The organism is Arthrobacter sp. B0427-1-12 (genome assembly GCF_059092905.1).
Genome location: NZ_JBNHIC010000001.1, coordinates 330,056 through 424,391, shown reverse-complemented (window position 1 = coordinate 424,391; position 94,336 = coordinate 330,056). Strand labels below are relative to the sequence as shown.

Below are 94,336 nucleotides of genomic sequence, written 5' to 3'. Positions count from 1 at the left end.
GGCTGCGGCGGCTGCCGCAGCCCACCGCGGCGCTGCTACCACTTCGCCTTGCGGCTGAAGTCGCGCTGGCCGCTCTCCGAGCCGTGACGGGGCTTGCGCGCCCCGTAGCCGCCGGTCTTCGACTCGGACCTGGCGCCGTCGAACTTCTTCCGGAACGGACGCTCGCCGCGGTCACCGGACGGGCGGTCGGAGCGCTCGCCGAAGCTGCGCTCGCCGTCGTGCCGCTTGAAATCCTTCCGGAAACCGCGGTCCCCGAATGAACGGTCGCCCCCGGAGCGCCCGCCTTCACTGCGCGGCTTGCGGCCGGAGTCCAGTTCCAGATGGATCAGCTCCCCGCCGATCCGGGTGCGGGACAGAGCGCGCAGTTGCTCCTGGCTCAGATTCGCCGGAAGCTCGACCAGGCTGTGGTCCGCGCGGATATCGATGCCGCCGATCTGGGCGGAGGACAGTCCGCCCTCATTGGCGATGGCGCCGACAATGGAGCCGGGCATGACGCGGTGGCGGCGTCCGACGGCGATCCGGTAGGTGGCGTTGCCCTCGGTCAGCGTGCGGGATGGACCGCGGGAAGCAAAGCCGTCGCGTCCGGCGCGGGCCTGCTTCGCCGGGGGCTGCGGCAGTTCCTCCATCAGCAGCGGACGCCCGCCCTGTGCCATCACGGCCAAGGCAGCGGCGATTTCCGTGGCGGTCACGTCGTGGTCCGCCTCGTACTTTTCCACCAGGTTGCGGAAGACCGCCAGGTCCTCGGATTCGATCGTTTCGGTGATCTTTTCCGCGAACTTCGCCAGGCGGTTGTTGTTCACCACCTCCACGGACGGCAGGTGCATCAGTTCGACGCTCTGGCGCGTGGCCTTCTCGATGGCGCGCAGCAGGTACTTCTCGCGGGGCGTCATGAACAGGATGGCGTCGCCGGTGCGGCCGGCACGGCCCGTGCGTCCAATGCGGTGCACATAGGACTCGGTGTCGTGCGGGATGTCGTAGTTGATGACATGGCTGATGCGCTCCACGTCAAGGCCGCGGGCGGCCACGTCGGTGGCGACAAGGATGTCGATGTTGCCTTCGCGCAGGGCCTCTACGGTGCGTTCGCGCTGCTGCTGCGGGATGTCGCCGTTGATGGCGGCGGCGGTGAAGCCGCGCGCCTTCAGCTTGTCAGCGAGTTCCTCGGTGGCCATCTTGGTGCGGACGAAGGCGATGACGCCGTCGAACTCTTCCGTCTCCAGGATCCGGGTCATCGCATCCAGCTTGTGCGGGCCCATGACCTGAACGTAGCGCTGCTTGATGTTGCTGCCCGTGGAGGTCTTGGACTTGACCGAGATTTCCGCCGGGTTGTTCAGGTACTGCTTGGCGATCCGGCGGATGGAGCCGGGCATGGTCGCCGAGAACAGGGCAACCTGCTTCTTCTCCGGCGTTTCGGAAAGGATCCGCTCGACGTCCTCGGCGAAGCCCATGCGCAGCATCTCGTCCGCCTCGTCCAGCACCAGGTACTGGAGTTCGGACAGGTCCAGCGAGCCCTTCTCGATGTGGTCGATCACGCGGCCGGGGGTGCCGACGACGACCTGGGCGCCGCGGCGCAGGCCGGCCAGCTGGGGGCCGTAGGCCGAGCCGCCGTAGACGGGCAGCACGGAGAAACCGTCCATATGCGCGGCGTAGGAGGAGAAAGCCTCGGCAACCTGCAGGGCCAGCTCGCGGGTGGGTGCGAGGACCAGGATCTGGGTTGCCTTCGACGGCGGCAGTTCCGCCATGCGGGAGAGCGCCGGAATGGCGAAGGCTGCGGTCTTGCCGGTGCCCGTCTGGGCGAGTCCGACGACGTCGCGGCCCTCCAGCAGGACCGGGATGGTGGCGGCCTGGATGGGCGAGGGCTTTTCGTAGCCGACGTCCGTCAGCGCAGCGAGTACGCGGCTGTCAAGGCCGAAATCGGTGAACAGCGTGTCGTTGCCCTCTTCCGGTGTCTGCACGGAAGCGGTGTCTTCGATGATGTCCTGGGTGGTGGGGGCGAAGGTTTCGGGCATGGAAAAATACCTCATTCATAGGGGCCGGGCGGCATCTGTGCCGCGCTACACGAAGAAGTCCGGCACTGTTTCAATCCCGCGGCAGGACTTCGCATCACAACTGGTCTGTGCGCCATCTCGGCGGTCACGTGTGACGTTTTCTTCTAACCGGCGCTCCCGTATGAAACTGCTCGCTCAATCGGCGAGCCCCAACACAACAGATCTCGCCCGGTTTCCGGCGGCAGCCGGTATCCGGGCATGAAATTCAGGGAATTCCGGAGTGGGGGATACATCCAGTGTACGGCATGGACCGGAGCACCGGCGCCGCACCGGCGCTTCGGGCGGGTGAAGTTCGGCACACGGAACAGCAATACCCCCAAATCTGGGCTGGTGGAAGTCTCTTGGGCAGTGGGACGATTTGAGCCTGGGGAACTGCCGGACAACGACATGGATATGACGGCATTGATATGACAACTTCACTTCGCACTTTCTGGGGACCAACTGCTGCCGGAGTTTTTTCTCTGGCCGTACTGGCTGGCTGCAGCGCGCTGCCTGCACTGGATACCGCCGCCGGGGGGACCGGTTTCGGTGTCAGCCCATCACCGCAGGCGCAGCAGCCGCCCGTACCTGCCGACAGGTCCGGTTCCGGGTCACCGCAGCAGGTCGTCCTGCCGCCGCATATCACGCTGCAGGCGGACGGGACCCTTGCTGAGGGCCCCTTGCCCGAGATGGACCGGCCCGATGCGCGGGACGGGGACGAGTTGACCATCCGGGTTCCGGATCTTTCCGACATTCCCGATGGCTCGACGCCGGTAGCCGGGTCTGCGCGCCAGACGGGTCCGGTGCTGCCCGGTCCGGTCCAGGCTGGGCCCATAGGGCCCGCCACAGAGCCGGGCAAGGCGGGACCGGTCCAGGCCAGCGCTCCGTCCGGCCCGGAGCAGCCCGGCCGCCAGGATCCCGCACGGCCAGGTTCGGCCGGCCAAACCGGTCCAGCCCGGTCCAGTGCAGCCCGCTCCGGCGCCGCCGACCCGGGAACAGCGAACCCGGGAGCGACGAATCCCGGCGCAGCCGGACCGGGATCACCCGTCGCTTCCGGCCCTGTGCCGCCCGCACTGCCGGCGCCGGTCCAGTCCGGTCCCGGACAGCCCGCTCCGGTTCAGCCGGTTCCGGTTCAGCCGGTTCCTGGCGGCGACGTGTCCGGTCCTGTCGTGGACGACTCCCCGGCTGCGCCGGTGACGCCGCCGGCACAGCCGGCCACGCCGCCGGCTGCCTGTGGACTGGTGGACCGCGGCACGTTGTCGGTCCTGCTCGGCGACCCGGCTGCTGCACTCCAGGACGGGGTCGCGTACCAGGTTCCGGTGCCTGCCGACGGTGGGCGCCAGTCCACGAGCTGCGGGTACGCGTTCGACGCCTCCGGCCCCGGCGGCCTGACCGTGACCGTCACCCGGTTCGCCGATATGGCTGCCTTCAGTGACCGCTTGGCTGTGGAGATGCCGCCGCTGCTGGCGCGGATTCCCGGAATCGGACAGGAAACGGTCTTTGAAACGATCGTGATTCCGGAAACCGGCTACCGGTCCTATGAACTGACGGTGCGGCGGGGACAGGACCTGTACCAGTTCACGCTGAATGAACCCGGCGCTCCGCTGTACTCCACAGAGGAAGCGCAGGCTGCGCTGGCGGCAACGGCAGCGGCCGCCGGGCTCTGACCGTCAGCGTACGCTGCGCCGCAGTCGCTTCCCGATCGCTGCCTGCATGGCTGCGGCCAGCCTGATGGAACCGGCGGCGTCGGCAGCGAGCAGGCGTGCGGCGTCGTCGGAATCCGTCTGACGGAACCACCGGCCAACGGTGACGCCATGGTCTGGGCGATGGACGACGTCGATCCTGTCCCCCGCCCGGACCGTTCCCGGAGCCAGCACGCGCAGGTAGGTTCCCACCATCCCCTTCTCCGTGAACCGCCTGACCCACTGCGGCTCCCCCATGCGCCGTGCGAAGGTGGCGCATGGAATCCTCGGACCGGTGACCTCCAGGAGCACACCGTCGCCGATCCGCCACTGCTCGCCGATCACGGCCTCCGTGGTGGCGATGCCCTGGGTACGGAAATTCTCGCCGAAAAGGCCGGCCGGAACAGCGCGCCCCAATTCGCGCGCCCAGACCTCAGCCTCCTCCTGCGCATAGGCGTAGATCGCCTGGTCCTCGCCGCCATGGTGCTGCCGGTCCGCCTGGATGTCCGCGTAGAGGCCCAACCTGCGGACCTTGACCGGGCCGTCAACCGGACGCTTGTCGATGGCGGTGACGCCTGTCGGCCCGGAATCGGAGAGCAGGGCGTGGACGCGGCAGACGGCAAGCAGGGTACCCGAAATCATGTCTACCATCCTGCCACCTGCGGGAGGCCGGCCCCGGACCGGTATCTTGGACTCAGGAACCGCAAGGAAAGGCCCCTATGCAGACTGCACCGCTGACCGTCATGCTCTCCTTCTGGACTTGGCTCATCCTGGCCAGTCTCGCGGCCATCGGTATGGTGACATCATTCCTGACCGGGCTGGCGCAGGAGTCGGAGCGGCTGGGTCTGTTCGTCCTTGCCTGCGTCCTCCTGGTGCTGGGCGCCTCCAGCGCCATCTACGCCTTCCAGCTGCGCCGCGGCCGCAATGCCGCGCGGAAAACCGTGACGACCACCGGACTTATGATCGCCGCCATCCTGTTCATCCGCGGCCTGCCGGTCATGGTGATCGCCGGCGTCATTATCCTTGCCGGGGTCATCCTGCTGTGGCTGCCGGCGAGCAACCGCTACTTCAAGCCCGCCCGCCCCAAGGCCCGGCGCTGAGCCGGTGTTCAGCGCCCATGTTCTGCGCCCAGTCCCTGCCCAGACTACTCAGGTTCTGGCTTTCAGGACATAACAAAACCGGCACGTCCCACAGGACACGCCGGTTTTGCATGGAGAAGTTGAGCAGAGTGGTTCACCCACGTCTGCACCCGCGGGCCAGCCAGGCTCAGCCAGGCAGTTGGCCCAGCGCCTGCTCCAGGTCCGCCAGCAGGTCCTCGAGGTCCTCGATGCCCACGGACAGCCGGACCAGGTTCTCCGGCACGGCCAGTTCAGTGCCCTTGACGGAAGCGTGCGTCATCTCCGAGGGGTAGTTCATCAGCGACTCGATGCCGCCCAGCGACTCGGCCAGCGTGAACACCCGCGTGGACTCGGCCACCTTGCGGGCCGCGGCTTCCCCGCCCTTGAAGGACACGGAAACCATGCCGCCGAAGCCGCGCATCTGCTTCTTTGCCAGCTCGTGGCCGGGGTGGTCCGGCAGACCCGGGTAGTACACGGCCTCCACTTCGTCCCGGCCGGACAGCCATTCCGCCACCGCCTGGGCGTTGGCCGTGTGGCGCTCCATGCGCACGCCCAGGGTCTTCAGCCCGCGGGTGGTCAGGAACGCGTCCATGGGAGCGGACACCGCGCCAACCGCGAACTGCACGAAGCCGACCTTCTCCGCCAGCGCGTCGTCGTTGAGGACCACCGCGCCGCCGATCACGTCGGAATGGCCGCCGATGTACTTGGTCGTGGAATGGACCACGACATCCGCGCCGAGCGCCAGCGGGGTCTGCAGGTAAGGCGATGCGAAGGTGTTGTCGACGACCAGGAGGGCACCGGCGTCGTGCGCCACCTTGGCCAGCGCGGCGATATCGGTGATCTTCATCATCGGGTTGGAGGGGGTCTCCACCCACAGGAACCGGGCCTTCGCGGCGGCGACGGCGGACGCCACCTTGTCCAGGTCCGCCATGTCGACGACGGTGTGCCCGATGTTCCACGGCCCCAGCACGCGGCTGATCAGCCGGTAGGTTCCGCCGTAGGCGTCATTGCCCAACACGATGTGGTCCCCCGGCTGCAGCAGCGCGCGGATCAGCGAATCCTCCGCGGCCAGGCCGGAGGCGAAGCTGAAGGCATGCCGGCCGCCCTCCAACGCGGCCAGCTGCACCTGGAGCGCGTCGCGGGTGGGATTGCCGCCGCGGCCGTATTCGTAGCCGTTGCGCAGTCCGCCGATGCCGTCCTGGGCAAAGGTGGAGGACTGGTAGATCGGCGGGACGACGGCGCCGGTGGTCGGATCGAAGTCCTGGCCGGCATGGACGGCGCGGGTGTTGAAGCCCTGGTTTTCGGAGGTGCTCACGGTGGACCTTTCGCTGGTTGGGGAAGCCGGTGCCTGAGGTTGGTCGGGCAGCTACTTGTTCAGGTAGAAGAGCAGGTCGTGGCGCGTCAGCACGCCGATCGGCCCGCCTACGAAGGTGACCATCAGGGCGTCGACGTCCTGCAGTTTCTTGCGGGCGCTGGACAGCGACTCGAGGGAACCGATGACTGGCATCTTCTCCCCCATGTGCAGGCTGACCCGGTCCGTCAGCTTGGCTTCGCCGCGGAACAGCTTGGACGTCAGGGAGCGTTCGTCCACGGATCCCAGGACCTCGCCCATCACCACGGGCGGCTCCTGCGAGAGCACGGGGATGTGGTCCACGCCGTACGTGTTCATGATTTCGATGACGTCGCGCACCGTCTCGTTGGGGTGCGTGTGGACCAGGTCGGGCAGGCTGCCGGTTTTGGAGCGCAGTACGTCGCCGACCGTGGTCTCCTCCCCGTCCTCGAGGAAGCCGTAGGACTTCATCCAGTCGTCATTGAAGATCTTGGCCAGGTAGCCGCGGCCGCTGTCCGGCAGCACCACCACGACGACGTCGTCCTCGGTGAGCTTTTCGGCCACCCGCAGCGCGGCCACCACGGCCATACCGGAGGAGCCGCCGACCAGCAGGCCCTCCTCCAGGGCCAGCCGGCGCGTCATGGCGAACGACTCGGCGTCGTTGACGGCGATGACCTCATCCGGTACCGACTTGTCATAGTTGCCGGGCCACATATCCTCGCCCACGCCCTCGACGAAGTACGGGCGTCCGGTTCCGCCGGAGTACACGGACCCTTCCGGGTCGGCTCCGATGATCTTCACCCGGCCGGAGGCACGGTCCGCGGAGACGTCCTTAAGGTAGCGTCCGGTGCCGGTGATCGTGCCGCCGGTTCCTGCGCCGATCACCACATGCGTGACCTTGCCGTCGGTATCCCGCCAGATCTCCGGTCCGGTGGTTTCGTAATGGCTCTGCGGGGCGGCCGGGTTGGAGAACTGGTCCGGCTTGTAGGCGCCCGGAATCTCGCGCACCAGCCGGTCGGAGACGCCGTAATAGGACTCGGGGCTATCCGGTGCGACGGCGGTGGGCGTCACGACCACTTCGGCGCCGTACGCGCGCAGTACGTCGCGCTTTTCCTGTCCCACCTTGTCGGGGGTGACGAAGATGCTCTTGTAGCCCTTCTGCTGGGCCACCAGGGCCAGGCCCACGCCGGTGTTGCCGCTGGTCGGTTCAACGATGGTTCCGCCGGGCTTGAGCGTGCCGTTCTTTTCCGCTTCCTCGATCATCTTCACCGCGATGCGGTCCTTGATCGAGCCGCCGGGATTGAAGTACTCCACTTTCGCCAGGACGGTGGCTTTGATGCCTTCGGTTACGTTGTTGAGCTTCACCAAAGGGGTGTTGCCGATGAGGTCCAGGACGGAATTGGCGTATTTCATAGGTACAAAGCTAATCGCTGGCCGGAAGCGGAGCAAAGATGGGTGCCGCCGCCGTCACCCTTCGAAAGATTCCGTCCCCGCCGCGTGACATCATGGATCGCATGTCCATCACCGCCGCCGTCCGCAGCACTGCCGAGGCGCCGCGCGAAACCGTCTGGCGGACGGACAAGCCGTACAGTCTCGCCGCCACCCTGGGCATCATCCCGCGCGGCAGGCAGGACCCCACCGCGCGCATCGGGAACGACGGCGTGTGGCTGGCGTTTACGACGCCGGCCGGCCCGGTCACACTGCATCTCACCGAGGTTTCGGCAGGCTCCGTGCGGGCCCGCGCCTGGGGCCCGGGTGCCGCTGCCGCCCTCAGCGGCCTGCCCGCCCTGCTCGGCGAGCGCGACGACTGGTCCGGTTTCGACGAACCTGCCTTCCAGGCCACGCTCCCTCGCCTGGTGACCGACGCCCGGCGCCGCCATCCGTCGCTCCGGCTGCCCAGTACCGGCCGGATCTTCGACGCGCTGGTTCCGGTGGTCCTGGAGCAGAAGGTCACCACCATTGAGGCGCGGCACTCGTGGCGGTACCTGGTGGGCAAGTACGGCTCAGCCGCACCGGGCACGGGCGGACCGGTACCGGCCGGCCTTAAGGTCGCCCCGACGCCCGGGCAGTGGCGGCGGATCCCCCGCTGGGAATGGCACCGCGCGGGTGTGGATCCAAAGCGTTCGGCCACCATCCTGCGTGCCTGTTCGGTGGCCTCCGGGCTGGAGCGGCTGGCGGCGCTGCCCGCCGGGCCGGAGCTGGAGGCAAAGCTGCGGTCGGTTCCCGGCATCGGACCCTGGAGCGCGGCCGAAATCGCGCAGCGCACCCATGGGGACCCGGACTCCGTGTCCGTCGGAGACTTCCATCTGGCCTCGTTTGTCGGCTACGCGCTGTCCGGCCGGAAGACGGACGACGCCGGCATGCTGGCGCTGCTCGAGCCTTGGCGCGGCCACCGGCAGCGGGTGGTGCGCATGCTCGGGCTCAGCGGGTTCCGCAAGCCCGCCTTCGGGCCAAGGCTCTCGCCCCAGGACCACCGCTGGCACTAGGACAAGCCCCACCACAATGGGACGGGGTGGGTCAGCGTCCGGGTCGTGCCGTGACCCGGCCCCGGTAACCGTCCACCGTGACCTGCTGCCCGTCCTTCAGCACCGCGGTGCCATCGCGGGTTCCCATCACCGCCGGAATGCCGTATTCCCGGGCCACGATCGCCGCGTGGGAACCGAGCCCGCCGGCGTCGACCACGACGGCGGCGGCCCGCTGGAACAGCGGCGTCCAGGCGGGATTCGTGTAGGGGCAGACCAGGACCTCCCCGCTCCGCAGCGTGCCAAAGTCCGCGGGACTGCGGACCACCCGGACCCGGCCGGCTGCCGTGCCGGAACTGGCGCCGGTTCCGGTGACCAGTGCGTCGGCCGCAGCAACGGCCCGGTCCGGAAAGACCGAGTGCGGGTTGATCAGGGGCACCCCGGCCAGTCCGGCGCGCTTCACAGCGCGCGCTGCAACGGCAGCGCGGAGTCCGGCGGCCTGCGCCGCCCCGAGCCCTCCCGCAGCGCCGGCGCCAAGCCCGGGATCGCCGTCGATCCCTTCCAGCTCCTCCAGCCGCAGGTGGAAGACGTCCTCGGGACGGTCCAGCACACCGGCCCCCTGCAGCCGGCGGCCGATCTCCAGGCAGGACCGGCGGACCAGCGGCAGCAGCTGGGTCCCGTAGAAATGTGTGTCTTCACGGAAGGCGGCACCGGCCTGCGCCGCGCGGACCAGGCCGAGCATCCGCGCCAGGCGCTTCGGCTTCCGCAGGGCAGGGTGCACGTGCAGCAGGGCCAGGGCGTCGGCGGCCCGTTCCCCGGTGCCGGCAGCGTCCGCCCTGCCTGCCTCCGCGCCGGCGGCCTGCCCGCCGGCGAGGACCTTCACCAGCCCCAGCACCACATCCGGGGCGTCCCGCCAGGTGGGCTGCGACGCCAGCAGCGGGGTGGCCGTCTCGCGGTGCCCGTACTCGGCCAGGAAGGCGTCCAGCTGTCCGCGGAAGCCGCTGAACTGAGGGGTCGAATCCACCTCCGCCACCAATTCCGCCTGGTCCAGCCGGGCGAAGACCGACATTAGGGCGGCGTCGCGCCGGACCAAGCTCGCCAACCGGTCCAGGGCATCGTTCGCGTCGGTGGTCCGGGTGCGGGCTCCGGCCACCAGGTCCGCGGCGAGGCGGTGCAGCCCCAGCAGCGCCAGCCGCAGGTGCAGGCGCGCGATCGGCAGCAGCGCACCAGGCAGGTAAGCAATCCGCAGCTCCGCAATCGTCCGCATGCCGCCCATGAGTCCGCGCGGCAGCGCGCGCAGTTCCGGCCAGCCAAGCTGCCGCATGTCCCGGCCGGCCTGGTGGGCCACAGACGCCTCGTAGTCCCGGAACCGGGGATCCGCGGTCCACCGGGCAAGGTGGAACCGGCGCGCCCGCACCGTAAACAGCAACGGCAGCGCCAGCGCCTTCAGGCCCGGCCGTACCGTTGGCGGGATCAGCCGCACCACCACGCCGTCCTCCTCCGGCAGCAGCTCTGCAACGGTGGGATAGCGCACGCCGAAGCTGTCGGCCATCCGCCCCACCATCCCCAGGATGCCGTGTTCCATCCAGCCCGTGACATCCAGCGGGAAGGGGCGGATCGGGAACATCTCCACGAGGAACGGTGCGGCCAGCCGCTGCAGCCGGTTCAGTTTCACCAGAGGCGGCGGCAGCGCCGTCATCGGCCGCGCCTGCAGGATGTACAGGCGGCCGCCGGCGCAGGCCCATTCGATGTCCTGCGGCGAGCCGAAATGCCAGGCCGCCGCGGAGGCGAGCGCCGCCAGCCGCCGCAGCATGTCAGCGGAAAGCTCCTGGCCGCCGTCGTGCTGTCCCCGGCCGGCCGCTTCCTGGTTGCCGGCATGCTGCCGCTTCACGCGCCCCGCGCGGTCCAGCACGTACAGGTCCGGCGTCACCCTGCCGGAGACCACGGCCTCCCCCAGTCCTCTGGCGACATCCACCACCATCTCCTCCCGGCTGCCGCTGACGGGGTTTGCGCTGAACAGCACGCCCGCCCAGTCGGCGGGGACCATCACCTGGACGACGACGGCGATCCGCACCTGGGCGGGGCCGATCCCGAGCCGGCTCCGGTAGGCAACGGCGCGGCCGGTCCAGAGCGAGGCCCAGCATTTGGCCACCGCTGCCAGCAGTGCTGCGTCGCCGGCAACATTCAGGAACGTATCCTGCTGGCCGGCGAAGGCGGCGCCTGGGAGGTCCTCGGCCGTGGCGGAGGACCTTACGGCGACGGGACCGGCGCCGAGGTCGCGGTAGGCGGCCAGGATCTCCGCACGGAGGTCTTCGGGCACGGGTGCCTGCGCGGCCCCTTCGTCCGCAGGTACCTGCCCTGACGCCTGCCCCGCAGACCGGAGCGCATGCTCATAGGCCGCAGTGGTGATCACGAAACCGGGCGGCACCGGAAAACCTTCACGGACCAGCTCGCCGAGGTTGGCACCCTTGCCGCCCGCCAATGCCAGGTCCCCGGCCCCGAACTCTGCCAGGGGTCCCACCCAGGGCTGCCGTTCCGGGCGGCGTGCGCTGCCAGCGTCGTTCATGGCTGAAGGGTAGGCCCGCCCGGCGGGCCGCACAAGGACCGGCGGGCGGCAAGGATATTGTGGATCCATGAGCGAACCGATTGACCTGACCGCCACCTTCATCCCCAATGACGGCGAATTCTTCCGCGTGAAGCTCGCCCTGGATATCGCGATCGAGCAGGTCGTCGAGGAACCCGGCTGCCTGCGCTACGAGATCGAACACGAGTCCGAGGACAAGATCGTGCTGAGCGAGCGCTGGGAATCCGAGGAGGCACTGGTCGGGCACAACAAGGGCATCGCCAAGCAGGACCTGGACGAATCATTGAGCGCCCTGCTGGCCCAACCTGTCATCCTCGAACGCGGCTAGTCCGGCCGCCGCAGCCACAGGCCCGGGAACGTGCGGTTCCCGGAAATCCCGGAGACCTTCCATGACCCCGAACATCGTTCGCTCTGCGCTGGCCGACGGCCGGGAAGTGCTGTACTTCTTCGATGGCGCCGCCCCTGGGGCGGAACCTTTCGATGCTCCCGGGGACCCACGCGTGCTGCCGGAGCGTTCACGGCCGGCGCAGCTGCGCTACGATCCGCTCCTGGACGAATGGGTCTCCTTCGCTGCGCACCGGCAGGACCGCACCCATCTGCCGCCGGCGGACGAATGCCCGCTGTGCCCCGGCACGGGAACCAGCGCGACCGAGGTCCCCGCGGACCATTACGACGTCGTCGTGTTCGAGAACCGCTTCCCGTCCCTGGGCCCCGGACAGCATGCGCAGCACCTGGACGGCCGGCTCGGCGCCCAACTGCCGGCCTACGGGCGGTGCGAAGTAGTGGTGTTCGGACCGGACCACGCCGCTTCGCTGGCCGGCATGGCGCCCGGCCGCGTCCGCACCGTCGTCGAGGCTTGGGCGCACCGCACGCGTGAACTCTCCGCGCTGCCCGGCATCCGCCAGGTCTTCCCGTTCGAGAACCGCGGTGCCCAGATCGGCGTGACGCTCCACCATCCGCACGGACAGATCTACGCGTATCCCTACGTGGCGCCCCGCATCAAGGCCCAGTTGGCGGTGGCGCGCGAGCACCGCCGTCGGACCGGAAACAACCTGTTCGCCGACGTCCTTCAATCCGAACTCGCGGCAGGAAGCCGCGTGGTCGCCGAAAGCGACCACTGGGTCGCCTATGTGCCGTTCGCTGCCCGCATGCCTGTGGAGGTGCATTTGGTGCCGCGGCGGCACGTTCCGGATCTGGCCGCCTTGACCGGGCCGGAGAAGGACGGGCTCGCGGCCGTCTATCACGGCCTGCTGCAGGCCGTCGACGGCCTGTATCCGGCACCCACCCCCTATATCGCGGCCTGGTACCAGGCCCCGGCGGAGCATGCGGACCGGGACGAATACCGGCTGCACCTGCAATTGACGTCCCCGCGCCGGGCCGACGACAAGCTCAAGTACCTGGCCGGTTCCGAAGCCGCGATGGGCGCCTTCATCGCGGATGTGCTGCCGGAAGAGACCGCCGAGCGGCTGCGGCGGGCGTGGCCCGCAACCGAGTAGTTCCCCGCAGCGGGACAGGGGCTGACAGACAGCGAAAGGAGGCCCCTTCCGGGGCCTCCTCAAGGAATCAGGGAACGGCCGGAGACCGCTGCAGGCCGGACTAGGCCTGTGCGTCCTGGTCCGGCTGCCCGCCGGCCTGCTGCGCCGCGATCTGGGCGTGGACTTCCTTCATGTCCAGCCCCTTGACCGCCTCGACGAGCTCGGAGAACTGGCTTTGGTTGAGGGCCCCGGCCTGGGAGAACACCAGGACCTTCTCCCGGAAAGCCATCAGCGTGGGGATGGAGGTAATGCCGGCCGCTGCCGCGAGCGACTGCTCCGCCTCGGTATCCACCTTGGCGAACACCACATCCTCGTGGCTCTGGGACACCTGGTCGTAAACCGGCGCGAACTGTTTGCACGGGCCGCACCAGTCCGCCCAGAAATCGACGAACACGATGTCATTGTCTTCGATGGTCTGCGGAAAGGAAGCCTCTGTGATGTCTACGGTAGCCATGGGTTCCACGGTACAGATCCGGGTCCGGATGCGTAACCCTGTTCGCTGTGCGCGTCACCGGGAATACGCCGCCGGAGCCAGTTCAGGGGCAACGTTCATGCAATATTTGGCAACGATTGCCAACCGTTCGCCCGGGTGATGAAAGGTGGATCTTTCCCGTAAATTGCAAGAGAAAGACCCATCTCCATGTTGCCCCGTCTTCCGCGGAAGTCCGCCGCCCTGGCCTATGCGCTGGCCCCATTCTCGGCGTTGCCGCCATCGGCCTGGCCGGCACCCAAGCCGCGCCGGCCGCCGTCGCCCCCTTACTGCCCCGGCGGCTTCCCAGCCGGCTGGACCGAAGTTGAACGAAACCGTCCTGTGGGGCGAGAACTTCGATGCAGTTCCCAACCCCGTTAATTTCACCCGCAGAATGCCGGACGGCTGGACCGTGGCCAACTCCGGCTTCAGCTCCGGCGAGGAGCGCTGGGCCGGCTGGGCCCTTACCAATATCCAGGAATGGACCTGGGCTTCGGGAACGGACCAGCGCCATTACTTCACCCGCGCACACGACCAGCTGGCCGTTGTCGACAGCGAACAGCAGCGCCTCAATGACACGGACCGCCTGAACACCGCGCTGCAGTCCCCGGCGATCGATGTGCAGAAGCAGGACTCTGTGGTCCTGTCCTTCGATTCGCACTACCGCCAGGGCGCCGCCCCGCAGCACGCCACGGTAACCGTGGCGTTCGACGGCGGCACAACGGTCGAGCTGCTGCGTTACGACGCAGACAGGTATACCGCCCATGAGGCGCTGACGGTCGACGTCCCCGAAGGCGCCCGGAATGCCGTCTTTACCTGGACCTACAGCGACGGCCACAATGACTGGTTCTGGGGTATCGACAACGTCCAGGTTTCGCAGCCGGCGGCTCCGGCCGCTGGCGGGCCGGCCGCAGTCGTCCATGTCCTCAGTGATGTCCAGGGCGGCCTGGAGAACTACAAATCCGCCATCGGCCAGCTGAACGCGATGCCGGATCCCGCCGGTGCCCTGGTCATGAACGGTGACTTCGTGGACACCGGCGCGCAGGAGCTCTACGACGAATACTCCGCGCTGATGCAGGAGGCCCCGCATGCCTCCGGCCGCAACTACTTCACCATCGGCAACCATGAAATGTACGGGCCGGAAGGCTCCGAGGCCTACATCGACCCGTTCCTGGAGTTCACCGGTCAGGACAAGGTCTGGCGCGAAGAGCTCGTGAACGGCGTGCCCAACATCATGATCAACACGGAGCACTACAGCGACGTGGACCGCGGCGGCAAGGAGCCCTTCGTCAAGATGTCCGACGAGCAGCTCGCCTGGCTCGATTCCCGGCTGGCGCACTGGGCCAAGCCGGGCAAGCCGGTACTGCTGTACAGCCACCTGGTGCTGCCGAACACCGTGTCCATGACGCACAGCGCCTGGTACCAGAACGACTTCAATGACCTGGAATCCTTCACGAAGGTCGTCGAGAAGTACTCCAACATCATCATGTTCACCAGCCACTCGCACGCCAGCCTGACGCTGAACGACTGGTGGGGCACGTACCGCACGGAGGGCAATCCCGAGGGCTTCCCGGTGGTGAACACCGGCGCAATCAAGAACGCCTACCTGCCCGACGGCGACCACGACGAAACCGGCCTGGAAGGCACGAACGCCTCCGGTGTGCGCGTCAAGGTGTTCGAGGACCGCGTGCGCGTGGAAGCCGGGGACTTCGTGACCGGCGAGATGATCAAGTCCGTTGATTTCCCGGTTCCAGCGAAGTCAAAGAACTAACGACGACGGCCCACGCGGTTGGAGCGACGCAGGCCCCGCATCTTCCGGTGCCGGGCCTGCGGCATCCCATCAGGGCATCTTAGGTGTCCTCTTCCTGGCCTAAGCGTTCCGTCGTCACAGCAAGCCGTCCTTCACGCAATCGCGGAGCGGCCGACCGTGGTGCTGCTCGGTGGCTTCCAGGCGCTTCCGCGTGTGCCTGCTCTGGGCACCGAACAGCAGAACGTCCGATGCTTCTTCAGCAGCCAGCAGCGGCGTCGTCGGGGCGGCGACGGAGGCGGCGTGCCGGCCGAGTCCGAACAGAGCAGCGTCCGCCGCTGCGCTGGCCTGTACGGCTGCTGCCATGCGCGCAGCATCCTTGGCTTTACGCTCAGCTGCCACAACGTCCGGGACCGGACTGCTGGCGGGCAGGCCCACCGCCACGGCGCGGGCGTCCAGTTGCTGCTGCCACGTCTCCATGACAGTTTCCGCGCTGGTGCCCACCGGAAGCTTGGTTACCGCGCACAGCTTTTCGCAGATCAGTTCGTTCGTTGTCTGAGGCATGCCCACAGCATGGACAGGACGGCATGGCGCGTGTGGGAAGCCGCGCATGTCGTCAAACGCTGCTTTACGCGGTCACGGCAGCGCATTCGGCGTCCGGGGAACCTAGCTGACAGCCTCTCAGCTATGCTTCGCCGACCAGGCCGCCAGAGCCGCCAGCACTCCCAGGGCAAAGAGCACCGCCCCTAGCCAGAACAGCCACCCCAACCCGTCGGCAATGCCTACTTGCGCAATGACGATGAAGGCAGGTATCAGCAGGACAACACCCAGGGGGATGGCTACCCAGGCGACGCGCTTCAATAGCAAAAAGTCCATGTTCGTTCAGCCCCTTGCCTGGGGGGACAGCGAACACCGCGTGCAGCGCCGTCGCCGTGCCTTGCCAGGGTTCGCCTTATCCACATCTCCGTCATCCTGCAAAACCGTGGTCCCGGCGCGCAGGAGGGCATGAAAGCGCCCGCCCGATCCAGGGACCTGGTCATGGGGGACCATAGCGCGCCAGGGCCTACATCAATTCTCCGCCAAATAATTTCTAAATCAATAATTCTGCTTGCAACAATTCCATCGGCAGCATTTAATGCCAAGGTTCGGGCAACGCCCCGCCGCTCAGCTCTGCGCGGCGGGACGCATATAAATTGTCCCGCCACTGGATCCCGTTGGCGACTCGTGGCATTAGAGGCGGCGGAGCGGGAAACGTGGGGCGCTCAACTGATACGGGAACCACTCCGCCACCCAGTAAGGCACTGTCAACAGTTTGTCTACAAACACCCCTTAGGCCCTGGTGTCTATAGCCTGCGGGCAAAGGAAAACCCCGCCTGCCTAGGGTTTGTCCTAGTCAGACGGGGTTTTCCCGTGGGTGGCAGATGAGGGATTCGAACCCCCGTAGGCAGTGCCAGCTGATTTACAGTCAGCCCCCTTTGGCCGCTCGGGTAATCTGCCGAGTTGTCCTCTTCAGAAGACTGCTCCCTGTTTTTGGGAGCAAGACAACTTTACTGAAGATTTTCCGAAAAACCGAATCGGGCGTTTTTCCGGCGTGGCTGGACCGGATCCGCGGAGTTCGGCAGGTGCGGGCGGACGCGCCGCTACCGGCCTCCTCCGTCGAATGCGGCATCCGGATCCCGCAGCTCATCGGTCTGCCATCCGGACGATGATTCACCGCTAGCCGGCGCCGAGGATCCTGGATTCCAACTGGGCCACGAACCTATCGGCCTGCTCGCGCGTGACTTCACCCCAGGCCACTGCCTGGTCCATTTCCTGCCGGATTCCGGCGATCCGGTGGGAGGCCGGCGTCGTAATTTCCCGCTTGCGCAGCGGCGCGGAAGCGGATGCCGGAGCGGCGGCCCGCTCCATGGCGCGAAGCGGGGTGAGCGCCGCCGCCGGTGCGGCCACCGCCGCACCGGTTCCGAGGACTGACGCTGCAGTCACGGCCGCCGCGGTCAGGAACATCCCTGCGGCGGCCCTCATTGTTCGCACCTCGTAGCGGCGCATTGGTTTCCCTCCTGTAGTAGTTGCCCCAGGCAATGGGGCTGTCTCTTCACCACTCTGTCGCACTGAGTTGTGCGCATCCTTGCACCATCCTGAAAACCGGCTGGGAATGCGAGGCTTCCCGCCGTTTGGACCCTAGGAAGTAGGCTGGATGCAGAAAAATATCCACTCCCGAGGAGGAAACATGGCAAGCGAGTCATCGTTCGACATCGTCAGCAAGGTCGACAAGCAGGAAGTCTCCAACGCCCTGAACCAGGCACAGAAGGAAATCGCCCAGCGGTACGACTTCAAGGGCGTCGGCGCGGAGGTCGACTTCAGCGGCGAAAAGATCCTCATGAAGGCCAATTCGGAGGAGCGCGTCAAGGCAGTACTCGACGTGCTGCAGTCCAAGCTGGTCAAGCGCGGCATCTCGCTGAAGTCCCTGGACGCCGGCGAGCCGTTCGCTTCCGGCAAGGAATACCGGATCGAGGCCGGCGTGAAGGAAGGCATCGCCCAGGACCAGGCCAAGAAGATCAACAAGATCATCCGCGACGAAGGACCCAAGGGCGTCAAGTCCCAGATCCAGGGTGACGAGCTTCGCGTCAGCTCCAAGTCGCGCGATGACCTGCAGGAAGTCATCTCCCTGCTCAAGGGCAGCGATCTGGACGTTGATCTCCAGTTCATCAACTACCGATAGGCCGGCACCGCCCTCTGATGAGGCGGCAGGCACAGCTTCACCGCATTTCGCGGGGGGTGGGGTTTTCCGCGGCCTATGGGTTTTTCGCCGGCCGGCGCCAGCCAGCGAAAAACCCATGAGGCGCGAAATCGGGCCAGGGCGCGAAATTCGAGGCGGCACTAACCGGGCGCCCTGCCTACTGATTGTCGGGCGCCAGGACGGGATCGCCCGTGGGGCCGTCGGTGTCCGCATCCGCCAGCCCCGGTCCACCGACCGCGCCGCCCATCCAGGTGAGCGCATTCCAGCGCCGGGCCGCATCCCGTTCCAGCACCACCACGCCGGTGTTGCTCAGGGCATTGGCCGCCACGAACCGCATATCCAGGTTGACCGCCCGCGCCCCGACCCAGGTCCGGATCATGGCGCCGTGGCTGACGATCGCCACCGCTCGGTGCCCGTTGGACGTTACTTCGTCAATGACCGCGTCGAAGCGGGCAAAGGTCTCGTGGCCGTCCGGTCCCCCGGGCATCCGCCGGGCCAGTTCCCCGGCGGACCAGGCGAAGACGGTGGACAGGTACCGTTCGATGGATTCCGTGTCTCCGAGCATTTCCAGGTCGCCGGCCGAAATCTCCCGCACACCGTGGCGGACGTTGACCTTCAGGCCCAGCGCCTTGGCCAGCGGCGCCGCGGTCAGCTGCGCCCGCAGCTGGCTGGACGCGTAGAGGGCATCGATCGGCTCCGCGCCCAGGGCCTCCGGCAGCGCAGCGGCCTGCTCGAAGCCGAGTTCAGTCAGGCCCGGCCCCGGGACTGCGGTGTCCAGGACTCCCCGGACGTTGTTCGGCGTCTGGCCATGGCGGATCAGGAACAGCCGCATGGTCAGTACCCCAGCGGGCGGCCGGCCATGCGCTCCAGGCGCTCGATCCGCTGCGCCATCGGCGGATGGGTCCGGAACAGGTTCTTCGCGCCGCCGCCGCGGAACGGGTTCGCGATCATCATGTGCGAGGCGTTCACCAGCTGCTGGTCCTGCGGCAGCGGAGCCCGCTGGGTGCCGGTTTCCAGCTTCCGCAGGGCGGAGGCCAGAGCCAGCGGATCGTCGGTCAGCTTGGCGCCGTCCTCATCCGCGTCGTACTCGCGGGTACGGCTGATGGCCATCTGGATCAGCCCGGCGGCGAGCGGAGCCAGCAGGGACATGGCGATCAGGGCCAGCGGGTTGGCGCGCTCGCGGTCGCCTCCGCCGAAGATCAGCATGAAGTTCGCCAGCGAGGTGATGACGCCGGCGATCGCGGCTGCCACGGAGGACGTCAGGATGTCCCGGTTGTAAACATGCATGAGCTCGTGTCCGAGCACGCCGCGCAGCTCCCGCTCATTGAGCAGCCGCAGGATGCCTTCCGTGCAGCACACCGCGGCATTCTGCGGATTGCGCCCGGTGGCGAAGGCGTTCGGCGCGGGTGTCGGTGAAATGTAGAGGCGCGGCATCGGTTGGTTGGCGCGGACGGACAGTTCACGGACGATCCGGTACATCGCGGGTGCCTGCTGTTCGGTGACAGGATAGGCATGCATGGCGCGGATGGCCATCTTGTCGCTGTTCCAGTACCCGTATGCGGTGGTGCCGAGGCCGATCAACATGAAGACCCACAGGAAAACGCTGTTGCCGGTCCCGTTAGCCAGCAGCCCGCCGATCGCCAACAGCACTGCGAACAACACGCCGAACAGCGCCGCCGTCTTCAGCCCGTTGAAATGATTGTGCACCTGTTTCCCGACTCCTTCGCCCCAGCGGCTGCGCCGCACCGTTCCTGCCGACAGTCTATTCGTCGGCATGTACCTATAACGTGCAGGGGCCGCCGGCTGTTCCAGCGTTCCACCGCTTGGACGCGTGCAAGCGGGACGCGCGCGGCGGGACGCGCTACGGTTCCGGGTTCCGCGCGTCGTACCTGGCGAAGCGCGGCTGGGCCTTGTGCAGCAGCCACACCGCCGCCATGCACAGCAGGCCACCGGCGACGGCGGCTGCCCCCTCCCCGAGCCAGGCGGCGTTGCCGCCGGCCACCAGGTCCCCCAGCCGCGGGCCTCCGGCGACCACCACGATGAATACCCCCTGCAGCCGCCCGCGCATCGCGTCCGGGGTTGCCGACTGCAGGATGGTGGACCGGAAGACGGCGCTGACCGAGTCCGCCGCCCCGGAGAGCATCAGGAAGACGGCGGCCGGAACCAGCCAGAACGTCACCCCGTCCCGTCCGGAATCGCCGGCCAGCACGACCACGGCGCCGAACCCCACGATCGCCAGTCCCCAGGCCGCTACGCACCAGTTGACCACCAGGCCCTGGCGCCGGACATGCCCCAGCGGTCCGGAGAACAGTCCTGCCAGCACGCCGCCCAGCGCCGTGGCCGCCAGCAGCACGCCCACGGTGGTTTCCCCGCCCCCGATCATCACCGCGCCGATGGCCGGCATCAACGCCCGCGGCTGCGCCAGCACCATCGCGGCAAGGTCCACCAGGAAGGTCATCCGGATGTTGGGCCGTGTGGACAGAAACCTGAAGCCCTCGATCACGGACCGCAGCCCGGCCTTGTGCACCTGGCCCTCCGGCGGCACCGGCGGCAGCCGGAACAGCGCCCACAGCGCGGCCGTGAACGTCACCACGTCGATGGTGTAGGTCCAGGCATAGCCGACGCCGGCCACCAGCACACCGGCCAGCAAAGGACCCGCGGTCATGGACAGTGTGACGGTCATGAAGGACAGCGCGTTCGCCGCCGGCAACTGCTGCGGCGGCACCAGGCGAGGAATAATGGCGCTGCGCGCCGGCTGGTTGATGCCCGCCGCGCCGCTCTGGACGGCGATCAGCAGGTAGAGGACCCAGACCTGTTCCATGCCCAGCCAGGCCTGGACCGCGATGCCGATGGTCACCGCCCAAAGGACGACGGCGGAAACCAGCGCCACCTTGCGCCGGTCGTGGGCATCCACGACCGACCCGCCGTACAGCCCTGCCACCACCAGGGGCACCAGCGCGAAGATGCCCAGCAGTCCGACGGCAAGGCTGGACTGCGTGAGCTGGTAGATCTGCAGGCTCACGGCCACGAGGGTCAGCTGGGTTCCGACCGAGGACAGCGCCAGACCTGTCCAAAGCCGGCGAAAGTCGGGGCTCTCCCTCAGCGGCGTAATGTCGGCAAGCAGTTTTGGCACAAGCTCGATTCTATGGCTGCGGCCGCGTGCCTCCGGACAGTTTCGACGGCGGTGGCGGCGGCACCGCCGGGACCTGCCGCAGGTACACGATCGGAAGGTGCCCGTCGGTGCGGATGGTATCTCCGCCGCCGTTGCGATGGTGGTAGCCGGAGGAGAAATGCCGGATCACATGCACCGACTCCACCGCGCCGGCGCTGCGCAGGGTGGTGATGATGAAGTCCCGTTCCTCGTCCGTGCGGTCGGCGATCTTGTGCGTGATCTGGAAGGTGAACAGGGACAGCCCGACGCTCTTGTCATAGGTTCCGGCGGCGACCCATTCGGCGTCGAAACCGCCCGGCAGCTTCCAGCCCGGCGGGCACTGCCAGAAGCGCACATGGTGGCGCTTGCGCGGATTGCCTTCAATTTCCCGCTGGTAGGCCAGATCCTGCTTCCGGCCGAACACATACAGGTTGCTGACCGGTGCTTCGGGGTAGCTGCGGCCCAGCAGCGTCGACGTGAAGGTGCGCCAGCTGGTCCGCAGCGTGATGGGGTCCGCCTGGGTCCAGCCGGCGGCCACCATGGCGGCGCGCAGGTCCTCACGGCTGCCCATCAGCGCCAGGTTGACCGGGTCCCCCAGCACGCCGTCACCGGTCCTGGTCCGGCCGATGAAGTAGTCCGGCAGGTACCAGTCGGTCAGGATCTTGTGGATCCGCGGCAGCAGTGCGTAGGCGGCGATGAGCCAGACCGGGAGAAAAATCCAGACCTGCTCGAATCCCCGGGTGATGCGCGCCAGCAGGAAGAAGTACACGGCCCAGCCGACCGCGATCGTCACGGCGATGTACAGCAGTCGTTCCAGCGTCGCTAGGACCGTGGCCCAGCGGCTCTGCCGCCGGGGCGGTTCCGGCGGCTCCGGGATGTCCGCGGGCGCGGGCAGCTGCTCCGGCTCCGGCAGGTCCGCCGGTTCCGGCTGCTGTTCCGGTGTTCCCCGCTCCGTCACTGGATTTCCTCCTCCGCCAGAATTCTTTCGATCGCCGCCTGCAATGCCTTGTCCCCGATGATTCGGAAATGCCCCATCGTGTCCAGCTGGATGTTCACCGCGCCGTCCAGCCGGCTGCCGCCCGGGATGTGCGGGTCGAACGTCCCGTACACCGACGTGATCCTGTGGTTGATCTCCAGATTAGCCATCAGGGTCCGCAGCACCGGGTTCCGGGGCGAGAACGCACGGATCACCGGCGTCATGGCGAAGTAGGCGTAACGCGAGCCGGAAAAAGGCGTGCAGACCGCGACCATGCGGTTCACGCGCCCGCCCGCCTCCGGCGTCGTCATCACATACTTGCCGATCAGTCCGCCCTTGCTGTGCGCGATGATCGTGACGTTGTCCAGGTCGTGGAGGCGGATATACTCCGCCACGACGGCAGCCATCGCCGGCACGGTTCCCACGTTGAAGCCCAGCGGCTCGACCACATGGACCGGGTGTCCGAGCCGGTGGACATGGTCCACGATGGGGCGCATGATCTGCCACCGTTCGTAGACACCCGGAATAACGACGACGGGCTCCGCGCCCCGGGCGCCGGGCAGCAGATACGGGGCGGGGTCGAGCCGAAACAGGAGCCCGTGCACCTGCCAATAGGCAATGTAGGCATAATCCAGGAGCCAGGCCCAGCCCTGCCGGAGCAGCTGCCGGATCACCTTCATGCATTTCCCTCCGCCGGACGGTTTCCGGTCCCTGCGGCCAGCCGGAGGCAGTGAGCCGCCACCGTTTCCGGGCGGCGGAACATCGCCACGTGGGCGGCGCCGCCGATTGTGCCGGTGAGCGCGCCGGGACAAGCCGCCGCCAGTTCGCTTATCCAATAGTCCGGGACAATCGGATCACGGGCTCCGCGCAGGATCAAGACCGGCACCTGGACACCGGAAATCCGTTCTTCCGGCCGCTGGCCCAGCATTTCCGGCAGTGTCTTCAGGTACCAGCGCGGTCCGCACCGGGCATAGTCGGAGAACTCGATGAAGTTGATCAGCGGCGTCTCGCGGCAGGAATCCTGCAGCAGCCGCAGTCCCTGCTTCCACGCCACCCGTTCCCGGCGGTTGGTCGTCGGCCCCACCAGGACCAAGGCGGTGGCAGCGGCCGGGCTGCACAGCGCCAGTTCGATGGCCACCTGGCACCCCATGGAGTGGCCGACCAGCACGGCCGGCCCCACCTGCAGGCGTGCCAGGAGCCCAGCCAGCAGCCGCGCGTGGTCAACAAGGCTTAGTGTCCGCCGCGGTTTCCTCGTGCCGCCGAAACCGGGAAGGTCCACCAGGTACACCCTCCCGCGGCGGGCCAGCACATGGGCCAGGGGCATGAAGTAGCGGCCGGAAACGCCGATGCCGTGGACCAGGACGAACGCCTCGTCTCCGGATCCCATGGTCCGGACCTGGAGTTCATGGCCCTCCACCAGCAGGGTCTGCCTGCTGCCGCGCTCCTGACGCCTCAACACCTCCGCCTCCCGCCGTCCGGAAAAGTTCCTCCAGCGTAGTCCGAAAAGCCAACAGCCGGGCGGGGTGCGTACTCTGCGTCCCGCCCCGGCTGTTTCATGTCCCGCCTAGTGCCTGTCCAGCTGCTGCCCGGCCAGCTGCTTCCCGAGCAGTGAATGCGAGCGCCCGTAGGCGAAATACACAGCGAACCCGATCACCAGCCAGACGGCGAACCGTACCCAGGTGAGCGTGGTGAGGTTGAGCATCAGGTAGAAGCACAGGACGGCCGAGAGGATCGGAATCCAGGGCGAGAAGGGCACTTTGTAGGCGCGGGGCAGGTCCGGACGCTTCCGCCGCAGGACGACGACGGCGATGCTCACCAGTACGAACGCCGAGAGCGTGCCGATGTTGATCATTTCCTCCAGGATGTCTACCCGGGTGAACCCCGCGATCACGGCGACGACGATGCCGCAGATCAACTGCAGCCGCACCGGCGTCTTACGGGTGGGGGACGTGACGCTGAGCCAGCGCGGGAGCAGCCCGTCGCGGCTCATGGCCAGCAGCACCCGGGACAGGCCCAGCAGCAGCACCATGATGACGGTGGTCAGCCCCACCAGGATGCCCACCGAAATCAGCTGGGCCGCCCAGTCGGCACCGACCTCGATGAAGGCCGTGGCCAGGGAGGGGTTTTCCGTCTGTGCCAACTGGCGGTACGAAACCATTCCGGTCAGGGCCAGGGAGACCAGCAGGTACAGGACGGTGACCAGCGCCAGGCCGGCGAAAATTCCCCGCGGCAGCGTGCGCTGCGGATTCTTGACCTCTTCAGCGGAGGTGGCCACGACGTCGAAGCCGATGAAGGCAAAGAATACCAGCGCCGCGCCGGACAGCACACCAAAGACCCCGAACTGGGCGGGCGCAGCCCCGGTCATGAAGGCGAACAGAGACTGGGACCAAACATCGCCTCCGGCCCCCGAGGTAGGGACGGACTCGGGCACGAACGGTGTGTAGTTCGCCGGATTGACGTACATGAATCCCGCCACGATGACGAACAGCACGATGCCCACCTTGATGGTGGTGAAGACGTTGTTGACCCGGGCGGACAGCTGTGTGCCCAGGATCAGCAGCGTGGTGAAGACCGCCACGATGACCAGTGGCCCCCAGTCGAGGTTCACCCCGAGGACGGTGATGGTGGACGGCACCGGAAGATCAAACAGCGAAAAGACGGTGCTGAGATAGATGCCCCAGTACTTGGCAATCACCGCGGCCGCGGTCAGCAGTTCAAGGATCAGGTCCCAGCCGATGATCCACGCGAGCAGTTCGCCCAAGGTGGCATAGGTGTACGTGTAGGCACTGCCCGCCACCGGAACCGTGGAGGCGAATTCGGCGTAGCACATGATGGCCAGGGCACAGGTGACGGCGGCCAGCACGAAAGACACCGTGACGGCCGGGCCCGCGAACTGGGCCGAGGCCCGGGCCCCGACCGAAAAGATACCCGCTCCCACGGCGACCGCGACGCCGAGGATCATGAGGTCGAAGGTGTTCAGTGACCGTTTAAGCTCATGCCCGGGCTCCTGTGAGTCGAGGATCGACTGTTCGACGGACTTGGCGCGAAAAAGGCTCATGAATTCATTCTTCCCGTGGTGGGTGCCAGTGGGAACAGCAGGCTTCAGGATGTTAGTTCGAATGTGCCCCCAGCCGGGAGTCCAGCGTGCGCCAGAACAGGCGCACCAGCCTCTCAAAGGCCTCGGAGGCGCTGTCCGTATCGTCATTGACAACGTGGTCGTATGCCAGCCCGTAAAGCGTGGCGGTGAAGAGCCGGGCATCGGTTGCGGCATCGTCCGGATCAACTCCCTGGGACACGAGCCACCGGCACGTCTGTGCTTCCCACAGGGCAAAGTTGCGGCGCGCGCTCAACCGCGGATGTGGGTGGGTCAGATCCTGCATGGCGGCCTCGAACTCCAGGCGCTGCAGCTGCCTGTTGCGTTCACGCATGGTCCAGTTCCACGCCGCATGGATCCAGGTGGCGAAATCCGGGCGCGTCCACTGGGCGACGTCGGCATGCTTGAGGCCGTCCAGCCGGCTCTCGATGGACGCCACGATCTCGTTGACCAGCTGGTCCCGGTTGCCGAAGTGGTAGACCAGCACGTAGCTGCTGATGCCCAGTCCCGCCGCCAGGGTCCGGAAACTGAGCCCGGCCAGGGTCTTGTCCTGCAGATAATCGAGAATCTGCTCCAGCAGCTCCGCTTTCCGTTCAGGTCTTTGGGGACGCGCCATGGCCTGTCCCGTTATGGCCCTTCCGCGACGGCAGCCGCACCGGCATCGGCGCAGGCCTCGTCGCGCGCGCCATCCGGCGCTCCGCCGACACCGATGCCTGCAACCACCGTATCCCCGACGCGGATGGGAACGCCGCCGGCCAGGAACAGGGTTCCGGGCAGGTCCTGGATGGTCGGTCCCTCGCCGCTGATCCGTTCCGCGGCTTCCGAGGTGGGCACGCCGAAGGCTGCGCTCGTGTACGCCTTGCGCTCCGCGCTGTCCGAAGTGTGCGCGGCCGCATTCTCCCCGCGCAGCAGCACCTGCACCATGCCGCTCCGGTCCACGACCGCGACGGAGACGAAGGGCAGTCCGTCATTCTGGCACTGTTCGAGCGCCGCCTGCGCCGCCCTCGTTGCCGCTGCGATGGACAACCGCTCCTGCTGGACAGTAGTGTCCTGCTGCCCGCCGCGGGTGGAGGGTGCGGTCGGAGAGGGCGATGTTGTGTCCGTTGCCGGCGTCGTTTCGGGGGTTGTCCCGGTCGTCGTCTGGCCTTCGGTGGCCGGTTGTGTGCAGGCGCTGGCTGCGAGCACGACGGCGGCAGCCGCCGCCAGTGCCGGGAGCCGGTGGAAGTGCCGGATAGCCATGGTGGAGTCCTTTCTGGAACTACAACAGCCAATGCCCCTAGGTCTAGCCTCCGCGGATTGGGAAATCCTTGGCGACGGCGGCAGACCGGCCCGCCGCGTGGGGGGCTTGCCCGCACGGGAGCCGGCCCGCCGCCGTCGTACCTGCGGTGCTATTCCATCAGCCGGGACCGGATCAGGAAGCGCTTGCCTTCCGGCGCCTCGACGGAAAAGCCGCTGCCCCGGCCCGGGACCACATCCACCGTCAGGTGGGTGTGCTTCCAGTAGGCGAACTGCTCCCGGGACATCCAGAATTCCACCGCGCCGGCGCCCGGCAAATCGAAGACGCCCAGCAGGACATCCGAATCCCCGGTGATGAACTCCCCGGCTGGGTAGCACATCGGCGAGGACCCGTCGCAGCAACCGCCGGACTGGTGGAACATGAGCGGGCCGTGGATGCCCCACAGTTTGCGCAGCAGTTCCACCGCGGCGGGTGTCAGCGCCACCCGGGAGAAGTCCTCTCCCGGGATGGCGATGGCTGCCTCGAGGTTCATCGGCAGGATCCCCGGCCTAGAAGAACCCGAGCTTGTTCTCGGAGTAGCTGACCAGCATGTTCTTGGTCTGCTGGTAGTGCTCGAGCATCATGTGGTGGTTCTCCCGCCCGATGCCGGAGGACTTGTAGCCGCCGAAGGCCGCGTGGGCCGGGTAGGCGTGGTAGTTGTTCACCCAGACACGGCCGGCCTGGATCTCGCGGCCGGCCCGGTAGGCGATGTTGCCGTTGCGGGACCAGACGCCTGCGCCCAGGCCGTAGAGCGTGTCATTGGCGATGTGCATGGCGTCCTTGTAGTCGGAGAAGCGGGTGACCGAAACCACCGGGCCGAAAATCTCCTCCTGGAAGATGCGCATGTCGTTGGTGCCCTCGAAGATGGTCGGCTGGACATAGAAGCCCTCCGCGAGGTCACCGCCCAGGTCCGCCCGGGCGCCGCCGGTGAGGATCTTCGCGCCCTCCTGCTTGCCGATGTCCATGTAGGAGAGGATCTTCTCCAGCTGGTCATTGGACGCCTGGGCCCCGATCTGGGTGGCAGTGTCCAGCGGGTTGCCCTGGATGATCTGCTGGGTGCGGGCCACGGCGTCACCAAGGAACTTGTCGTAGATGGAGTCCTGGATCAGGGCCCGGGACGGGCAGGTGCAGACCTCGCCCTGGTTCAGGGCAAACAGCGCGAAGCCTTCCAGGGACTTGTCGTAGAACGCATCATCGGCGTCGGCGATGTCGCCGAAGAAGATGTTCGGGCTCTTGCCTCCCAGTTCCAGCGTGACCGGAATCAGGTTCTGGGACGCGTACTGCATGATCAGCCGGCCGGTGGTGGTTTCCCCGGTGAAGGCGATCTTGCGGATGCGCGGCGAAGATGCCAGCGGTTTGCCCGCCTCCACACCGAAGCCGTTGACGATGTTCAACACGCCGGCCGGCAGCAGGTCGGCGATCAGCTCGGCAAGCACCAAGATGGAGGCCGGCGTCTGCTCCGCGGGCTTGAGGACGACGGCGTTGCCCGCCGCCAGCGCGGGCGCCAGCTTCCAGGTGGCCATCAGCAGCGGGAAGTTCCACGGGATGATCTGGCCGACCACGCCCAGCGGCTCATGGAAGTGGTAGGCCGTGGTGTTCTCGTCGATCTGGGAGAGACTGCCTTCCTGAGCGCGGATGGCGCCGGCGAAGTAGCGGAAGTGGTCCACGGCCAGCGGCAGGTCGGCGGCCAGCGTTTCACGGATGGGCTTGCCGTTGTCCCAGGTCTCCGCCACGGCCAGCAGTTCGAGGTTCTCCTCGATCCGGTCCGCGATACGGTTGATGATCAGCGCGCGCTCGGCAACGGACGTTTTGCCCCAGCCGGGTGCAGCCTTGTGCGCGGCATCCAGCGCCAGGTCAATGTCCTCGGCGGTGCTGCGGGCCACCTCGGTGAAGACCTTGCCGGTCACCGGAGACACATTCTCAAAGTACCGGCCCTTGACCGGAGCCACCCATTCGCCGCCGATCCAGTTGTCGTAGCGGGACTTGAAGCTGACCTTGGCTCCATCCTGGCCGGGCTGTGCATATAGCGTCATTGCCTGCTCCTTTGCTCAAGACATCGTCGTCTTGGTTCCGCAGTCTACGGAGCGCAACGTTGCAAGCACGTTGCACCCGCCCCGTCACACCCCGCCGTCGCACCCCCACCCCGTCGCACCCCCGCCGAAACCTCAGTTGTTGCTGATATGCGGGAGCATTTCCAGCAAAAGCTGAGGTTTCGGCGGAAGGAGGTGAGGGCAAGGGGTGTGAGGGCGGGATGGTTGAGGCGGGTTGGTCAGGAGAGTTCGGCTTCGATCCGCTCCAGCTGGGCGACGACGGCGGCCCGCCTGGGCGAGCGCGGCGGCAGGGCCTGCAGCGCAGCACGCCAGGCGTCGCCGTCGTACTCCGCTTCAGGCAGCTGGAGGTACCGCAGCAGCGTTCCGGCACTGCCTTCCGCCAGCACCGCTTCCCGCAGTTCCCAGGCCACGTCGCTGCGCAGGCGGACCATGGCAGGGGCCTGCGAGCGGGGCAGCACCGGCCCCGGGTAGCCGCCCAGCGCCAGCCGGTGCGCCCCACGCCGCAGCCAGGTGCGGACCTGGCGCGCATCCACCGCAAGCTCCGCAGGCAGCCGGTACGGCCGGGACCGCGGCACGAAATCCGGGCCGTGGCTTTCGAGCACGCGGCGCAGACGCAGCATTTCCGCCCGGACGGTGGTCACGGACGTATTCTCCGGATAGGCCATCAGCGCCAGCTGCTCCGCGGTCAGGCCCTCCGGGTGGAGCGCCAGGATGGCCAGCAGTTCGGAGTGGCGGTCGGACAGTTCCACGCTGGCACCGTTCACGGTCAGCACGGCCTGGTCCCGGCCCAGGATCCGGAGGCTGGGCCCGTTCGCCCGCTCCCGGGAAGGCGCCGCCGGTGCGCTGCCGCGGCCGGCCTGCAATCGTTCCACGCGCAGCTGAACCTCGGCGGCAGCCACAGCCGCCTGGACCAGCGACAGCGTGTGGACAGCGACCGCCTCCTCGCCGCCGGTGATATCAACAACACCCAGGAGGGCTCCGGTATCCGGATCGTGGAGCGGAACGGCGGTGCAGCTCCAGGGGTGGACCTGACGGTTGAAGTGCTCGGCGCCGGCAATCTGGATCCCCTGCCCCACCGCCAGCGCGGTACCCGGGGCACTGGTGCCGACGGATTGCTCCGACCAGTCGGCGCCGGGGACGAAGTTCATGGCCTCGGCCTTCCGGCGCAGCCCGTGGTCGCCGTCCACCCATAACAGCCGTCCGTTCTCGTCGCCGACGGCCACCAGCAGGCCACTGTCCCGGCCGGGCCCGACGAGCAGCTTGTCGATCACAGGCATGACCGCTGCCAGCGGATGGGTGCGGCGATGGTCTGCCAGTTCGGCGTCATCATAGACCAGGACCGGCAGGGCAGTATCCGGACTGGCGTGGTGGCGCAGGGAGCGCTCCCAGGAGTCCCTGACGACCGGACGGATCTGGGCTCCGGCGACTGCGTTGCGGGCCAGCCGTTCGTGGGCGGCGATGGCCCGCAGCTGCAGTTCCTGCGAGGTCAACTCGAGGGTGCGGAAACGGGAAACAGGCATCGGCGCTCCCTGGACAACGTGTGGGTTGAGTCACAGTGTAGCGCCCGCCGCCCCCTTCGCCGCCATCCCCCGCCCCCTCCGGTTCGCACAGCAGTACGCGCACGTTTGGGCGGGCCAACGTGCGCGTACTGCTGAATCAGCGGGGGCGGTGGAGCCGGGCTACTTGGTTTCGGACTGGGTGCCCGGCTGGGATTCGTTGAACGACGACGGCACCGCCGGAATCGGCTCCGCCGGCTCCATCGTGGCCTCAGTCTGCGGAGCCTTGCTCTGCGATTCGTCGGCATGGTCGCGGTGCAGAGCGTGCTTGGCGGTTTCGGCTACCTTTTCCTGTACCTGGGGAGCCTTTTCCTTGGCCCACTCCGCACCCTCGGAAACCTTGGACTGGACCTTCGGGTCCTGCCACAGTTTTTCCGCCTTCGCCTTGATGGTCTCGTAGCTCTGGCGTCCGGCAGCAGATCCGAGCAGATAGCCAACACCTACACCAACTACAAAGATTGCTTTCTTCACCATGGCTTCCTCCTTGGATCAGTGGAAAAATCAGCGGGTAGATCGGACAACCCCTTGCAGGGCTATGATCAGCCTACTGATGATCCACGGATGCGCAATGCCACGAACACACAATGCCATGGAGTGGATGGGCCTGGGCCTTACTTCCGGGCGATGCTGATCATATCCTCGCGCGGGACGACCTTGATGCGCTCGCGCTCCACGCCGCTGTCCGCATATTCCGCGCCGAGCGAGAGTTCGTGGGCGTCCAGCTTCAGCCAGCCCTCCCACGTGGTGTACTCCACGCCGCGTTCCTCGAGCAGGTCGATGATGGCCTGTTCATCCGGATTCTCCGCCGCCGGCAGGCCGAGGCGGTCCTCCAGCAGGCAGCCGATGGTTTCCAGCGCATCGCCCTTGGTGTGGCCGATCAGGCCCACCGGGCCGCGCTTGATCCAGCCGGTGGTGTAGATACCCGGCACCGGGTTGCCGTCCGCGTCCAAAACCCGGCCGCTGTCATTGGGGATGACGCCGCGCTTGTAGTCGAACTCCACCTCGGGCAGCTCCGAGCCGAAGTAGCCGATGGCGCGGTAGACCGCCTGGACCGGGTAGTCGATGATCTCCCCCGTGCCCTCGACGTTGCCCTTGCCGTCCAGCCGGGTCCGCTCGAACTTAATGCCCTCGACCTTGCCGTCGCCGTAAATCTCCACCGGGCTGTGGAGGAAGTGCAGGTGCAGCCGGCGCGATGCGCCGGTGCCTTCGTCCTCCACCAGCCAGTTGGTCAGGGTCTTGACCATCGTCTTGGTCTGGTTGTTCGTCGCGATCTGCCGCTCCGACTCCTCGTCGAAGTCGAAGTCCTCCGGGTACAGCACGATGTCGACATCCCGGGAGTGCGACAGCTCGCGCAGCTCCAGCGGGGTGAATTTCACCTGCGCCGGGCCGCGCCGGCCGAAGACATGCACATCGGTGACCGGAGACTTCTTCAGCCCCTCGTAGACGTTCTCCGGGATTTCGGTAGTGAGCAGGTCATCGGCGTGCTTGGAGAGCATGCGGGCCACGTCCAGGGCCACGTTGCCGTTGCCGATCACGGCGATTTCCTTCGCCTCCAACGGCCATTCGCGGGGCACATCCGGGTGGCCGTCATACCAGGAGACGAAGTCTGCGGCACCGAAGGAACCGGGCAGGTCCACGCCGGGGATGTTCATGGCCGCGTCCTTGATGGCGCCGGTGGAGAAGATGATGGCGTCGTAGAACGTGCGGAAGTCGGAGAGCGTGAGGTCCTTGCCGTAGTTCACATTGCCCAGGAAGCGGATGTCGCCCCGGTCCAGGACCTTGTGCAGGGCGGTGACGATCCCCTTGATCCGGGGATGGTCCGGGGCCACGCCGTAGCGGATCAGCCCGTAGGGTGCCGGATACTGTTCGAAGAGGTCGATGCTGACGTCGAAGTCACGCTCAGCCTTGGTGAGAATGTCCGCGGCGTATACACCTGCGGGGCCGGCGCCGATAATGGCCACCCGGAGAGGGCGAGGCATACAGTGGATCCTTCCGAACTGTTAATGAATGCAGTGCGCTCCGATGGTGGTCCTGCTTAGCGCACAATAATCTATTCTAATTCGCCCGCCGCTGAGGCGGTTAATCGCAGTGATGCGCGCCTCAGCCGGACGGCACGGCAACCGCCCCGCTGGCATCCCCTTGCCGGGGGTGATGTTATAGGTTACGTGTCCAAATCAGACGGCCTGCGCGCCTTTCGGAAGCCTGCGGCAGCAGCGAACGACGCCGGCCTCCCGGCTCCGGAGGGCAAGGCCGCCAGGGCAGTCCAGGCCGGTATCCTGTTCGGTATCGGCGCCTACGGCCTCTGGGGCCTGCTGCCCCTCTATTTCGTTGCGCTCGAGCCGGCGGGCGCCGTCGAAATCGTGGCCAACCGCGTGCTCTGGTCTCTGCTGTTCTGTGTCCTGCTGGTCACCGCCATGCGCAACTGGCCCGCCCTGCTGGCCACGGTCCGCAGCCGCAAGGCGATGGGCGCGCTGAGCGTTGCGGCGGCGCTGATCGCCGGGAACTGGCTGCTGTACACCGTCGCGGTCACCACGGGGCGGGCGGTCGAGGCCTCGCTGGGCTACTTCATCAACCCGCTGGTCTCCGTCCTGCTGGGTGTGCTGGTGCTCAAGGAACGGCTGCGGCCGCTGCAGTGGGCGGCGATCGTGGTCAGCACGGTTGCCGTGCTGGTGCTGGCCTTCGGCTACGGCTCCGTTCCGTGGCTCGCCCTGGGCGTGGCCGGCAGTTTCGGCCTGTACGGGCTGGTCAAGAACCGCGTCGGTTCGGCCGTTGACGCCACCTCGAGCCTCACGGTGGAAACGGCGGTCCTGACACCGCTGGCCGCCGCCGTGATGCTCTGGCTGGGCGCCACCGGCGGCGCGACGCTGACCACCGAGGGGCCGGGGCATTTCTGGCTGATGGCCGCCGGCGGGCTGATCACCGCGCTGCCACTGCTGTTCTTCGGAGCCGCTGCCCGCCGCCTGCCGCTGTCCACCATCGGACTGCTGCAGTACCTGGCGCCGACCCTGCAGTTCATCCTGGCCCTGACCGTGCTCGGCGAGCAGATGGTGCTGGAACGGTGGATCGGGTTCGGCCTGGTCTGGCTGGCGCTGGTGATCCTGACCACGGACATGCTGGTCAGTGTCCGCCGCAGTGCCAGGCTGCGGAAAAGAACCGTGCAATGACTGAAAAATCAGTCCCTAGGGAAGGATGGAAAGTGCAGATCGAAGAGGTTGACCTTCTGGTTATCGGCGGCGGCAAGGCCGGCAAATCCCTGGCCATGGATCTGGCCCGCGAGGGGCAAAAAGTCGCCATGGTGGAACGGGGCATGATCGGCGGCACCTGCATTAACGTCGCCTGCATCCCCACCAAGACCCTCATCAGCAGCGGACGGCTGCTGCAGAAGATGCAGCGGGCGGCCGGGTTCGGGATCGACGGCGCCGCAGCGCCGAAGTTCAATCTCAACCTGCTGCGGGCCCGCAAGGACGAAGTTGTCTCGACAATGTCCGCCGGCAACCACAAGCAGTTTCTGGAGTCCGGCATGGACTTCATCCTGGGCGAGGCGAGGTTCGTTGGCCGCCGCACTGTGGAGGTGGTCCTGAACGACGGCGGGACCCGCACCCTGCGCGGGGCGGACGTGGTCATCAATACCGGCACCGTACCGGCCGTGCCGCCGATCGAAGGCCTCGCCGAAGCGCGGCCGCTCACCAGTGATTCGCTGCTGGAGATCGAACAGCTGCCCGAAAGCATCATCGTCCTCGGCGGCGGGTACATCGGCGTCGAATACGCGGACCTGCTCAGCACCGCCGGCGTGAAGGTGACCGTCGTGGAAAGCGGCAGCCAACTGCTGGGACGCGAGGATACGGACATCGCCGAGGCTGTGCTGGCCGGCTTTTCCCGGGCCGGGATCGACGTCCGCTTCAATGCCAGTGCCGAGCGCATCTCGCGGGGCGCGGACGGGACCGTGACGGTGGAACTGTCCGACGGCGGCACAATTGCCGCCGCGGAACTGCTCACCGCCGTCGGCCGCACCCCGGTGACGGCAGGGCTGGGACTGGACGTGGCCGGCGTCGAAACCGACGAGCGGGGCTTCGTGCTGGTGGATGAGCACCTGCGCACCTCCGCCTCCGGGGTATGGGCCGCGGGCGACGTCGCCGGCACCGCCCAGTTCACCCACGCCTCCTACGACGACTACCGGATCCTGAAGGAGAACCTCGACGCGGACTGGACGGGCAAACTGCGCAGCACCGCGGACCGGCTCATTCCCTACACCGTGTTCACCACTCCCGAACTAGGACGTGTGGGCCTCACCGAGGCCCAGGCCCGCGAGGCCGGCTACGACGTGCTGATCGCCCGGATGCCCGCCTCCGCGATCCCCCGGGCCCGCACCATCGGCGAGCTGGACGGGGTGTGGAAGGCCGTCGTCGACCGGGCCACCGGACGCATCCTGGGTGCCGCGCTGCTCAGCGCCGAGGCCTCCGAAGCGGTCACCTCAGTGCAGCTGGCGATGTTGGGCGGCCTGGACTACCGGCAGGTGCGGGACGCGGTCATCAGCCACCCCACGATGACGGAGGGCCTGAATCTGCTGTTCACTCCGGCCTTCCTGGCGGAGTAGCGCTAGTAGCGCACGTCGAAGCGGAACATGAAGGCAGCCATGGCATCGCGCATGACCGGTTCGTCCGGGCGGAAGGAACCGTCCTTCCAGCCGGTTGCGATGCGCGTGGACGCCAGCCAGGCGATCTCCTTGTAGAACGGGTTCGACGCCGGCACGTCGGTGAACGCCGTCGTCGCCGGCGGCTGGAAATCGGGTGAATCCGCCAGCCGGTAGAGGAAAGCAGCCATGGTCTGCCGGTCCACGGTGGCACCGGGACGGTACGTACCGTCCCGCCAGCCGGCGGCGACCTTCGCTGTGCTGAGCCAGTCGATCTCCTTGGCAAACTGGGTGCCGGGCGCCACGTCCGTGAACGGGGGCTCCAGCGCCGGGGTGTAGCGAGGCGAATCCTTGAGACGGTACATGAATGCTGCCATCGCGTCGCGGGCCACCGGTTCGTCAGGCCGGAAGGTGCCGTCGGGCCAGCCCGTCGAGATGCCTTCGGCCGTCAGCCATTCGATCTCCGCAGCGAACTTCCGGTCCCGCGCAACATCGGCGAACGCAGGGGGCGGGGTGGGATAACCGGCGAAATTCTGTGTTGCGACCAGCTTGGATCCGTAGACCCGGTTGTCATGCAGCCGGGCATAGCCGAAACCGAAGTCCGTGGCGGTGGGGCTGAGCATGTTCCGGTTGTGCCCGGGCGAATTCTTCCAAGCCTCGAACAGGCGGTCGGCATCCCGGTCGATCGCGATGTTCTCGGCGGCGCTGGTCCAGCCGTCCGGATACTGCTGCGCATAGGACGGATTGTGCTCGAAACCCGAGGTCCCGTCGGAGGCGTCGAGCCGCTCCCGCATGGTCTCCGACCAGCGTTGGGCGACACCGGCGATGGCCTGGTTCCACCGCAGCGGCCGCAGGCCGTTGGCCGCACGGTGCTGGTTGGTCAGTTCAAAGACCCGGGCCGCCACCGGATCCTGGATGGTTGCGGCGGGAGCGGACTGCGGGGCGAATGCTGCAGGTGCCGCGGAAACCGCCGGCGCGGCGGATGCTGCCGGCGCGGTGCCGCTGACGAAGAATAACGGCATCGTCAGCACCGCGACCGCGCTGCTGATTTTTCGAATACCCATTCCGGGTCCTTACGTTCGACTGCAATTCACGGCCGGCGCTGCCGCGCACCCGGCATATTCCCCACCGTACCGCGGTCCCTTGGTTAACTAAAACCGTTATGAGGTCACTTCCTCATCGCCCCCCACGGGGCCTTCATAGTTGCGCGGAACCACGACCATCGGCACCGGCAGCGAGCGCAGCATCCTGTTGGCCGTGCTGCCCAGGAAGAGCCGGCGGTGCTGGGCCAGCCGGCTGGAACCGATCATCACCACTTCCCCGTCCTCCCAGTCGAGCGCCTCGACCGCTTCTTCGATGCTCCTGCCGTCCGCTACGGTGGCGGAGACTTGCTGGTCCGCACCGAGGCTCTCCTTCGCCGCCGCCATCAGCCGGTCGGCATGCTGCTGGGCCTGGGCCACCGTCTCGGCGCGCTCCCCGCCGGTGTCGTCAAGTGCCACCAGGGACAGCAGGCGCAGCGGCAGTCCACCGCGCGCTGTGGCCGCCATGACGGTCCGCAGCAGCTCCTGGGCGCCGGCCCGGGTGCCGACCGCCGCAGTGAAGCGGGCCATCCGCTCCGGGGCCTTGTAGTCCCGGGGCACCAGCGCCACGGGAACCTGGGCCGAGTGAAGCAGCGCGTTCGCCACGGAGCCGATGGTGAAACGGCCCAGCAGTCCGGACCGGGTGGCGCCGATGATGATCAGTCCGGCCCGGAATTCCCCGGCCGCCTCCATGAGGCCTTCGGCGACGGAGTCCGCGAACCGCAGGTGGGCCGTCGTGGCGATGTCCTGGGGCACCAGCATCAGCGCCTCTTCCAGTTCCTTGCGTGCAGTGCTGACCAGGATGGCCTCGTAGCTGCTGGCGCTGGAGGCAACCCTGGCCGCCGTGATGGGAGCCGGCTGCGGCAGGACCACGACCACGTCGAGCCGTGCGCCCTGCGCCCGGGCCAGGGCGGCGGCGAACTCGATGGCTTCCTTGCCCCGCTCGTTGGCGGCATATCCGACTACATAACGCATGGGAACGACCTTTCCTGGGACTGGCGTCAACGGTCAAGACTCTACCTGCAGGCAGCCTCAGGCCTGGGCGCGGATGGCGGCCTCCAGCACGTCCAGCCCGTCGTGGAGCAGTTCATCGCCGATGACCAGCGGGGGCAGCAGCCGGATGACATTGCCGTACGTGCCGCAGGTCAGGATGATCACGCCGTCCTGCAGGCAGGCTGCGGCGATGGCCCTGGTGGCCTCCGGGTCCGGCTCCTTGCCGCCGGTCTTGACCAGTTCGACGGCGAGCATGGCGCCGCGGCCGCGCACGTCACCGATGATGCCCACCTCGTCCGCCAGCCCGCGCAGCCGCGGCAGCACGATGGACTCGATGTGCCGGGCGCGGCCCGCCAGGTCCTGCTCCCGCATCGTGCCGATCGCGGCCAGCGCGGCGGCGCACGCCACCGGGTTGCCGCCGTAGGTTCCGCCCAGCCCGCCGCGATGGACGGCGTCGAGCAGGTCGGCCCGGCCGGTGATCGCGGACAGCGGCATGCCGCCTGCAATGCCCTTGGCCAGGGTGATGATGTCCGGGACAACGCCCTCGTGCTCGGAGGCGAACCAGGCGCCGGTGCGGCAGAAGCCGGACTGGACCTCGTCGGCGATGAAGACGATGCCCTTCTCCTTCGCCCAGGCCGCCAGGGCCGGCAGGAAGCCCTCGGCCGGGACGATGAACCCGCCCTCGCCCTGGATCGGCTCGACCAGGATCGCGGCGACGGAGTCCGCGCCGATCTGCTTCTCGATCATCGTGATGGCCCGCTGCGCGGCCTGTGCGCCGGTGATCTGCGGATTCTCCTCACGGAACGGATAGCTCATCGGCATCCGGTAGATCTCCGGCGCGAACGGGCCGAAGTGCGCCTTGTACGGCATGGACTTGGCGGTCAGCGCCATGGTCAGGTTGGTGCGGCCGTGGTAGGCGTGGTCGAAGGCAACCACGGCGGTGCGGCCGGTGGCCAGTCGGGCCACCTTCACCGCGTTCTCCACCGCCTCGGCACCCGAATTGAAGAGCACGGTGCGCTTCTCATGGTCGCCGGGGGTCAGGCGGTCCAGCTCCTCGGCGACGGCGATATAGCCCTCGTACGGAGTGACCATGAAGCAGGTGTGGGTGAAGCGGTCCACCTGCTCCTTCACTGCCGCGGCGACCGCCGGGTCGGAGGCGCCGACGCTGGTCACCGCGATGCCCGAGCCCAGGTCGATGAACGAGTTGCCGTCCACGTCCAGGATGATGCCGCCGTCGGCATCCCGGGCATAGACCGGCACGCCGGAGGCGACGCCCCCGGCCACGACGGCGGCGCGCCGGGCCTCCAGCTCGGCGGACCTGGGCCCCGGGAAGGCCCGGACGTCGCGCTTCTGGGCCAGGCGGAAGGACGCAGGGGCGGTTTCAGTGGACATGGGGGATCCTTTCGGTCAGGGGCGGGTGCGGCCGGGTACTACACGTCCAGGGCGGACATGACGTGCTTGATGCGCGTGTAGTCCTCCACCCCGTACAGGGACAGGTCCTTGCCGTAGCCCGAATGCTTGAAGCCGCCGTGCGGCATTTCCGCGGTCAGCAGGATGTGGGTGTTGATCCAGACGGCGCCGAAGTCCAGGTCGCGGGAGACCCGCATCGCCGTGCCGTGGTTGGTGGTCCAGACGCTGGAGGCCAAGGCGTACTCGACGTCGTTGGCCAGCTGGACGGCTTCGGCCTCCGCGGAGAACTTTTGCACCGTGATGATCGGGCCGAAGGTCTCCTTCTGCACGATAGCGTCCGTCTGCTTCGCACCGCTGATGATCGTGGCCTCGTAGAAGAAGCCCTTGGACCCGGCGCGGTGCCCGCCGATCTCCACCTTGCAGTGGTCCGGCAGCGCGTCCATGACGGCGTTGACGGCGTTGAAGTGGTTGATGTTGTTCAGCGGGCCGAAGTAGTTCTCCGCGTCGTTCTCACTGCCGGTCTTCAACGTCTTGGTGTGCTCCACCATGGCGGCCACGAGGTCGTCATGGGCTGACTCCTCCACCAGCACCCGGGTGATGGCGGTGCAGTCCTGGCCGGCGTTGAAGAACGCGAACTCGGCGATCGCCGCGGCGCTCTTCTTGATGTCCGCATCCGCGAAGACGATGGCCGGCGCCTTGCCGCCCAGTTCCAGGTGGGCGCGCTTGAGGTCCTTCGCCGCGCCCGTGGCAACCGCGACGCCGGCACGGACGGAACCGGTGATGGACACCAGCCCGGGTACCGGGTGGTTGACCATCAGCTCGCCCGTGCGGCCGGTGCCCAGCACCACGTTCACGACGCCGGCCGGGAAGATGTCCTTGATCAGCCGGGCCAGGAGCAGGGTGGATTCGGGGGTGGTGTCCGAGGGCTTGAGGACCACAGTATTGCCCGCAGCCAGGGCGGGGCCGATCTTCCAGACGGCCATCAGCAGCGGATAGTTCCACGGCGTCACCTGCGCGACGACGCCGATCGGCTCCCGCCGCACATAGGAGGTGTGCCCCTCGAAGTACTCGCCGGCGGATTTGCCCTCCAGGACGCGGGCGGCACCGGCGAAGAAGCGCAGTTGGTCGGCACCCGCCGCCACCTCCTCCGAGGCAATCATGTCCCGGACCTGGCCGGTGTTGCGGTGCTGCGCTTCCACCAGTTCTTCGCTGTGGGCTTCCATCGCGTCGGCCAGCTTCAGCAGCATGCGCTGGCGCTGGCCGGGCGTGACGTGCTTCCAGGTCCTGAAGGCCCCGGCTGCGGCCTGCATGGCAGCGTCGACATCGGATTCGACGGAGACCGGCGCCTTGGCCACTACTTCCCCGTTGGTCGGGTTAATGATGTCCAGGTGTTCGGTGCCGGCCGGCGTGACGAATTCGCCGTTGATGAAGTTCTGCAGTGTGGCGGCCACGGTGCCCTCTTTCATCGGGGATGGTTGCTGCTGGTTCCAGCAGACTAGGGCACCGGCGCCGCCGTCGTAATGGCCGGATGCACAGCCGCAGCAGGACGCAACAGGAGCTGCGCACAATAAAAATCCCTATAGTTCCGGCGCGGGGTGCTCGGGCAGCTCTGTCTCATCCTCCGGGTGGCGGCGCAGGTTCTCAAGCGCCAGCACCAGCCCGCCCCAGACTGTGACGATGGAAACCACCAGCATCACTATGGCGATCGTGCTCATTTGCTAGCCTCCTTCAGGGCAGTGTCCCCGTGCTCATGGTCGGCAAAGGCCGGGTCGGTGTGCGCGGCGGACTTGTGGCTCCACGGAATCAGGGACAGCAGGAAGGCGATGACCACCAAGGCTCCCGCCATGCCCCACCCGAACGTGGCCACGAACCATTCGGGCATGCCGCCGTAGGTCTCCCCGATGAGGATGATCACCTCGTTGACCAGGATGTAGCCCAGGACCACCGGAGCCACGATGCCGACCATGATCCGCCAGATACCGCCCAGCCGCACGGAGGAGGTCTCGTTGACGTGGCCGGCAAGTCCGGGAAGGACGCGGAAGCCGTAGGTCAGCAGGAGCACGGAGACGAGCGCCACGGCCATGATGCCGAAGGTGTTGACGAACTTGTCCGAGACATCCAGCAGGTTCAGGCCTGTGGTGGTGGGGAACAGGATGATGGAAATCAGGGCCAGCGGCACGCCGACGGCCAGGGTTCCGGGAACGCGGCCCAGCCCCAGCTTGTCCTGGACGGCCGCGATGATGACCTCGACGATGCTGATCAGCGAGGTGAAGCCGGCGAAGACCAGCGATGCGAAGAACAGCACGCCCAGCAGGGCGCCGGCCGGAGCCTGGGAGATGATCGTGGGGAACGCGATGAAGGCCAGGCCCACGCCGCTGGTGGCCACCTCGCCCACGCCGGTGCCGGCGCTAAAGGCCATGAAGCCCAGGGCGGCGAAGACGCCGATACCGGCGAGGATCTCGAAGCCGGAATTGGAGAACGCCACCACGAAGCCGGAGCCCGTCAGGTCGGTCTTCTTCTTCAGGTAGGAGGCGTAGGTGATCATGATGCCGAAAGCCACCGACAGGGAGAAGAAGATCTGCCCGTAGGCCGCCGCCCACACGCTGGTGTTGAGCAGTGCGCTCCAGTCCGGCGTGAACAGGGCGTCCAGCCCCGCCGCCGCACCCGGCAGGAACAGGGACTGGACCACCAGGACCAGGAACATGACCAGCAGCAGCGGCAGCAGGACAACAGAGGACTTGGCGATGCCCTTCTGCACGCCGGCCGCCAGCACTCCGATGGTCAGGAGCCAGACCAGCATCAGCGGAATCAGCACGCCGGGCACGTAGTCGAAGCCGATGTTGACGTTCTCGCTCACCTGGAGGAAGTCGCCGAGGAAGAACGCGGCCGGGTCATCGCCCCAGGCCTGGGTGACGGAGAAGATGGCGTACATGCCCGCCCAGGCAATGATGACGGCATAGTAGATGGCGATGACGAAGCAGATGAGCACCTGCCACCAGCCCAGGCCTTCGGCCTTGCGGTTCAACCGCCGGAAGGCCAGCGGCGCGGAGCCGCGGAATCTGTGCCCGACGGCATAGTCGAGGAACAGCAGCGGAATGCCGGCGGTCAGCAGGGCCGTCAGGTAGGGAATGATGAAGGCGCCGCCGCCGTTTTCGTACGCCACATAGGGGAAGCGCCAGATGTTGCCCAGCCCGACGGCGGAGCCGATGGCCGCCAGGATGAATACTTTCCGGCCGGACCACGACTCGCGTTTTGGCGCGGGGCCTGGAGCCGAAGCACTGTTGGGGGTTGTGCCCATGGATTTGTCCTCACAGACTCAAGCGGTTTTGGCTCTTGCCAGCATCCCCTAATAATGGCAAAAAGCACAGTCCCCTTAGCATGACTGGTGCATTTGTATAGTTAGCTCATGGCCATCACCTTGGCGGCCCTCCTCGCCAACTCCTCCCTCTCCCTGCGCAGCGTCGGACAGGCCCGCGGGGCAGCGGATGAGCCCATCCGCTGGGTTGCCGTGACCGAACTGGAAGACCCGCTCCCCTTCCTCAGCGGCGGCGAAGTCGTCCTCACCACGGGGCTGCGCCAGAAGACGGCCGCAGCCCAGCGCAGCTTCGTCGGCCGCGTCCACCGTGCCGGGGCCGTCGCTATCGGATTCGCCGTGGGCCTGAGCCACGCCAAGGTACCGCCGGCCCTGCTCGCCGAGGCGGACGCCGTCGGCCTGCCGGTCTTCGAAGTGCCGTACGAAACCCCGTTCGTGGCCATCAGCAAGCTGGTGGCGGACGCCATCTCCGCCGACCACTACGCCCGGCTCGAAGGCCTGCTGAAGCGGCACCAGGTGCTGGCCTCGGCACTGCTGGGCGGCGGTGGACTGGCCGCCCTGCTGCAGGCACTGGCAGGGATGCTGCACACCGACGTCGCGCTGTTCCAGTACGGGGCGCAGGTGTTCTCCACCGAAACCGAGGCCGCACCGGACACAGCCGCACCGGATGCAGCCGCGCCCGCAGGACACAGCTGGCATAAGCTGCCGATCGCCACCGGCCTGAAAGACCGCTGCACGCTGGCGATCGCCGAGCCGTACACCCGGGACGCGATCGTGGACTATGCGCAGAGCCTGGTCAGCGTCGAACTGAGCAACCAGGCGCAGCGCCGCTCCAGCGAACGGATGGCGGCCGGCCAGGTGCTCCAGGACATTGCGCGCGGCACCCTGACCGGGCACGATGCCACGCTGCGCCTGGGCACAGTGGGTATCGACAGCGCCTCCCGCCAGCTGGTCCTGATGGTCGATGTGGCCTCCGGGCAGCGGCGGGCCCTGCAGACGCTGCCGCTGCCCGCGGTGTTCAACCGTGCGGTCACCGCCGTGCTGGACGATCGGCTGGTGATCGTGGTGGCCAATGCGGAATCCGGCCCGGGTCATTCCGGCCCGTCCGGCTCCGAGCTGGGCCAGGTCCTGAGCGACTACCTTTACGGCGCCGGCCTGACCGCGAAGGTGGGGGTGGGCGGTGCCTACGCCCAGCCCAGCGGACTGCGCTGGAGCTATTTCGAGGCCAAGGAAGCGCTGCGCCGCGGCAAGCGCCTGAATGTGCCGGAGCGGCTGAGCCTTACCTCGCTGCTGCTGGCCAGCGAGGACGTTCCGCTGGCCGATCTTGCCGCCGAGGCGCTGGACCCGCTGGTCGCCTATGACGAAAAGAACGACGCCGGCCTGCTGGCGACGCTGGAGGCGTACCTTGAGCTCAACGGCTCGGTGGCCGCCGTCGCCGATACCCTGCGGCTGCACCGCAACACGGTGCGGTACCGGCTGCAGCAGATCGTCGAACTGACCGGGTACGACCCGGCCGTGACCGCCGGCCGGGTCCACCTGTGGCTCGCGCTGAGCATCCGGAAAATGGGCTAGGCGCCCTCCACCGCCGGAACCCGGACCGCCGGCGCCTTGGCCGCCGGACCCCTCCCGTGGGCCACCGCCACCATGTCCTCGCGCGGCACCACCTTGATCCGTTCACGCTGCACGCCGCCGTCCGGTCCGCCGGCCGCGGCCGAATAGTCGGCACCGAGCGCCCGTTCGTGGGCATCAAGCTTCAGCCAGCCCTCCCAGGTGGTGAATTCCACGCCGCGCCCCTGCAGCAGGTCGACGACGGCCTGCTCGTCCGGACTCTCCGCGGCCGGCAGTGCGGCCGGGTGGGCGAGGTCGGCCAGCAGGTGCGTGACGGTCTCCAGGGCATCGCCCTTGGTATGGCCGATCAGTCCCACCGGGCCGCGCTTGATCCAGCCGGTCGCGTAGAGGCCCGGCACCGTGGTGCCGTCGGCGGCAAGGATGCGTCCGCCGTCGTTCGGAATCACGCCGCGGCGGTAGTCGAACTCCACCTCCGGCAGTTCGGAACCGAAATAGCCCACGGCCCGGTAGACGGCCTGAACCGGGTAGTCGAGGAACTCGCCGGTGCCGCGGACGTTGCCGGTGCCGTCCAGTTCGGTGCGTTCGAACTTGATCCCCTCGACTTTGCCGTCGCCGTGGATTTCAACCGGGTTATGCAGGAAGTGCAGGTGCAGCCGGCGCGGGGCCGGCGGCCGGACCGTGTCCTCCTGCTCGATGAGCCAGTTGCTCAAGGTGCCCACCATCGTCTTGACCTGGTTGTTGCTCTTGACCGCCTCGTCCGAGGCCGCATCGAATTCGAAGTCCTCGGGATAGAGGATGATGTCCACGTCCTTCGAGTGCGACAGTTCGCGCAGCTCCAGCGGGGTGAACTTCACCTGGGCCGGCCCGCGGCGGCCGAACACGTGCACGTCCGTGACCGGAGATGCCTTCAGGCCCTCATAGACATTCGCCGGGATCTCCGTGCTCAACAGGTCGTCGGCGTGCTTGGACAGCACGCGGGCGACGTCGAGCGCGACGTTGCCGTTGCCGATCACCGCAATTTCCCTGGCCTCCAGCGCCCAGTCGCGGGGCACGTCCGGGTGGCCGTCGTACCAGGAGACGAAGTCGGCCGCGCCGAAGGAGCCCTCCAGCTCGATTCCGGGGATGTTCAGGTCCGCGTCCTTGATGGCCCCGGTGGCGAAGATGACCGCGTCGTAATGGCGGCGCAGGTCGGCCAGGGACAGGTCCGTGCCGTAGTCCACATTGCCGAAGAAACGGATGCCGCCGCGGTCCAGCACCTTGTGCAGGGCGGTGACGATGCCCTTGATCCGCGGATGGTCCGGAGCCACGCCGTAGCGGATCAGCCCGTACGGGGCCGGATAGCGGTCGAACAGGTCGATGGTGACGGCCAGCCGCCCGCTCTTGACTTCCCCGGACTTGGTCAGGATGTCCGCGGCGTAGACGCCGGCGGGCCCGGCGCCGACGACGGCAACCCGGAGCGGACGGTTGGCAGGATTAATGGCAGTGGACACGGCTGTGTTCCTTTCGTTCAGATTTGGGGGTAGGGGTCAGGCGTGGGGCGAGAGAGTGACCACGTCGCCGACGATGACGACGGCCGGCGCCTTCACGCCCACGGCCTCCGCTTTGTCCGCGATATCCGCGAGGGTGCCGATGGTGACCCGCTGGTCCGGCATCCAGCCGTTCTCGATGATGCCGACGGCGGTGGCCGGCGAGCGCCCGCCGGCCACCAGGGTGCGGGCGGACTGCCGCAGCAGGGAAACGCCCATGAGCAGGACCAGGGTGTGGTCTCCCCCGCCGGGCACCTGGCCGAGTTGCTCATGGCCGGTGAGGACGCTGAAGCTCTTGGCTACGCCGCGGTGGGTCACCGGGATCCCCGCGGCAGCGGGCACCGACACGGCCGAGGTCACGCCGGGCACCACCTCGACCGGGACTCCGTGCCCGCGGCAGTACTGTTCCTCTTCGCCGCCGCGGCCCAGCACGTACGGGTCCCCGCCCTTGAGCCGGACCACCCGCCGGCCCAGCAGGGCCTGCTCCACCAGGATCCGGTTGATCTCCGGCTGCGGCACCGGATGGTGGCCGGGCGCCTTGCCGACGTCGATAATCTCCACCTCGGGGGCCAGTCCGTCCAGCAGCGAGCGCGGTCCCAGCCGGTCGGCGACGACGACGTCGGCCATCTCCAGCAGCCTTCGGCCGCGGGTGGTGATGAGGCCGGCGTCGCCGGGGCCGCCGCCCACCAGGGCTACGGAACCGGTGTGCCTTTCCGGCTGGCGGACCCGCCGCAGCGGCAGGTCGCCGGCTTCCAGAGCGGCAGCAACGCCGTCGCGCACGGCGGTCGCCCGCTTCGGGTCTGCCCCGGCGTTGACCGCGACCGTCACTCCCCCGGCCTCCGCCACGGCCGGAACCCAGGCCCGGGAGCCGGCGGCGTCGCCGCCCTTGACGCACCAGATCCGGGCGGCCTCCGCGTCGGCGGCAATCCTGTCCTGCAGGGCCGGCGAGCCGGTATGGGCCAGAACCAGCCAGGCGCCGTCCAGGTCGGACGGGATGTACTCCCGCCGTTCCCAACTGATGGCGCCAGCGGCCGCCAGCTGCGCCACCTCCTCACAGGCATAGGGTGCCACGACAGTGACCCAGGCGCCGCCGTCGATCAGGGCCGGGAGCCGGCGCGCGGCCACCGGGCCGCCGCCGACCACCAGCACCTTCCGGCCGGCCAGCTGCAGTGAAATCGGATAAGTCATGAGGCCCTCCCCTGGAGCAGGCCGCGGCCGCGGAGCAGGCGGCGTTCCAGCGGCGCGAACACCAGCAGTTCGACCACGATGCCGATGAACAGGATCAGCACGATGGCCGAGACGACGATCCCCATCGCCGACAAGTCGCGGCCCTGCTGAAGCAGCGAGCCCAGTCCGAAGCCCATGCTCCCGCCGACGGCGATGATCTCCGCGGCCATCAGGGAGCGCCAGGAGAAGGCCCAGCCCTGCTTCAGTCCCGCGAGGTAGCCGGGCAGGGCCGCTGGCAGGATGATCTTCACGGCCAGCTGCCAGCGGCTGGCGCCGAGAACATGCCCCACCCGGTGGAACTGCGGCGGAACCTGGTCCACGCCGGAGATGAGGCCGTTAATGATGGAGGGGACCGCGCCCATCAGGACCACGAAGTACACCGTCGCATCGGTGAGGCCGAACCAGATGATGGCCGCCGGAACCCAGGCCACGGACGGCAGGACCTGCAGCCCTGAGACCAGGGGCCGGAAGGCCGCGCGCAGGTTTTTGTTCTGCGCCAGCAGCAGGCCCAGCGGCGTGGAGATGGCGGCGGCGATCAGGAAGCCGAAGACTCCGCGCTGCAGGCTGGTGACGATGGTCTCCTGCGCTTCCCCGTTCTGCCACAGCTGTCCCAACGTCCCCAGGACATCGAGCGGGCCGGGAAGGATGTCCGGACGCGGGCCGGCGATCCAGACATACATTTGCCAGACATAGATGACGGCGGCGAGCGCTGCCACGGGCAGCAGCGCCTTGACCACCGACCCGCGCCGCGATCCGCGGCGGAGGTCACCGGCCTGGAGCGCGTCCAGTCCTGCCTCCAGCTGGCGCACATCCGCTTCCGTGGTGCGCGGGGTCGACGTTCCGGGATTGCGCGGCGCTGCGGCGGACCCGGCAGGGGATTCTTCCCGGGGTTCGACCGCGTCGGGGTCCTGAGTTGTTTCACGCAGCATGGCGCCGGATCTCCCGTCGCAGGTCGGAGGTAATGCTGGCGGACAGCTCGGCCTGGTCACGGTCGTCAAGGCCGGCATCGACCTGCCATTCGGCCACGATCCGCCCGGGCCGGGAGGACATCAGCAGCACGCGCTGGCCCAGCCGCACGGCTTCGCGGACATTGTGGGTGATGAAGATGATGGTCCGTCCCGTCTCTTTCCAGATCCGTTCCAGCTCGTCGTGGAGCAGGTCGCGGGTGATCGCATCCAGTGCGGCGAAGGGCTCGTCCATCAGCAGCAGGTCCCGGGACTGGGCCAGGGCGCGCGCCAGGGCGACGCGCTGGCGCATGCCGCCGGAGAGTTCATGCGGCCGTTTCCGCCCCGCCTCGCGCAGGTGCACCAGTTCGAGGAGTTCACCGGCCTGGGCCGCCCGCTCGGCGCGGCCGACGCCGCGCAGTTCCAGCGCGAGTTCGACATTGCGCTGCGCGGACAGCCAGGGCAGCAGCGACGCGTCCTGGAGCATGAAGGCGGCTTCCGGCGCCCGGATGACCCCGGCGGTCGGTTCCTCCAGCCCGGCCACCAGGTTCAGCAGCGTGGATTTTCCGCAGCCGGAGGCGCCCAGCAGCGCCACGAACTCTCCCGGTTCGACGCGCAGGTTGACGTCCTCGAGCACCAGCGGTCCATCCGGGGCGAACCGCTTGGCCAGTGAGTCAATGACAATGGCATCCGTCACCGCCCCACCGCCTACTCGGTGCCCAGGCCGGCGGTGGACAGGGGTTCTTCCCCGGTTTCCGCCAGCACTTGGTTGAGCAGCGACAGATCAAGGATTCCCGCAAGGTCCGATTCCTGGGTGGTGCCGGCAGTGACTCCGTCCTCCAGCAGCTGCGCCAGCACCGTGGCGTGCGGGTCCTGGGTGAAGCGGATGTTGGCCAGCGAGCGGTCGATCACGTCCTCCGCCAGCGGTTTCCCGGGGGCGGCCTCCAGGCCGGCGTTGATGGCCGCGGCAGCCTCGCCCTTGCTGGTCTCCAGTGTGTTGTTGAGCCATTCCACGGACCGGCGCTCGCCTTCGACCAGGTCCTTGACCTGCTCCGGGTGGCTGTCCAGGTACTCTTTGTTGACGATCAGCAGGGTTGTGGTGAAATCGCCGTCCGGCCACAGGTCCTTTTCGTCCACCAGCACCTTGGCGCCGCCTTCCAGCACCAGCCTGGAGGCCCACGGTTCGGGAACCCAGGCTCCGTCGATCTTCCCGTCCAGGAACAGCTGCAAGGTCTGCGCGTTCTCGGTCGGGTTGATCGTCACGTCGCCGCTGCCCGCGGTCGATGTCCGCAATCCCTGCTCCTGCAGCCAGACCCGCAGCGCCACGTCCTGGGTTCCGCCCAGCTGCGGCGTGGTCAGGGTCCGGCCGCGCAGCTCCTCCGGTGTATCAATGCCCTCGCGCACCACCAGCTGGGCTCCGCCCGAGGCGGCGCCGGCGACGATCCGGACGGATTCGCCTCCGCTCTGCACGAAGGAGTTGATGGCGGGGTTGGGGCCGACGAACGCGGCGTCGATGGCGCCGGCGTTCAGCGCCTCCACGGCCGCCGGTCCGGCGTTGAAGACCTGGGTGCTGAGCTTGGTGCCGCCCAGGGCTTCGGCGAAGAATCCCTGGTCAACCCCGACCACGGCCGGAGCATGGGTGACATTGCCGAAGTAGCCCAGCCTGAGTTCTGCGGCGGCGCTCGGGGCGGTCGTCCCGCCGGATTCCGCTGCCGCCTGCGGACCGCGGGATGCTGCGCTGGAAGCTGCCACCGCTCCCGCGGCAATGGCCGCTCCGAGCCCGAGGGCCAGGACAATCTCGGTGGTGCGGCTGCGCAGGAGCAGCCCTTTCCGGAGAGTCTTCTTAGCTGTCATGGCGCACGTTTCCGCTCCGGCGGACCAGCCCGGCCGCCAGCGTGTTGCCGTCCGCCGGATCGATGACCAGGAAGGCTCCGGTCCTGCGGTGAACCGCGTAGTCCTCCACCGGCAGCGGGGCGGCGAGCCGGATCTCGACGGAGCCAATGTCGTTCAGTTCCAGGGACGACGCCGGTCCGCCGGTGTAGGAGGCCGGGTCGAGTTTCGCCGTGATCGCCTGGACCAGGCCCTGCACCGTGCGGGTGCCGTGCTTGACCAGCACGCGGGCGCCGGGCTGCAGCGGCCTGGGCGAGAGCCAGGTCAGCTCGGCGGCGATGTCCCGGACCGGTTCGACGCTGCTGTCCGCCGCCGCGATCAGGTCCCCGCGGGCCACGTCCAGGTCGTCGGCCAGCCGCAGCACCACGGACTGCGGCGCGAAGGCCTCCCCGGCCGAGGTGCCGGCGCAGTCGATGCCGGCCACCGTCGTCGTCCGTCCCGACGGCAGGATGGTGACCCGGTCCCCCACCCGCACGGTGCCGGAGGCGATCTGCCCGGCGTAGCCGCGGTAGTCGCGGAAGGCCTCCGCATCCAGCCCGGGCGCCAGCGCGCCCTGCGGGCGGATGACGTTCTGGACCGGGAAGCGGAAGGAGTCCAGGTCCTCCAGTTCGTCGAGCGAGGGCAGGGTTTCGAGCACCTCCAGCAGCGCCGGGCCGGTGTACCAGGGGGTGCGGGCCGAGCGCTCCACGACGTTGTCGCCGTCAAGGGCTGACACCGGAACCACCGTGGTGTCCGCCAGCCCCAGCCGGGCGGCGAGGGCGTGCACCTCGGCGGCAGCGGCGTCGAACACGTCCTGGCTGAAGTCCACCAGGTCGATCTTGTTGACCGCCGCCACCACGTGCGGCACGCGCAGCAGGTGCGCCACGGCCAGGTGCCGGCGGGTCTGTTCCAGCACGCCCTTGCGGGCGTCCACCAGTACGACGACGGCGTCGGCCGTGGACGCGCCGGTCACCGTGTTCCTGGTGTACTGCACGTGTCCGGGGCAGTCGGCGAGGATGAAGGTGCGCCGGTCCGTGGCGAAGTAGCGGTAGGCCACGTCGATGGTGATGCCCTGTTCACGCTCGGCCCGCAGCCCGTCGGTCAGCAGCGCCAGATCCAGGCGCTGGACGCCGTCTGTGGTGTCGGCACCCGCGGCGCCGCCGAAGCCGCGCTCGGCGGAGGTGCGGGCCACGGCGGCCAGCTGGTCGGCCAGGATCGATTTGCTGTCATGGAGCAGGCGGCCCACCAGGGTGGACTTGCCGTCGTCGACCGAGCCGGCGGTCGCGAACCGAAACAGCGAGGCGGACGGGAGGGCGGGCCGGGAGGCGGGATCGGTCAGTGGTGCAGCGGCTGCTGTCTGGAGAGTCATTAAAAATAGCCATCTTTCTTGCGGTCTTCCATGGCGGCTTCGGAAATGCGGTCATCGGCCCGGGTGGCACCGCGTTCGGTCAGGGTGCTGAGTGCAACTTCGCGGACAACGTCGGCGACTGTCGCTGCGGCGGATTCCACCGCGCCGGTGCAGGACATGTCCCCCACCGTGCGGTAGCGGACCGTCCGGGTGATCACGTCCTCGCCGGGCTTCGGCTGGGAGAATTCCCCGACCGCCCGCCACATGCCGTCGCGGCGGAAGACCTCGCGTTCGTGCGCGTAGTAGAGGGAGGGAAGCCCGATCCCCTCGCGCTCGATGTAGCGCCAGATATCCAGCTCGGTCCAGTTGGAGATCGGGAAGGCGCGGACGTGCTGGCCGACGGTGTGGCGGCCGTTGTAGAGGTTCCACAATTCCGGGCGCTGGTTGCGCGGATCCCACTGCCCGAACTCGTCGCGCAGGGAGATGATCCGTTCCTTCGCCCGGGCCTTGTCCTCGTCGCGGCGGCCGCCGCCGAAGACGGCGTCGAAGCGGTTGCCCCGGATGGCGCCCAGCAGCGGCTGGGTCTGCAGCGGGTTGCGGGTGCCGTCGGCACCTTCGGCGAGCCGGCCGTCGTCGATATAGTCCTGGACGCAAGCAACCACCAGTTTCACGCCCAGCCGCGCCACCGTCCGGTCCCGGAAGTCGATGACTTCCGGGAAGTTGTGCCCGGTGTCCACATGCACCACGGGGAACGGAATGCGCCCGGGCCAGAAGGCCTTGGCGGCCAGGTGAAGCATGACGACGGAGTCCTTGCCGCCGCTGAAGAGCAGGGCGGGGCGTTCGAACTCGGCGGTGACTTCGCGGATGATGTGGATGGATTCGGATTCGAGGGTGTCGAGTTGAGACAGCTTGGCACGCGCGGACGTGTGCTTCGCTGCGCCGTCACGGCGCTTAGACACGGCTCCTCGTTCCTCGTCGCCGCGATGCGCGCCTTTCGACGGCACAGCTGGGCTCACGGACTCTGCCTCGTCAGCGTCGAAAACCTCGATGAACTCTGCTGTTGGGTGGGTCATTGGTGGATTCCGCATTCTGTTTTGGTGAGGCCTGCCCAGCGGCCGGAACGGGGGTCTTCGCCCGGGGCAACCGGGCGGGTGCACGGCCGGCAGCCGATGGAGGGGTAGCCGTTGGACAGCAGGAGGTTCACCGGCACCTGGTGTTCGCCGGCGTAGCCCAGGAGCTCTTCGAAGGTCCAGGCGGCCAGCGGGTTGACCTTCACCAGTCCGTGGGCCTGATCCCAGCTGACCAGCGGCGTGTTGGTCCGGGTCGGAGCCTCGTCCCGGCGGACGCCGGTGAACCAGACCTCGTAGCCGGCCAGTGCTTTTTTCAGGGGACGCATTTTCCGCAGGTCGCAACACAGCGCCGCGTCGCGGGACCACAGGTCCTGGCCGTGGGCGGCGTCCTGCTGGGCCACGGTCTGTTCCGGCAAGACGCCGACCACGGTGACGTCCAGCTGGGCGGCCACCTCGTCGCGGGTGATGTGCGTTTCGGTGAAGTGGTAGCCGGTCTCGAGGAACAGGACGTTGACGCCGGGCAGCTGCCCGGCCACCAGGTGCGGCAGAACCGCGTCCGCCATCGAGCAGGCCACCGCGGTGCCCCTCACAGAGAAGTTCCGCGCCACCCAGGCCACGGCCTCGGCTGCGGATGCCTCGGACGGCGTCGGATTGTCCCCTGCCACGGAGCCCAGTTCACGGGCTCCGGCTGCGGCAAGTTCCCTCAGCTCGGCCTCGGACCGCCTGCGGGTCTGCGTGCTCATTGCAGTGCTCCTTCCTCGGCCCGGTGCGCCCACTGGGCGAACGTTTCGGCGTCGTTCCGGTCCGCCACAAACCGCCGCACGACGCGTTCCACGTAGTCCGGCAGCTCGTCCGCCGTGACCTTCAGGCCCCGGACCGTGCGGCCCAGGCCGGCCTCCGCGCGGTCCTGGGAGGCCAGGCCGCCGCCCAGGTGGACCTGGAAACCCGGTTCCTGGCCGCCGTTGCCGTCCGGCAGCAGCTGGCCCTTCAGTCCGATGTCCGCGGTCTGGATCCGGGCGCAGGAATTCGGGCAGCCGTTGAGGTGGAGGCTGAGCTGCTCCGGCAGCAGGCCGGCGTCGTTCAGATCCGCCAGCCGGCGCTCGAGTTCGGCAATCGCGGTGGCCGCTGTCGCCTTGGTTTCCACGATGGCGAGCTTGCAGAATTCGATGCCGGTGCACGCGATGGTGGAGCGGCGGAAGACGGACGGGCGGGCGGTCAGGCCCAGTCCCTCCAGGTCCGCCAGCAGCGGTTCCACCCGGTCCTCGTCGAGGTCCAGCAGCACCAGCTTCTGGTGCGGAGTGGTCCGCAGCCGGTGCGAGCCGTGGGCTTCCAGCAGGTCCGCCAGTTGGGTCAGGAGGGTCCCGGAGACCCGGCCGACCGTCGGCGTGACGCCGGCATAGAGCCTTCCGTCCTTCTGGCGGTGCACGCCCACGTGGTCGCCCGGCGCCGTCGGCTTCGGGGCGGCGGGGCCGTCCGGCAGCGGAGCCTCGAGGTACTCGGTCTCCAGCACCTGGCGGAAGCGTTCCGGGCCCCAGTCCGCCAGCAGGAACTTCAGGCGGGCCTTGTTGCGCAGGCGGCGGTAACCGTAGTCGCGGAAGATGCTGGTGACGCCGAACCACACCTCGGCGGCGCGTTCCGGCGGAACGAAGACGCCCAGGCGTTCGGCCAGGCGCGGATTGGTGGACAGCCCGCCGCCGACCCACAGGTCGTAGCCGGGCCCCAGGTCGGGATGCACCACGCCGATCAGGGAGAAATCGTTGATCTCGTGGACCACGTCCTGGCTGGGGTGGCCCGTGATCGCCGTCTTGTACTTGCGCGGCAGGTTGGCGAAGCTCGCATCGCCGATGTAGCGCTCGGTGATTTCGCGGATGGCCGGCGTCGGGTCAACGATCTCATCGGCGGCGATACCTGCCACCGGCGAGCCCAGGATCACGCGCGGCACGTCACCACAGGCCTCGGTGGTGTGCAGGCCCACGGCCTCCAGCCGCCGCCAGATCTCCGGAACGTCCTCCACCCGGACCCAGTGCAGCTGGACATTCTGCCGGTCCGTCAGGTCCGCGGAGTCCCGCGCGAATTCGGTGGAGATGCCGCCGATGGTCCGCAGCTGGACGGTGGTGAGGGCGCCGCCGTCGATCCGCACCCGCAGCATGAAGTACCTGTCCTCCAGTTCGTGCGGCTCGAGCGTGGCGGTCTTGCCGCCGTCGATCCCGGGCCGGCGCTGCGTGTAGAGGCCCCACCAGCGGAAGCGGCCATGCAGGTCCGTGGGGTCGATCGAGTCGAACCCGCCCTTGGCATAGACCTGCTCGATGCGCTCGCGGACATTGAGCCCGCCGTCTTCCTGCTTCCAAACCTCGTTGGCGTTCAGCGGGGCGGTGCCGTCGATGGCCCATTGGCCGTGGGGTTTCGCCGCGGTGCGGGTGGGTTTGGAGGGTTTGGATATCGGAGAGGATTCGCCTGGCTGCGGGCCGGTGAGCCCGGGATCCGTCGGTATGGCTTTCCTAGCGGCTGCTACTGGAGGAGTCATGCGAGAGACTGTAGGCGCGTTCCGGCCGGGCCTCCAAGCATCCGAACGGGCCCGTTAACGCGGGGACACAGGGCGTCACACCGGGTGGAGGCCCGTCATGTTCCCTCATTTTCCGTCATGTTCCCCGTTCCCTTGACTTCCGCTGACATTCCGGCCAGGAGTGCGGCGGCTTCCTCAAAGCGTTCCACGGCAATCTGGGCCACGGTGTCATCGGCCGCCTGGGCCGCCGCCGGCAGCAGGGCTGCACTGACGACGTCGGCGCCCGCCTTCGCGAGCTGGTCATGGAAATAGCCGGGAGCCAGCAGGTACGAGGCGATGGCTGTCCGGCCGGGTCCCTCGGCACCGGCTGGCGATCCGGCGACGGCACGTACCGCGTCCGCCACGGCAGGCTCCGCGCTCGCCCCGTAGCCCACCGCAACGGTGCCGCTGTGCAGCGCGCGCAAATAGTCGGCCATGCGTTCAACATCCCCGGCCGCAGCGGGATCCGACGATCCGGCGGCGGCCAGCACCACGCCGTCGTCGTCCGCTGCCCCCGCCTCTTCCAGCCGCCGCCGCAGCAGCTGTGCCAGCCGGGCATCCGGCCCCAGCGGCCTGGCCGCCACGGTCTGCGGACGGTCCGCCACCGCCGCCGCAATGTCCACCCGGACGTGGTATCCGACGGAGAGCAGCAGCGGCACCACCACCGCCGGTGTGCCTTCCGGAAGGCGCGCAACGACGTCGGGCAGGGAAGGTTCCTGCACGTCCACGTAGGCTTCGCGCACGTCGAGCCCGGGGCGCAGGTTCCGGATCCGGTCCCGGAGCCGCTCGATGGCGGCGGCGCCCTCCGCGTTCCGGGTACCGTGCGAGCAAGCGATCAGGATGGGATTCATGGGCCGAGTCTAGCGAGGGTATCCGCCCGCACCCCGGCGCTGCATCGTAACGTTGGAACCGAATGGAAGGCTCACACGACGGACGGTTACATGGACCTCAACATCAACCTCGCGCTGGTACTGGACCTGAGCGGAGTCTTCTTCTTTGCCGTATCCGGATCCATGCTCGCCGCCCACAAGGGTATCGACCTCGTGGGCTCCCTACTGCTCGGCTCGATGGCGGGACTGGGCGGCGGCATCGTCCGGGACCTGGTCATCGGCACCGTGCCGGCGGCGTTTTCCAATCCGCTGTATCTTGCCCCGCCTGTCCTGGCCGCCGTCCTGGTCTACTTCCTGCTGTCCGGCTTCGAGCGGCTCGGCAAGCTGCTGACCCTGTTCGACGCCGGCGGGCTGGCCCTATTCTGCATGACCGGGGCGGTCAAGGCGCTGGACGCGGGCCTGAACCCCGTGGCTGCCGCCCTGCTGGGGGTGACGACGGCAGTCGGCGGCGGCCTGCTGCGTGACGTCGTCGCCAACGAGGTACCGGCCCTGTTCAATCCGCGCGACATCTACGCCATCCCGGCGTTCATCGGCTCCGCGCTAGCCATAGCGGCCTCGCTGGCTGGCTGGTTCAATGCGCTCGTCGGTGTTCTGATCGCCGTTGTTGTCTTCGCACTGCGCGTCGCGGCGCTGCATTTTGCCTGGCACGCGCCGCTGGCCGTGCGCAGCCGGGACCGCAGCGACCCGGTGTAATCGGGGCCGCGTCCGTGGGACCGCCGCGGCCCGGATAGGATGCCTAGTAGCGCCACTCGAACGATCTGGGGAGACTGACTTGGGAGAGCTCATGACTGAAATGTTTCTGGAAAAGTTCCGGGACTTGGTTCCTAAGTACCTCGAGGACGCATGGCACGAAGAGGACGGCATCCCGGCGGACGAGCTGGACGAGGTGCTCTCTGAACACGACCTCAGCATTCCCCTGGTGCTGCGCGAGTTCTACCTGGCCGTCGGCGGCTGCGATGACCTGATGGAGGCCTACCACTTCTTCTGGGATCCGGAGGAGCTGGAGATCGAGGACGGCTTCCTGATGTTCCTCGAGGACGAGGACGAGGCTTTCACCTGGGGCATCCGCGAAGATCAGCTGGACATCCCGGACCCGATCGTGTGGCGCCGGAACAACGCCAAAGGCACCTGGGTCAGCGAAGAGGGCACGTTCAGCGAGTTCGTCTTCGACCTGTTCGAGTGGGTTTTCGAGGAGGAGGACTGACCGGCGGCCTTCACCGGGGCCGGCGTCTTTCACCGGGGGTGCCGGGAGGCTGGGAGGCTAGCTCTCCCGGGAAACCACGGCCTCCGCGAAGCTGGCCAGGGCGGCCTTGACCACGCCCTCGGGCAGCGGGTCCAGGGCGGCCACCGCATCGTCGGCCCACTGCCGGGCAACCGCCCAGGCCTCGGCGGTCTGCGGGTGCTCCCGCACGGCCTCCACCGCAGCAGCGAGGGCTTCATCGGAGCTCAGGTCCGCGTCCACGAGCTCGAGCACCTGCGCGGCCGATTCGTCGCCGGCGGCAGCGGCCCGCCGCAGCAGCAGGACCGGCAGGGTGGGCACGCCTTCGCGCAGGTCGGTGCCCGGCACCTTGCCGGATTTGACCTTCACGCCCGTCACGTCGATCACGTCGTCCGCCAACTGGAAGGCAATGCCCACTTTCTCGCCGTAGGAGCGCATGACATCGATGACGTCCCGCCCCGCGCCGGCGAACAGCGCGCCGAGGTGCCCCGAGGCGGCAATTAGGGAGCCGGTCTTGTCCGCGATCACGGACAGATAGTGCTCAATGGGATCCTGGCCTTCGCGCGGGCCGACGCTCTCATGCAGCTGGCCCAGGACCAGCCGCTCGAAGGTCCGGGCCTGGATGCCCAGCGCCTCGCCGCCCAGCTCGGAGACCAGGATGGAGGCGCGGGCAAAGATCAGGTCCCCGGCCAGGATGGCCACGGAATTGCCCCAGACTTCGTGTGCCGTGGGCGCCCCACGGCGGAACGGCGCCGAATCCATGACGTCGTCATGGTACAGCGTGGCCAGGTGGGTCAGTTCGACGACGACGGCGGCCTTGACCACTTCCGCGGAACCCGGCTCGCCCAAGTGTGACGCCAGGATGGTCAGCAGCGGACGGATCCGCTTGCCCCCGGCTTCCATCAGATGGCGGCTCGTAGCATCCGCCAAGGGGTCCGAGTGGGCGATCGCCTCGCGCAACTGCTTCTCCACCCGCGCCAGGCTCGTGGAGACGGCCGGCCCCAGCTTCGGGTCCTCGGCGATGAGGGCAAAACCTGCCGGCAGACGCAGTCCGGTCGCGATGGCGCTGGTCGCCAGGTCCAGCTGCATGGACTCGTGCAGGCCGTGGCCGGCAGCGGTCCAGCTGGCGTTGGTGGGTTCAGTCACTGTTCAACACTAACTAATCGTTGGGGCAGGTTGCTTGTTGGTGCCGCCGGAAACTGCGGTCTGGTTGCTGGTCGCCGGGGCGAGCTGTTCCAACAAATGGATAACTCTATCCTCAAAACCGCGGCCGCCGGGATCGGTAAGATTCGCCAGCATCCGCACCACCAGGCGCATCAGCACTGGCATCGGCATGCCGGTCCGCAGGGCCAGCTTCATGACCTGCGGCCTGCCGATCAGCCGGGCGAAGACCCGGCCCAGCGTAAAGTGGCTGCCCCACTGTCCGCGGACGACGTCGGCGTAGCCGGCCAGCAGGTGCTCATACGCCTGGCTACCGGCCAGCGAACGCGCCCGTTCCGCGCGTTCGATGATCTCCGCGGCGTAGCGCGCCGACTCCATGGCGTAGGAGATGCCCTCGCCGTTGAACGGACTGACCATGCCGCCGGCGTCGCCCAGCAGCAGCAGTCCCGGACTGTAGTGCGGCGTCCGGTTGAACCCCATGGGCAGCGCCGCGCCGCGGATCTGGCCCACCTGGTTTTCCGCCGTGAAGCCCCATTCGGCGGGCATGCCCGCCGTCCATTTGCGCAGCACCTGCCGGTAGTCCAGCTTGCCGAATTCCTTCGAGGAGTTCAGGATGCCCAGCCCCACGTTCGAGGTGCCGTCGCCGACCCCGAACACCCAGCCGTAGCCGGGCAGCGGATTGCCGGCGGCATCGGGCAGCTCCAGCCACCCCTCCATCCAGTCGTCGTCGTGCCGCGGGCTGGTGAAGTAGGTGCGCACCGCCACACCCAGCGGGCGGTCGTCGCGCTTTTCGATGCCCAGCGAGAGTGCGGTCCGCGCCGAATTGCCGTCGGCCCCGAGCACGACATCGGCCCGGAACTCCTTGGTCCGGCCGGTTTTCCTGCCGCTTTCGTCCAGCAGGTTGGCGGTGACGCCAACTACCCTGCCGGCGTCGTTCCTGAGCGCGCCGGTTACCGAGTGCCGTTCCAGCACGACGGCGCCCGCGGCCTGGGCGTGCCGGGCCAGCTCCTCGTCGAAACCGAGGCGCGTGCGGATCAGGCCGTAGTGCGGGAAGTCCGACGAATCCGCCAGCTCGGCCCAGGGCAGTTCGAGCGTGCGGCCGCCGGCGATCAGGCGCAGTCCCTTGTTCCGCCGCCAGCCGGCCGGTTCCTCGTGCGGGAGCCCCAGCAGTTGGATCTCGCGGACCGCGCGCGGCGTCAGCCCGTCGCCGCAGACCTTTTCCCGGGGGAATGCCGTCTTCTCCAGGACCGTGACCTCGATGCCGGCCTTGGCCAGGTAGTACGCAGCAGTGGATCCGGCGGGGCCGGCTCCGACGATAAGGACCGACACTTAGATGACTGCCCTTGTGCTCCGGTGGCGCAGCCTGATCTGCGGCGGCGCTTCGCTCCTGCCGGCCGCGCCCTTGCCGGCGAAGGGCTTGACCGCGCGGTGCACGGCCACGATGCCGCCGGTCAGGTTCCGGTAGGCCACATCGGTCCAGCCGGCTTCGGCCAGCCAGGCACCCAGCTCGTCCTGGTTAGGCCAGGCGCGGATGGATTCGGCGAGGTAGATGTAGGAGTCCGGGTTGGAGGAGATCCGGCTCGCGATGGCCGGCAGCGCCCGCATGAGGTATTCGGTGTACATGGTCCGCCAGACCGGCACCGTGGGATGGGAGAATTCGGCGATCACTACCCGTCCGCCGGGTTTGGTCACACGCAGCATTTCCGCCAGGGCCTTCTTCGGCTCGTTCACATTGCGCAGGCCGAAGGAGATGGTGGTGGCATCGAAGGAATTGTCGGCGAACGGAAGGTTCGTGGCGTCCCCGGCGATGAAGTCGATGTCCGGGCGCCGGCGCTTGCCCACCTTGAGCATCCCCAGCGAGAAGTCGCAGGCAACGACGTCGATCCCGGCGTCGGCGTATGGCTCCGCGGAGGTGCCGGTTCCGGCCGCCAGGTCCAGGACCCACTGGCCGCGCTTGGCGCCCACGGCGTCGAAGACGATCCGGCGCCAGCGGCGGGTCTGTCCGAGGGACAGGACGTCATTGACGACGTCGTATTTGGGCGCAACGTCATCAAACATTGCGGCAACTTCCTCCGGACGCTTCTCCAACGATGCTCGGTTCACCCGTCCATTGTGTCAAAGTTTGACCCCGGCGCCGAAACTTCCAAGACGCTAGCCTTGGATCAAGAGCAGGCACCAGCACCGGCAGGGGACGGACCGTGGAACTCAGATGGGTCGAGGCGTTCATCGCCGTCGCCGAGGAACTGCACTTCGGCCGCGCCGCCGAGCGGCTCCGGATGGCCCAGTCCCCGCTGAGCCAGACCATCCGCAAGCTGGAAAAGCACCTCGGCGTCGATCTCTTCGAACGCAACACTCGCACGGTCTCGCTGACGACGGCGGGACACGCCTTCCTGCCGCATGCGCGCCGGATCATGGAGGAGCTTGATCTGGCCCGGCGCGCGGCCCGCTCGACCGAATCGCAGGTCTACGGCAACGTCCGGATCGGCTTTTCCGGTTCAATGAACCATCACACCGTGCCGCCCCTGACCGTCGCGGTGCGCCAGCGCCAGCCGGAGATCGACCTGACGCTGGTGGGCCAGGTCATGACCGCGGACGGGCTCCGGATGCTCCGGCGCGGCGAACTGGACCTGGCCTTCGTCTGCCTGCCGGTCAACGCGCCCTTCGCCGCCACCCGGCTGATCGCCAATGAGCCGCTCGGCGCCACCCTGCCCAGCAGCCACCCCCTGGCCGGGGCGGACGAAATCGAGCTGAAGGACCTGTCCGACGAAGGCTTCATCACCTTTCCCGCGAGCCAGGGGTCCGCGCTGCGGGAAAGCATGATCACCGCCTGCGCGGGGGCAGGCTTCCGGCCGCACATCGTGCAGGAAGTCATGGATCCCTACACGATCCTGTCCCTGGTGGCCAGCGAAGCGGGCATCTCGCTCATGCCCGCCCCCGTGGCCAACATCATGCCCCCGGGGTCCGTACTGGTGCCGCTGGATGCCAGTGTTCCGCCGCTGCGGGCGGGGATCGCATGGAATCCGGAACACGTCACCCCGGCACTGGCGGCCGTGCTGTCGATCGCCGAAGACATCCTCCCCACCCCCAGATAGCCCACCCCTTCCCGCGAAACCTCACTTTTTGCGGATATTTGCCCGCATTTTCTGCAGAAAGTGAGGTTTCGCGGGGCGGGGGCTGGCCATCCGCCAGGTGGTCCTGGACGGCAAGGACCAGGCCCGCGCCGTTGCCGAAGCCCTCGCCGCAGTCCCGGCCGAGGCCGGGCGCCGGTGACGGTCTGACTGCGTCCGCTCCGCGCTTTTCCCGCTCCGCTCGTCCTGGCTCCGCACCCCCGGCCCGGCTCCCCGGCCCCGCAGCCGCGCCGGTGCCGGACCAGTGGGGTGCCCGGAGTAGGCTTTAAGCCACTATGACCACCCTGCGTTCCCTCACCATCCCCCTGGGCCAGCTGCCCTCCGCAACCGGCCTCCTGGATTATCTGGTGCGGGACGAGGCCCTGTGCTGGATCCGGCGCGGCACCGGGCTCCTGGGGTTCGGCGAAGCTGCCCGGTTCACCACCACCGGCCAGGACCGGTTCGAGTCCGCCCAGCAGTGGTGGCGTACGCAGCTGGCGGAGGCCGACGTCGTCAATCACGTCGGCGGGCCGGGCACCGGTCCACTGGCCTTCGGCTCCTTCGCCTTCTCCTCGACGTCGCCGCATGAGTCCCGGCTGATCGTGCCGCAGCTGGTGCTGGGCAGCAGCCCCGGCACGCCGGGGCCGGCGGATGCCGGCCCCGAGGCGGTCGACGGCGACCCGGCCGGCCGCACCTGGCTCACCTACCTGACGTACGACGACGGCGCCGAGCTGACGGCCGAAGCCGCTCAGGCCGCGCTCGCGGGCTACCTTGAGGCGGCCTCCGCCGAGCGCGACAGCAGCTCCGGCAGCGGGGCAGGCGGCGACAGGCTGGCCGGCGGAAGCCTCACCGAAGCGGAATGGATGCGTGCAGTCGGCGAAGGCGTCCGCCGTATCCGCGCCGGCCGGCTCAGCAAGCTGGTGCTGGCACGGGACATCGTGGCCCGGCTCGGTTCGCCCATCGCCACCGCACAGGTGCTCCGTGAACTGGCCGTCCGCTACCGCGACTGCTGGACCTACAGTGTGGACGGATTGATCGGCTCCACCCCGGAAATGCTGATCAAGGTGGAGGACAATGTGGCGCGCGCCCGTGTGCTGGCGGGCACGCTGGACCGCACCGCGGTGAACAAGACCACGGGTGAATCCGACGCCGAATACGCGCTGCGGGTGCTGGCCGGCTCGGAGAAGCAGCAGCATGAACACCAGTTCGCGATCGAATCGCTCACGCGGCAACTCGAGCCGTTCACCCGGTCCATGACCTCGCACAGCGAACCCTTCGTGCTGGAACTGCCCAACGTCTGGCATCTGGCTTCCGACGTCACCGCCGAGCTGAGTCCGGTGGCCGGCAACGGTGTTCCCCCGGCAGGCGGGACCACAGCGGCAGGCGGGACGGCCGCGGCCGCCAGCGTGCCGACGTCGTTGGCCCTGGCCGCAGCCCTGCACCCCACCGCCGCCGTCTGCGGTACGCCGACCGACTCCGCCGCCCGCGTCATCCTCGAACTGGAGCATATGGACCGCGGGCCCTATGCCGGACCGGTGGGCTGGATCGACGGCGCCGGGAACGGGGAATGGGGCATCGCGCTGCGCGGGGCCGTGCTTGAGGACCCGCGCACCGTCCGGCTCTACGCCGGCTGCGGCATCGTGGACGGGTCCAGCCCGGAGGCCGAACTCGCGGAAACCTGGAGCAAGTTCCGGCCCATGATGGAGGCCCTCGGAGTCCGGCGCTGAAAGTTTAACCAGCCACCCGCACAAATGGCCCGGCAGACGTTGTACCCTTTTGTATCTGAGATTACGCACCGGTAATTTGCGCCCACCACTTCAAGGAAATAACAGATGCAGCTCAATGCACGCTCCTCCGCCAGGCTGCTGGCCGTCCTGGCCGCCGGCGCCCTGGCCTTGACCGCCTGCGGCGGCGGGTCCGAACCGGCAGCCACGAACGAATCGGGCGTCGCCCTGATCAACGAGGGCGCCCTGACCATGTGCTCAGATATCCCCTATAAGCCGTTCGAGTTCGTCGAGAACGGCGAGAATGTCGGCTTCGACGTGGATCTGGCCAAGGAATTCGCCGCGGACCTGGGCGTGGAGCTGCAGATCATCACCACCGCCTTCGAGGCCATCCAGTCCGGCACGGCACTGAACACGGACCAGTGCGATGTCGCCGTCTCCGGCATCTCCATCACGGATGAGCGCAGGACCGTCATGGCATTCACGGATCCGTACCTGGACGACAACCTGGCCCTGATGGTGACCAAAGACTCCGGCATCCAGTCCATCGCGGATCTGCAGGGCAAGATCGTCGGCGTGCAGGACGCCACCACCGGCAAGGCCTACGCCGAGGAACAGGGGCTGGAAACCCGGGTCTTCGAGGACACCGGCCTGGTCCGCACCGCCATCGAGACCGGGCAGGTGGACGCTGTCATCAACAACATCTCGGTGAACGCGGACGCCGTCTCCAGCAACGAAAACCTGGAACTGGTCGAGGAATACGAGACCGGCGAACAGCTCGGCGCCGCCGTCAAGCAGGGCAACACCGCCCTGCTGGATTCGCTCAACGGCACCCTGGAGCGCCTGGAGAGCAGCGGCCGGCTTGAGGAGCTCAAGAGCACCTGGCTCGGCACCAACTAAGCAAGCGACAGCGCATCAACAGTCCCGAGGCCCCGTGCACAGCAATCCACCAGTGCGGGGCCTCCGGCATGAGGACGGTAAAACTATGGCAATGACCGTGAGCCAACGGGCACGGACCAGCCGCGGAATCCAGTACGGCATCCTGATCGGCGCCCTGATCGTGCTGGCCTTCGTCGCGGACTGGCCGGCGCTCCAGCGCGGATTCTTCAATCCGGAAGTCGCTGCGGCGCAGTTCCCGGAGATCATCACCCTCGCCCTGAAGAACACCATCTGGTACACGATCCTGGGCTTCATTGTGGGACTCAGCGGCGGCCTGCTGCTGGCCCTGATGAAGCTGTCCTCCGTGGCTCCGTACAGGTGGCTGGCAACGCTCTACATCGAGTTCTTCCGCGGCCTGCCCGCGCTGCTGGTCTTTATTGCCTTCGGCTACGGCGTCCCCACCGCGTTCGGCATGCGCTTCGACACCAACGTAGTGGTCATGCTCTCCCTGGGCATGGTAGCGGCCGCCTACATCGCCGAAACCCTGCGCGCCGGCCTGCAGGCCGTGCCGAAGGGCCAACTGGAAGCGGCGCGGTCGCTGGGCATGCCGCAGTGGCGCGCCATGCTCACGATCATCATTCCGCAGGCCTTCCGGATCGTGCTTCCGCCGCTGACCAACGAGGTCATCCTCCTGACCAAGGACTCCTCGCTGATCTACCTGCTGGGGCTGACCACCGCGCAGTATGAACTGGCCAAGTTTGGCCGCGATGCCATCACCCAGCCGAATGCAGGCCTGACCCCGCTGGTGCTGGCCGGCGCCTGCTACCTGATCATCACGGTACCGCTGGGAATCCTGGCCCGCCGTTTCGAAGCCCGCTCCGCCCAGACCAAGCGATAGGCCCGCAACCGATGAACGCCGTCGAAAACGTTCCCGAAAACGTCCCGGAAAATGCCCCCGTGCACACCGCCGAAGCCATCGGCCTGCAAGCCGCCTCAGTGGCCATCAAGGGACTCCACAAGTCCTACGGGGACAACCACGTCCTTAAGGGCATCGACCTCGAGGTGAAGCCAGGCCAGGTCGTCTGCCTGATCGGCCCCTCCGGCTCCGGCAAGTCCACCTTGCTGCGCTGCGTCAACCTGCTCGAAAAGCCGAATGCCGGCGAGATCGACGTTGCCGGGTTCACGGTGACGGACCCGGAGGTGGACCTGGACCGGATGCGCACCAAGGTGGGCATGGTGTTCCAGCACTTCAACCTGTTCCCGCACCTGAACGTGCTGCGCAACTGCTCGATCGCCCAGGTCAAGGTCCTCAAGCGCTCCCAGGCAGAGGCGGACCGAGTCTCCCGCACCAACCTGGAACGGGTCGGTCTGTCCGCAAAGGCCGACAGCTTCCCGGACCAGCTGTCCGGCGGCCAGCAGCAGCGGGTGGCCATCGCCCGCGCCCTCAGCATGGACCCGGAGCTGATGCTCTTCGATGAGCCAACGTCGGCCCTGGATCCCGAGACCGTCGGCGACGTGCTGGCGGTCATGCGCCAGCTGGCCAATGCCGGCATGACGATGCTGGTCGTGACGCATGAGATGGGCTTCGCCCGCGAGGTCGCCGACCGCGTCGTGTTCATGGATGGCGGCGTGGTCGTGGAAGAAGGCCCTGCGGCCGCGGTGATCGGCTCGCCCAGGAACGCGCGCACCAAGGAATTCCTCAAGCGCGTGCTGGATCCGACGCACGTGGATATCCAGGGCCCGTAGCGCCGGGACGGAGCGCCTGGCCCACCGCGGCCCGCAGCCGCGCGTGCAGTGCCCGCAGCTCACGGCGCGAGGTCCGCGCTTCAATGATGGACCGGCCGCTGATCGGCGCGGCCAGCGCGTCGTCCAGCTCCGCCAGGCTGGACACCAGCCGGTGCCCGACGCCGTAGGCCGCCCCCAGCGCGGACAGGTCCACCGAGTGCGGGGTTCCGAAGAGACGTTCCACCGGGGCCGTATACGCGGCCTCCTCCCCCAGCCGTCCGTGCTCCAACAGGGTGAAGATGCCCCCGCCGGAATCGTTGAGGACCACGATCTGCAGGTCGGGCTCGGCCTCCCCGTTCCCCAGCAGCAGCGCTCCGGCGTCGTGGAGGAAGGTCAGATCGCCCAGCAGCAGCCGGGTCGGAACGCCGGAGGCAAGGGCGATACCGGTGGCGGTAGCGACAGTCCCGTCGATGCCGGCCAGGCCGCGGTTGGCGTACACGTCCAGCGGATGCCAGTCCGTCGCTGCCACCAGGTCCGCGTCGCGGATGGGATTCGACGGCCCCAGCACCAGGTTGCCGTCGGAGTTGTCCCAGACTGCGTCAGCGACCTGCATGCCGGTCAGATTGTTGGCCGTCTCCAGAACCGACTGCACTGCGACGGCGGCGGCCTCGCCGGCCGTTTGCCACTGCCGGAGCCATTCCTCCGGGCCAACCCCGGCGAAGGCCGACAGCTCCGCCAGGGAGGAAATCAACCGTTCAGGGCGCCGACCGTCCTCGAACCACGCCGCGGGCGCCGGCGCGTACAGGGCGCGTTCGACATCGGCCCGCGCCAGCAGGGCGCCGACCGGCCGGGACAGTGTGGGGCGCCCGAACAGGACGACGCGTTCGATCGCCGGCCCCAGGTACTCGAGCATCAGCCGGTAGGGGCCGACGGCGTTGGGGCCGTACCGTGCGTTCGACGACGGCTCGGCCAGCAGCGGCAGGCGGTGGTCCCGCGCGAAGGCCTGGGCCAGGGGGCCGGCTCCGTGACCGGCAACGACGACGGTGCGCGCCGGCCGCGATGCGGCTGGTTGCGCGGCGGCGGGTTGCGCTGCGGCCCGCGCCTCGGCCGGCAGCTCGACACGCGCTTCGGCCGCCGGCCTGGACAGCGCGGAATAGTCGGGCCAGTCGGAGGCCGCTGGAACCAGCGGATCACGGAACGCCAGGTTGAGCTGCACCGGTCCCGGAACACCGGGCCGCGCCGTCTGGCTGCCGCGCCCCAGTCCGGCCAGCACCCCTGCCCGGACCAGCGCGGACGGATCCTCCCCCGCGGGAACATCCACCGCATACCGGACGTGCCTGCCGAAGAGCGAGACCTGGTTGGTGGTCTGGTTGGCGCCCGTACCGCGCAGTTCCAGCGGGCGGTCCGCGGACAGGACCAGCAGCGGAACCGCGGCATGGTTGGCCTCCATGACCGCGGGCAGCAGCTCACCCACCGCCGTACCCGAGGTCGTGGCCACGGCTACCGGTGTCCCCGACCCGAGGGCCAGACCCAGTGCCGTGAAACCCGCCGCACGTTCGTCAATGCGGACATGGAGCTCGAGCAGGCCTGCCTCCTCCGCCGCCGCCAGGGCATAGGCCAACGGCGCGCTCCGGGACCCGGGAGCCACGACGACGTGCCTCAGTCCTTCGGCCAGGAGGACAGCGACGGTGGAACGGGCGGCAGCGGCGGCGTCGAGAGAGTCAGTCACATTTCCATCCTGCCCTAGCCGCCGGGAAATAAAGGAACGCATGGATTCGAAGCGAATCCATGCGTTCACAATGAAGGTCTGTTACGGAGTCAGGCCCTGCTTTTGCGCCCGGTAATCAGACCCCAGATCAGCAGGACGACGATCGATCCGCCGATGGCCAGCAGCCATGTCTGGAGCGAGAAGAATTCCTCGAGTCCCGTGCCGAAGAGCATGCCGCCGATCCAGCCGCCCAGCAGGGCACCTACGACGCCCAGGATCAAAGTCATGAACCATCCGCCCGCCTGATCTCCCGGCAGGATGAGCTTTGCGATGGCGCCGGCGATCAGACCTAGAAGGAGGAAAGCGAAAAATCCCATGATTCCACTCTCTTTCTCTTGTACTATGGAGCACCGCCTCTGGATGCTTGATTGCAAGTCAATCAGCATACTGACTAGTTCACAAGTCGAGGTACATATCGATCCTGAAACGGCCGGACGCCCGCCGCGGCGGCAATCCGGGAAGGGATGCCGCCGGACGGGCGTCCGGAATCAGGTGAGCCGGCCGCGCCGGCCGGCACCGACTTACTTGTTGCGGCCCTTGGCCTTGAAGACCTGGACCACGGACGGGCGCGGTGCTGCAGCCTCGCCGCGGCGCGGAGCGGAACCGGCCGTGACATAGTCCGGGAAGTAGGAGGTGTGGGCACCCCAGTTGCCTTCTTCGCCGGGGTGCTGGACGGAGACAAAGACATTCTCTTCTTCGTCATGCACGATCGGACCGCAGGTCTCGCCGTCGCGCGGAACGGCCAGGAACTGCTCCACCTTGCCGCGCTCGGCGCCGTCCAGGGTGACCTTGAACAGGCCGTCGTTGTAGCCGATGCCGCTGGGCTGGCCGTCGGTGGAGATCCACAGGTTTCCGACCGAGTCGAAGGCCAGGTTGTCCGGGCAGGAGATCGGGCTGACCTTGTCCAGCGGGTAGCCGCTGAAGTAGGTGTTCGGATCCGTGGCCGGGTCACCGGCAACCAGCAGCAGGTTCCAGGTGAAGGTGGTGGTCGTCTGGTCGCCACCGTCCTCAATGATCTCCACGACGTGGCCGTCGCGGTTCTCAACGCGCGGGTTGACCTCGTCCACCGGGGCGTTGGTGCCCTTGCCGCGGTTGGAGTTGTTGGTGCAGGCCACGTAGACCTTGCCGGTCAGCGGGTTCGGCTCGACGTCCTCAGCGCGGTCCATCTTGGTGGGGCCGACCTTGTCTGCGGCCAGGCGGGTGTAGACCAGGACTTCCTCGACACTCATGCCGGCAACGGCACTCTGGCCGTCGACCACCAGCGGCAGCCACTGGCCGACGCCGTCGAACGTGCCGTCCGCGGGCAGGGAGGCCTGGTCCGCGAAAGCCTGGAAGTCGGAGGCACCGGTGAACTTGGCAACGTACAGGTCGCCGGCGGAGAGCAGGGTCTTGTTGTGCGCCCGGTCGCCCTCGCGGTACTTGTCCTTGGAGACGAACTTGTACAGGTAGTCGAAGCGCTCGTCGTCACCGGAGTAGGCCACCACGCGGCCGTCGGCGGCGACAATGACGTTGGCGCCTTCGTGCTTGAAGCGGCCCAGCGAGGTGTGCTTGACCGGGGTGGAGGTCGGGTCCAGCGGGTCAACCTCGACAATGTAGCCGAAGCGGTTGGCCTCATTCTCGTAGCCGGCGTTGCGGGTGTCGTAGCGCGGGTCGTCCAGTTCCCACAGGCGGGCAGTCGGCTTGTTGGTCAGACCGTAGCGCTTGTCCTCGGCGCTGATGCCGGGGGAGACAAAGTAGCCGTTGAAGTTTTCCTCGCCGGACAGGATGGTGCCCCACGGGGTGGTGCCGCCGGCGCAGTTGCCCAGGGTGCCGAGGACCTTGCGGCCGCTCGGGTCCTTGACGGTCTTGAGCAGGTCGGAACCCGCCGCCGGACCGGTCAGCTCGTACTCGGTCTCCATCAGGAAACGGCGGTTCAGCGGTGCGCCCTTGACGTACTTCCACGGCTGGTTCTTGTTCCGGCGCTCCAGCTCCACGACGGTCAGGCCGTGGGCGGCACGGCCAACCTTGCGGACCTGGTCGGCAGGCATTTCCGGCGGGAACATGATGTTTTCATTCGTGTACTCATGGTTTGCGAAGAGTACGGCGCGCTTACCGTTCTTGCCGTCCAGCGGCAGAATGTCCGTGTAGTCGTTGTTGTAACCGAACTGGCGCTCCTGGGCGGCTTCGGTCTGGTTGTTAATGTCGAACTCGGGCGCGTCGTGGAACAGCGGGTCGCCCCAGCGGATGACCGGCTGCCAGGTGAAACCTTCCGGAACGATGAACTCGTCGACCATGGCGTCCACGGGCGCGATCGGGGTGAAGGAGAGCTTGCTCTTGGCCAGCTTGGCGGCCGGCGACAGCTTGGGGCCGCCTGCGGCAACACCGGTTTCGGCGCCGCCGAACATCAGGGTCAGTGCGCCCACGGCGCCGACGCCCAGCATGGACCGGCGGGAGTATTCCTTGGACACGATGTCCCGGAAGTAGCTGTTGCCTGAGGTGTTGCAGACGTCGCCGGCGCAGGCGTTGTCGCACTTGAGCGCGCAGGTAACGGCGCTTCGCTTGCCCTTGGTGTGGCCGAGCATGGGGAGAAACGGTAGTTTGCGTCCGTTCGTGATGGTCACGGTGAGCCTTCCAGACTGTGGGGTGAATTGCTTCGACCACACGGTTTCACCGCTATCCGACTGGAACGGAGCGCCGAGGTTAACGGACGCTGAACAACGCCCCGGCTGCGCTGTTAGGTTGCTCTCAGCGCCTTGGCATTCCCTCCAGTACCGCATAGGTGCGCCGCAGCCGGTCCAGCCACCAGCGGCGGCGGTCCGCCGGCGCCTCCCAGCGGTCCAGCAGCTGGCCATCGACCTCTACGGACCGCACCGGAAGCACCCCCCGGGACGGCTTCAGCGGCTCCGCACTCACGTCCCCCTCCAGCAGCGAGACCGTGCCCAGTCCGCAGGCATGCGGCAGGCGGGGCAGCGCCGCAGCCAGGGCGATGCCGGAGCGGATCCCCACGGAAGAATCCAGGGCGGAGCTGACGACGGCGGGCAGGCCGGCCTGCGCGACGATGTCCAGCGCCCGCCGCACTCCCCCCAGCGGGGCTGCCTTGACGACGATCAGGTCCGCCGCCTCCTGCTGGGCCACCAGCAGCGGATCGCTTTCCTTCCGCACGCTCTCATCGGCGGCAATCGGCACGGGGACCTGCCGTTCCCGCAGCGCTCCGCGCACCTCGCGCAGCCCCGCAATGTCCCGTACCGGCTGCTCCGCGTACTCCAGACCGTAGTCCGCCAGTTCGCACAAGGCCGTCACCGCCGTGCGGACATCCCAGCCGCCGTTGGCGTCCACGCGCAGTGCGGCGTCCGGTGCCAGCCGGCGCACCTCGGCGACGCGTTCGACGTCGTCGACCACTTCCTGCCCCGCCTCGGCGACCTTGATCTTGATCGCGGACACCGGACCGAAGCGCTCCAGCACTTCGGCCACCTGCGCCACCGGCACCGCAGGCACCGTTGCATTGACCGGCACCTCGGTGCGCACCGGCTCGGGGAAGCCCAGCCAGCCCGCCTCCACGGCCGCGGCCAGCCACAGTGCCGCCTCGCCGTCGTCGTACTCGGTGAACGGGCCGAATTCCGCCCAGCCGGCAGGGCCCCGGAGCAGCAGCAGTTCGCGCGCCGTCACGCCCCGGAACTTCACGCGCAGGGGCAGGGTGACCACGCGGGCGCCGGCCAACAGCTCATCGAGCGGCGGCAGCGGATCCGGCAGGTAGGACGCGGCTGAGGCCGTCACGCGGGCACCGGGCCTACGCCGGGTAACCGAATTTGCGCGCCACCAGCCGCGCCCGGCCCGCGTCGCCCAGCACCTGCTCCAGCCGGCCGGTGACGTCGCGCACCAGTTCCGGGCTGACCGCCCAGTCTTCGGTGAACGGGTCCTCAGTGGCTGCGTAGGCGGATCCGACGGCGGCCAGCGCCTCGGTCATCACGGCCAGGTTCGGGAAGGTCACCTCCGGCTCGGCCTCCCGGTCGATCCAGCCGTTCTCCCCCGGCGCCGTGAGCACCTCGCCGGTCAGTGCATCCAGGATGAAGGGATTCTCGCCCTGGGTGGCCACCACCACCCATTCATCGTTCCAGTCCACCAGCCGGGCGCCGCTCACCGTGTTCCAGCGGTAGCCGGCCTGGATATCCCAGAGCCGGGACAGCGGATAGAAGGTGAAGGGGTCCCCCAGGGTGTCGATCTCCAGGTCGATGGGTCCCACCTGGGCGTAGTAGGCGGCGAGGACGGCGGGCAGTTCGATGTCCCCGGTCCATTCCTCCGCTTCCTGGGCTTCAAGGGCGCCGAACGGCGTCAACAGGGTCTTGAGACGGTCCATGGTCTGCAGCACGCTTCGCGACATAACGTACGTTCCTTAAACTCGAGGCCTTGGCCGGAGAGGTAAGCACCACAACAGCATCAGGGTAGCGTGCCGGTCCGACGTTCCAGTAATGTTCCAGACTTCTGTGCAAACCTTGATGACTATGACTTTCCAGAAACCCGGCCGGCCGGCGGCGGGCAGGCGCCACCAGCGAGCGGCCCCGCACGCGGTGCTTTTCGTGCTCGGGGCCATCGTGTGTTCCGTCGCACTGGGCTGGACCTACTGGGCGTTCGTCCGCACCACCACCGGCCAGTTCGCGGACGAATCCGCACTGCGCGAGGCGGAGGCGGTCTCGCCCGCAACCCGCGGTCCGCTGCTGGATTTCCTGGACCTGCTGCCGATGCTTTCGGTGGTGATGGCCGCCGTCGTGGTTGCCTTCGTGACACTGTGGCGGCGGCGCTGGGCCGCCGCCGGGATTGCGCTGGGCACCGTGCTGGCGGCAAACCTGACCACCCAGGTGCTCAAGCACCTGGCGCTGGAACGGCCCGACGTCGGCGTCCCCACCCTGGCCTTCAACTCGCTGCCCTCCGGGCACACCACCCTCGCGGCCTCCGCCGCGGCCGCAGTCTTCCTGGTGGTGTCGCCGCGCTGGCGGCCGCTGGCAGCTGCCGCCGGCGGCACCTATGCCGTGCTCGCCGGGTCCTCCACGCTCATCAATCTGTGGCACCGTCCGGCGGACGTGATCGCGGCGTTCCTGGTGGTGGCGCTGTGGACGCTGGTGGGCGGGCTGCTGGTAATGCGGACCGGGTCGCATTGGAATGTCTGGTCCGGCTACAACGAACACTGGGCGGCCTCCCGGCGGTGGGTTGTGTTCTGCTGGCTCGTGGGGCTTGGCGCCGCAGCCTGCGCCGCAGGCCTGTACCTGCTGGCGCAGTGGATCGGCCCGGCACCGGTTCCCGGTACGGGCCGGGTGCCGCTGTACTACTGGGCCGGGCTGGCGCTGATCACCGGCTCCGGCTACCTGCTCAGCGCGATGGCCGCGTCCCTGTTCGGCTTCCAGTCCCGCCGCCGCCGGACCTGATCCCGCCGCCGGCCGGGCCGGTGGTCTTCGGCAGCCAGTACCAGAGCACCGCCGCGGCCAGCAGTGCCAGCCCGCCCGTCGAGGCGATCCCCGCGGCCAGGCCGGCCAGCACCGTGACGCCCGAGAGCAGCGCCGGGCCCGCCATCGTCCCGCTGTCCGTCAGCAGCCGCCAGATGCCCAGGAACTGGGCCCGGCCCGGCGACGGTGCGAAGTCCGAACCCAGCGTCATCACCATGCCGGAGCCGATCCCGTTGCCGAAGCCCACCAGCATGGACGCCAGCAGCAGGGCGGCGAACCCGCCGGACAGCGGCATCAGCAGCAGGCCGATGCCCATGACCAGCATGGACGGCACCGCCACCCAGACCCGGCCCTTCACATCCATGACCTTGCCTGCCGGGTAGAAGACCAGCATGTCCACGGCGCCGGCCAGACCGTAGATCACGGCCGCGGCCGTCGGTGCCAATCCCAGGCTTTCGGCCCACAGCGGGATGACCACCTGCCGCGATGACCGGACCGCCCCGACCAGCAGCACACCAAGGCCCACCGTGAGGTAGATCCGCGCATGGCTGCGGGCCACTGAACGCACGGTCGGAACTACGACGCCGGCCCCGGCCGCCGCTGCCCGGGCCGCCTTCAGCTCCGGCTCACCCAGCTCCGGCAGGGCGCAGCCGATGGCAGCCGCGGCCAGCAGTGCCGCGATGCCCACCCAGTAAGCTCCGGCCAGCCCGGCGAAGTGCATGGCCGCCGCGCCCAGGAACGGGCCGATGAAGACCCCGATCCGCATGACACCGCCGAGCGTGGACAGTGCCCGGGCCCGTAACTTCAGCGGCACGGCATCCGTCAGGTAGGTCTGCCGGGCCAGGTAGAAGACCGCGCCGGCCATGCCCACCATGAAAATTGCCACGGCAAAGACGGCCAGGTTCGGCGCCACGAGGGCCAGGACCAGGCCGAGCATGCACCACAGCGCCGCCCCCACGATCGCCCATTTCTCGCCGAACCGTGCGGTGACCAGCGAGGCGGGGATATTGGTCACCAGCATGCCGATCCCCAGCAAGGTGACGGTCAGTGCCGCCACCGCAACGCTGGCGCCCAGCTCGCGCGCGGACAGTGCGATCACCGGCAGGATCGCGCCTTCGGCGATCCCGTACAGCAGGGACGGGCCGTACGCCGGGACGGCGATTCTCTTCAGGTCGAATGGTTGCTCGGGCACGCCTTCACAGTAGCTTCCGCGAGGCCCCAGACGGGGGCATGAAGTGTGGGCATGAATCGTGGCTGAGGCATGGGTCCAGGTCCGGGCCGGCGCTTAGAATTGGTGTAGCCAAGGCCAGCGCCGCCACTGTCCCGGTTGCCCTGGCACTGGTTGTCATTGCCTTGGTTGCCATTACGTTGGTTGCCATTGCCCAGCAGCCAGCGCCACCGCAGGGGTGCACCAGAGGGGCCGCGATGAGCCGGACCGAACATGATGCCGCAACGGTCGAACAGCTCGAAGACCTGCTCTTGGACAGCCCGGATTTTGAGCAGTTCCTGGACCGCCTGGCCGGATTCTCCGCTGCGGTCCTTGGCGGCCCCGGAACCCTCAGCTGCACCGTGACCGTTGAACGAAGGCACCGCAAGCGCACCGTCGCAGGCAGCGACCCCCGGGCCGCCCGGCTGGACGACGTCCAGTATGCGCTCGACGACGGTCCCTGCCTGGCCGCGCTGCGGACCGGCCGTCCCGTGCTGGTCGCCGACGTGGCGGCCGGGCAATCCTGGCACAGCCTCCTTGAGGCCGCCGCGCTGGCCGGGTTTGGGTCGATCCTGGCCGTACCGCTGCCGCTGGAGGGGGACGCCTGTGCCGCCTTGAACTGCTACGGCCGCCGGCCGGGCACCTTCACGGCGGACTCGATGGCCTCGGTCCAAGGCTACGCGGCCAGCGCGGCGAAGGCCCTGATCCTCGCGGCCCGGCTCGATCTGCAGACGCAGCGGGCGCTGAACCTGCATTCGGCCCTGGAATCACGCACCATCATCGATCTGGCCGTCGGGATCATCATGGCCCAGAATTCCTGCAGCCAGGACACGGCGTTCGGCCTGCTGCGCAGCGCCTCCAACTCACGGAACATGAAGCTGCGGGATGTCGCCCAGGACGTCGTGTCCCAGGTCTGCGCCCGGGTCAGCACCCATTTCGATGAGTAAGTCCGGCTTTCGATGAGCCGGCCTGCCCGGCACTGTAGAGGGTGGGGAATTTTCCGGTTCGAGCCAGCAATACCCAAGCGTCCCGGGGCCGTCCTGCGCTACCCTGTGACTACACTTGCACCACGGTTCCTGGCGGTTCGGAAAGCTTGTCAGTTCAAAGGAATTCTCGTGTCCAATCGAAGGCGTTTTGGCATGGCCCGGGGACTTGCCGTATCCGGGGCAGGCCTGGCGCTGCTGACGGCAACGCTGCCCGCGGCGCCGGGTGCCGCCGTCGAACCTCCGGAACCCGCTGGACCGGCAGCGAGCCAGGCACAGGCGGCGAGCCAGCCACAGGCGCCGGCGCGCTACTTCGAGCCCGTCGCCGCCCTGCCCGCGGATCCGGCTGCCGCGGTGCCGGCCGCCGCAGGCTCCGGAACCTCCACCGTCACGCCCGACGGCAGGACCGTCATCCACGCCGATGCCGCCGGCAGACGTCTGGTCTTCATGGACATGGCCGACCCCGCAGCACCGCGGTCCGCGGGTGATCTGGCGCTGGAGGGCAGGCCGACGGCGGTCCGTGCCGCCGGCGGGTACATCCTGGCAGCCGTCGAGGACGGTCCGAAGGGCGACGCCGGGCGGCCCGGCGGACAACTTAGCGTGTTCCGCGCGGCGGACCGCAGTCCCGTCACCGCCCTCGCCCTTGGTGGCCGGCCGCTGTCCCTGGATGTGTCGGCGGACGGCAGGTACGCGGCCATCGCCGTCGGCAGCCCGGGCGGGCTGGCCGTCCTGGACCTGCAGGGCGACCCGCGGGGATGGAAACTCTCACGCGTTGCCCTGTCCCGGCCGGAGGGACGGGCCGCAGTGCCGCGACGGGCGGCGCAGCGGGCTCCCGGGCCCGGACAGGTGGTCATCGGCCCGGACGGTGTGTCCGCGGCGGTGATGCTGCCGGACACCAACGGCGCCGCCCTGGTGGATCTGCGCACCGGCACGGTCCGCGGCCAGGTTTCCGCCGGAGCAGCAGGTTCCATCAGCTGGCTCGGCGCTGGCTTCCTGGCCGCCGCGAACGGGGGCGGCCGGCCCGGCAGGGCACCGGGGTGGACCGTCTTCGCTGCGGATACCGGCAGGCCCGTCTGGGAGGCCGGCGGCAGTTTCGACCGGCTCGCCGTGGATCACGGCCTGTCCGCGGGCCAGCGCACCGGTGCCGGCGAACCGGACAGCCTCACCTCCGCCACGTACGGCGGCGTCCGGTACCTTTTCATCGGATCGGCGGCCGAAGGATTTGTCGCCGTTTACAACGTCACGGATCCGGCCCGCCCGGAATTCCTCCAGATCCTGCCCTCCCCCAACGGCCCCGGCGGGCTGCTGCCCATGCCGGGCCGCGGCCTGCTGGCGGTCGCCGGCGGATCCGGATCCGCCGGACAGAAGCCTGCCCAGAAGCCCGGACAGAAGACTGGACAGCAGTCTGGGCGGAACGGCGAGCTCCCCGGCATCCAGGTCTACCGGCTCGGGGGACAGTCCGGGCCCGGCGCCTTCCCTCGGTTCCCCACGATCAAATCCGCACCCACCGCCGCAGGCGAAGGCCCGGCGCCATGGGGCGGGTTGGGTGCGCTGACCGCGGATCCTGCCAGCCCGGACCGGCTGTACACCGCCACCGGCGCCACCCACCCGCCCGCCCGCATCCTCACCCTCGAAACGTCAGGTGGCGTGCCGGGGGCACCGGCGCTGCTCACGCGCGAACTGCCCGTCACCCGGAACGGCAAGCCGGCAGGCTATGACATCGAGGGCCTCTGGGCCAAGCCGGACGGGGGCTTCTGGCTCGCCGCCGAGGGCGCGGCCGGCCGGGACAACAGGCTGGTCGAAACGGATCCGGCAGGCGCGGTGCTGCGCGAAGTTGCGCTCCCCGGACCCGTCGCCGACGGGCTCGGCCCGGAGGGGCTCCAGGGGGTCACGGGCTACGGTGCCGGAGCGGACCAGGTGCTGTACACCGTGCTGCAGCGCGAAACCGGCGGCGACCCCGCCGGCGTCGTACGCATTGGCCGCTTCAGCGCCGCCACCGGCGAATGGAGCTGGTTCGGCTACCGGCTGGAACCGGTCTCCGGCGGCGAGGGAAACCGGAACGGCCTGGCCGAAGTCACCGCGGTGGACCGCGACACGCTGGCGGTCATCGAACGGGACCAGCTGGACGGTCCCGGTGCCGCCCTGAAGGCCATCTATTCCGTGGACCTGCCGCCGGATCCCGCTCCGGCGACCGCCACAGCCCCGGCTGCAGCCCCGGCGCTACCAGCGCCGGCCGGCCCGCTGGCGGTCCTGCCCAAGCGGCTGGCACTGGATGTGCTGCCGGCGCTGCGCGCGGCTGCCGCCTGGACTCCGGAGAAGCTGGAGGGGCTGACCATCGGCGGCGACGGCCAGGTCTATGCGGTCACCGATAACGGCGGTGCCAAGGGCACCGGTGCAGCGACCGTCTTCCTGCGCCTGGGTCCCGCCACGGACATCTTCGCCGGCGATCCGGCACCTTCGCCCTCCGGACCTGCAGCCCCGGCACCGGAGCTCCCGGCACCGGTTCCCGCCGCAACCGCAGATGCCCGGCCAGCCGGCCCCTTCCCCGTTGTTCCGGCCGCTACCGGTGTGCCGACCCTATCCGAACTGATCATTCCGAAGGCCGCACGAGGCGCAGCTGAACCGGGCACCGGACCGGACGGGGCCGCTGCGGACAACAGCGCGGATGAGGCCCCGCGCCTGCTCTCGCGGCCGGAACTGCTCCTGCCCCCGGGCCTGGCCGCTCCCCGGCTGGATGTGCCCGGCGGACAGTCCCTGCCGGGCTTCTTCGGGCTGGACCATGCCAGCGCCGAAACCAGGGTCGGCCTGCTCGCAGGCCTCGGCGTCCTCGCCCTGATGCTGGCCGGAGGAATCACCATCCTCATCCGCGGCCGCGGCGGACAGGGCCGCTAGCGGCCGCTGGGTCCGCCCCTAGAAGCCGGCGCGCAGCCGGCGGATCAGTTCCCGGGACTGCTCCGGACCGTACGGCAGGATCGGAATGCCCTTGGTGGCATCCGTCGCAGCGTCGCCCAGCGCCAGGTGCGCCACATGCACAGCGCTGCGCATCTTGTTCATTTGGGTGGTCACGAAGTCCGCTCCCACCGGCTGCCCGTGGCCGGGGACGAAGACCTCATACAGATCGTCGAGGGCGGCCACCTTGCCCAGCGTCCTGATCCAGTCCGCCGGATAGGCGTCCTCGAAAGCCGGATCCGCGCCCTGCTCCACCAGGTCTCCGGTAAACAGCACGGAACCGGCCCCCACCAGAAGGTCGTTGTCCGTGTGCCCCCGGCCCAGATGGAACAGCGTCACCTTCAGGGAGCCCAGATCCAGGTCGACGGGCTTCCGGTCGACAATCCGGTTGGGCGCGACGATGGCGGTGTGTTCCCCCTCAGCCGCCGCCATCCCCGGTTCGACGTCCTCGACCCAGTGCCGCTGGCTGTCACCGTCGTTCACGATGTGCTCGACGCACAGCCGATGCGCCCAGATTTCCTCCACCCCGCGGGCAGCGAAGGCGGCGTTGCCGAAAAAGTGGTCGAAATGCGCATGGGTATTGACCACTACGAGCGGCAGTTCGGTCACGCTGCGGACCGCCTCGTAGATGTCCGCCGCCTCCTCGGGGCCGGCCCCGGTATCGATCACCAGCGCCCGTTCCTCGCCGACGACCAGTCCGGTGTTCATGCCGTAGTCGCCGTTCTGGCGGACCCACGTGCGCCGGCCGACTTCGAGCCAATCCGCTGACAGCATCGGCTGGGTCGACATCGAATTCCCCTTTTTCCACGTCTGGCCCAGGCGGGCATCGGCAAAGCCAACATACCCACGCCGAGCGCTCCGGCACCAGTACGGTCCGGAGCATGTTCCGGGATGTTACGCGGCAGGCGAAGGATTCCTAGCGCCGGTCGAACTCCTTGATTTCCCCGAAGGGCACCTTGTCATCGACGAAGGCCTGGATGTAGTGTCCGTGGCCCCTGACAATGACCCCGTGCTGCCCATCCGCGACGGACTGCAGGAATGCCGGACGCAGCCCGTCGGCTTCATCCGCGCTCAGCCCCGCCAGATATTGCTCATACGCCTCTGGAAGTGTTGCCATACGTCAAGGGTAGAACCGGCCGGAAGACCGGGCTATAGGTCGGCCAGGGCACTGCCGGGGTTCTCGATCGCGTCCGCAACGTAGCGCAGGAATCCCGCGGCCGTGCCGCCGTCGCACACCCGATGGTCGAAGACCAAGGTGAGCTCCGTGACCTGCCGGACCGCGAGCGCGCCGTCCACCACCCACGGCTTCGGGACGATGCGCCCGATGCCCAGGATCGCCGCTTCCGGATAGTTGATGATGGCCGCACTGCCGTCGACGCCGAACACGCCGTAGTTGTTGAGCGTGAAGGTGCCGGAGGTCAGTTCCGCGGGGCTCGCCTTGCCTTCGCGTACGACGCCGGTCAGCCGCCTGATCTGCGCGTCCAGTTCGCGGGCGCTCAGCTTGTGCGCGCCGCGGATGGACGGGACCATCAGCCCGCGGCCTGTCTGGGCGGCGACGCCCAGGTTGACGCCGTCGAACTCCACGATCTCCTGGCTGCCGTCCGGTCCCGTTTCGATCCGGGTGTTCAGGGCGGGGTACTTCGCCAGCCCGGCCATCACAAAGCGTGCGATGAAGGCCAGCAGGCCCGGCGCCGCGTCCGCATCCTGCCGCTTGAGCGAGGCCCGCAGTTCCACCAGGGCCGTGGCGTCCACGTCCACCCACACGGTTGCTTCGGGAATTTCGGTGCGGCTGCGGGACATGTTCGCCGCGACGGTGCGCCGCACGCCCCGGAGCGGAGTGCGGGAGGTGACGGACAAGCCGGTGCGGGCATCGGTATCCGCCCGAACGGGAGCGGGTACAGCCCCTGCCGGCTGCGCCGCTCCGGCGAGCGCTGCCTCGACGTCGGCACGCATCACCATGCCGCCCGGGCCGGTGCCGTGGATCGCGGACACCGGCAGGCCGCCGTCGTGCGCCAGCTTGCGCACCAGCGGTGAAATCACCGTGACCGAGGACTTGGGCGCCGGCAGCTCGCTGCGCGGCACCCAGCGGACCGGTTGCTTCGGCGGGCGGGTCCGCTTCGCGGCGCCATGGCCGGAGGTGCCGTAGCCGATCAGTACGTTGCCCGAGCCTTTCGCGGATCCCTTCGGCTGGATTTCGGGCGCAGCCGAAGGAGCCGGCGCAGCCACCGAAGGGGCCCGGTCCGGCGCCGGGACGGCCACCGTGATCAGCGGCTTTCCGACGCCGACCACATCCCCGGCCTCGCCGTGCAGGACCGCCACGGTGCCCTCGAACGGTGACGGCACCTCGACGGTGGATTTCGCCGTCTCGACCTCGGCGATCGGCTGGTCAACCCGGATGGTGTCGCCGACGGCCACCAGCCAGTTGACCAGTTCGGCTTCCGTCAGTCCCTCGCCCAGATCCGGCAGGAGGAACACTTTCTCTTCCGCGGCCGCAGCCATTAGTCCTCCCACTGCAGATCGTCCACGGCGTCCAGGATCCGGTCCACGCTGGGCAGGAAATACTGTTCCAGTTTCGGCGCCGGATACGGGATATCGAAGCCGGTCACGCGGCGCACCGGCGCGGCCAGCGAATGGAAGCACCGCTCGGACACCCGGGCGGCGATTTCCGAGGCAACGGAGGCGAAGCCGGGCGCCTCGGCGATGACGACGGCGCGTCCGGTCGACCGCACGGCGCCGCAGACGGTCTCGTCGTCGAACGGCACGATCGAGCGCACGTCGACTACCTGCAGGCTGCGGCCTTCCGCCTCGGCGACCTCGGCTGCCGCCAGCGCCGTGGGGACGGACGGCCCGTAGGCGATGAGCGTAGCGTCGGTCCCCTCGCGGGCGATCACCGCGCGGCCGATTCCGGCGGGCCGGCCGGCGCGCAGGGCGCCAAGGTCGACGTCGTCCTTGGACCAGTACAGTTTCTTCGGCTCCAGGAAGACCACCGGATCATCCGATTCGATGGCGTCGCGGAGCAGGGTGTAGGCATCCGCCACAGTGGCCGGCGCCAGCACGGTCAGTCCCGGTGTGTGCGCGTAGTAGGCCTCGGACGAATCGCAGTGGTGTTCCACGCCGCCGATGCCGCCGGCATAGGGAATCCGGATGACCAGCGGCAGCTTGATCCTGCCCTTGGTCCGGTTCGGCATCTTCGCCACATGGCTGACCACCTGCTCGAAGGCCGGGTAGGCGAAGGCATCGAACTGCATTTCGACGACGGGACGCATCCCGTTCATTGCCATCCCGATGGCCATGCCCATAATCCCGGACTCGGCCAGCGGGGTGTCGAAGCACCGCTCTTCGCCGAACCGCTTGGTCAGGCCGTCGGTGATCCGGAAAACGCCGCCCAGCGGACCGACGTCCTCGCCGAAGACTACAACGTTCCGGTCCGCTTCCATCGCGTCAGCCAGCGCCGTCGTCAGCGCCTTGGCCAAGGTGAGGTTCTGGACGCCGGCCGGGGCTGCGGCCTCAACCGCCGCGGTCATCGCTGCCCTCCTTCGGCAGCGGAGGCTTCGCGTTCGAGTTCCTCGCGCAGCATCGCCGCCTGCTCGCGCAGCTGCGGCGTCGGATGGGTGTAGACGTAGCGGAACAAATCCTGCGGATCGACCTGGACCTCGGCGTTGAGCCCGTCCCTCATCCGGGCCGCCACCCGCTCCGCGTCGGCCGCGAAGTCATTGTCGGCGTCGTCGTCCAGCAGGCCTGCGGAGGTGAGGTAGCTGCGCATCCGCGCCAGCGGGTCGCGCGCCAGCCACGGCTCAACCTCGGCGCTGCTCCGGTAGCGGGTGTCATCGTCGGCGTTCGTGTGGGCCTGGATGCGGTAGGTGTGCGCCTCCACCAGGAAGGGCCCGCCGCCCGTGCGGGCGCGCCGCACCGCGTGGCCGAGCACCGACAGCAGCGCGGCGACGTCATTGCCGTCCACCCGCTCCCCCGGCATGCCGTAGCCGACGGCCTTGTGCGCCAGCGACGGCGCAACCGTCTGGTGCCGCAGCGGCACGGAGATGGCGTACTGGTTGTTCTGCACGAAGAAGACCACCGGCACGTGGAAGACGGCGGCGAAGTTCATCGCCTCATGGAAATCGCCCTCGCTGGTGGCACCGTCGCCGCACAGGGCCAGGACCACCGTGTCCTCGCCCTTGAGCTTGGCGGCGTGGGCCGCCCCGACGGCGTGCAGCAGCTGCGTAGCCAGCGGCGTCGCCTGGGTGGCCACCTTGTGCTCATGGGGGTCATAGCCGCTGTGCCAGGTGCCGCGCAGCAGCGTCAGCGCTTCCACCGGATCGACGCCGCGGGTCATCACGGCCACCGAATCGCGGTAGGTCGGGAACATCCAGTCATCCTTGGCCAGGGCGAGGGCCGCGGCCACCTGGCACGCTTCCTGTCCGTGCGAGGATGGGTAGACGGCCAGGCGGCCCTGGCGCACCAGCGCACCGGCCTGGTCGTTGACGCGGCGGCCGACGACGAGCCGGCGGTAGGCCTCCAGCAGGAGTTCCGGGGAGGGCATGCGGTAGGGCTGGCCCAGCGAATCGGTTCCCCGGCGGACGGCACCGTCCTGGTCGATGAGCTGCACCGGCTGCGCTGCCGGAAGCATGAAGGTCTCCGCCCGTACCGCCGCCTCACTGGTTGTGTGGGTCATGGGAGTACGCATCCTTCCGAAAAGATGTTGTGTAGACCCAGTATGGGAGTCAAGCTCTATTCGTATCCAGTACTCGCTGGAATTATGGAATCTTTCAATCATTGAAGGTATTCTTGTAGACATATTTTCAATGTGAACTGAATTACATAGCGAGGTGTACCCGCATGCCCGAACAGCCGTCCCCGCTGGACGACGTCGACCGGAAGATCCTGGCCGAACTCACCAAAGACGGGCGCATGTCCGTCACCGCTGTGGCCGAGAATGTCCACATTTCGCGGGCTCATGCTTATTCCCGGATCGCGCGGCTGCAGGACGAGGGCGTGCTGACCAAATTCACCGCCCTGATCGACCCGATCAAGGCGGGACTGCGTGCCTCGGCCTACGTCACGCTGAAGCTGCGCCAGCATTCCTGGCGCGAACTCAAGGAGCAGCTGCGGGCCATTCCGGAGGTGCACCACATCGCCCTGGTCGGCGGGAACTTCGACGTCATCATGCTGGTCCGGGCGGAGGACAACGTCGATCTGCGCCGGGTGATCTTCGACCAGCTGCAGACCATGCCCGGCGTCCTGGACACCCAGACGTTCCTGGTCTTCGAAGACGTGGATACGCGCTGAGCGAGCTTCTACACTGAAGGTGTTTGAAAGACTGAGGCAGACGGAGCGCCGCCGGAATCCCGGCGGCGCTCCGCTGCGGAATGCCTGTGTCAGCCCTGGGCAGCGACGCCCCGGAACACCGGCTTGCGCTTCTCCTGGAAAGCCTTGAAGCCCTCGGCATAGTCCTCGCTCCGGCACAACTCGCCCTGCGCGCGGTTCTCCTCGTCCACCGAAGCCCACAGCCCCAGTCGGCGGTCGCGGATCTGCGCCACCAGCTCCTTGCTGGCCGTGAAGGCACCGGTGGCGCCTTCAGCCACGCGCGCGGCGGCGGCCCGCGTCTTCTCCAGCAGGTCCTCCGCGGGCATCACGCGGCTGAACAGGCCCGCTGCCACTGCGTCCGCTCCGCTCATCAGCTCGGCCGTGTAGATCAGGTCCAGGGTCCGGTGCGGACCCAGCCGTTCGGTGAACAGCCAGTGTCCGCCGGAGTCCAGGGTGGCGCCCAGATTGGCGAACGGCGAGCCGATTTTCGCGTTGTCCGCCACATAGACCACGTCTGTGGCGATCAGCAGTCCCAGTCCAACGCCGAGGCACGCGCCGTGCGCCGCGGCGAACGTCGGCGCCGGGAAGGCGGACATCTGCTTCAGCAGCGGGGTCACCTTGTCGCCAAGATAGCCGTAGGCGTCGTCGGTCTCGGGCGTCACCTTGGAGATATCCCTGCCGGCGCAGAAGGCGCGGCCCTCCCCGCGCAGCAGCAGGGCCCGCACGCCGGCCTGGGCAGCCTCCTCGTAGGCCCGGGCCAGACCGCCCAGGGCGCCCTCATCCAGGGCGTTGAGTTTCTCCGGCGCGTTCAGCACGACCTCGGCAACACCATTGTCAATACTCAGTTCGATCATCAGGCTCCTCCTCGTGCGGACCGGTCACCGGGTTTCGACTCGGCCCTGGGGTTTCGACTCGGCCCTGGCGGGCCTCCCTCAACCCCAGGGGCGCCGCCAGGCGCCGAAACTAGGCGTCGTAGTCCACCGTAACCTCCGGACTCGTCGGATGGGACTGGCACGTCAGCACATAGCCCCGCTCGATCTCCTCCGGCTCCAGCGCATAGTTCTCGTCCATCTCGACGGTGCCGGAGACCACCTTCGCCCGGCAGGTGCCGCACACGCCGCCCGCGCAGGCGAACGGAACATCCGGACGCACCCGCAGGGCCGCGTTCAGAATCGACTCCCGGGCGTGCGTGGGGCTGGACACCTTGCCCTGCAGGCCGTCGAGGTTGAAGGTGATCTCGTAATTGTCCGCGGAGGAATCCGCTACCACCGGGCGGCCGATATTGCCTTCCGGACGCCGCGGCTCGCCGGTGGTGAACAGCTCGAACCGGATTTTCTCGGCCGGCACCCCGCGGGCGGCCAGGGTATCCCGGCAGAGCTGCACCAGCTCGAACGGGCCGCAGAGGAACCACTCGTCCACATCGTCGGTACGCAGCACGGTATCGAACAGCGTGGTGAGTTTGCCGGCGTCGATCCGGCCGGTCAGCAGCGGCGAGATGCGCTGCTCACGGGACAGTACATGGTGCAGCGCAAAGCGGGTCGGGTACTTGTCCTTCAGATCGGCCAATTCCTCCAGGAACATGACGTCCATCGCGGCCTTGTTCGAGTAGACCAGGTCGAAGCGTGTCGACGGCGAGGCGGCCAGTGCCGTGCGGGCGATCGCGATGATCGGCGTGATGCCGGATCCGGCTGCGAAGGCGACGAAGTTCGACGTGGGCGTTACAGCGATTTCTGCTTCCAGCTCCTCCGGATGGTTGAGGCCGGTCATCTTGTGCTGCGAGATGAAGGCGCCCTGCGGGCTCATCACGTCCAGCACGTCGCCGGCCTTCAGGTTCTCGTTCGCCCAGGTGGAAAAGAGACCGCCCAGGTCCCGCTTGATCGCCACCCGGATCTCGCCCGGCTGCGGCTCGGCGCAGATCGAGTAGCTGCGGCGGATCTCCTGGCCCTCCAGCGTGGTGCGCAGGGCGACATACTGCCCGGGCAGGTAGTCGTACTGCCCCACCAGTTCCTCCGGAACGGCGAAGGACACTTCGATCGCGTCCGCGGTCAGGCGCCGGACCTCGGAAACGGCCAGCGGGTGGAAGACGGCACGACGGCGGGCGGCCGGCGCGGCCTCGGTGGTTTCAGTAGTCATCACAGCACCTTGAAATAGTCGAAGGGTTCCTTGCAGTCCCGGCAGACGTACAGGGCCTTGCAGGACGTCGAACCGAAGCGGGTCAGTTCCTTGGTGTTCAGCGACGAACACTGCGGGCACTTCACGCTCAGTCCCAGCCGGACGGGCCCGGCTGCGGCGCGGCCGGTTGGAGCGGCAATGCCGTATTCCTGGAGCTTGGCCTTGCCCGCCTCCGTCATCCAGTCCGTGGTCCACGCCGGAGCGAGCACCAGCTTGACCTGCACGTTGTCGTAGCCGTGCTTCGTCAGCTCGGTGAGGATGTCGTCCCGGATCGCGTCCATCGCCGGACAGCCGGAGTAGGTCGGGGTAATGGTGACCTCGATGCTGCGGCGGGTGCCGTCGTCGTTCACCACGGCATCGCGCAGAATACCCAGATCCTCGATGGTGAGCACCGGGATCTCCGGATCCGCGACGGTTGCCGCGATGTCCCACACCTTGGCCGCTTCGGCCTCGCGGGGGCGTACTGCTGTATTCGTGGACATGGCTGCCTACCAGCTTGCTCCGGGATGCTCGCGTGCGAGCACCTGCATTTCGGCAAGGATGTAGCCCAGGTATTCGGAATGGCGTCCGTGGCGTCCGCCGCCGCTGGCGGACGGAACCTGCGGCACCTCCAGTTCGGCCTCCGCCAGGACCGCGCCGATGCGCGCATCGAAGGGGGCCCGCAGTCCGGACGGACGGACGGCCACGCCGGCGGCAGCCAGCTGTTCGGCCAGCTCGTCGTCTTCGAACAGTTCGGCTACGTACGGCCAGGTCAGTGCCAGGCCGTCGACCATGCGCCGGCGCGACTCCTCGGTCCCCAGGGCGAGCCGGAGTGCCCACTGCGTGCTGTGGTCAAGGTGGTAGTCGACTTCCTTGACTGCCTTGGCCGCGATGGCCGCCAGGGTCGGGTCGGCCGAGTCCACCAGGCGGCTGTAGAGCTCGTACTGGAAGCAGGCAACGACCAGCTGGCGCGCGATGGTGCGGGCAAAGTCGCCGTTGGGCTGCTCGAACAGGTGGGCCGAGCGGAAATCGGCCTCGTCGCGGAAGTAGGCCAGGTCGTCCTCGGTCTTATCCCAGGCGCCGCCCGCATAGGTCAGGAAGGAGCGGGCGTGGCCGATCAGGTCCAGGCTGATGTTGGCCAGGGCCACATCCTCCTCAAGTTCGGGAGCCCGGGAGATCCACCAGCCCAGCCGCTGGGCCAGGACCAGGGCGTCGTCGCCCAGGCGGAGGGCATACTGGGCCACGTCCTCGCCGGCACGGTGCGCGGCGTTGGCCAGGGCGATGTCCTCGGGGCGCAGGGCGTTGCCGGGCGTGATGCGCGTGGCGCTGGCGGACGAATCGCCGCCGCCCACGCCGACAGAGATGTCTGAGTGGCTCACAGGTGCTTCACCCCTTCGCTCTTTGTGTAATACGTCGCGTGCCGGTAGTCCTTGCCCTGCGGGGACTCGAAGAACTGCCCCTTCGCATCCGGGTCGCTGGAGATAATGGCCGACGCCGGCACGACCCACAGCGATACGCCTTCGTTGCGGCGGGTGTACAGGTCGCGCGCATTACGCAGCGCCATCTGGGCATCCGGGGCGTGCAGCGAACCCGCGTGCACGTGGGACAGGCCGCGGGACGAACGGACGAAGACCTCCCACAGGGGCCAGGAAGCCTTGTGGGACGGCTGGCTGCCGGTGGATTCGGGACGGGACTCGGTCATGATGCTGCTCCTGCAAGTTCAGAATTGCGTGCTGCCATCTTCTCCGCGTAGGCGGCCGCGGCTTCGCGCACCCAGGCGCCGTTGTCGTGGGCCTCGCGGCGGCGTTCCATCCGCTGCGCATTGCAGGGACCGTTGCCGGCCAGCACTTCCTTGAATTCGTTCCAGTCCAGCTCGCCGTACTCCCACTTGCCGGTTTCCTCGTTGTACTTCACCTGGTCATCCGGCAGGGTCAGGCCCAGGACCTTGACCTGCTCGGCGATCATGCCGACGAAGCGCTGGCGCAGCTCATCATTGCTGAAGCGCTTGATGTTCCAGTCCATAGACTGGCTGGAGTGCTGCGAATCCGTATCCGGGGGACCGAACATCATCAGCGAGGGGGCATACCAGCGGTTGATTGCATCCTGGGCCATCTGCTTCTGGGCCGCGGTTCCGTTGGCCAGCTCAAGCAGGATCTCGAAGCCCTGGCGCTGGTGGAAGGACTCTTCCTTGCAGATCCGGACCATGGCCCGGCCGTAGGGTCCGTAGGACGCGCGGCAGAGCGGCACCTGGTTGCAGATCGCGGCGCCGTCGACCAGCCAGCCGATGGCGCCCATGTCCGCCCAGGACACCGTGGGGTAGTTGAAGATCGAGGAGTAGCGGGCCTTGCCGGCCAGCAGCTGCTCCGTCATGGTGTCGCGGTCGATGCCCAGCGTCTCGGTCGCCGAATACAGGTACAGCCCGTGGCCGGCCTCATCCTGGACCTTGGCCATCAGGATCGCCTTCCGCTTCAGCGACGGCGCGCGGGTGATCCAGTTGGCTTCCGGCTGCATGCCGATGATCTCCGAATGCGCATGCTGCGACATCTGGCGGATCAGCGTCCTGCGGTAGGCCTCCGGCATCCAGTCCTTCGGCTCGATGCGCGAGTCCTCCGCAATGATCTTGTCGAAATACGCCTGACCAGCAATGGCAGCCTCGTCAACCTCGACTTCTGCAGCCGCGCTGTCCGGGACCGGGCGCAGGCTGTGCTGTGTTGCCATGTTGTTCACCTCTTGTGGAATCCGCTGGCGTGCACCAGTTATTTACCGACCGTTCGTTCAGAATATCCAGCAGGCACGGGCCCGTCAAGTGACGGAAGGCCACTGGACAGCGGAGGAACACCTGCCATTCACCGACGCTTCAGCAACGGGCCACGTCGCCGGACCAAGGTGAATCGCATGACCAACATTTCCCGCCGTTCCATCGTCAAGGGCGCGCTTGCCGCCGCCAGCGCCGTCGCGGCCACCGCGGCCCCGGCCGCCGCCGCCAACCGCCCCGCTGCCATCCCCCTGGTCCGCAACCGGCTAACCCTGCCCAGCGGCATCTCCACCGGTGACGTCACCTCCCATTCGGCCGTGCTGTGGTCCCGCGCGTCCGGCACCGGCCGTCTCCTGGCCACCCTGCGGACCACGGATGCGGAAGGCAATGCACTGCGCGGCAAGGGCGCCTTCGAACGCGTGCTGCGCGGCGGCTGGGCCACGGAGGCCACCGACTTCACCGCCAAGATCAACGCCCAAAGCCTGCCCGCCGGCAGCCGCTTCGATCTCACCCTCCAGTTCGAGGATGAGAACGGACAGCTCAGCGACGCCGGGCGCGGCTCCTTCACGACGGCGGACGGCCCCGGTTCCGCCGGCCGCAGCCCGCACCGCGGCGGCCCGGCCAAGCGCGGCCAGAGCTTTGTCTGGACCGGTGATACGGCCGGCCAGGGCTGGGGCATCAACGAGGAGGTCGGCGGCATGTTCGGATACCGCGCCATGCATGCCACCCGGCCGGACTTCTTCATCCACTCCGGCGACACCATCTACGCCGACGGTCCCATCGCCGAACAGGTCACCGAACCGGACGGCCGGATCTGGCGCAACATCGTCACCGAGGAAGTCGCCAAGGTCGCCGAAACGCTGAATGAATACCGCGGACGCCACCGGTACAACATGATGGACCGCAATATCCGCGCCATGTACGCCGAGGTCCCGGTGATCGCGCAGTGGGACGACCACGAAACGCACAACAACTGGTACTCCGGCGAAATCATCGACGACGCCCGCTACACCGAGCGCCGCATCGACGTCCTCGCCGCCCGCGGCCGGCAGGCCTGGCAGGAATACATGCCGATCGCCGACCCCCGCGCCATGCAGCGCGGCACCACAGGGTTCGAGCCGGCCCGGATCTACCGCAAGATCGAGCGCGGCCCGCAGCTGGATGTCTTCGCCCTCGACATGCGCACATACAAGGGGGCGAACACACCGGGCCTCGAGCCGCACGAAACCAGCATCCTCGGCGAGGAGCAGCTGCAGTGGCTGATCCGCGAGGTCACCAAGTCCAAGGCCACCTGGAAGGTTATCTCCTCCGACCTGCCGCTGGGCATCATCGTGCCGGACGGCGCCGCCCAGGAGAGCATCGCCAACGCGGACGACGGCGCGCCGCTGGGACGCGAACTCGAACTCGCCCGGTTGCTCCAGGCCTTCAAGCAGAACAACGTCAAGAACATTGTCTGGGTCACCGCCGATGTCCACTACTGCGCCGCCCACCACTACTCCCCCGAACGCGCTGCGTTCAAGGACTTCAACCCGTTCTGGGAATTTGTGGCCGGCCCGATCAACGCGGGCAGCTTCGGCCCGAACGACATGGACGGCACCTTCGGCCCGCGCGTCGAATTCGTCAAGAGCGGCGCCTTCGCCAATCAATCACCCCGCAGCGGCGGGAACCAGTTCTTCGGCCACGTCGAGCTGGACGAAAACGACGTCTTCACCGTCAGCCTCCGCGACGCAAACGGCACCGTGCTGTGGAGCAAGACCCTGCGACCCGAACTCTAAGCTCCCACAGCGGACCCCCCGCCATCAGGGCGCCGGAGCCTGCGAGTCATGCACTCGCAGGCTCCGGCGCCGTCGTTTTTCCCCGCCCGTGCTGGACCATGCTGCGCGGCTTGACACTTTCGGGAAATTGGGATTACCTAATGAACATTCGGTAAATAAAGGTGAGAGGCGTCACATGGAGCTGGAAACCGCGGAATCCGAGCCGCCCCATCCCATTCTGCAGGACGACTACGCCACCGAATGGATGGGAATCGACGTGGTCGAACTCGGGGACGGCCATGCCACGATCGAGATGACGCTGCGCCAGGAGATGCTCAACGGATTCGGCATCGCCCACGGCGGCATTGTCTTCGCAGTCGCCGACACCGCCTTCGCGCTCGCCTGCAATGACCGCAACGGCGACGGCTCCACCGTAACGGTTGCCTCCGGCGCGGATGTGAACTTCCTGAAGCCCTCATTCGCCGGACAGCGGCTCACCGCCGTAGCCAACCGCCGCAGCCAGGCCGGCCGCAGCGGCCTCTACGATGTCCAGGTCTTTGCCGATAACCAGGTCATCGCGGAGTTCCGCGGCCGCAGCAGGACCATTCCCAACCCCAAGTCCAGCAGCAACGCCTGACTTTCCATCCCGCAACGAAGCACTGAGGGAACCAATGACATCCACTGTTCCGGAAACCGACCACACCGCCCTTGACCCCGAGGAGCGGATGAGCCGCGACGAGCTGGAAGCCCTCCAGCTGGTCCGCCTCAAGGAAACCGTGCGGCATGCCTATGAGAACGTGCCTATGTACACGCGCAAGTTCGACGCAGCCGGCGTCCATCCTTCCGATCTGAAGGAACTGGAAGACCTCAGCAAGTTCCCCTACACGGACAAGGAAGACCTGCGGAAGGCCTACCCGTTCGAGAGCTTCGCCGTGCCGATGAACCAGGTGGCCCGCATCCATGCCTCCTCCGGCACCACCGGCCGGCCGACCGTCGTCGGCTACACCAAGGGCGATCTGGAAAACTGGGGAACCCTGGTTGCCCGCTGCCTGCGCATCTCGGGCGTGCGCCCGGGCGACATCCTGCACAACGCCTACGGCTATGGCCTGTTCACCGGCGGCCTCGGTGCGCACTATGGAGCGGAGAAGCTCGGGTGCACTGTCGTTCCGATGTCCGGCGGCCAGACGGACAAGCAGATCCAACTGATCCAGGACTTCAAGCCGCGGGCGATCCTCGCGACGCCGAGCTACCTGCTCACGATCATGGACGCGATGCAGCACCAGGGCATCGATCCGCGCGAAACGTCGCTGAAGGTCGGCGTCCTCGGTGCCGAACCGTGGACCGCGGAAATGCGCCGCGAGCTGGAAACCGGGATGGGCATCGACGCTTGCGATATCTATGGCCTCAGCGAGGTGATGGGCCCTGGTGTCGCCGGTGAAAGCTGCGAAACCAAGGACGGCAACCATATCTGGGAGGACCACTTCCGTCCGGAAATCGTCGATCCGTTCACGGACACCGTGCTGCGTGACGGCGAACATGGCGAACTCGTCTTCACCTCCCTGACCAAGGTCGCCATGCCTGTGATCCGCTACCGCACCCACGATCTCACCCGCCTGCTGCCCGGCACCGCACGTCCGAACATGCGCCGGATGGGACGTATTACCGGACGCAGCGATGACATGATCATCCTCCGCGGCGTCAATCTGTTCCCCAGCCAGATCGAGGAACTGGCCCTGCGCATCCCCGCGCTAAGCCCGCATTTCCAGCTGGAAATCACCCGCCCGGACCGCATGGACGAGCTGACGGTCAGGATCGAACGCCGCGAAGAGACCAGCCTCGAGGCCGCCAACGCCGGCGGGCAGGAGCTGAAGCAGGCGATCAAGATCAACATCGGCTCCAGCTGCCGCATCGACGTCGTCGAGCCCGGCTCGCTGGCCCGCTCCAGCGGCAAGCTGCGCCGGGTCTATGACCTGCGCGACAAAGAGCAGGGCTAACCGATCGTTCATGGGAAAATAGCCCTTATGCCTACTTCTGAACCCCCACCGGCCGAAACTTTATTGGCCACCACAGCCGCCACGAACGGAACCTCTGCCCGTCGCGGGCGGCCCGGTTACGATCAGCAGTCGGTGCTGAACATCGCCGTCGACGTGTTCAACCGGCATGGCTACGAGGCGACCTCGATGGGCATCCTGGCGGAGAACCTGGGCATCAGCAAATCCGCGATCTACCACCACGTTCCGTCCAAGGGTGACCTGCTGCGGCTCGCGCTGGAACGCGCGCTGGGCGGCCTCGAAGCGATCCTTGACGAGCCCGGCGCCGCCGGGGGCCGGGCCGACGACCGGCTCGAGTACGTCCTGCGCCGGACCATCGACGTGCTCGTGGAGCAACTCCCTTTCGTGACCCTGCTGCTGCGGCTCAGGGGCAACACGGAGATTGAACGGGACGCCCTGGCCCGGCGGCGTGCCTTCAATAACGCCGTTTCCGAGCTCGTGCGGACCGCCAGCACCGAGGGCTCGCTGCGCAGCGACATCGACCCCAGGACGACCGCGCGGCTCCTCTTCGGCACGATCAATTCGATTGTCGAGTGGTACAAACCGGGCGGCTCCCTTTCCAAGGAGAAGCTGGCGGACGACGTCATCACCATGGTCTTTGACGGACTTCACCTGCCCGCAGCGGCGCGGATCGGCTGAGCCGCCGATCCTGATCTGCCGATCAGGCATTCGCCCCGGACCCCATCGGTCCGGGGCCGTGCTTTTTGCTCCTTGACGCGGAAGATCGCAGGAGAGGAACGTTGGCGTCATGGCAACCAGGATGACGGATGCGATGAAGGACCTGTCCGCAACGCTGCGCATCTATCCGACGCAGAAGCGGATCAGGGCGCTCATCGGCGGCGAAACAGTAGTGGATTCCGTGCAGGCCCTGGTCGTCTGGGAGCCTCGCCGCGTAACTCCGGCCTACGCCGTGCCGGAAGGCGACATTGCCGCACGGCTGCAGCCGGCAACGCTCCAGGAGACCGCCGGCGACGAGGAAGGCCGCCCGCTCGATCCGCGCACCGGTTTCAGGCGCCACACGACGGACGGCGCAGAGCTGGATATCGTCCTGCCCGGGGGCACGGGCGAGGCCGGTCGAATCCTGCCTGGTGCGGCCTTCAGCGCTGCGGATCCGGATCTTCGGGACGCAGTGATCCTTGACACCGGCGCTTTCGATGAATGGCTCGAAGACGATGAGCCCGTCCGCGGCCATCCACGGGATCCGTACCACCGCATCGACGTCCGCCCCAGCCGGCAGCATGTCACTGTCTCCCTCGAAGGGCGCGTCCTGGCTGACACGCACCGCCCGCATTTCCTCTATGAGACGTCGCTGCCGCAGCGGACGTACATTCCGCGCGAGGACGTCAATTGGGATCTGCTGACGCCCACGGACACGTCCACGGTCTGCCCCTACAAGGGACAGGCGCGTTACTGGACCGCCGAGACGAAGGACGGCCCCAGGGACGTGGCGTGGAGCTACGAGGACATCCTGCCGGATTCGCCCCGCATCAAGGACCTGGTCTGCTTCTATGACGAGCGTGTGGATGTGGCCGTCGACGGGGTGGAACGCCCGCGGCCGAAGACGCCCTGGTCATGAACGCTGCGGCGTGATCGCTACAGGGTGTACTCCATCCCGGCCTGCGGTGCTTCATGCAGGCAGAGGATATTGCCATCGGGATCCGTGAACCAGCATGCCTTCTCCCCGCCCAGTTCAAAGACATGGTCCACGGTCTTCAGCTGCGGCAGGTCGTAGTCCTCGAAGGTGATGCCGTGGCGGCCCAGGTCCTCCATGGCGGCCTTGATGTCGGGGACTTCGAAACTCATGGCAGTGTGTTCGGAATGGTGCGCGACCGGATCCTCCATTAGAGCCAGGACCGAGGAACCGGCGAGGCCGAACTCCAGCATGCCGCCGCTGTCCATCCCGCGGCAGGGAAGCCCCAGTGCTCCCTCATAAAAGCTCCTTGCGCGGGTGGCGTCCGCGACCGGGAGAATGACTGTTGCAGGATTCACGGCAAGGGACATCGGTCCCACCTCCCTACGAAGAAGTTCCCTTCAATGCTACTCCCGCGGGCCCTGAGATGCCCGCGGGAGCAGTGCGCGGAACGCTGCGGATTACTTCTCCACGAGCGTCAGCACATCATAGGTTGCGACGATCTCGTCGTTCTGGTTCTGCAGCACGGCATCCCAGGCGACCTCGCCGTATTCGTCCGTCTCCCGCGGAGTGATCTTCTTGGCGGTCAGCGTCACGCGGATGGAATCGCCGGCAGCCACTGGGGTGATGAAGCGCAGGTTTTCCAGGCCGTAGTTGGCCAGGACGGGACCCGGCTCCGGCTCCACGAACAGGCCTGCGCCCCAGGCCAGCAGCAGGTAACCGTGCGCCACAATGCCCGGGAAGAATGGGTTGGCGGCCGCCGCTTCCTGGTTCGTATGCGCGTAGAAGGTGTCCCCGGTGGAGTTGGCGAAAGCCGTAATGTCCTCCAGCGTGACCTGGCGCAGTTCGGAGCGGACGGCGTCGCCGATCTTCAGGGTGGCGAGGTCCTTGCGGAAGGGGTGGACCTCGTCGAAGTTCCGGTCCGCTCCGGTGTGCCAGACGCCGGTGACCGCGGTGAGCATGTTCGGCGAACCCTGGATGGCCGTGCGCTGCATATGGTGCAGCACCGAGCGGATGCCGCCGAGCTCCTCGCCGCCGCCGGCGCGGCCGGGGCCGCCGTGGATCAGGTGCGGGACCGGGGAGCCGTGGCCGGTGGAGCTGCGGGCATCTTCCCTGTTCAGCACCAGGACACGGCCGTGGTGGGCGGCGATGCCGGTAACCAGCTGCTGAGCGACCGCCGGCTCGTTGGTGGCAACGGTGGCCACCAGCGAGCCGTCGCCCAGGGCGGCCAGCCGCACGGCGTCCGCGACGTCGTCGTACCCGACAACTGAGGAAACCGGCCCGAAGGCCTCCCGGGCGTGGAGCTCCGGAGCTTCGGCATCCGCCCAGGTCAGCAGCAGCGGCGACATGAAGGCGCCGCCTTCGGCCACGCCCACCGAACCATCGGCGCGGGTGACGGCCGGTGCGTCCAGCGAGCCGTACGCCAGCTCGCCGCCGGCGGCCAGCATGTCCTCGACGGCAGCGCGCACGTCGGCCAGCTGCTCCAGGGAGGCGAGGGCACCCATGGTGACGCCCTCCGCGCGCGGATCACCGATGACAACGCGCTCCTCGATGCGCTTGCGGGCGGCAGCAACGACGTCGTCCACCAGCGCCTTGGGCACGATGGTGCGGCGGATGCTGGTGCACTTCTGGCCGGCCTTGACCGTCATCTCGGTGACCAGGGACTTGATGAAGGCATCGAATTCCGGCGTGCCGGGGACAGCGTCCGGGCCCAGGATGGCGGCGTTCAGCGAGTCGGTTTCGGAGGTGAACCGCACCCCGCGCTGGACCACGTTCGTATGCGACTTCAGGTGGTTGGCGGTGGACGCGGAGCCGGTGAAGGAGACCATGTCCCGGTAGTCCAGCTCATCCAGCAGCGTGCGCGCGGAGCCGGAAATCAGCTGGAGCGAACCGGCCGGCAGGATGTTGGAATCGATGATGAGCTTGACGACGGCGGCAGTCAGGTAGCCGGTCGGCGTCGCCGGCTTCACGATGGTGGGAACGCCCGCGATGAAGGCCGGGGCGAACTTCTCCAGCATGCCCCAGACCGGGAAGTTGAAGGCATTGATCTGCACCGCCACACCCGGGATGCGGGTGTAGATGTGCTCGCCGAGGAAGGATCCATCCTTGGACAGGACCTCCGCCGGGCCGTCGACAACGACCTGGGAGTTCGGCAGCTCGCGGCGCCCCTTGGACCCGAAGGTGAACAGCACGCCGATGCCGCCGTCGATGTCCACCATGTTGTCCACCTTGGTGGCCCCGGTGCGGTAGGAGAGTTCGTAGAGATCCTCACGGTGGCTGTTGAGGAACATCGCCAGTTCCTTCAGCTTCAGCGCGCGCTGGTGGAAGGTCAGCTTGCCGAGCTCCGCCTGCCCCA

General features: G+C 68.0%; 87 protein-coding genes and 1 tRNA gene (1 of these 88 only partly in view). 26 read left to right on the top strand and 62 right to left on the bottom strand.

The features are described from left to right. Positions 1-35: 35 nt before the first annotated feature. Positions 36-2,006, bottom strand: a complete 1,971-nt coding sequence (locus AC5RWU_RS02140; RefSeq protein ID WP_494031058.1) for a DEAD/DEAH box helicase — start codon at positions 2,004-2,006, stop codon at positions 36-38. A gap of 446 nt (positions 2,007-2,452) precedes the next feature. Between AC5RWU_RS02140 and AC5RWU_RS02135 the strand changes: the two genes are divergently transcribed. After that, complete coding sequence (locus AC5RWU_RS02135) at positions 2,453-3,691, top strand: hypothetical protein (RefSeq protein WP_494031057.1); 1,239 nt, start codon at positions 2,453-2,455, stop codon at positions 3,689-3,691. Positions 3,692-3,694: 3 nt separating this feature from the next. Here AC5RWU_RS02135 and AC5RWU_RS02130 read toward each other — a convergent pair whose 3' ends face one another. Further along, entirely contained in the window at positions 3,695-4,348 is a 654-nt protein-coding gene (locus AC5RWU_RS02130) for an MOSC domain-containing protein (protein WP_494031056.1), read from the bottom strand. A gap of 77 nt (positions 4,349-4,425) precedes the next feature. Between AC5RWU_RS02130 and AC5RWU_RS02125 the strand changes: the two genes are divergently transcribed. Beyond that, a complete protein-coding gene (locus AC5RWU_RS02125; RefSeq protein WP_494031055.1) occupies positions 4,426-4,806 on the top strand; it encodes a hypothetical protein in 381 nt (126 codons plus the stop codon). 166 nt (positions 4,807-4,972) lie between these two features. On the opposite strand, the gene AC5RWU_RS02120 is transcribed toward AC5RWU_RS02125, so the two are convergent. Then, complete coding sequence (locus AC5RWU_RS02120) at positions 4,973-6,139, bottom strand: cystathionine gamma-synthase (RefSeq protein ID WP_494031054.1); 1,167 nt, start codon at positions 6,137-6,139, stop codon at positions 4,973-4,975. 51 nt (positions 6,140-6,190) lie between these two features. Further along, on the bottom strand, positions 6,191-7,567 hold the full coding sequence (locus tag AC5RWU_RS02115; protein WP_494031053.1) for a cystathionine beta-synthase: 1,377 nt from the start codon (positions 7,565-7,567) through the stop codon (positions 6,191-6,193). A 101-nt stretch (positions 7,568-7,668) separates the two neighbouring features. On the opposite strand from AC5RWU_RS02115, the gene AC5RWU_RS02110 reads away from it, so the two are divergent. Further along, positions 7,669-8,640: a DNA-3-methyladenine glycosylase family protein gene (locus AC5RWU_RS02110; RefSeq protein ID WP_494031052.1), complete on the top strand. Its 972-nt coding sequence runs from the start codon at positions 7,669-7,671 to the stop codon at positions 8,638-8,640. 31 nt (positions 8,641-8,671) lie between these two features. On the opposite strand, the gene AC5RWU_RS02105 is transcribed toward AC5RWU_RS02110, so the two are convergent. Further along, positions 8,672-11,137, bottom strand: coding sequence for a PEP/pyruvate-binding domain-containing protein (locus AC5RWU_RS02105; RefSeq protein ID WP_494036882.1), 2,466 nt, complete (start codon positions 11,135-11,137; stop codon positions 8,672-8,674). Between the two features lie 112 nt (positions 11,138-11,249). Here AC5RWU_RS02105 and AC5RWU_RS02100 point away from each other — a divergent pair, with 112 nt between their 5' ends. Together AC5RWU_RS02100 and galT are read left to right on the top strand one after the other, a co-directional pair. Beyond that, positions 11,250-11,528 carry a putative quinol monooxygenase gene (locus AC5RWU_RS02100; protein WP_494031050.1) on the top strand — a complete coding sequence of 93 codons (279 nt, stop codon included), beginning with the start codon at positions 11,250-11,252 and terminating at the stop codon, positions 11,526-11,528. A 61-nt stretch (positions 11,529-11,589) separates the two neighbouring features. Next, complete coding sequence (gene galT / locus AC5RWU_RS02095) at positions 11,590-12,696, top strand: galactose-1-phosphate uridylyltransferase (protein ID WP_494031049.1); 1,107 nt, start codon at positions 11,590-11,592, stop codon at positions 12,694-12,696. 100 nt (positions 12,697-12,796) lie between these two features. On the opposite strand, the gene trxA is transcribed toward galT, so the two are convergent. Continuing rightward, entirely contained in the window at positions 12,797-13,189 is a 393-nt protein-coding gene (gene trxA / locus AC5RWU_RS02090) for a thioredoxin (RefSeq protein WP_494031048.1), read from the bottom strand. A 340-nt stretch (positions 13,190-13,529) separates the two neighbouring features. On the opposite strand from trxA, the gene AC5RWU_RS02085 reads away from it, so the two are divergent. Continuing rightward, on the top strand, positions 13,530-14,975 hold the full coding sequence (locus AC5RWU_RS02085) for a metallophosphoesterase family protein (protein WP_494031047.1): 1,446 nt from the start codon (positions 13,530-13,532) through the stop codon (positions 14,973-14,975). 114 nt (positions 14,976-15,089) lie between these two features. Here AC5RWU_RS02085 and AC5RWU_RS02080 read toward each other — a convergent pair whose 3' ends face one another. The 4 genes from AC5RWU_RS02080 to AC5RWU_RS02065 form a co-directional block, all read right to left on the bottom strand. Then, positions 15,090-15,515, bottom strand: a complete 426-nt coding sequence (locus AC5RWU_RS02080; protein WP_494031046.1) for a hypothetical protein — start codon at positions 15,513-15,515, stop codon at positions 15,090-15,092. A 117-nt stretch (positions 15,516-15,632) separates the two neighbouring features. Next, positions 15,633-15,827, bottom strand: a complete 195-nt coding sequence (locus AC5RWU_RS02075; protein WP_494031045.1) for a hypothetical protein — start codon at positions 15,825-15,827, stop codon at positions 15,633-15,635. 539 nt (positions 15,828-16,366) lie between these two features. Further along, a tRNA-Tyr gene (locus AC5RWU_RS02070) sits at positions 16,367-16,448 on the bottom strand. Between the two features lie 219 nt (positions 16,449-16,667). Further along, a complete protein-coding gene (locus tag AC5RWU_RS02065) occupies positions 16,668-16,973 on the bottom strand; it encodes a hypothetical protein (protein WP_494031044.1) in 306 nt (101 codons plus the stop codon). Between the two features lie 205 nt (positions 16,974-17,178). On the opposite strand from AC5RWU_RS02065, the gene AC5RWU_RS02060 reads away from it, so the two are divergent. Then, positions 17,179-17,670: a YajQ family cyclic di-GMP-binding protein gene (locus AC5RWU_RS02060; RefSeq protein WP_494031043.1), complete on the top strand. Its 492-nt coding sequence runs from the start codon at positions 17,179-17,181 to the stop codon at positions 17,668-17,670. Between the two features lie 175 nt (positions 17,671-17,845). Here AC5RWU_RS02060 and AC5RWU_RS02055 read toward each other — a convergent pair whose 3' ends face one another. The 14 genes from AC5RWU_RS02055 to AC5RWU_RS01990 form a co-directional block, all read right to left on the bottom strand. Next, positions 17,846-18,520 carry a histidine phosphatase family protein gene (locus tag AC5RWU_RS02055; RefSeq protein WP_494031042.1) on the bottom strand — a complete coding sequence of 225 codons (675 nt, stop codon included), beginning with the start codon at positions 18,518-18,520 and terminating at the stop codon, positions 17,846-17,848. Between the two features lie 2 nt (positions 18,521-18,522). Continuing rightward, positions 18,523-19,395: a zinc metalloprotease HtpX gene (htpX, locus tag AC5RWU_RS02050; protein WP_494031041.1), complete on the bottom strand. Its 873-nt coding sequence runs from the start codon at positions 19,393-19,395 to the stop codon at positions 18,523-18,525. A 154-nt stretch (positions 19,396-19,549) separates the two neighbouring features. After that, the gene (locus tag AC5RWU_RS02045) at positions 19,550-20,821 is read right to left on the bottom strand and encodes an MFS transporter (RefSeq protein WP_494031040.1); all 1,272 of its coding nucleotides are present in this window, start codon (positions 20,819-20,821) and stop codon (positions 19,550-19,552) included. 10 nt (positions 20,822-20,831) lie between these two features. Beyond that, complete coding sequence (locus AC5RWU_RS02040) at positions 20,832-21,797, bottom strand: LssY C-terminal domain-containing protein (RefSeq protein WP_494031039.1); 966 nt, start codon at positions 21,795-21,797, stop codon at positions 20,832-20,834. Then, a complete protein-coding gene (locus tag AC5RWU_RS02035; protein ID WP_494031038.1) occupies positions 21,794-22,495 on the bottom strand; it encodes an esterase/lipase family protein in 702 nt (233 codons plus the stop codon). Before AC5RWU_RS02035 ends, AC5RWU_RS02040 begins: the two co-directional genes overlap by 4 nt. Then, positions 22,492-23,274, bottom strand: coding sequence for an alpha/beta fold hydrolase (locus tag AC5RWU_RS02030; RefSeq protein WP_494036881.1), 783 nt, complete (start codon positions 23,272-23,274; stop codon positions 22,492-22,494). Before AC5RWU_RS02030 ends, AC5RWU_RS02035 begins: the two co-directional genes overlap by 4 nt. Positions 23,275-23,379: 105 nt before the next feature. Further along, positions 23,380-24,873 (bottom strand): amino acid permease, encoded by a 1,494-nt coding sequence (locus AC5RWU_RS02025; RefSeq protein ID WP_494031036.1) that lies wholly within the window; start codon positions 24,871-24,873, stop codon positions 23,380-23,382. Positions 24,874-24,925: 52 nt separating this feature from the next. After that, positions 24,926-25,525 carry a TetR/AcrR family transcriptional regulator gene (locus tag AC5RWU_RS02020; protein ID WP_494031035.1) on the bottom strand — a complete coding sequence of 200 codons (600 nt, stop codon included), beginning with the start codon at positions 25,523-25,525 and terminating at the stop codon, positions 24,926-24,928. 11 nt (positions 25,526-25,536) lie between these two features. Then, on the bottom strand, positions 25,537-26,148 hold the full coding sequence (locus tag AC5RWU_RS02015) for a GlcG/HbpS family heme-binding protein (RefSeq protein WP_494031034.1): 612 nt from the start codon (positions 26,146-26,148) through the stop codon (positions 25,537-25,539). 149 nt (positions 26,149-26,297) lie between these two features. Beyond that, positions 26,298-26,678, bottom strand: coding sequence for a DUF779 domain-containing protein (locus AC5RWU_RS02010; RefSeq protein ID WP_494031033.1), 381 nt, complete (start codon positions 26,676-26,678; stop codon positions 26,298-26,300). 16 nt (positions 26,679-26,694) lie between these two features. Continuing rightward, positions 26,695-28,218 carry an aldehyde dehydrogenase gene (gene adh, locus AC5RWU_RS02005; protein WP_494031032.1) on the bottom strand — a complete coding sequence of 508 codons (1,524 nt, stop codon included), beginning with the start codon at positions 28,216-28,218 and terminating at the stop codon, positions 26,695-26,697. A 236-nt stretch (positions 28,219-28,454) separates the two neighbouring features. After that, positions 28,455-29,756 carry an AfsR/SARP family transcriptional regulator gene (locus AC5RWU_RS02000; RefSeq protein ID WP_494031031.1) on the bottom strand — a complete coding sequence of 434 codons (1,302 nt, stop codon included), beginning with the start codon at positions 29,754-29,756 and terminating at the stop codon, positions 28,455-28,457. Positions 29,757-29,915: 159 nt separating this feature from the next. Continuing rightward, positions 29,916-30,266, bottom strand: coding sequence for a YtxH domain-containing protein (locus AC5RWU_RS01995; protein WP_494031030.1), 351 nt, complete (start codon positions 30,264-30,266; stop codon positions 29,916-29,918). A gap of 137 nt (positions 30,267-30,403) precedes the next feature. Continuing rightward, a complete protein-coding gene (locus tag AC5RWU_RS01990) occupies positions 30,404-31,771 on the bottom strand; it encodes an FAD-dependent oxidoreductase (RefSeq protein ID WP_494031029.1) in 1,368 nt (455 codons plus the stop codon). A 177-nt stretch (positions 31,772-31,948) separates the two neighbouring features. Between AC5RWU_RS01990 and rarD the strand changes: the two genes are divergently transcribed. Both rarD and AC5RWU_RS01980 read left to right on the top strand, forming a co-directional pair. Beyond that, positions 31,949-32,956 (top strand): EamA family transporter RarD, encoded by a 1,008-nt coding sequence (gene rarD, locus AC5RWU_RS01985; protein ID WP_494031061.1) that lies wholly within the window; start codon positions 31,949-31,951, stop codon positions 32,954-32,956. Between the two features lie 32 nt (positions 32,957-32,988). After that, complete coding sequence (locus tag AC5RWU_RS01980) at positions 32,989-34,386, top strand: dihydrolipoyl dehydrogenase family protein (protein ID WP_494031028.1); 1,398 nt, start codon at positions 32,989-32,991, stop codon at positions 34,384-34,386. Positions 34,387-34,388: 2 nt separating this feature from the next. On the opposite strand, the gene AC5RWU_RS01975 is transcribed toward AC5RWU_RS01980, so the two are convergent. From AC5RWU_RS01975 to AC5RWU_RS01950, 6 genes are all read right to left on the bottom strand, one after another. Continuing rightward, positions 34,389-35,486, bottom strand: coding sequence for a CAP and S-layer homology domain-containing protein (locus AC5RWU_RS01975; protein ID WP_494031027.1), 1,098 nt, complete (start codon positions 35,484-35,486; stop codon positions 34,389-34,391). Positions 35,487-35,582: 96 nt separating this feature from the next. Further along, positions 35,583-36,476 (bottom strand): universal stress protein, encoded by an 894-nt coding sequence (locus AC5RWU_RS01970; protein ID WP_494031026.1) that lies wholly within the window; start codon positions 36,474-36,476, stop codon positions 35,583-35,585. Positions 36,477-36,533: 57 nt separating this feature from the next. After that, positions 36,534-37,886 (bottom strand): 4-aminobutyrate--2-oxoglutarate transaminase, encoded by a 1,353-nt coding sequence (gene gabT, locus AC5RWU_RS01965; protein ID WP_494031025.1) that lies wholly within the window; start codon positions 37,884-37,886, stop codon positions 36,534-36,536. A 38-nt stretch (positions 37,887-37,924) separates the two neighbouring features. Continuing rightward, positions 37,925-39,355, bottom strand: a complete 1,431-nt coding sequence (locus AC5RWU_RS01960) for an aminobutyraldehyde dehydrogenase (RefSeq protein WP_494036880.1) — start codon at positions 39,353-39,355, stop codon at positions 37,925-37,927. Between the two features lie 126 nt (positions 39,356-39,481). After that, the gene (locus tag AC5RWU_RS01955) at positions 39,482-39,619 is read right to left on the bottom strand and encodes a methionine/alanine import family NSS transporter small subunit (RefSeq protein ID WP_494031023.1); all 138 of its coding nucleotides are present in this window, start codon (positions 39,617-39,619) and stop codon (positions 39,482-39,484) included. Then, positions 39,616-41,202, bottom strand: coding sequence for a sodium-dependent transporter (locus AC5RWU_RS01950; protein ID WP_494031022.1), 1,587 nt, complete (start codon positions 41,200-41,202; stop codon positions 39,616-39,618). Before AC5RWU_RS01950 ends, AC5RWU_RS01955 begins: the two co-directional genes overlap by 4 nt. Positions 41,203-41,310: 108 nt before the next feature. Here AC5RWU_RS01950 and AC5RWU_RS01945 point away from each other — a divergent pair, with 108 nt between their 5' ends. Then, positions 41,311-42,789 carry a PucR family transcriptional regulator gene (locus tag AC5RWU_RS01945; protein WP_494031021.1) on the top strand — a complete coding sequence of 493 codons (1,479 nt, stop codon included), beginning with the start codon at positions 41,311-41,313 and terminating at the stop codon, positions 42,787-42,789. Here AC5RWU_RS01945 and AC5RWU_RS01940 read toward each other — a convergent pair. From AC5RWU_RS01940 to AC5RWU_RS01895, 10 genes are all read right to left on the bottom strand, one after another. Next, on the bottom strand, positions 42,786-44,276 hold the full coding sequence (locus tag AC5RWU_RS01940; RefSeq protein ID WP_494031020.1) for an FAD-dependent oxidoreductase: 1,491 nt from the start codon (positions 44,274-44,276) through the stop codon (positions 42,786-42,788). The two genes, AC5RWU_RS01945 and AC5RWU_RS01940, sit on opposite strands and share 4 nt — an antisense overlap. Before the next feature lie 36 nt (positions 44,277-44,312). Then, positions 44,313-45,500, bottom strand: a complete 1,188-nt coding sequence (gene cobA, locus AC5RWU_RS01935) for a uroporphyrinogen-III C-methyltransferase (RefSeq protein WP_494031019.1) — start codon at positions 45,498-45,500, stop codon at positions 44,313-44,315. Then, entirely contained in the window at positions 45,497-46,468 is a 972-nt protein-coding gene (locus AC5RWU_RS01930) for an ABC transporter permease (protein ID WP_494031018.1), read from the bottom strand. Before AC5RWU_RS01930 ends, cobA begins: the two co-directional genes overlap by 4 nt. After that, positions 46,458-47,180: an ABC transporter ATP-binding protein gene (locus AC5RWU_RS01925; protein WP_494031017.1), complete on the bottom strand. Its 723-nt coding sequence runs from the start codon at positions 47,178-47,180 to the stop codon at positions 46,458-46,460. The genes AC5RWU_RS01930 and AC5RWU_RS01925 overlap by 11 nt, the downstream gene beginning before the upstream one ends. Positions 47,181-47,191: 11 nt before the next feature. After that, positions 47,192-48,337: an ABC transporter substrate-binding protein gene (locus AC5RWU_RS01920; RefSeq protein WP_494031016.1), complete on the bottom strand. Its 1,146-nt coding sequence runs from the start codon at positions 48,335-48,337 to the stop codon at positions 47,192-47,194. Continuing rightward, positions 48,327-49,721 carry a sulfate adenylyltransferase subunit 1 gene (locus AC5RWU_RS01915; protein WP_494031015.1) on the bottom strand — a complete coding sequence of 465 codons (1,395 nt, stop codon included), beginning with the start codon at positions 49,719-49,721 and terminating at the stop codon, positions 48,327-48,329. The genes AC5RWU_RS01920 and AC5RWU_RS01915 overlap by 11 nt, the downstream gene beginning before the upstream one ends. Then, positions 49,721-50,773, bottom strand: coding sequence for a sulfate adenylyltransferase subunit CysD (gene cysD / locus AC5RWU_RS01910; protein WP_494031014.1), 1,053 nt, complete (start codon positions 50,771-50,773; stop codon positions 49,721-49,723). The genes AC5RWU_RS01915 and cysD overlap by 1 nt, the downstream gene beginning before the upstream one ends. After that, a complete protein-coding gene (locus AC5RWU_RS01905; RefSeq protein WP_494031013.1) occupies positions 50,770-51,513 on the bottom strand; it encodes a phosphoadenylyl-sulfate reductase in 744 nt (247 codons plus the stop codon). Before AC5RWU_RS01905 ends, cysD begins: the two co-directional genes overlap by 4 nt. Further along, a complete protein-coding gene (locus AC5RWU_RS01900; RefSeq protein WP_494031012.1) occupies positions 51,510-53,294 on the bottom strand; it encodes a nitrite/sulfite reductase in 1,785 nt (594 codons plus the stop codon). The genes AC5RWU_RS01905 and AC5RWU_RS01900 overlap by 4 nt, the downstream gene beginning before the upstream one ends. 95 nt (positions 53,295-53,389) lie before the next feature. Then, complete coding sequence (locus AC5RWU_RS01895) at positions 53,390-54,163, bottom strand: sirohydrochlorin chelatase (RefSeq protein ID WP_494031011.1); 774 nt, start codon at positions 54,161-54,163, stop codon at positions 53,390-53,392. Between the two features lie 90 nt (positions 54,164-54,253). Between AC5RWU_RS01895 and AC5RWU_RS01890 the strand changes: the two genes are divergently transcribed. Beyond that, a complete protein-coding gene (locus tag AC5RWU_RS01890; RefSeq protein ID WP_494031010.1) occupies positions 54,254-54,895 on the top strand; it encodes a trimeric intracellular cation channel family protein in 642 nt (213 codons plus the stop codon). Positions 54,896-54,986: 91 nt separating this feature from the next. Beyond that, a complete protein-coding gene (locus AC5RWU_RS01885) occupies positions 54,987-55,406 on the top strand; it encodes a hypothetical protein (protein ID WP_494031009.1) in 420 nt (139 codons plus the stop codon). 57 nt (positions 55,407-55,463) lie between these two features. Here the strand turns inward: AC5RWU_RS01885 and AC5RWU_RS01880 are convergent, their stop codons facing one another. The 3 genes from AC5RWU_RS01880 to AC5RWU_RS01870 form a co-directional block, all read right to left on the bottom strand. Further along, positions 55,464-56,510, bottom strand: a complete 1,047-nt coding sequence (locus AC5RWU_RS01880; RefSeq protein WP_494031060.1) for a polyprenyl synthetase family protein — start codon at positions 56,508-56,510, stop codon at positions 55,464-55,466. Positions 56,511-56,576: 66 nt separating this feature from the next. After that, positions 56,577-57,911, bottom strand: coding sequence for a geranylgeranyl reductase family protein (locus tag AC5RWU_RS01875; protein ID WP_494031008.1), 1,335 nt, complete (start codon positions 57,909-57,911; stop codon positions 56,577-56,579). Then, positions 57,912-58,685, bottom strand: a complete 774-nt coding sequence (locus AC5RWU_RS01870; RefSeq protein ID WP_494031007.1) for a demethylmenaquinone methyltransferase — start codon at positions 58,683-58,685, stop codon at positions 57,912-57,914. It lies immediately after the preceding gene. Positions 58,686-58,780: 95 nt separating this feature from the next. Between AC5RWU_RS01870 and AC5RWU_RS01865 the strand changes: the two genes are divergently transcribed. From AC5RWU_RS01865 to AC5RWU_RS01845, 5 genes are all read left to right on the top strand, one after another. After that, a complete protein-coding gene (locus tag AC5RWU_RS01865; RefSeq protein ID WP_494031006.1) occupies positions 58,781-59,674 on the top strand; it encodes a LysR family transcriptional regulator in 894 nt (297 codons plus the stop codon). A 311-nt stretch (positions 59,675-59,985) separates the two neighbouring features. Further along, the gene (locus AC5RWU_RS01860; RefSeq protein ID WP_494031005.1) at positions 59,986-61,416 is read left to right on the top strand and encodes an isochorismate synthase; all 1,431 of its coding nucleotides are present in this window, start codon (positions 59,986-59,988) and stop codon (positions 61,414-61,416) included. A gap of 105 nt (positions 61,417-61,521) precedes the next feature. Beyond that, on the top strand, positions 61,522-62,313 hold the full coding sequence (locus AC5RWU_RS01855; RefSeq protein ID WP_494031004.1) for an ABC transporter substrate-binding protein: 792 nt from the start codon (positions 61,522-61,524) through the stop codon (positions 62,311-62,313). An 85-nt stretch (positions 62,314-62,398) separates the two neighbouring features. Further along, positions 62,399-63,190 carry an amino acid ABC transporter permease gene (locus AC5RWU_RS01850; protein WP_494031003.1) on the top strand — a complete coding sequence of 264 codons (792 nt, stop codon included), beginning with the start codon at positions 62,399-62,401 and terminating at the stop codon, positions 63,188-63,190. Between the two features lie 11 nt (positions 63,191-63,201). Continuing rightward, positions 63,202-64,038, top strand: coding sequence for an amino acid ABC transporter ATP-binding protein (locus AC5RWU_RS01845; RefSeq protein ID WP_494031002.1), 837 nt, complete (start codon positions 63,202-63,204; stop codon positions 64,036-64,038). On the opposite strand, the gene menD is transcribed toward AC5RWU_RS01845, so the two are convergent. The 5 genes from menD to AC5RWU_RS01820 all read right to left on the bottom strand — a co-directional run bounded on the left by menD (position 63,992) and on the right by AC5RWU_RS01820 (position 70,142). Continuing rightward, positions 63,992-65,788 carry a 2-succinyl-5-enolpyruvyl-6-hydroxy-3-cyclohexene-1-carboxylic-acid synthase gene (gene menD, locus AC5RWU_RS01840; protein ID WP_494031059.1) on the bottom strand — a complete coding sequence of 599 codons (1,797 nt, stop codon included), beginning with the start codon at positions 65,786-65,788 and terminating at the stop codon, positions 63,992-63,994. The two genes, AC5RWU_RS01845 and menD, sit on opposite strands and share 47 nt — an antisense overlap. 47 nt (positions 65,789-65,835) lie before the next feature. Beyond that, complete coding sequence (locus tag AC5RWU_RS01835) at positions 65,836-66,102, bottom strand: GlsB/YeaQ/YmgE family stress response membrane protein (RefSeq protein WP_494031001.1); 267 nt, start codon at positions 66,100-66,102, stop codon at positions 65,836-65,838. A gap of 204 nt (positions 66,103-66,306) precedes the next feature. Next, the gene (locus AC5RWU_RS01830) at positions 66,307-68,385 is read right to left on the bottom strand and encodes a PhoX family protein (RefSeq protein ID WP_494031000.1); all 2,079 of its coding nucleotides are present in this window, start codon (positions 68,383-68,385) and stop codon (positions 66,307-66,309) included. 124 nt (positions 68,386-68,509) lie between these two features. Further along, positions 68,510-69,538 carry an o-succinylbenzoate synthase gene (locus AC5RWU_RS01825; protein ID WP_494030999.1) on the bottom strand — a complete coding sequence of 343 codons (1,029 nt, stop codon included), beginning with the start codon at positions 69,536-69,538 and terminating at the stop codon, positions 68,510-68,512. 13 nt (positions 69,539-69,551) lie between these two features. Beyond that, positions 69,552-70,142 (bottom strand): hypothetical protein, encoded by a 591-nt coding sequence (locus AC5RWU_RS01820; protein ID WP_494030998.1) that lies wholly within the window; start codon positions 70,140-70,142, stop codon positions 69,552-69,554. Between the two features lie 115 nt (positions 70,143-70,257). Here AC5RWU_RS01820 and AC5RWU_RS01815 point away from each other — a divergent pair, with 115 nt between their 5' ends. Next, on the top strand, positions 70,258-71,181 hold the full coding sequence (locus AC5RWU_RS01815) for a phosphatase PAP2 family protein (protein WP_494036879.1): 924 nt from the start codon (positions 70,258-70,260) through the stop codon (positions 71,179-71,181). Here AC5RWU_RS01815 and AC5RWU_RS01810 read toward each other — a convergent pair. Continuing rightward, the gene (locus tag AC5RWU_RS01810) at positions 71,126-72,391 is read right to left on the bottom strand and encodes an MFS transporter (RefSeq protein WP_494030996.1); all 1,266 of its coding nucleotides are present in this window, start codon (positions 72,389-72,391) and stop codon (positions 71,126-71,128) included. The genes AC5RWU_RS01815 and AC5RWU_RS01810 overlap by 56 nt on opposite strands. Before the next feature lie 233 nt (positions 72,392-72,624). Between AC5RWU_RS01810 and AC5RWU_RS01805 the strand changes: the two genes are divergently transcribed. Both AC5RWU_RS01805 and AC5RWU_RS01800 read left to right on the top strand, forming a co-directional pair. Further along, a complete protein-coding gene (locus tag AC5RWU_RS01805; protein WP_494030995.1) occupies positions 72,625-73,353 on the top strand; it encodes a GAF and ANTAR domain-containing protein in 729 nt (242 codons plus the stop codon). A gap of 168 nt (positions 73,354-73,521) precedes the next feature. After that, a complete protein-coding gene (locus AC5RWU_RS01800; RefSeq protein WP_494030994.1) occupies positions 73,522-76,281 on the top strand; it encodes an esterase-like activity of phytase family protein in 2,760 nt (919 codons plus the stop codon). A gap of 18 nt (positions 76,282-76,299) precedes the next feature. Here AC5RWU_RS01800 and AC5RWU_RS01795 read toward each other — a convergent pair whose 3' ends face one another. From AC5RWU_RS01795 to pdhA, 5 genes are all read right to left on the bottom strand, one after another. Next, on the bottom strand, positions 76,300-77,127 hold the full coding sequence (locus tag AC5RWU_RS01795; protein WP_494030993.1) for an MBL fold metallo-hydrolase: 828 nt from the start codon (positions 77,125-77,127) through the stop codon (positions 76,300-76,302). Positions 77,128-77,254: 127 nt separating this feature from the next. Continuing rightward, positions 77,255-77,455, bottom strand: a complete 201-nt coding sequence (locus AC5RWU_RS01790) for a hypothetical protein (RefSeq protein ID WP_494030992.1) — start codon at positions 77,453-77,455, stop codon at positions 77,255-77,257. Positions 77,456-77,487: 32 nt separating this feature from the next. Continuing rightward, the gene (locus tag AC5RWU_RS01785) at positions 77,488-78,837 is read right to left on the bottom strand and encodes a dihydrolipoamide acetyltransferase family protein (protein ID WP_494030991.1); all 1,350 of its coding nucleotides are present in this window, start codon (positions 78,835-78,837) and stop codon (positions 77,488-77,490) included. After that, entirely contained in the window at positions 78,837-79,862 is a 1,026-nt protein-coding gene (locus AC5RWU_RS01780; RefSeq protein WP_494030990.1) for an alpha-ketoacid dehydrogenase subunit beta, read from the bottom strand. The genes AC5RWU_RS01785 and AC5RWU_RS01780 overlap by 1 nt, the downstream gene beginning before the upstream one ends. Beyond that, a complete protein-coding gene (gene pdhA, locus AC5RWU_RS01775; RefSeq protein WP_494030989.1) occupies positions 79,859-81,007 on the bottom strand; it encodes a pyruvate dehydrogenase (acetyl-transferring) E1 component subunit alpha in 1,149 nt (382 codons plus the stop codon). The genes AC5RWU_RS01780 and pdhA overlap by 4 nt, the downstream gene beginning before the upstream one ends. Before the next feature lie 164 nt (positions 81,008-81,171). Here pdhA and AC5RWU_RS01770 point away from each other — a divergent pair, with 164 nt between their 5' ends. Then, on the top strand, positions 81,172-81,621 hold the full coding sequence (locus AC5RWU_RS01770) for an Lrp/AsnC family transcriptional regulator (protein ID WP_494030988.1): 450 nt from the start codon (positions 81,172-81,174) through the stop codon (positions 81,619-81,621). An 89-nt stretch (positions 81,622-81,710) separates the two neighbouring features. Here AC5RWU_RS01770 and AC5RWU_RS01765 read toward each other — a convergent pair whose 3' ends face one another. The 6 genes from AC5RWU_RS01765 to paaA all read right to left on the bottom strand — a co-directional run bounded on the left by AC5RWU_RS01765 (position 81,711) and on the right by paaA (position 86,508). Continuing rightward, positions 81,711-82,493 (bottom strand): enoyl-CoA hydratase/isomerase family protein, encoded by a 783-nt coding sequence (locus AC5RWU_RS01765; protein WP_494030987.1) that lies wholly within the window; start codon positions 82,491-82,493, stop codon positions 81,711-81,713. 109 nt (positions 82,494-82,602) lie between these two features. Then, on the bottom strand, positions 82,603-83,772 hold the full coding sequence (gene paaE, locus AC5RWU_RS01760; RefSeq protein WP_494030986.1) for a 1,2-phenylacetyl-CoA epoxidase subunit PaaE: 1,170 nt from the start codon (positions 83,770-83,772) through the stop codon (positions 82,603-82,605). Beyond that, complete coding sequence (gene paaD, locus AC5RWU_RS01755; RefSeq protein WP_494030985.1) at positions 83,772-84,293, bottom strand: 1,2-phenylacetyl-CoA epoxidase subunit PaaD; 522 nt, start codon at positions 84,291-84,293, stop codon at positions 83,772-83,774. The genes paaE and paaD overlap by 1 nt, the downstream gene beginning before the upstream one ends. 6 nt (positions 84,294-84,299) lie before the next feature. Then, the gene (gene paaC / locus AC5RWU_RS01750) at positions 84,300-85,169 is read right to left on the bottom strand and encodes a 1,2-phenylacetyl-CoA epoxidase subunit PaaC (protein WP_494030984.1); all 870 of its coding nucleotides are present in this window, start codon (positions 85,167-85,169) and stop codon (positions 84,300-84,302) included. After that, a complete protein-coding gene (gene paaB, locus AC5RWU_RS01745; RefSeq protein WP_494030983.1) occupies positions 85,166-85,492 on the bottom strand; it encodes a 1,2-phenylacetyl-CoA epoxidase subunit PaaB in 327 nt (108 codons plus the stop codon). Before paaB ends, paaC begins: the two co-directional genes overlap by 4 nt. Then, positions 85,489-86,508, bottom strand: coding sequence for a 1,2-phenylacetyl-CoA epoxidase subunit PaaA (gene paaA / locus AC5RWU_RS01740; protein ID WP_494030982.1), 1,020 nt, complete (start codon positions 86,506-86,508; stop codon positions 85,489-85,491). The genes paaB and paaA overlap by 4 nt, the downstream gene beginning before the upstream one ends. Positions 86,509-86,685: 177 nt before the next feature. Here paaA and AC5RWU_RS01735 point away from each other — a divergent pair, with 177 nt between their 5' ends. From AC5RWU_RS01735 to AC5RWU_RS01715, 5 genes are all read left to right on the top strand, one after another. Then, positions 86,686-88,320 (top strand): alkaline phosphatase D family protein, encoded by a 1,635-nt coding sequence (locus tag AC5RWU_RS01735; RefSeq protein WP_494030981.1) that lies wholly within the window; start codon positions 86,686-86,688, stop codon positions 88,318-88,320. Between the two features lie 175 nt (positions 88,321-88,495). Next, on the top strand, positions 88,496-88,936 hold the full coding sequence (paaI, locus tag AC5RWU_RS01730; RefSeq protein WP_494029145.1) for a hydroxyphenylacetyl-CoA thioesterase PaaI: 441 nt from the start codon (positions 88,496-88,498) through the stop codon (positions 88,934-88,936). Between the two features lie 34 nt (positions 88,937-88,970). Next, positions 88,971-90,293: a phenylacetate--CoA ligase PaaK gene (gene paaK / locus AC5RWU_RS01725; protein WP_494029144.1), complete on the top strand. Its 1,323-nt coding sequence runs from the start codon at positions 88,971-88,973 to the stop codon at positions 90,291-90,293. Positions 90,294-90,320: 27 nt separating this feature from the next. After that, positions 90,321-90,989, top strand: coding sequence for a TetR/AcrR family transcriptional regulator (locus AC5RWU_RS01720; RefSeq protein WP_494029143.1), 669 nt, complete (start codon positions 90,321-90,323; stop codon positions 90,987-90,989). 109 nt (positions 90,990-91,098) lie between these two features. Continuing rightward, positions 91,099-91,926 carry a DUF427 domain-containing protein gene (locus AC5RWU_RS01715; RefSeq protein ID WP_494029142.1) on the top strand — a complete coding sequence of 276 codons (828 nt, stop codon included), beginning with the start codon at positions 91,099-91,101 and terminating at the stop codon, positions 91,924-91,926. Between the two features lie 17 nt (positions 91,927-91,943). On the opposite strand, the gene AC5RWU_RS01710 is transcribed toward AC5RWU_RS01715, so the two are convergent. Both AC5RWU_RS01710 and paaZ read right to left on the bottom strand, forming a co-directional pair. Beyond that, entirely contained in the window at positions 91,944-92,351 is a 408-nt protein-coding gene (locus AC5RWU_RS01710; RefSeq protein ID WP_494029141.1) for a VOC family protein, read from the bottom strand. Between the two features lie 90 nt (positions 92,352-92,441). After that, positions 92,442-94,336, bottom strand: partial view of a phenylacetic acid degradation bifunctional protein PaaZ gene (gene paaZ, locus AC5RWU_RS01705; protein WP_494029140.1) — the 3' portion only. It continues 196 nt past the right edge of the window; the window shows 1,895 of its 2,091 coding nt (coding positions 197-2,091); the start codon falls outside the window, past its right edge; its stop codon occupies positions 92,442-92,444.

Bases quoted from the DNA above. Each gene is read 5' to 3' on its own strand.
- AC5RWU_RS01785 (WP_494030991.1), bottom strand. From the start codon at position 78,837: ATGGCTGCGGCCGCGGAAGAGAAAGTGTTCCTCCTGCCGGATCTGGGC.
- AC5RWU_RS01880 (WP_494031060.1), bottom strand. From the start codon at position 56,510: ATGCAGCTGGACCTGGCGACCAGCGCCATCGCGACCGGACTGCGTCTG.
- AC5RWU_RS01945 (WP_494031021.1), top strand. From the start codon at position 41,311: ATGGCCATCACCTTGGCGGCCCTCCTCGCCAACTCCTCCCTCTCCCTG.
- AC5RWU_RS02115 (WP_494031053.1), bottom strand. From the start codon at position 7,567: ATGAAATACGCCAATTCCGTCCTGGACCTCATCGGCAACACCCCTTTG.
- AC5RWU_RS01790 (WP_494030992.1), bottom strand. From the start codon at position 77,455: ATGGCAACACTTCCAGAGGCGTATGAGCAATATCTGGCGGGGCTGAGC.
- AC5RWU_RS02020 (WP_494031035.1), bottom strand. From the start codon at position 25,525: ATGGCGCGTCCCCAAAGACCTGAACGGAAAGCGGAGCTGCTGGAGCAG.
- AC5RWU_RS02025 (WP_494031036.1), bottom strand. From the start codon at position 24,873: ATGAGCCTTTTTCGCGCCAAGTCCGTCGAACAGTCGATCCTCGACTCA.
- AC5RWU_RS01805 (WP_494030995.1), top strand. From the start codon at position 72,625: ATGAGCCGGACCGAACATGATGCCGCAACGGTCGAACAGCTCGAAGAC.
- AC5RWU_RS01855 (WP_494031004.1), top strand. From the start codon at position 61,522: ATGCAGCTCAATGCACGCTCCTCCGCCAGGCTGCTGGCCGTCCTGGCC.
- paaK (WP_494029144.1), top strand. From the start codon at position 88,971: ATGACATCCACTGTTCCGGAAACCGACCACACCGCCCTTGACCCCGAG.
- AC5RWU_RS01915 (WP_494031015.1), bottom strand. From the start codon at position 49,721: ATGACTCTCCAGACAGCAGCCGCTGCACCACTGACCGATCCCGCCTCC.
- AC5RWU_RS02110 (WP_494031052.1), top strand. From the start codon at position 7,669: ATGTCCATCACCGCCGCCGTCCGCAGCACTGCCGAGGCGCCGCGCGAA.
- AC5RWU_RS01970 (WP_494031026.1), bottom strand. From the start codon at position 36,476: ATGCGTTATGTAGTCGGATATGCCGCCAACGAGCGGGGCAAGGAAGCC.
- AC5RWU_RS02065 (WP_494031044.1), bottom strand. From the start codon at position 16,973: ATGAGGGCCGCCGCAGGGATGTTCCTGACCGCGGCGGCCGTGACTGCA.
- AC5RWU_RS01720 (WP_494029143.1), top strand. From the start codon at position 90,321: ATGCCTACTTCTGAACCCCCACCGGCCGAAACTTTATTGGCCACCACA.
- AC5RWU_RS02135 (WP_494031057.1), top strand. From the start codon at position 2,453: ATGACAACTTCACTTCGCACTTTCTGGGGACCAACTGCTGCCGGAGTT.
- AC5RWU_RS01835 (WP_494031001.1), bottom strand. From the start codon at position 66,102: ATGGGATTTTTCGCTTTCCTCCTTCTAGGTCTGATCGCCGGCGCCATC.
- paaD (WP_494030985.1), bottom strand. From the start codon at position 84,293: ATGTCCACGAATACAGCAGTACGCCCCCGCGAGGCCGAAGCGGCCAAG.
- AC5RWU_RS01770 (WP_494030988.1), top strand. From the start codon at position 81,172: ATGCCCGAACAGCCGTCCCCGCTGGACGACGTCGACCGGAAGATCCTG.
- menD (WP_494031059.1), bottom strand. From the start codon at position 65,788: ATGCGTTCCTTTATTTCCCGGCGGCTAGGGCAGGATGGAAATGTGACT.
- AC5RWU_RS01820 (WP_494030998.1), bottom strand. From the start codon at position 70,142: ATGTCGCGAAGCGTGCTGCAGACCATGGACCGTCTCAAGACCCTGTTG.
- AC5RWU_RS01890 (WP_494031010.1), top strand. From the start codon at position 54,254: ATGGACCTCAACATCAACCTCGCGCTGGTACTGGACCTGAGCGGAGTC.
- paaE (WP_494030986.1), bottom strand. From the start codon at position 83,772: ATGACTACTGAAACCACCGAGGCCGCGCCGGCCGCCCGCCGTCGTGCC.
- AC5RWU_RS01710 (WP_494029141.1), bottom strand. From the start codon at position 92,351: ATGTCCCTTGCCGTGAATCCTGCAACAGTCATTCTCCCGGTCGCGGAC.
- pdhA (WP_494030989.1), bottom strand. From the start codon at position 81,007: ATGACCCACACAACCAGTGAGGCGGCGGTACGGGCGGAGACCTTCATG.
- AC5RWU_RS02000 (WP_494031031.1), bottom strand. From the start codon at position 29,756: ATGCCTGTTTCCCGTTTCCGCACCCTCGAGTTGACCTCGCAGGAACTG.
- galT (WP_494031049.1), top strand. From the start codon at position 11,590: ATGACCCCGAACATCGTTCGCTCTGCGCTGGCCGACGGCCGGGAAGTG.
- AC5RWU_RS02130 (WP_494031056.1), bottom strand. From the start codon at position 4,348: ATGATTTCGGGTACCCTGCTTGCCGTCTGCCGCGTCCACGCCCTGCTC.
- AC5RWU_RS02035 (WP_494031038.1), bottom strand. From the start codon at position 22,495: ATGAAGGTGATCCGGCAGCTGCTCCGGCAGGGCTGGGCCTGGCTCCTG.
- AC5RWU_RS01995 (WP_494031030.1), bottom strand. From the start codon at position 30,266: ATGGTGAAGAAAGCAATCTTTGTAGTTGGTGTAGGTGTTGGCTATCTG.
- AC5RWU_RS02075 (WP_494031045.1), bottom strand. From the start codon at position 15,827: ATGGACTTTTTGCTATTGAAGCGCGTCGCCTGGGTAGCCATCCCCCTG.
- cobA (WP_494031019.1), bottom strand. From the start codon at position 45,500: ATGACTTATCCGATTTCACTGCAGCTGGCCGGCCGGAAGGTGCTGGTG.
- paaB (WP_494030983.1), bottom strand. From the start codon at position 85,492: ATGACCGAGTCCCGTCCCGAATCCACCGGCAGCCAGCCGTCCCACAAG.
- AC5RWU_RS02015 (WP_494031034.1), bottom strand. From the start codon at position 26,148: ATGGCTATCCGGCACTTCCACCGGCTCCCGGCACTGGCGGCGGCTGCC.
- AC5RWU_RS02010 (WP_494031033.1), bottom strand. From the start codon at position 26,678: ATGAACCTCGAGGCAGCCATCGCCATCCCGGGAGAGGACTTCTCCCGG.
- AC5RWU_RS02060 (WP_494031043.1), top strand. From the start codon at position 17,179: ATGGCAAGCGAGTCATCGTTCGACATCGTCAGCAAGGTCGACAAGCAG.
- AC5RWU_RS01815 (WP_494036879.1), top strand. From the start codon at position 70,258: ATGACTATGACTTTCCAGAAACCCGGCCGGCCGGCGGCGGGCAGGCGC.
- AC5RWU_RS01905 (WP_494031013.1), bottom strand. From the start codon at position 51,513: ATGAGCACGCAGACCCGCAGGCGGTCCGAGGCCGAGCTGAGGGAACTT.
- adh (WP_494031032.1), bottom strand. From the start codon at position 28,218: ATGACGCTATATGCACAGCCCGGCCAGGATGGAGCCAAGGTCAGCTTC.
- AC5RWU_RS01955 (WP_494031023.1), bottom strand. From the start codon at position 39,619: ATGAGCACGATCGCCATAGTGATGCTGGTGGTTTCCATCGTCACAGTC.
- AC5RWU_RS01900 (WP_494031012.1), bottom strand. From the start codon at position 53,294: ATGACTCCTCCAGTAGCAGCCGCTAGGAAAGCCATACCGACGGATCCC.
- AC5RWU_RS02140 (WP_494031058.1), bottom strand. From the start codon at position 2,006: ATGCCCGAAACCTTCGCCCCCACCACCCAGGACATCATCGAAGACACC.
- AC5RWU_RS01950 (WP_494031022.1), bottom strand. From the start codon at position 41,202: ATGGGCACAACCCCCAACAGTGCTTCGGCTCCAGGCCCCGCGCCAAAA.
- AC5RWU_RS01735 (WP_494030981.1), top strand. From the start codon at position 86,686: ATGACCAACATTTCCCGCCGTTCCATCGTCAAGGGCGCGCTTGCCGCC.
- trxA (WP_494031048.1), bottom strand. From the start codon at position 13,189: ATGGCTACCGTAGACATCACAGAGGCTTCCTTTCCGCAGACCATCGAA.
- AC5RWU_RS01930 (WP_494031018.1), bottom strand. From the start codon at position 46,468: ATGCTGCGTGAAACAACTCAGGACCCCGACGCGGTCGAACCCCGGGAA.
- AC5RWU_RS01715 (WP_494029142.1), top strand. From the start codon at position 91,099: ATGGCAACCAGGATGACGGATGCGATGAAGGACCTGTCCGCAACGCTG.
- AC5RWU_RS01990 (WP_494031029.1), bottom strand. From the start codon at position 31,771: ATGCCTCGCCCTCTCCGGGTGGCCATTATCGGCGCCGGCCCCGCAGGT.
- AC5RWU_RS01975 (WP_494031027.1), bottom strand. From the start codon at position 35,486: ATGGGTATTCGAAAAATCAGCAGCGCGGTCGCGGTGCTGACGATGCCG.
- AC5RWU_RS01765 (WP_494030987.1), bottom strand. From the start codon at position 82,493: ATGATCGAACTGAGTATTGACAATGGTGTTGCCGAGGTCGTGCTGAAC.
- AC5RWU_RS01895 (WP_494031011.1), bottom strand. From the start codon at position 54,163: ATGAATCCCATCCTGATCGCTTGCTCGCACGGTACCCGGAACGCGGAG.
- paaI (WP_494029145.1), top strand. From the start codon at position 88,496: ATGGAGCTGGAAACCGCGGAATCCGAGCCGCCCCATCCCATTCTGCAG.
- gabT (WP_494031025.1), bottom strand. From the start codon at position 37,886: ATGTCCACTGAAACCGCCCCTGCGTCCTTCCGCCTGGCCCAGAAGCGC.
- AC5RWU_RS01860 (WP_494031005.1), top strand. From the start codon at position 59,986: ATGACCACCCTGCGTTCCCTCACCATCCCCCTGGGCCAGCTGCCCTCC.
- AC5RWU_RS02125 (WP_494031055.1), top strand. From the start codon at position 4,426: ATGCAGACTGCACCGCTGACCGTCATGCTCTCCTTCTGGACTTGGCTC.
- AC5RWU_RS01850 (WP_494031003.1), top strand. From the start codon at position 62,399: ATGGCAATGACCGTGAGCCAACGGGCACGGACCAGCCGCGGAATCCAG.
- AC5RWU_RS01795 (WP_494030993.1), bottom strand. From the start codon at position 77,127: ATGTCGACCCAGCCGATGCTGTCAGCGGATTGGCTCGAAGTCGGCCGG.
- AC5RWU_RS01920 (WP_494031016.1), bottom strand. From the start codon at position 48,337: ATGACAGCTAAGAAGACTCTCCGGAAAGGGCTGCTCCTGCGCAGCCGC.
- AC5RWU_RS02080 (WP_494031046.1), bottom strand. From the start codon at position 15,515: ATGCCTCAGACAACGAACGAACTGATCTGCGAAAAGCTGTGCGCGGTA.
- paaA (WP_494030982.1), bottom strand. From the start codon at position 86,508: ATGGCAACACAGCACAGCCTGCGCCCGGTCCCGGACAGCGCGGCTGCA.
- AC5RWU_RS02055 (WP_494031042.1), bottom strand. From the start codon at position 18,520: ATGCGGCTGTTCCTGATCCGCCATGGCCAGACGCCGAACAACGTCCGG.
- AC5RWU_RS01780 (WP_494030990.1), bottom strand. From the start codon at position 79,862: ATGACCGCGGCGGTTGAGGCCGCAGCCCCGGCCGGCGTCCAGAACCTC.
- AC5RWU_RS01885 (WP_494031009.1), top strand. From the start codon at position 54,987: ATGACTGAAATGTTTCTGGAAAAGTTCCGGGACTTGGTTCCTAAGTAC.
- AC5RWU_RS01845 (WP_494031002.1), top strand. From the start codon at position 63,202: ATGAACGCCGTCGAAAACGTTCCCGAAAACGTCCCGGAAAATGCCCCC.
- AC5RWU_RS02100 (WP_494031050.1), top strand. From the start codon at position 11,250: ATGAGCGAACCGATTGACCTGACCGCCACCTTCATCCCCAATGACGGC.
- cysD (WP_494031014.1), bottom strand. From the start codon at position 50,773: ATGACCCACCCAACAGCAGAGTTCATCGAGGTTTTCGACGCTGACGAG.